Origin of the sequence: Pseudoalteromonas luteoviolacea, assembly GCF_000814765.1 — a bacterium.
GTDB lineage: Bacteria > Pseudomonadota > Gammaproteobacteria > Enterobacterales > Alteromonadaceae > Pseudoalteromonas > Pseudoalteromonas luteoviolacea_H.
In genome coordinates this window covers 634386-749728 of the sequence record NZ_JWIC01000005.1, presented here as the reverse complement: position 1 = coordinate 749728, position 115343 = coordinate 634386, and the positions used below count along the sequence as shown (strand labels likewise).

Sequence of the window (115343 nt, the reverse complement as noted above, 5' to 3'; positions counted from 1 at the left end):
AGTGTTGTTTACCTACCCAGTATCAAAAGATCGCCTTGATATTTACACGCAGTTCCTCAATCCAGATCAAGTGATCCCTAAGCAACATAAAACCGTCGAAACCACCGACATCATGTTGCAAATGGTGGCATGTGGTCGAGGTGTTGCGGCATTACCACGATGGCTGGCAGAAGAGTACAGTACAAAATTGCCTTTATCAGTTGTGCGTTTAGGGAAAAGTGGCATCGCGAAGCAAATTTATTTAGGCACTCGAGAAGGGGATAGTGATATTGATTACCTCAGCGCCTTTATCAAAATGGCCCACAGTTACAAACATCCAGTGGCAATTAGCCCATAGTAAATCAACAGCCATTAGCACTTGCTAATGGCTAAAGTTGTTTGTCGTATCAGTCTACAAAAATAAAATGCACAAAAGGTGAAAGTATCTATTTTGCCTGTATAAGGTAAGTGATGATTGACATAGACGAGGCGTTTTTCTGTAAACTTAGGCAGCGGCCCATCACCCTGTAAAACAACTTTAAGTGACAACAAGCTACTTCGAAACCCTGCTCAACAAACACACCAATTAATCAACGCTATTTGTTCACAAAACAGCATCACCAAACATGGAATTAATTACCGTGTTAGATTGAGGTTCGCCGTAATTAACAATTCCCGAGCATGCGTATACTCGAACCATTAACATAGTCAATATGAGTAAAACTCATAGGTTCATAAAATTAAATCAATATTAATCATGGATTATTGATCATAGAATCGCTTCATTCGATTTAAGGTCTGATTTAATTTAAGTAAAGGACACCACAATATTATGAACAGCGATTTCACCTATTCTATTAAGACTATTCGTTTTGATGAGCACTATTCACCTTCAAACGATACGCGCCTTACTACAAACTTTGCTAATTTGGCTCGTGGTGAAGTACGCCAAGAAAACCTGCGTAAAGCAATTAACATGATTAATAACTGCTTTAACAGCCTGGCAAATTGGGATAACCCAAACAAAGACCGTTACTCAGTTGAAATTGATATTGTGCATGTGGATATTGATGTTGAGGGCAATGGTGAAACCTTCCCTACTATCGAAGTATTAAAAACATACATCGTTGATCATCACACAAACAGACGTATTGAAGGTATTGTGGGTAATAACTTCTCATCGTATGTACGCGACTACGATTTTAGCGTTTTACTGCGTAAACATAACGAAGGGAAAGACCATTTTTCTGTGCCAGATAACTATGGTGAGTTGCACGGTAAAATGTTTCAAGACTTCATTAATTCAAGCGCTTACAAAGAAAACTTCAGTAAGCCTCCGGTGATTTGTTTAAGTGTATCAGACAACAAAACGTATCATCGCACCAGTAACACACACCCGATTTTGGGTGTTGAATACACGCCAAATGAATCGTCATTGACAGAGCAGTATTTCAAAACAATGGGCATGGAAGTGCGTTACTTTATGCCTGAAAACAGTGTTGCTCCGTATGCATTCTTTTTCTTCGGTGATTTATTAAACGATTACAGCACACTGGAGCTTATCAGTACGCTAAGCACCATGGAAACGTTCCAGAAGATTTATCGTCCAGAAATTTACAACGCGAATTCGACTGCTGGTGAAACTTATAAGCCAAGCTTGAAAAACTTAGATTGCTCTTTAACGCAAGTGGTTTATGACCGAGAAGAGCGAGCTCGCCTTGCGATTGAACAAGGTAAGTGGTGTGAAGATAACTTTATTCAGCGATACCAGTCAACACTGGAAAAGTGGGCTGCTAACTTTGTTCAGCCGTCATTCTGATTTTAAGGTATAGATGCATTAATTATGAAAAAATTATTCCCAACTTCTACCGCTGGCAGCCTACCAAAACCGTCGTGGTTGGCACAACCTGAACAGCTTTGGTCACCTTGGAAACTAGAAGGCGATGAGTTGATTGCTGGTAAAAAAGACGCACTGAGAGTTACATTACAAGAGCAAGACAGCGCGGGTATTGAAATTGTGAGTGATGGCGAACAAACTCGTCAGCACTTTGTCACCACATTCATCGAAAATTTGAGTGGTGTTGATTTCGAAAATAAAAAGACCGTTAGAATTCGTGACCGCTATGACGCCAGTGTACCAGGCATTATTGGTCCAGTCAGTCGCCAAAAACCGGTATTTGTTGACGATGCAAAGTTTTTGCGCTCGCAAACACAGCAGCCAATCAAATGGGCGCTTCCAGGGCCGATGACCATGGTTGATACGCTCTATGATGATTATTATCAAGATCGTAAAACCCTTGCGTTCGAATTTGCAAAAGCTCTGAATGAAGAGGCAAAGGAGTTAGAAGCTGCGGGCGTCAATATCATTCAATTTGATGAGCCTGCGTTCAATGTGTTTCTTGATGAAGTGAACGAATGGGGCATTGAAGCGCTTGAAATTGCAACCGAAGGGCTTAAGTGCGAAACCGCTGTACACATTTGCTATGGCTACGGTATCAAAGCAAATACCGACTGGAAGAAGACCTTAGGCAATGAATGGCGTCACTATGAAAGAACATTCCCTGCTATTCAACAATCCAGTATCGATATTATTTCTTTAGAATGTCATAACGGTCGAGTGCCGCTTGAAGTGTTGTCACTTCTGAAAGGCAAGAAGGTGATGGTCGGGGCTATTGATGTTGCTACCAATGACATTGAAACGCCGGAAGAAGTCGCCGACACCATTCGCGAAGCACTTAAATATGTCGACGCTGACAAACTTTATCCTTGCACAAACTGTGGCATGGCACCGCTATCGCGAGACGTGGCGAGAGGTAAACTACAGGCTTTAGCCGCTGGGGCAGAAATAGTAAGAAAAGAGCTCTCTGCCTAATTTCTTCGTTTTTCTTTTACATAACCAACAAACGGATACTCCGTTTGTTGGTTTTATTTATTCTAATTAAACGTTGTTGATTTACACTATGATAGAGTTTTTAAGCAATAATATTTCAACACTTATGGCGCTGGTTGCAACAGGTGCATTTGCAGGGATTTTGGCAGGCTTACTGGGTGTCGGCGGCGGTATTGTTATTGTGCCGGTGCTATTTTTTGTGTTCCAAGGTTTTGGCGTATCGCCTGAGTCTGCCATGGTCATTGCAACCGCAACCTCGTTAGCGACAATCATTCCAACTTCTATCAGCTCAATTCGCTCACACAATAAAAAAGGCAATGTCGATTTTGATTTGTTAAAGCGTTGGGCTGTGTTTATCTTTATCGGTGTTTTGGTTGGAAGCTGGTTAGTAACACGCGTCAATGGTACTTGGTTGACTGGGTTATTTGGTATTATCGCAACCTTGTCAGCACTGAATATGCTGTTTCGAACAGGCAAATCAGCTTTATTTCAATCACTGCCAGGCAAAGCTGGACAAGCGACCATGAGTACCTCAATTGGATTTTTCAGTTCAATGGTGGGCATTGGGGGCGGTACTATTTCAGTGCCATTACTCACGCTTTATAACTATCCAGCACATAAAGCAGTGGGAACAGCCGCTGCCATTGGACTAATTATCTCTTTGCCAGGCGCTGCGACTATGCTCATTTTGGGTCATTCGCCTGCTGATGCGCCTGCTGGCACATTCGGGCTTGTGAACCTCGTTGCGCTCCTATGCATTGTGCCTTTAACTGTGTTATTTGCACCAGTTGGTGCATCACTTGCTGCTAAGCTAGACGCAAAAAAACTCAAGAAAGTGTTTTCTGTCGTGTTGCTTATCACCGGCATACGTATGCTTTTACAATTATTTTTGTAAGGTTGAATATACACAGGAATTAACCTTCAAGAATATGAATAATCAAACTGCAAGGCCTAGCGCTTTCGTCTGCTAGGTTGTTGCGATAGGTCAGCCACTGTAAAGCCGCTGACCTATTTTTTTAAGCCCTCAAATAATCACTCAGCTTTTACATATCAAAATCTTTAGTGGTCACTGTATCGGTTTACTTCACCGTCAGTGAGGTATCTCCTTACGAGTTGCCACTAATACCTTGTTCTTTCAGAGCAATCTCCGGGTTGATAAACACGCTTTTGAGTTTCGGCATCATTTGTGCAATTTAATTACAGCTGAATAGTTCAACTTAGCTTTAACTGAACTTTATTTATTGGTTTAACGTTATGAATTTAATGAATAAATGTTCATTTGATTGTGTTTTAAACATAACCAAATTTTGGAGACTTACTTTATGAAATTATCTCTTTTTGCACTGTCTACGCTTTTTGCATCGCAAATTGCAATTGCAGACAATTTAGTAACTAACGGCTCATTCGAACAAGATGCCGTGAAGTCAAAATGGACATTACTCGACTCAGTGACTGGGTGGCAAAGTGAAGGAGCCAAATTTGAAATTCAAACATCACGTCTTGGCATCATTGCCGCTGCAGATGGTAAGCAGTACATTGAGCTAGACTCGACGGCTAATCACAGTGTATTTCAAAGTGTTACTACTGAAGCTGGAAAAACCTATGAAGTATCATTTTATTATTCACCGCGCGTTAAAGGGAATAGCCAGACAAATAAAGTGGATGTTAAGTGGAATGGCACAACGGTATTAAGCCTAAACGCGACGCAAAGAGGTTGGCAATCATTCACATTGTCTGTACAGGCGACTTCAAGTAGTTCAGAGATCCGTTTCACTGGAACAGGCACGAATGACAGTTTAGGGGGCTTTATTGATGACGTCACCGTCACCGAAAAGCAAGCTTGCCATACGGGCATTTTTGGCATTAATAATTATGGTTCAGCCGAAACGGGTTATGTCTATAAGTTTGATTTAGAGACAAATACGTATAGTGTCGTCGCGGGTGCTCAAAATACGGCGTCCAATATTGCTAGTCACAACGGTAAGCTGTATTTCATGGAACAGCTAGATTCGGGCACAAAGGCTTCAAAACTGTGGTCATTGGACCTAGAGACTGGCGTACAAGCTGCACAAGCAGATGCGAAGTCTTGGCCAATCTACCGCTCTGCAGTCACCGCGAATGGCCAGTCTTTACGTGCGACTAGTAAAACTTATATGTATGACTACAACCTAGAAACTGGCGAAAAAACTGTGTTAGGAAAGATGCGTTACTCAGGTGACTCTTTCTCTCACGGAGATATTGCTTATTCTGCTGATAACAACACACTGTATGTGTTGACTGGTAAATCCCTGTATACCATAGATGATGGTTCAATGGCGTTAACTTGGATTGGCGACCATGGTATTAACTGGGCGTCTGGTTTGGCTATTTCTGATGATGGAACATTATATGTGTCAGGTAGAGTTTCAGGTGAGAGCGCAAAAATTTATAGCGTTAATCCCCAAACTGCAGCTGCAACTTATGTGATGGATGCGCCAGAGCATATTAATGACTTAACTTTTGTAGATAATTATTGTCATTAATTCGTATTTATAAGAATAGCCAAGGATAGGCTATTATGTTGTGTTATTATAATGTGGTAATGCTTTTAAAAGAAAAGTTTTTTATTTTTTAAATAAATTTATATCCTCTTAGCTCACTATAAATAGTTTCCCTTTCCAATAACACATAATGACTTTGCCTTTTTGGGTTGGATTATTGAATTTTTATGCATAAAAACTTATGATCTCTCTGTAATCATCGAAAATGGCATATGCTCAACTGGGAGCTTACCTCTCAGTTAGATTGAGCCATGTGTCTAAGCTTGCAAATGGAGTACTTTTTGTGAAAAAAATTAGTTTGATGGCCGCAGTTACATTGCTGTCTGGCTGTGCAGTAAACCCGTATCTTCAGCCAATGGTTGATGGTCCAAGCGCCAAGCTGCGTTTAGCATCTGTGCCAAGCAATAATAACTTTGTTGCAGTTCCTTTGTCAGAAAGTTGTATTTCAACAGAGTTTAAGCATGGTGGGCATATAGCGACACTGGGTGTTAAAGCTAACTTAGTTCGTAGCTTGAGCCGTTTAGATATGCCTGCATATGACGAAAAACTGGGTGATTCACATCAAAATGAAGTGTATATTCCGGCACAAAAACCTTTTTCATTTCAATTTAATGGTGTAGGGATCTCGGGTTTCACGCCTGGTCAAACTGATTCTGGTGGTGCGCTGTATTCTTGGTGTCGAAAGATCATTACTTTCACACCGGTGGAAAATGCAAACTATGAGGCGCTGTACGATTACATTGAGCTGCCAAATGGCAAAGAAACGTGTGGCGTTAAACTTTTCGAGATAGTTGCTGATGAGCAAAGTAAGTATAAGAAAGTTGAAGTAGACAATTACCAAGTGGTAGAAAACTACTGTAAATAATACGTTCTTTGTTATTAAGCCTTGTCGATCTCAATGGACAAGGCTTTTTCCTCTTTTCATAATGAGAGATGATTCAGGTTATTTGAATCATAACTGTTATATACTTTCTCATTTTAAATGTTCACACTATTTACTCCGGAAAAAAATTCTTTTAATTGCTCTTCTGATCTTGGGAAAATATAGACTGAGCGCTGCTTTTCCCAGCCTCAAGTCCTTGGTATTTTGGGTTGACTGCGAAGTCTACTATCCACGCATAAAATTGACCGTCATCTACAGTTATAACGACTCCAATTAATTTTCCCTCTTTATATGCAAAGTATTTAAATGGGCTGGTATTGAATGCCTGTTGCAGTTGTTCAGGGGGTCGCTCTGCCCAGCCGATTGATTGACACAATTCGCTGACTTGTTGCCAATCACACCATTGATGGAGCTTTCATATCGAACTTTCATCATTTGTGCCTTATGGTCACTTTTCTTATTTACTCATTTTATAAACAACTTTCTATAAATGCTGTTTATATTGCTTATTATGAAATTCACGTTTTTCCTACGCAGAGTATTATGTGAATAATTAATTTTAGCGATAAAGTCTTATATTAAGTTTATTTTTACTAAAATGTCGATTTCTATTTTTAATCTTATGCTATTTTTTATCTAATTGATAAAGGGTGGGGGAATCTAGTTAATTAAGAAATGCATTTAGGCATTTACTAATGCGTTTTTAGAAAGGTATCGACTTAACGACGCTAGAAAGTTAAAAAATTTTAAAAGTACAAAGTGTCACTAATCACTTTAATCGTGTTGCAAGGATTTGGTATGTAATATATGTTTTTTTCGATTTATTATAAACTAATGATATTGAAAATATGGGTAGCCTAGTACGATAATATATCAGTATTACTCGTCGTATTTACCATCAAAAATTTAACAATCTGCATCATATCAGAGGGAGAAGTGTGCCCATAATTCATAGGGTTGGATTTTATGATGAGTTTTTAGGTGTTGTTAGCAGGTAAAAGCGTATTGTTACAATAAAAAAGAGCATGATGTTTATCATGCCCCTGTGGTGTTTGTTAGTTAATGTTCCAAACTTGTTGTTCTTGGCTTGCATCTATCTCCCAGTTGTATACCAGTGGCTCTTTTGTTGTGCTGTAGAACCAAATCTCCGCTTTGAGTTTCTGATCTGCGTGAGGTAACTGGATTTGTGTTGTAAAACCGTTACTATCCAGTGGTGCTCTCAAAAAACAGTTACTTGTATTTGTCATGCTCTCACCTTGTTTGCAGATGTTTACGAAAGCACGTTCACTTACTAGGTTCTGACCAAATGTAACCTCTACGGCGACATTACTTCTAAAATCGAAAGTAACATCAACATCCATGCTATCCATTCCTTCACCTTGTGGTTGTGTTGCTGCCGTGTCACCTGCGTCAGTCGTGTCTTGTGGCACCGCATCTGGTGTGCTCGAACTTGTTGCTGCAGGCGCTGCTGCCGTGCTATTACTTGACGTTGTTGTCGTCGGGTTACTTTGACCTTCAGAGCCACCTGAACCGCCGCCACATGCTGTAAGTACTAATGTCATTAGAGTGATAATTAACTTGTTCATGGTCTGCTCCTAGTTTTGTGATGCGCTGCTGATGGTGTATTGGTAATTTGCGACAGGATTTTCAAACCAAGTCACGTTGCTCTGGCCAGCTGATGATGCGAACTCTACAAATTGCGGGTATGCAATGGACATCTCAACGCGCTCTTTTGGATGCTGCCAATCGGTATCGATGATCAGTGCCCAAGGTAACCCAGTGCCAGTTTGAAAGTACCCATTTGTAGATGATGTATCGTCGCCTTGGTCAAGATAGCTACTGTCAAATGCTTCTGTTGGCGCTTGGTTTTTCAAGTGTACTTCCCAGCCGCGACCATTATTGCTGTCAACATATGGACCGTGGTAATGACCGTCTACTGCGAAAATGAATGGGTCTAATTTGTCTAGTGTCGCTACATTGGCGCTGTACGTGGTCGACAATGGTAGAGTCAGCTCAAACGGAATCGGTGCGCGTTGAATATCACTACAGCCTTCTTCTGTTCGGAAGAATTTACAGCCTTCTTGTGTAGGCACCATTTCTCTGGTGTCAGCAAAAATGATGGCGATCGCTTCGTTTCGATTCGCTTCAAGCGGACTAGTTTGAGATTCCACGCCATCAACGGTTAACTTAATTTGTGCCTCATTGACATGATTTCGAGCTATGTCTTTAAAGCGCAGAGCAAATGCATTGTGGTAACCGGCACCAACGGCAACTAATGCACCTTCGACTTTGTATCGAACGACTTGATTACCAATCTGGCCTGTTGTTGCGCGGTATCTGACGACCACATCGTTGAAATCATAATCGCCTTTTTGTGGCCATAAGTCTTCAAACGCGGCGGTTTGCCAAGCGGTTGACGACTCGATTAAGCTGCTTGCAACCACTGACACTGAGATATCTTCTACTTCACCGGTATCCACCCCGCCTGTTGGCGCAATATCTTGGTTGTTTGATACTCTAAAGCGTGCCCAAGTGTTACCTTCAAGTGCGTCAACCGGCACAGGTATTAACACTCGGTTTTCGCCAGCAACACCGGAAAGTTCGCTGATGATTCGTTCAGATGATTGGAATTCACCGTCTTGGTTCCAGTCTACCCAAGCGTTAACGTAGCCGTTAGTAGAGAGTGTAAATGAGATGAGTGCATCATACCCTGTTTCAATGCTTGTAACGAAGCTAACGCCATCGTCATCATCTTGCGCTTGTGGTAAATGCTCTGCGCTTACGCCATCGCCAAAGTATAGATCTCCTGCAACGTGGCGGGCGCCATTTTCAGCTAAAGACGTGCCGTAGCTTTCAGGTGCATCGCCATAGTCCATGGTGGGATCTTCACTTTCATCAATAATCGGGGCAGTTGCGCAGCGTGCGCCATCATTAGAACCTGAACTTGGGCCATAGGCAAATAGCTGCGTGTCTGCTGGGTCATCTATGTTTACTTGATAGATATGACCATCTTGGTTACGACTGATATAAAAGTTGTTATCGATATCGAAATATACAGCACCAAAAGTACCCGACTGGCCTACGTTACCAAGCATAGTACTTTCACCTGTTGTGGCATTAATGCGATGTAAATTACCGTTGCTATCTACACTATAAGCCATGCCAGCTTCGCCATTGGGGGCAAACGCCATATCAAAGATGTTTAGGTTAAGATCCCCACCATTGATGATACGCGTTGCTTGCAAATAGTCGTTGCTTGTTTCATCCAGCGAGACACGGTATAAACCGTATGAACTCCCTTTTCTGTAAACATAATATGCATTTTCGTGAATTGCGACATCGCCAACGTAGAAGTTGGTGTCAGGGAAGCCGATAGTATTTAATGGTTCTAATGTATAGTCTTTACCAACACGACCGATGTCTTTGCGGCTGTAATCCCAACCATAGAGGTAACGGTCGTGGAGACTGAATCCAAACCCGTTAAGCTTGTTGTTGGTGCCAACGCTTTGTGCGAACTCTGTGAATGCGCCGGATACTAAATTTACGCCGTATATAGATGCTGTATTTCCTTGCACTAAAAATGCTTTAGAAGGGCAAGTATCGAACGGTGCTGCATTCACGCCTGCAGACAAAAGGCACAAGCTTAATAGTTTGTATTTCATGACTTTCTCCAAGATGCAATTTTTGCTGATTTAACTGATTGCAATCGCAGTGCCAACCTTAAGTTACTAATATTATTGTTATTTTTTTGTTTGTGTTTTGCGGGTTTTCAAAATGCAAAGCCATATCGAAATCAAAATTTCATTTTAGGAATGAAAAAATCCATAGGTCATGGCGCCAAATTAAGCATGAATGTGGGGAAAGGGAGGTGCTTTATCGATTGATCGATCCTAATAAATGAGTAAAAGCCGACATAGCATGAAGGCTTTTACTCAAACCGCGTTAATTTAACGTGTTAAGTTGAAGCGTCTTAATCGAATAAGTAGCGCTAGTACACCTATGCTGAAGAGGCCGAATGAACCACTACTGCCTGGGTCATTATTTGGCCTGGACGCAGGGGCCGCAACGTTTATGTTTATTTCATGTGAGGCTGTGAGGCCAAATGAGTCAGTCACAGTCAGTGCAAAAGTTAACGTTTCATTTTGTGTTACTTGCGGGGCTGTAAATTTTAATTGCTGGGTATTTTGAGGGAGTGTGATTTGCGTCCCCGCAGTTTGCTTCCATGTATAAGTTATTTCGTCGTTATCAGGATCTGAAGACGTTGAAGTAATAACGACTTCATTGCCAATAGATACTGTTTGTGTATCGCTCGCTAAAGTGACTTCAGGCGCTTTGTTTGCACGTATGCGCACCGTCACTTGTGCTGTGGTCGCGGCTTCATATTCATCCGTGACTGTTACTTGATAGGTTTTTACTGTATCTACGGCTACTTTTTCAGCACTGAGTTGCAAGGTGTCTTCTGTGCCGATGATGTCATCAGGCGAATTCATTTCATGCCATTGGTAGGTCAAGTTATCACCGTCTGGATCAGTGGATTGGGTGGCGTCTAATGCAAAGTCTAGCTCACTGCGTACCTCAACATCTGAATGTGCAACAATCGCTTTGGGTACTTCATTTACAAAGGTGGTCGAAAAGTTATAAATAGTGACATTATCACTCCCTTCGGAGGTGTTGTACCCTTTGTTGTATAAGATCGCAATTTGATTTGGACCTGCTTCCAATTCAATGTGAATATTTGCCTTGGTTTCTTGGAGGCCACTGTCTCTAAGTAGCTGCTTGCCATTGTGGAAAATATCGACATAGTCTTCATATTTTTCACTGGAAATAAGATAGTCAAAACTGACCGCGCTGATATGCACATTATCAATGTCAGCAGTTATGTAGGTTTTTTGCCAAGCGAGTTTATGATCAGGGTCGTCTGAATTATCTATCATATCTCCACTAACTAGGACCTTTTCTCCGTCGTCAGTGGTTGCTGTATACCAGTTTGCCTCTCCGCCTGTTGACCATTTTATGTGTGTTGGACTCGATAAGTGCTGATTGACATCTTCTTCGATTTCGCGGGTTTTGTAATAGTGTAAATGCTCATAATAGCGAGCTTCTACCGGTGAGTTTATGTCCACATATACTTTGTAATAGCTATGATGATGTTGTTCTGGTAACTGAGCGCTAAATTGACATGTTTGTTGAGAAGCAAGGGGAGTGTTAGTGCAGGTTTGTTCGACAAGCGCTACGTTAGATGGATTGGGGTGTATGTAGTCGGGATCTGCGTTATCAGCAAATTTGACATTGGTAATGTTAACGGGTGTGTTTAGGGTATTGGTGAATTCGCCTGTTAAAATAGTGGGTGCTTCTTCTTGAATGAAGGCATGTTGCGTTTCAGTTTCAAAACCAAATTCAATTGTCCGTCCAAACAGCCAATCAGATAAATTTGCTACATCGGCAAATACCCCCGGCTTATTAGGTGCACCGCAGCGAAAACCCCAGCTTACGACGCCAACCTGAACCCATTCATTTTCTTTTTTGACGATAAGTGGGCCACCGCTATCACCATTGCATGGGCTTTTGTCTCCGGCTTCAACACCTGCACACATCATAGAAGCCGTGATATCACCGTCATAATGATCTACATCGTTACAAAGGTCGTTAGGGATATATTGCAAATCGACTTCCTGAAGCTTGCTTGGCAGACTGCCGTTATAATTTAAGCGGCCCCATCCCATTACTTTGAGCGTTTCGCCCGCCACTAGGTTATTACGTACTGCTGGGTTAGCCAGTTTTATTGGTGTGATGTTTTCAACTGGGCGATCTAGTTCCAAAATAGCAATGTCATAAGCTCTTTCATCGGTAAAAATCCAATCGTAGTCGTCGTGCATGAATTGACGCAATACGTGATAGGTTTGCCATTGTGTTGGTTCACTCAGGTCATGTCCTCCAAACTTCACAGTGAAGGACTCAGTGTAACCATTTCGCACGCAGTGGGCTGCGGTAAGCACTTTGTTGTCGCCAATAAATGTGACCCCACAGCTATGCACGCCATTTTTTTGTAAACTGCCAATAAATGGGTAATTAAAGGGCGTTGTTTCATGACCTCCAACTATATAAGGAGTCACTTCTGACGAAGGCAGGAGTGTGTTAGGGGCTTTTAATGGGGAATTTTGTTCAATCGCAGTACCAATGGCTGGAATAGTTATGGTCACGATAAGAAGCAATCCTTTCAACTTAGCGAGCATTGTCAGTCCTATTTTCTGGTTAAATTATTTACTTAAAGAAACTCATAGAATATGAGCTACATCAGAACAATATTGTTTAAAAATGTATTCTTTTGTGTGTTTTTTGATCTCGCCTATTTTAATATTTAATTCCCAATAATCGAAGTGATAATTTTAAATATTTATAACTATTAATATATTAATGGTAAGTGGTGCCATAAATAATGTGTAAATATGATTTATATCGTTAGTATCAGCAGTGACGCGATATCACTAAATACACCGCTGTTGTGTTTAGCTTTCACTATAAAGCTGATTTTTTAGATTGAGATAACCCAAAAACATCTGTGATCGTTACGGTAAGCATCCAACTCTTGGTGTGAATCACCTCTAGGGCAGTAAAACCCAACTGTTCGGTTTTATCTGGCACTGAGGTTGTAGTCCCCAACGTGTGCGCCCAATTGCGGGTGAGAGTGTCGCCATCGGGATCCCCTGCGTCAGCGCCGAAAAAGAGGGCGTTTCCTGAAGAAACCGCTTTATATTTGACATGACCTATGTGAGTTTTGGCATGTTGCTATTAATAGTTTGCACTAAAGTTGTGTGAATGACGTTGTTAAAAGTAATGACTGTTGCACTGCGCTAAATTGTTATGACAAACGTAAAAAAGTAGATTAAGGTTATTGTCAGTGTGATTTTGGACAAAAAGGACAGGTGAAATAATGAAATTTGAGCAACTATTAAGTCATTTTGATACGGGCATTTGTATTGATCAATTACAAAAAGAGTCGCTATTGGACCTCGCCTTATTGTTTATCGGTGTAGATGGCAAAATAGACGACAGCGAAAAGCGTGTAGTGTATGAATGGGCTAACCAACTTCAGTGGAATTCGACAATAGCATTGGAAGACTATTTTGAAGACAGTCTGAGTAAATCGGTGTTGGCGGTACAGCAAAATGACATTGAGTCGTTTATTCAACATCGCATGCACCATATTGTTGATGAGCCTATGCGAAAATTTGTCAAAGAGCTCGTCATTAAAGTTATCGAGGCCGACGGTGTCGTGGATGATGCCGAAAAACGCGCCCTTGCCATGTTAGAGGCTGAGCTTTGATAGGCCGATAAGGTAAAGTTGAGGCAGCGCTTTTGGTTGAGCTGCCTCGTTACACGCTACGTCTACCTTGTTTCCCACTCTGGGAATGGATCAGGCAGCGTACTCCAAAGCTGCATACCGAGTGCCATTTCTTCTTCAGTTAACAAACACGCATTCAGCGCGTCGATAATTGCTTGTTTATCGAGCCTTTGGCCAATAAATACGAGCTCTTGACGCATGTCGCCGTAGGGTTCTTCCCACATCTCTTGTATTGCATCAATGTATTCTGGGTCGGTCGGCCACTGCGCTTGAGGGACGGCTTTCCAAAAGAGGCCAGCCACGCCATATTGCGCCATGCCACCTGCTTGATTCCAGCTACCAGCAAACTGGGGACGCGATGCAAGCCAAAAAAAGCCTTTAGAGCGGATGAGCTTACCTTTTTTGTCTTTGCTGTGTAAAAAGTCATAAAATCGTTGTGGGTGAAAGGGTTTGCGTGCGGCATACACAAAACTGCTGATACCAAATTCTTCCGTTTCTGGTACATGCTCACCACGTAGCTCTTTTAACCAGCCCGGTGAAAGCTGCGCTTTTTCAAAACTGAACTTGCCTGTTGCAAGGATCTGTTTGAGCGGTACTTGGCCGTTTAATACAGGAATTTGCATGGCTTCGGTATTAAGTGTGCTTAGGATGCTCTGAAGACGACGCAGCTCTGTCTCAGAAACCAGATCGGTTTTGCTGATCACAATCACATCAGCAAACTCTATTTGGTCAACTAATAAATCAGCTACATTGCGGTGATCGTCTTCACCTAAGCTCTCTCCTACTTCTTGCAAGTAACGGGCTTGGTCGTAATCTTTTAAAAAGTTAAGGGCATCGACAACCGTCACCATGGTATCTAATGTGGCGACATTAGATAAGCTTTGGCCGTCTTCATCGGTAAAGGTGAAGGTTTCAGCCACCGGGAGAGGCTCAGATATGCCTGTGGATTCAATAACGAGGTAATCGTATTTCCCTTCTTTGGCGAGCTGGGTGATTTCTTCGAGTAAGTCTTCTCGCAGCGTGCAGCAAATACAGCCATTGCTCATTTCTACGAGCTTTTCTTCTGCTCGATTAACGCCGATTTCATTTTTAACGGTGGCGGCATCGATATTAATTTCGCTCATATCATTCACAATAACCGCTATTTTCAGTCCATCTCGGTTATTGAGTATGTGGTTTAATAGGGTGGTTTTCCCCGCTCCAAGAAAACCGGAAAGTACTGTAACAGGTAATTTTGACGGTGTATGTAACATAACTTGCTACCTTATTGTTACTAGGAAAAGGATGAAAGTGTCTATTAAGACCGAATTAAATGTTCCTTCATCTCTTGGCATGCTTTGACGTCAATGCAGTATTCTGCTGTCGGTCTTGCCATCAGTCGTTGGACACCGATAGGTTCGCCGGTTTCAAGGCAATATCCATAGGTGCCTAAACGGATCCGCTCAAGGGAGAGTTGAATTTTAGGCAGTAATTTTTGCTCTCTGTCAACAATGCGCATAAGTAGCTCACATTGCTCTTCCCACGAAGCTCTGTCGTTAAAGTCAGGTAAATCGGGTGGGTTAAGCATTTCCTCTTTGGCTTCTTTTATTCGGGCTCGGGTTGTGTCGTGTAACTCAATGAGTAGGTCTTTAAAAAATGCCAATTGCTCGTCATTCATATAGTCTGATTCAGGAGCGTCAATAATTTTTTGTTCAATTGCGGAGGTCATAATTAATATACCACTAATTTTGCTTATTTGTTATGTTATAACATATTTTGGTGGTTTCACCATTGGAATTACCGTTGGCTACTGTGTTTAAGGGTACGACCAGCAAGATTAATTCATTAATGCGATGAATTCTCATTTACATTTGTGTATATTGTTGTGTTATATCGTATCAAAATTAAGTTTTAACAGAATAGGTGAACCTCACATGATCAAAACGGAAGTCGTAATCGTTGGTGCAGGTCCTGCGGGGCTTGGGTGTGCAGCTTTATTAAAGCAAATGGGGATTGAAGATCAAGAACTCATAGTGCTTGAACGAGGCGAGGTGGGGGAGAGCTTTTTAAGGTGGCCAGAGAGCATGCGCTTTATTACCCCTTCTTTTCCATGCAATGGCTATCATCAGACAGACTTAAATGCCATCACCCCAGATACCTCTCCTGCATTTAATGCAGGAAAAGAACACTTAAGCGGCAAAGAGTATGCGAAGTATCTAAACATGGTGGTAAACCATTACAAAATTCCGGTCACAACACAGACTGAGCTACTGGAAGTCTCATCGATAGGACCAAGTGATGGGTTTTATTTACGCACAAGTGATTCTGAGATTCAGTGTAAATTTTTAATTTGGGCGGGTGGCGAATTTCAATCTCCGAGTATGAATGCCTTTAGTGGCGCTGAGCTGTGTCAGCACAATACTCATATTCGAGATTGGCAAGCATTAGAGCAAGGCCATTATGTGGTCATTGGCGGTTATGAGAGTGGCGTAGATGCGACATTTAATTTGGCAAAATCAGCAAATAAAGTCACGCTCCTTGATTGTAAGCCAAATGACGGCGATACCTACGATCCCAGCCAGGTTTTATCTCCGTATACCATGGAGCGTATGAAGTCGATTGCAGACAACAAAGACATTGACTACGACGGCGAGTTTGAAGTCAGCTCTGTGTACAAAGAGGGCGATGAGTATGTTGTCCAATCTACCGACGGCAATGAGGTACGTACGCCATTTCCACCGATCAACTGTACTGGCTTTGAGATGGACCTTGGACCTGTGTCTGATTTGTTTGTTTATCAAGATAACGGCTATCCGTGGGTAAGTGCATTTGACGAGTCGACTAAGCGCAGAAATTTATTTTTAGCAGGTCCAAGACTTTACCATGATCCAACTCTGCTGTGTTTTATCTATAAGTTTAGAGGCCGATTTGCTGCTCCGTGTAGGGTCATTGGTTCAGAGTTAGAGCTTGATATGTCGGTGATGAAACACTATCGCCAAGCGGGAATGGTGCTCGAAGATATGGACTGTTGCAAGCAGCAGGAGTGCTTCTGCTAATGACGCAGTTTATTGATGTACAAACTTTTTACCCAGAGCAAAAGCAAAAAAATAATTGGTTATTGATTGGTAAAGAGAGCGTGGGGAAAACCGCATTCACAGAAAATCTAATTGGTAAAAAATCGGGTAAAAGCAACTTTCAAGGCAGCTCTTTATTTTGCAAAGAGTACACGTGGAATGGCCAAACAATCACCGATACGCCTGGCATACAAACCAGTATGGACAGTGTGGTGACTTCCCAAGTTTTGAGCCGATTAAAAACCAGTGAACATATTATTTTGACGCTCAAGGCGTCTGACTTACAAAGTGATTTATCTGACCTGTGGCATCTGGCAAAAGGGCAAACAGGCATTGTGATATTAACATATTGGGATGTGGTCAAAGACAAGGCTGGCGTAAAAGAGGAACTTGCGAGACTTCGAGAAAGCACTAATTTGGCTTGGGTAACTGTTGATAACCGACATATTACAGATGAACAGCTGCAAGAAATCGAGCGGGCGTTATCACGTCCATCTCGTTTTCCAAAAAGTCCCCCGACGCTGTCTGCTAATTGGTCGGTAACACCCAAGCTATTGTTTTTCGAAAAAACTGGCTTGGCTCCGCTGTTGTCCTTTTTATTACTGGTGCTACCCGCTTGGCTGGCCGTGACTAATGCAAATACATTTGCCGATTGGCTATACCCGACGATTGAACAGCCAGTCGACTTAATTAAATCAAAGCTCTCACATTTGCCAGAGCCATTTAATCATATGCTGGTGGGTGATTATGGCTTGGTGTCTATGTTGCCGTTTTTAATCTTGTATGCATTGCCGACGGTGGTCATTTTTTCGATGATTATTTCCTTGTATAAAACCACAGGGCTGATAGATAGGTTGTCTTATCGTTTGGACCCTGTTATGCACAAACTCGGATTAAGTGGTCGAGACTTGGTGCGTGTGATCATGGGGTTTGGCTGCAACGTACCTGCGATAATTCAAACTCGTAATTGCTCTTGCTGTACAAGGGGGAGCTGTGTATCTGCGATATCGTTTGGTTCTGCTTGCTCATATCAATTGCCAGCCACTGTTGCGGTGTTCTCCGCAGCGGGCAAGCCTTATTTAACCTTACCGTATTTGATCATTTTAGCCGTGACTACCTGCATTTATTTGATTGCGACAACCTCTGCGGCGCAGCGAAAAGCAGCGGCATCTCATAATTTATTGAATCGAGGTTTTTTACAGCCGCCTAATTGGCGTTTTGCAGTCAATGAAATGGTCGATGTACTTAAGTCATTTTTTAAGACCGCATTTCCGCTTTTTGTTGGGATCTGTTTAGCTGCTGGATTTTTAGCTTGGCTTGGCTTTTTCGATGCACTAATTGGCGTAATTGCACCATTGATGAGTGTGGTGAATTTACCTGAAGGCGCAGCTATTGCGGTGATTTTAGGTGCAATTCGTAAAGATGGCTTGGCTATTGGATTGATTGATAGTAGTACGCAAGGGCTTAAAATTGCTGAAATCACAGACGTTCAATTGTTATGTGCGGTATATTTGGCGGGAGTGATGTTGCCTTGTATCGTGTCGTTACTCACCATTATTCGGGAAATGCAGTGGCGATTTGCATCCAAAATGGTGTTAAGACAAATCTCGTGGGCAGTGGTTTTTACTATGTCTCTGTCTTGGGGGATTGGCTGGATCTTAAGCTAATGATGTATACAGGCCATCGTACAGCATAACTGTTCGGATGAGATGAGAAGTGATAGACAATCCATGCACTACGCAGGGTTTTTTAACGACTTTTTGCTTGATCTTCAGATTAGGGTTATGTGCTTTTTGATTACTTGTTGATTTTGCAATAGTGTTATTGGTTTATTTTGTATAACCTGAATAAAAAATTCCATGAGTTTTGGGGTTTTATTCTTAAAAGGGCACACAATGGCAATGTCGGCATTTCAATTAAGCAGTATAACCCTGTTATTTTTATCACTCACAGGCTGTGGTGGAGGAGGTGCGGATAATGTGTCATCACCGACCAATTCGACAGAAAACACAGTACCACAATGCACCGTCAATTCGATTGACATACCACGAGGCAGCGGTGCTGTTGCAGTCAGTGACTCATTACAATGCAGTGATGCGGATGGCGATACACTGAGTTATGAGCCAAGTACAATTCAAAGTGATGGTGTTGCATCTGGTTCGTACACTCAAACTATAACTATCTCCGATGGCCAAGGTGGGCAAACGCAAGTGGCGTTGCCATATCAAATCACAAACCAAGCGCCGAGCTGCTTGCAAAGCAGCCAGCCGGACGTGTCTTTATCCCAATCAAGCTTGATTGTTAGCAGTTATTTATCTTGTAATGATAAAAATGGCGATAGCCTGACTTTTACACCATCAGCTATTGATACCTCTGGGCAAGCAGCAGGCGAATATACCCAGCAAATAAGCTACAGCGATGGGGAGCTCAGTGCCACGCTAGACTTCAAATATACACTGAGTGAAAGCGGGCAAACCGCGCTCACACGTTGTGAAGTCATTCGTCAATCCGTGGCGGTGTCCCCTGAAAGTGATGTTGTTGTAACCTGTGATGGTAATTACGCTTACATTACTTCAGATACTTACCCAAGTCATGATTTGATGAACGGTATAAGGGCGACCAATGAACAGATCCCTGTCCCTGCGGTTGCTTATGCGGCGCCAATTAAATTGGAATCGCAACCTGCGGCTAGCCCCACAACAGTTGATGCTGCGCTTGGGGTGGCAATAAATGGGGTGCCTATTTATGACTATTCGGCTGCGGGCGAACTCGATTTGTTTAACTACGACCCTAGTGTCGATACGGTTGCACTTGGCCAATTAGATAATTGCGGTGGTCATGCAGGCAGAGGGGATGACTATCACTACCATGCTGCACCGACTTGCATGATGGATGCGATGGAGTCACTGAGCGACGATACCATCATAGGCTGGGGATATGATGGGTATCCGCTCTATGGTTTTAACAACCCAGATGGCAGTACTATTTCGCAAGGCGATTTGGAGCTGTGTAATGGCATTGCAGATGACACATTTGGTTATCGATATCATTTATCGACTGCGCCACCCTATGTGTTTCAATGTTTAGTGGGTGAAGTGTACACCGGCGATTTACCGCGTGTTGCGCCACTGAGTGGGGGAGTAGATCGTGCCGATCTGAAACCGCCTGCGGGAGATGTACAAAATTTGACGCACACTGTAGATGCCGATGGGAAGCGAACGATGCGCTATGACTATCAAGGCGAAAATTATTATGTCACTTATTCACCCAGTAAAGATAAAGCCAATTGTTATGAATTTGAAATGAAGGCTATTTCTAATAATGGTGCTATTCAAACAGGGACATACTGCCGATGAACCTTGTGAAGCATTTTTTATTTTTTGGTATTTATACTGTGATGTTGTGCACAAGTGCCATATCCCATGCACATGCGCTAAAAGAAACCACTGCAACGATAACGGTGCGTAGTGGGCAGATTGATGTGCTGGTTAATACGGATTTTAGTCATTGGTTGAGTGTATTACACAATAATGAAGCCTGGTTGCTCGGAGATACTGAGCTGGTATTGCAAAATGGGCAATCAGAGCAAGTAAAGCGTAAACAACTACAAGACCTTGTGCTTACACATACTAAAATTCAGGCTAATGGCACATTACTTAATTGCCAGTTGAATCAATTTCCCATAAAGCTTACTCAGCTTCACAAGGAGCATCATAGCCGCGCTTATTTTAGACTTGGTTGCGTATCGCCCCAAAAGCAATTAAATTCAGTCTCTTTGACATTGCCTAAGTCACTTGGCCGTGTGTATACCAGCTTAGTGCAGCCAAAACAGCAGCTTATTGGTGCAGGGCAACAGGCTAATTTTAAATTATAAGGTGTACACAATTGCGGGGGAATAGCGCTTTTTTGCTCAGGCGGTTAGGCGTGTCGAGCCGCCAGAAGCGTTTTATAGCGGATGAATTATGTAAATATTCATAAGAGTAAGCGCATCTGTGATGGCTTACTCTTTAAAAGAAAAGTTATTTACTTCCCTGACTGTTGCTGTATTGGTTTATTATGCCAAACGGCTCAATTGCTTTGGCTCTAGGTGGAGTGCTAGGAGAGCTTGAGTGAACTCCGCCATAGATACATTTCAATAACTTAATATGCAACGTTTTCATTATTTAACTCCTTTCTTTAAAGCACTTTGCTATAAGAGTTAGGTGCTATATTACTCTTGGTGTTTAGTATTTGGTAAGTTAATAGACACTGCCCTATATGGTAACTTCGGCGCATTAGCGCTTCCCCCTACAATGACCTTCAAAAGTTCTTTCGTTAGTTGCTTCATAGTGTTTTCCTTGTTTCATACAACTTAATTACTTGATTTTGGTGAGGCAATTCTTTAGGTGAGAGTTACCAGCAGTATTACTTTTTAATGTAGCTTGATTTTTTCGTGGCAAGTCAGGTGACTTTGCATAGCTACCATAAATAGAGTTTAGTATTTTTTCATTTAGAACTATCATATCTCGATTCCATCGATTCAGTTCACATTTAAAATGAATCCGTTTCTAGTTAGTTTTTAAGAGTTACCCGTAGATTTATTATTGGTTAGCTTAATTGCTTGTGCTCTGTGTGGTAAACCTGGTGAGTTACCATTCATTCCACCCATAATTGATTTTAATTCATTGGTATTCAGTATTTTCATAATTCAGCTCCTTCGACTTTGCTGTACTGGCATAAGTTAAAAAGCACCCACAAAGAATTACCTGGATTAATAGAATTATATTGTCTCTTAAATAAAGCTTAAAAAAGGCGTTATCAATTAAATAGTATTTATATGCCAATACCTCAAGCCATGTGATAGCGTTCACAATAATTGACAATGCGACTACAATCGCAATAGTACATTCTTGTGTGGATAGCGTTTGTTTTTGGTAAACGTACAGGTAAAACTTAGTTCCTGTCTTTTGGTATAGCATTAATGCTAGGTTTCTACGATAAAATATTGGTATGAAAAAGGCAAGATTCACTAAAGACTCAAAAATGTAGTAATGGGTGTTCCACTGGATGGTCAGATGCATTGTTAATAAACTAGTGGTGACAACAACCACATACGAGAGCAGAAACCATCTCGCAGTCGCAACTTTCCAGCTAAGCAATAAACCGATAACAACAACTAGTGGAAATATATGGTCCAAAATAGCGTAAATATTATCCATAATTACTACTCCTTTTCTGCTTTTTGCTTTTCCTCAGCTATAACTGAAGATTTAAAATCGAAAATACCACTCAAATCTTTACCAAATATCAGAAACAGCTCAAATAGTTGAGTGCATGTCATATCTGTTTTGCCAGACTCATAGTTACTAATAGACGCTTGGTCAACGCCTAGCTTTTTCCCTAATTGTTCTTGTGTCCATTTTCTTTCTTTGCGTAGCTGTCGCATTGAGCGTTGGACGTACGCCCTAAAGTTTTCTGTTTTGATCCTTCTTGTGCTACTCACCGCCACACCCTTGTACCTCTTCCTTAATCGATTGTCGTAAATTATCAGTTGATACTTTTATTTGCAACCAAAATTTAACAAAACACCTTATATATTAGCACTTTATAAAAGTATTTATAAAAAGTTTAGGTAAGGTAAAGTATAAAATGTATATGAAAAAGTCCTATTTTTAGTGAAAAAATAGTCAAAAGTTGCAGATGTTTGTTTAAAAGTGAAGTGCTATTTATCTCGTTTTCTACCCTGAGCAATATGCGCTTTTAACGTGCCGACAAAGCTGCGCGAAACAGGAATGTGTGCGTCGGTACCAGCAAGTCGCACAAAGTGCTTTCGATTTTGGTATTTAAGTTCTATGAGCCGTATAGCATGAATGATGTAGCTTCGGTGTAGACGATAAAATTGCGAACTTGGTAGCTGCGCTTCAAAACTATCGAGAGTGTGTTCAGAGATAATGGTCTCAGTATTATGCGCTTGAGCACCGTGCTCGGTTAAATGGACTCGGCGATATCGACCAATGCTTTCGATAAAGTTGATATGGTCAAATTCAATGACTTTTTGCTCGGCATGATCGCTGAGGATAAGGCGCTCGATGGGTTTTTTAGTGTGGTAGCAGCTCTGTTGATGGATAATTTTATTGATACTTTTTGTTACGAGCTCAGGTCTTGCTGGCTTGACCAAATAATCAATGGCCTTGGTATCAAAAGCTTTGAGGGCATAATGCTCGTATGCGGTCATGAAAATGAGCTGATAGTTTACATCTTGGGTGGCTTTGGCAACATCAAAGCCATTTAATTCTGGCATCTCAATATCGAGAAAGACGATATCAGGACGTTTAATCATGATTTGTTCAATGGCTGATTTGCCATCGGCAGCTTCAGCAACAATCTGTAGTTCAGCAAAATTATGGATCACATCTCTCAAATTTCGTCTTGCAGCGGGTTCGTCGTCGACAATGATCACGGTTTTAGTATTCATATTTACTCAATATTATGCGGTAATTTGATAAACGCACTGGTGCCTTCATCACTGGATTGTAACGCAAATGTGGCTTGGTCTTGATAGTGTAATTTGAGGGTTTCAGTTGTGATGCGCAGCCCTTCACCTTGTACAACAAGACTGTCATTAAATTGAGCGCCAGTATCTTGTACTTCAATCAGCAGCTCAGTGTCTTGTTCTTCAATAATGATACTGATATGGCCCATTTTTGCGTAGGGCGCAATGCCATATTTCACAGCGTTTTCAACAATTGGCAATAAGAGTAAAGAGGGGACAGGCAGCGGTTCCAATGCACTATGGCAATCTATATCAAAGGTGAGCCTGTCGGCAAAGCGCTTTTGTTGCAAAACTAAATACAGCTCTACCAGTTTTAGCTCTTGTTCAAGTGGGATAAATTGCTGTTTGGCCTGTTGAATGGTTTGACGTAGTAGGTCGCTCAAGTCGTAAATTAAGCCTTTTGCGTTTTGTGGGTTGTGTGTCACTTCGCTGGCGATGAGGTTAAGCGTATTAAACAAAAAGTGCGGGTTAGACTGCATTTTTAGTATTTGTAGTTCTGCTTTTTGAGTCTGTAATTGTGATTGAAAGTGATATGTTTGCTGCTTAAACATGAGCATCACCGCAATGTAAACCAAGGTTTCAAGTAACATAATGACAATCGGTAAGAAAGTCACTTGAGGGGCCGTGGGGCTGGTGGGTAAGTTCACAATAGGGCCAATGAGTGCATAGAGAGTTATGATGACAAATGGCCTAAGCAACCAAACATTGTGACCTAGGTGTGGTGGAAAAAGTCGCGCTAAAACAGGCTCTAAGGCATTAAACAACAGATAACCTGCGCAAAATCCGCTCCAAACCTTGAATGTAGCCTGAGCAAATAAATGCAGTGTGAAGACATCAAGCACAAGTAATACGCTCGACAGCAGCAAGATATTGAACCAAGGCCAAATCAGTAAAAATATCCAAGCTTGCGTTTTTCTTTTGTTATATAGCCCAATTTGATTCGATGGTATATCTAATTTATCCACTTAATAGTCCTGCAATTAGCGATATGTTGCATGGTACAAGTAAACGCATTTTGATGATACGCCGCGAAAACACCATTGATACAGACTTTTACACCATCTGCACACAACTGACTACGTCACAGCTATTTGCGGTGATATTCCTATGTCTCAACACGACAAGTAATTGTCAGCTGAGACATAAGGAAAACAAACATGGTTTATAACATACGAGAAAAACAGTTTAAGTTGACACCCTCTGCGGTGGCTTTACAAAAAGTACTTGGGGTGTGCTTACTAAGTGGCTTATTGGTGGCATGTAACGATGACGATGATGCAGTTGTCTCTGTAGAAGAAACCGCTGTTCAATCATCGGTTGAGACGAGGCCGTCCACAGGCCCATTGAGCGATGCGTGTTTAAAGGCTGAGATTAATACGTTGACTACAGCCAAAGGCGTGGAGTTTATTAGAACACCAGATATCTGCTTTGATGACTTACCCGGCTATGACTTTTCAGCTAACTATATAGAGCTCGAAGGACTGAGATTACATTATGTTGACGAAGGACCAAAAGAGGGTGAGGTGGTACTGATGCTTCATGGTCAGCCAAGTTGGTCATATCTATATCGTAAAATGATCCCAATCTTAGCAGATGCTGGTTATCGCGTGATTGCGCTGGATAATATGGGGATGGGTAAATCAGATAAACCTGTGAATACCTCTGTGCATCAATATGAGCATCATGTGGCTTGGACTAAGGCATTTATTAATCAGTTGCAACTCACAGACATTAATTTGTTTGTACAAGATTGGGGTAGTCTTATTGGTTTGAGAATAGCGGGTAATATGTCTGAGCGGTTTGCGAGAATCGTGGTCGCCAATGGTGATATGCCAATTATTCCGACAGGCAGTAATCCATATCTGTTACCTAGCTTTGAAATTGATGAGTCTATCACCGCAGATGCGAGTACGTTTTTTGATTCGCGGTCCAGTGATCGTGTAGAGGGATTTCAGCAGTGGATCAATTATGCAGCCAGTGTTCCTGAGTTGATGGCAGGTGATGTTGTCCAAAAGCTTTCAGCAATTGAATTGAGCGATGCGGAGGTCACAGCTTATAACGCACCGTATCCAAATGTGCACTATAAAGCGGCGATTCGTGCGTTTCCGTCCATGTTATCCGGTATTGAGATGCAAACGTTGCCTGCGTGGCAGACATTAGGGGCTTATCATAATCCATTTATGTTTAACGCCGGTGAGTACGATACGGGGCTTGGGAGCGAATCGAACCAACAAAAATGGGTTAACCATGTTCCAGGGGCTGACGGGGCTGATCACCGACGTTTTCCTGCAGGGCATTTTATTCAAGATGATGTAGGGGAGGACTTGGCGCTGCACTTTTTAGCATTTATGCAATCGACGGCAGTGCAAGAACCACTTGTCACAGGGGGCCCAAGCTACAACATGCGTTACTGTGAAATTTTATTGCCTTATCAGCAAGACGGTAAAGTCGTTGCGCAAGTATGGGGCACCCCTGGCGTTGATATGTGCCGTCAGGCCCAGTGGGATGTCATTGATTTTGATGAGGTTGCACAGCAATACGATGCGTTGAGCGCAATACCGAATGGTCCGCGCTTTTTTGTGGTGGATGAAAGCCGAGGTGGTGACACAATCACGCTTGATGCAGACACTGAGTTTCGTCAATTTGGTGATGTCAAAATGCGCTTGCTGACCACAGCTGATATCAGTGCGGCAGGTGGTGAACAAGCGCCATATCTTGCCGCAGAAGTATCTAGAAATAATACATGGCATTTTTACCAAGGCAGACGTGTTTATGAAATTACCGACAACCAAGGCCAAGTTTACGTGATGCAATCGTTTAGCCGTATTTCGGATGCGTCATTGCAAATGGATGACTTAAAGGAATTAGGGCAGCGATTAACTTTGCCTGATGGTTGGCACTACGCAAGTCGTATATTGACTGAACCACTGAATGTCACTGCTGCTGGCGGCATCGCTTATGTAATACAAGATGAATTAGGTAATAGCTACCAGCTTGTGCAGTAATAAACTCGGTCACCTCGTCATACGGGGTGACAAATAGGGAGATGTTATGCGTTTTATTGTTTTTTAAATCGGCGTTTAGTTGCATTCCAACTTTGCCAGCCAACAAATAGGAGTGCGCCGAATAAAAAAGAGTAAATCGCAAATGTTGCGATTTTAATAATAAACACGATGAGTAATATCAAAAAAATGACTATGCCCATGAGCAGTTTTGGAGATCTTGCAAGGTATTTTGCAAAGAGCTGTGGGAAAAATAACTTTAAAATACGTTCCTTCCTATGAACTTTCATGAACAAACTTTCCTTGTTGAATAAATTAATGCTAAAAACCAATAGTAAATTACCACTTTATTTAATTTAAAACAAATATCGGATAATGAGCATTATTCACCTAGTGAGTTATTATCTTCTCAATTGCCTATGGGAGGTATTGTTTTTAGCTAGTACGAGTGATTTTTCGCTTAATACAATTGCGTTTTATTAAATATTAAATTAGATTGTCGTCGTTTTTTGATAGTATTTCTATTTACCTTTTTATTATTACGCATTATAAGGAGCCAGTTAATGCGAAAAAAAATACTCCCCGTTGCGATGATGCTGTCATCATTTTCTGCCTTCTCTGCAGAGTTTGAATTGGCAGCTGGAATTGGGTCACAGTATGCAGGGGTGTTAGGTGCTCAGGCCGCGGTCAAAGTCGACGACATTCGGTATTTCGCAGCCTTGGGGATTCCTGGCGTGGCCGCAGGCGCACAATTTCAATTGCCAGATGAGCCCCATCATTCTGTGGGTATCAACTTTGGACGGTTTCATACCATATTTAATCATAAAACAGATATTTTAGGGTTGACCTATACTTACCACTTTAATGGATTTCACGATTCTGGTTGGGAGATCGGTACGGGCATAGGTTATATTCGAAGAGATGAGTATCATCCGCTTTTTAGCAAGGTAACGTATGAAGAGGAAAGAGAAGTCGGGTTACTTTGGAATCTTGGTTATCGGTTCTAAGCTACGTGTTTCATTGAAAGCGAGTGCGCCTTAGCGAGAACGACAATCAGTCAATCTTTGGCTATTCAGGGTTGAAGCTGACAATAGAACAATAATCACCGGTGTGTTTAATACCATGATAGTGGTAACCTTTTTGTTTGAAATTTGTTCAGTTTTCAATATGGCTAGACCATTATTCGAGGGTGAAGCGTCATGATATGTTGGTTTAATTAATTCGAGCTGATCATATCTATAATGATGATGATAATAGTGACCCAATATTACTTGATGTAAAATAGCTGAAGGTCAATTGAGCATTCACGATGCCAAGTATTTGGCATCGTTTAACATTAAGCGTATTAAACCTTGTAAATTTAAGTAGTTAACGGTTTTGAAATTGAAAATGGCAAGATTTCTTGGTCAGAAAAGTGCACTTTATAACAAGGGTGAGTGCTCCATAAGCCATCTGTTTTACGGGTTTCATAGTCAACACTAAATGCCACTATTTTTTTATCATGTCTAACTAACTTGGCGGACATATCGCAATATCTGACATAAATATCGCTTAACGCTTCAAAGAACTTGCCACTCGTGATCGGACCGTTTGGGATCTGCTCTTTATTTTGTTTGGTAAATTGCTCTAATGCATCCTCTGCTTTGTTATGCTGACTATTAGCCTGTACAACAGGTTTGGGTTTATCCATGAGAAGCTCCTTTTTTGGAACATTGATGTTACAGTTAGTTTACATCTCAAGTGCTTACATGTTCAAGACAACTCGTGTGAAATAGTAAGGGGAATTGATCTTGAGCAGGCGTGTTTAAAGTCCTGTATAGCCAATGACTGAGGACAGACAAGATCATCCGGTCGTTTACAGGCAACCGTATTGTAGCGTTGGATTTTCATTTGGTGCGCCTACAACTTTAGATCTTAATGCATTAGTTAAACTTTTTGTGTTACTTTACAAGCGAGTAAGCCCATTGTTAACACAAGAGTTTAAACCCAATGCCAGAACCTTTTAAAAACGTTTTTAATTTAGAACTTGTTCGTCTTATGGCGCTACATTTTAGTCGTAATTTCCCTGAATTTTTGTCTGATGGTTTTATTTCACATGTCGAGAAAGAGTTCGACGAATTGGAATTTAAACAGCGAAGCCTGCGGATCAGTGAGGCGATGGCTGCGTATCTTCCTGATGATTTTGAAGCCGCTGCAAGGGTGATTGAGCAGTCTTTAGGAGATAAAATCCAGGGGGATTGGACTTTAGCAACGAGCAATGAACGGGGTATTTCGGGTTGGGCAATTTTACCAATGGCACAATACGTTGCCAATGAAGGGCAAGGACAGTTTGAGCGTGCCATGGAACTGCTCAAAGAAATGACGAAGCGTAATACATCAGAATTTGCGATACGGCATTTTTTAGACGCAGAGCCTGAGCGCACATTTGATGTGATGAAAACATGGGCAAATGATGACAATCTAAATGTCAGAAGGTTGGCAAGTGAAGGGTGCCGACCTAGATTGCCATGGGGTTTGAGATTAAAAAAATATGTTGAGGATCCAGACCCTGTGATTGGTTTATTGGAAGTATTAAAAGACGACCCCAGTGAATATGTTAGGCGCTCTGTGGCAAATAACCTCAATGATATTTCCAAAGATCATCCCGATACGGTGTGTAACATCGCGAAAAGCTGGCTTAAAAATGCCTCACCTGAGCGCGTCGCACTCATTAGGCATGCATGTCGAACATTGATAAAGGCAGGGCACAAACCAACATTACTCGCGTTGGGCTATGCTGAGGTGGCATTGTCATCAGTGACATTAAGTGTGTCTTCACCCACTCTTGTATTTGGCAGTCATATTGAGTTAGTTGCTGAACTGTCAAGCAGCAGTGATGTGTCTCAGCCTTTGATGATAGATTATATTGTGCATCATCAAAAGGCCAATGGTTCAACATCACCTAAAGTGTTTAAATGGAAAACAATGGAGTTGGCAGCGCATAGTGATATAAGAGTCAAAAAGAAGCATACCATTAAACCGATCACAACACGCACTTATTACCCGGGTACACACACAGTGGAATTACAGGTAAACGGCAACGTAGTTGCCCAAACGGAGTTTGAGCTGACGATGTAAATCTATTGATTACAATCCGTGCTCACCACCGGTTCGACTTTGCTTATTATGACTATTTTATGTTTTAAGCGTAAAAATAAATTTCAAGTCTACCCTTCATCAATGCTGACTAATTTACGGGAGATGATTATTTTTCAACCTTTACAAGTTGCTGTTAAATAAGGTTTATGTGTTTTTGGATGTACATTACGCATATTTTTAACTTGCATTGTGCTCATTAATTAAACAAAGTCGTGTTTAGATAAGTGCAATAAAAAAATGCGCTTGTCTACTTGATAAAGGTTGAAAATTAAATAGGAATGAGTATGAAGCTGAACAAAGTAAATTTAAAAGAACTAAGCAGTCATAAAAATTTAAACAATAAACAAACACGCCAAATTGGTGGTGGTGCATCGGCGTATAGCAAAGATTATGGTGCCTGCCATACTGCACCAGTATTTTGCCCAACAGCAATCATTTGTAGTTAATCTTTAGTCTGGCTTTGCTGGGCAAAAATTGAAGTTAAAAATAAATATAGTTCAAGAGGTGCTTTAACGTACAATGTTGTAAAAGTTAATATTTTTTCCATTTATGTGTAAAAAATACCAATATAAGCAGCATTGAAGATGAATTCACCTTTTGAACTATTCGGCTTGACGTTAAACGCTGGTATCGTCATTGCCTTTCTTCCAGCATTGTTATCTATTTGTGCCCTTACTTTTTTACTGCATCGCACGGCAGTGGCTATGGCTGTCTTATCTACCGTATTTGCTTACTATTTTGGTATTGTTGATGTTGCTGGCTTGCTTGGGATCTTCAGCTTATTTGCGATGAGTTTTGGTTTCAGTGTATTCAAGCACGCAGGTGTTCGCTGGCTACTTGGGATCGGTATTTTTATTACATCCATTTTGTTTTTTGTGCATGCCTTTCCCGGTTTTAATAACCCGTTAGTGATTGATTCGTATGCAGTGAGCGAAAATGCGGTGCTATTCTCGAAGCATTTAAATTTTGACAAGTTGATGGTTGCCATTGCTTTGATGGCTTTGGTTGTACCGCGTACGCAATCTTCTGCTGGTAAAGATGCCGTGAAGGTCTTTGCTGTATCAACATTGGTGATCTTATGTGGGTTAGCTGGTGGGGTCTTTGCCGGTTTGGTTGAATGGGACCCAAAGCTGAGCCCAATTTTACTAGGTTGGGTGATAACGAATTTATTTATCACTTGCTATGCAGAAGAGGCATTTTTTCGGGGTTTTATACAAACGCAATTTTATCAAGCTTTTAAACATCGCCAATTTGGTTTTTGGTTAACGGTTGTCTTTTCAGGGGGCTTGTTTGGTATTGTACATTTTCCGGGTGGCTTAGCTTATACCTTGATAGCTTCGCTGCTTGGCTTGGGCTGTGCTTATGCCTATCAAAAAACAACCAATATTTTGGTGCCTATTTATATTCACTTTGTTTTTAATCTTTTGCATTTTAGTTTGTTTACCTATCCTTTTTTGGCGTGAGTTAACCTTGTGTGGACTTTCACTTAGATACTCCTGACATGGGGTGTCAGGGGGCAAACATATACTGCCTAACCAAGAAAACCTCATCCATTTAAAGGAGAAACTAAGTGAAAATGAACTACTTTGTCGTGGGGACAAACGATATGCCTGCTGCGATTAATTTTTACAATGCACTATTTGAGCACACGCCATTTACGCAAACTTATGCCACCGATAGAATGACATTTTGGCAAGCTGAAGATCCTGATGCTGCATTTGCTGTGGCCACACCGTTTAATCAAGAAGCGGCGACTAATGGTAATGGCACAATGTTGGGGTTTAACGTAGGCAGTGCCGATGAGGTGACACGGCTTTATCATAAAGCGTTGGCACTTGGTGGAAGCTGTGAAGGCGAGCCAAAACAGCGTGGCCCTAAATTTTCAGCGTATATCAGAGATCTAGATAAGAATAAGTTAGTGTTTGGTGATTGATAAACACACAAGTCAAATATCTTATTGCTCAATTGCGGGAGTGGCGATAGAAACCAAATACTTATTGGTCTCTATCGCATTTTGATCTGTGGTTCAGTGTTCTTACCGATAATGTTACGCCCCTCTAATATGGTGAGCCATTGTTTTAAACTGCTTATGGCAGCGAACTGTGGCAGAAATGGCTACTCAGTCAATCTATGTGCTGACTAGCGAGTGTATTAAGCAAGCTTAAAATTACATCACATATCTAAATTCGGCTGCTTTGAGCAAGTATGGCGTCAAACTTTAGTCTTATATATTTCATTTTTAAGTCTGTGCTTTTGCAATTAACAAGAGTAAGGGACACGGTGTTATCTTTGACATGACTATGTGTACTTTCCTTTTATAAATCAATTTTTAATGTTAAGTAAAACGCTTATCTATTAGGTGTAATAAGAGGCAATTTGGGTTGAGTGTGCGTAATAGATACGGCGTTGGTTTGGCTAGCACGGCAATGTTGATTACTTGAGTTCCTTGTTTGGGTGTGTGAGCATGTCGCGGCTTGTATGACTGATTTGACCATAGTAGTGATGGAGTATTACTTGCTCAGTCTGTCGAATGTAAACCTCTAAATATGAATTTATTTGTATGAGGCTCTAACGTAAATCACCTCGTTATTTGGTTAAGTACAGCAAAAACAAGCACACTGAAAATATGGAAAAAAGGACGCGTATATGGAATTTAAAGACACAGTGGGGCATTTTTTAAAAAGTGCCTCCAAACATGGACTGTTCGCCCTTGCTATGGCTGGGGTGAGTTTTATTTCTGTGGGCAGTGAAGGACACACCGCCGCACAACAGCATCAAATGGATAAGCTAGATAGTGAGTCACCTCATGTATTCTCTATTCATACCTCTTCTTCACCAGTCGCTCCTCCAGAAGAAAAGTTAGGGGTGTATGTCGTTGACCAAGGTCAAGGCCTCGACACTGGGTGCACGTTTAGTAGTGGAGGCCCGCTTGTAATTCAGCTTGATGTTCCTCAGGTTGTGAACAGTGCTGTACTCGACAACCAAGGTTATTTATTAGACCCAGGTAAGTTGGTTGGTAATGGCATGTTGGGGGCAACGGCAACCTTGAGCTTACCTGTGTATGATATCGACAGTAGTGCAAATATACCTGGAGTTAATCCTGAGGTTGATGACTTATATTTTAACGGTCGCTTTAAAAAAACCTTAATTGGACAGGATAGTCAATGGACTGATGATGTCATCTCTATTCCCATAGAAGAGATTAAATTTGGTCAAATCAACGAAATAAAAATAGATATAGACACTGCGAATGCCGGTGACAACTGGTGTATGTCGGTTGATTGGGTGGCAATTGAATTTGAAGTGGCCGCACCGTATGTACTTGCCCATGGGATCAGCGCAGACTCATCAACTTGGGATGATGACGCTGCAACAGGTGTACTGGCGTATTTAGACGAGCAAGGTATTTTATACGATAGATTTAGCCTAGTTGCTAACGGAACAAGTGCGGGTAATGCTGCGTTATTACAAGGCCACATTCGTGACTTTTTGGAGCCGCTTAAAGCCGATAAAGTACATATCATTGCGCACAGCAAAGGCGGATTGGATAGCCAAGCTTTACAAGCACTCGCTCCCCCGTTTGATATTTTAAGTTTGTCGACATTATCGACTCCGCATTTGGGTTCGGTGGCGGCGGATCTCTCCATCATTCAAAAAACATCAGCTAATCGGTATCAAAATATTGGCGATGACCCGAATGGTTACGCCGCGAAATATGTCAATACGTGGACGTTTGGACAGGGGCCTCAAAACCCGGGCCTTGGAGATTTAACCACCCAACGGGCATTGCAAGCGATTGCCTCTGGTGTGCGTGGCAATATTAGTAAAACCTTTACCATTGGCGCTGATGCGGATTTAAATGGCGATAACGATTTGACCACCAATGAGTCAGCTGGGTTGTTCCCTGGCATCGCTCACTACGGTGCTGAGCGCGCATGGCGAGTGTTGCGAGACTTTTCATCAGCACATACCGTAGAAATTGTCACTAAAAGATTGCCTGCGCGGCCAAAACAGCGCAGCCGCACCATCACTATTTTGAAATACGCAGCGACCTCAACTATTCAAGCTCAAAACAACGATATTGTTGTGACGTTAAACAGTGCAAATCCCAGCTATGGTCAAGCAATTGGCAATGTGATGGCGAACCATTCAACATTGAAAAATGCACAAAACATCACACGCATAGTTAACAACACAATACATCTTAAATAAAAGGATTTGAAAGATGATAACGAGATTGAAAATGTTTAAATACTGGACAGATAACATCATTGCTCAAGGCTTAATGCTGGTGGTAATGCTTTTGGCATCGTCCGTTTCGGCAAGTATTCAAGGACAAATTGTTGCAAATTCACCGACTACGCCATCAGTGGCGATTAAAATAGGAGATGAAATCGCGACGTTACAATTCGACGTACAAGGCGCACAGAGTTTTCGGGTTGAGCTGGTTGTGCCTGTAGAGGGAGCAAGTGTTCAGCTGTTTGATCCACAGGGTAACATGGTTACTGATGCCAATGATCCTAAAACGCAGTTTATCGCAGGCGCAGAACTAGATGTTGCTAATCCACTACCGGGCGGTATTTTCTTGCTCCCTGAGCAGCTACAACCGCAATCTGGCCAATGGCAAGCCGTCGTTCGTTTTCCTACTGCGACCTATGATACGGTGGTGATGAGCACGGTATTTATGCGATCTAACCTGCAAGTCGGGATGGCCATTGCGCGCACCGAGTACTTGGTAGACGAGGTGGCACCTTTAGCTGTGATTATCTTAGATGAAGGTTTGCCGATTGCTGGCGTTTCACCCGAGTTCACCATAACAGACCCGGATGGTTTGAACACCGTTTTAACTGCGCAAGATAATGGGGAAGAAGCTGACGCGCAAAAAGCAGATGGGATCTACAGTATTGATTTTTTACTCAGTAAACCCGGTCAATATAAAGTAAGTATGGCGGTCGATATTAACACCGGTAATGGAGTTGTTCGTCGTACAGACGGTATGATGCTTGATGTGAAGAGCCCTTTTATTGATGTTAATGACATCACCTATGACAAAGTGTTAGACAGCACGGGCTGTGTTGAAGCAATCAATGCAAAAGTTAATTTAGAAGTGTTGGAAGCAGGTCAGTATGTCGTGAATCTGGATATTTCTGACAGTGAGCGCAAATTACTTAGCAATAAAAATGTGTCTTTGCCAGTGGGTGCAGCAGTCATTCATTTAAGTTATTCACGGGATGAGCTCAAAGCCAATTTAAATAAAACATCTCAATATCAGCTCACTAAGTTTTGGGTGAATAAAGTAGACTCAGAAGGTCTCCATTTAGCAGCATTGTTACCTGATCATGTGTTATCGACAGGGACCACTTATGCTGATTTATGTCGAGATGATATAGAGATCATGCCAGAGATAACCGAAGAACCCGTGTTAGCTGATGGATATTACTCAGGTATTGATGTCAGCTTCCCTGTGTTTGTGAAGCAATCTGGCCGTTATCAGGTATCTTTAAAAGCTTTTGCTGTAGATAACACAGATTTGGGTCTTATTACGTTTTCAGCAGACTTAACCGCTGGTGATAATGCGGTGGTGTTTAATGTGAACAATAAGGCACTTGTCAAAGCGGATGGGCCATATAGGTTTGTTGGACTGCTGGTTACAAAGGGCAGAGTATCCGCCAGACAGAATTTACTGGGTGAAACCAGAGCGTATAAAAAAGAGCAGTTTATGCCTGTGTATACGAAGGTTTTCGATGCACAGAAATATGCGTTAGAGCGCAGCAACTGGCAAACATCACCCGTGGCACCCTCTGATAACACAAGAGTGGGTGGTTACTTACGTTCGGGTTCTTCAATTCCTTATGACTATGAGACATTGTTAACCTTCAGCCCAGAGATCTCAGGTAGTCATGTTTTGGAGGCTAAACTGATCATCGAAGTGGGGGAGTCGAGCCTAATGACGCCATTTAATTCGATAGAAGTATTTAATCAAAACAAGCATACATTAGATGGTCAAGCGGTGAGCTATGACGACTTTTGCCAAAGCTTTAATGTGTGTCCTGCTTGGGATCAGCGCTTAGGCACGATCCCCGCTGCAATGGCAAATAATAGCTATGTCGTAGAGTCAGAGCTGCTAATCCATTTAGTTAAGCAGTGGGTTGAGGACGAAAATAGTAATCAGGGTATTATTTTAACTGCTTCACCTTATGAGCGAAGTTATTTTGCTACGATTACTCACGCAAAGCTTGAAGTAAAATATGCCCAACTACCTTGATGATGTGGTAGTGGTAGCGATAGAACAGTTTTACTATAAATGATAAAAACGCAGGTTTATATTTTTATAAAGCTGCGTTTTTTATCAGTCGATTTATGCTCAATTATTGAATGTTAGTTAACAAGAGTATTGACCTTGATGCGTTGTAGTACCGCAACCCTCAGGGTTTCTATTACCCATGGCCTTTTCATTTTCAAATAGCGATGCTGAAGGTGTGGAGATATTTTTTAAGCTGATTTTCTTAAGTTCTAATGTCATTACAAGCTCCTTTATATAGTTAACCCTTAAAATTTCTATCTAAAAAAAGAAGCAGGTGTCAATAAGCTTTTTAGTTAACCTGTGTTTAAGTGTGAATTATTCTTGGCTATGGTTATTGCAGTGTAATTATTTTAATTTTCAGGACTTTATAATTTTAAATTAAGCTATGACTTTTTGTTGGTTTATTTAAGTTTAAGCGAGTACCACTTCGTCTTTCTGGGATGTAGAGGAAGTGGTACATGTCAAGGAGTTAATTTTTAAAGGTTATACAGTTAAGGGTCTGATCTATTTTATCTTTTAACTTGGTTATCTTATCTTCAGTCAGTTCAATTGATACCTGTGCACCATCTTCAAATGATATTACTTTGTGTTCTATGAAGTAGAGAGGTTTGTTGTGAGTGATAAAGTAATTAACAATAGCTTTGATAAAGTTATCGTTTTCTATAAGGTCAGGTATGTTTTTGATAAAGTAAAAAGTTGATTTTGTACTTAACTTTAATTTCCTACCAGCAGAGTAGACGCGAGTCGGTTCAAGTACTCCCTTACTTTTATCGACAGAAAAACCACTTAGTAATGAGATGACCTCATTTTTCATTATGTCTTGGATCCCACCTCCCCAAAGTTTTTCCGAACTACTAATTAGGTAAAATAAAATGTTCATTACAGAGATCTCCCGGCTTCCAGTAATAAATAAACACTTGGCAATATCTATTTTATGTGCTGATTTTACTGACTTATCATCAAGGAATGAGAATATAATATTTTTAACCTGGCGCTTTTAGGTTCGCAGAGTGCCAAGTGTTCAAGCAAATACATAATGTCTTTATTTGTATAATCTATTTCTTTTTCTATTATAATTTCAATTAGTTGGCATATATATTCATCAAGATCTAAGCTGTAATTACGTTTTAAATATCGACAGGCAAGTTTCATAAAGCTGTAATCCGAAGCTTGATTGATGTCGTTAGATAGTAGGTACTCCAAGATTAGTTGGGCTGATTTTGCTTTTTGAACTTTTTCCTGGGGTAAAGTATTTAACTCTTTTAATATGACATTAGCAGTATCAACTTTGTCGGAGGATGTGTTGAACTGTGCACACAGCGCCAGGTCATCAAAAACGATATCGTGCTCATCGTCGCATTCAATTTCAATATTTAAATCTGCATTTGAATCATTTTTTAAAACTGACGGTTCTGTTATATCACTATTTTTGGTGGTAAATAAGAGTTTTGTTTTTATTGAGTTTTGTGTATCGCTATTTAACATTAAGTCAGATATCCATAGACAATACTCTTGATTGTAGTGGTATAGGTTGAACAGGGCCGAAATTAAGATGTCTTCTCCTAGTAGCTCTTCAGACTCATTAAAATCTGTTGTAAAGTATCTAAATGAAGAATTACTTGTTTTGTTTTTAATATAAGACTTAATATCAACTTTACCTTCAATGAGAGGCGTAATGACATTTAAGCTTAATGCTTTTAAAGTGAGCTCATCTATTAAGTTTTTTGACTTCTCATCCTTGAATTTTTCGATTATTTCTTTGGTAAAATCAGTGTGTAATAGTATTTGATTAAAGATTGCTATCTTGTTTATGTTATAGCCGAATTTTGAATATGTCTCTAACAGTGCTTCCTTGTCTCTTATTTTATATATTAAAGTTTCAACGTTTAAGTTGTTGTTCATACCATAGTCTATGATTTTATAAACCTGTTCTCTGGGGAAACGACAGTCTTCAACGTCCAAACCTTCAGCTTCATTAAAGCAGTCTAAATATAGCCCAAGAGAGTGATAACCAATAATATCTCTTTGTCCCTTATCTAGTTCTTTTAGTATGAACTTCTTATTTGCGTATATTCCAGTAAGGAACTTGAACATGGTGTTAAGGTTTGGGTAGGGTTTATACTTTTGTATAATTTCAGAAATTTCACCTTCATCAAGTGTAGAAATGTATAAAGCTGAAAGGTACTCTTGGAATGTTAAATGATAGAATGAATAATTATCTTTATATATGCTGAGTCGCTCAAGCTTGGACTGTAAAAAGCCAGATTTTAATAAGCAATCTCTGAAAAACTCTCTGTCTTCTACTGTTTCAGGTACGTCGATATATGCTTTATTTTTAATATGGCTGTGGAATGCGAGTTCAGATAATTTTTTTATGATAGAAATTTCATTTTCTTCTACCTTTGATAATCCCTTCAAAGCGCAGTAATCAGATAGCAGTCTATCTAATAAACACTGATATAGTGATGCAATATTGGTAAAGTCTGTTGAACTTTCGGTCTGAGCACCCTCAAAAACGATACAGAGAATCTCTAAAATAAGAGGTGTATGTGCTAATTCCAGCAGAGCAGGCTCTTTCTGTAAAAGAGATTTTAGATTATTTGCTTCTTCGGTACTGAGGTGTTTTTGTATATAATTAAATAAGCTAGGTGTACTTAACCCGGTTATTTCATATTTTTTGTTGATGTTTAACTTGTTAGGATTTACCGCATATGGCCGTGAGGTAAAAATTACATTATCAAATTCTAATACTTTTGATATAAAAGCATCATTATCTTTCAGCTTAAACTCATCTAGGCCATCAAATAAAAATAGTATATCTTGGTTGTTATCTTTTAATAATTGGTACTGATTTTCTAAAGAACTGTTGCTTTTTTCATTGAATTCATAGAATTGATTAAGTACGTTTTCGGTAAAAGGCAATTCACTGTTCCAATCCCTTAGTGAGATATACAAAATGACCTTGAAAGGGCAGTCGAGCGCCTTTTCTGACCATTTGTGACATAGTGTTTTAAGGAAAGTGGTTTTACCTACGCCTGGCTTTCCTAATATTAATTGTTTAAGAGGAGTGTTATTGGAAAAAGACCCAATTAAGTCACGAAGCAGCATTGCACTTGATTTCACGGAATCTTGCGAAGCAGGGTTTGAAGAATCCACTGCAATGGTATCTGTTAAATTTAAATTGGCACTATCCACAGATGTAGCCAAGCCAACCATTCTCGTAAATGAGGCTGATTTATAGTGGTCTGCAACAATGTTAGATAACTCACTTATGTAATTATTCGGATCGATGGCTTTTCCGTTAACCTTGATGAGTTTAGCAAAGTATTTATCGATTAACTTTTGTGACTCCATGGTTTTATCAACCATAAAGTCCCAGCTCCAGACTATGACTTTAAACTTATATTTCGCAGTTAATTCAGTCGCTTTTTTTTGTAAAGTGACATCATTTTTAAAAGTGTGCGCAAAAATAAAGCACTCTACTGAAAACTTTTTATCGACTATGAACTCTTGGTTGAAGCTCTCAGCATCTGCTACCAAATCATCTAATAATTCTTTTACGATGTCTTTATCTTGGCGGTCTAATCGCTTTTTTTTGCATTGATGTACGACCAGCTTGTTGTTTTCATTTGAGCCTATTCCATCAATTCCGTTCTGTTTTTGACCTTTTCTACCATATACTTGAAATGAGTTATCGTATTCTAAGCGGCACAGGTCGGTGACAAAATATTCAAACTCTGTTTCACAGGCTAATGCCGGCAGTTGATAACTATTCACTGATTGACCTCTTTAATCTATTTTGTGTAGGCTTTTTTACGCTTAAATGGTTTGATTAAATGCTTATACATTTACTATTTCCCATTTTCTAACAGTAATATATTCACTTATAATTAACTTCTACAATACTGCGATACTCAGATAAAAATATCAATTTATATTGTGAAAATTAATGGTTTTTTATGTGGTGGTTGAGATGTGCCTTTTCTCAATATTTGCATATTTACTGTCAGGGCTTCTGTTGTGTGCCATTTGAGTCGAGTTAGGATGGTGAGGTCCGAAATTTGTCGCTTACGTTAGAGGTACTGATAATAATAATGCCTCTTTGGGGGTAAATGAAAGCTGGCTGCACTATGAACAATAAAGCAAGCGCCATGTTGTGGCACATGACGTTTGCTTGAGGTGATGTTAAAGCATCGCTTTTACTTTTTCGGGAAGCGCAAGCTGTTCAATAGATAGGTCGGGCTGAACAGGCGTCATTTGTTGATTACCACTTGGACGGGTGAGTATAAAACGCGGTGAAATCATCTGAAGTTGACTGTGAGTTAAATGCTTAAATTGAATGCCACCACTTTGTGTACTTCGGCCACCTGTTGAGTCGCCAATCAGCTGAGCAAACTGATGATCTTGCACGGTATTCGCAAACACAATAGACGATGAATAAGTCCCCGTGCCAATCAGCAATGACGTTTTACCACGGTAGAAATTAGCTAAGTGCGTTTCAGGTTCGATGAAGCGGGTGTTTTCGCCTTGCTCAATAGCGCCAACGAGTTGGCCAGGGTCTCTGTATTTTAGTAGCACTTTTGAACGGTAAGTAGAAAAGTGGCGATATGGCTTATGTGCGATGTAGCGCATAATACCTGCCATCCACATATCATCATTACCACCGCCATTGCGGCTAATATCAATAATTAAATGATTAATTTGCTTCTCTTTTATCTCAGTAAATACTGAGTCCATGTAGTTTAAAAACTGTTTGAAGTCATTCCATGCAAACGTATTCACCTGTAGGACTGCCGTTTTTTCGTGGTAAGACACATTAAATTCATCTGAAAACGACGAATTTTCTAGCGCGGTTGGCATAGCGGCTTTTGCATTGAGCGTAATATGTTCTGTTTTATTGTTTTGTTGAAACGCGACTTTAAACGAGGCTTGTGGACCAAAGGTCATATAATATAATCGGTTAAATTGGCTTTGTAACACATTTTGGCGAAATGCGAGAGTATCACCATGGGTATTCACAAGTAATTGTTTTAATAGTGTCTTTGCATTTTTACCATTAATAGATTGTATTTTTGCACCTTTATATTTGCTATTTTGTTCGCCCAGATCGCGGGCTATGTATAGACCATCATCTTTAATGCTCACTTCGAAAGGAAATAGTGCTACGCCTTGGGCTATCCATTCTCTCCACTGTGAAGATGAACCATGACCGACTTTTAAGTGCCCATCAGCGAGCATCGAATTAAGTGGTGCTATTTTTTGCCAAAAAGTCATTGCGGTCATCGGCGTGTCTAACTCAGTTTTTATTTGCGTAACGGTGTCGTAGAACTTATCTACATCGTGCACACTGTGTGATAAATCTGGATGAGTTTGGTGCAACCAATTGAACCATTGATCAAAATCTTCGCTGGCTTGCTTAGCCGAAATGGTATGTTGTAGAGCGTGTGTAGTATTACTGCTTGCTAGTGAATTTGCCGAAAAAATACTGATACATGAAGCAGCTGCAAGCGCGCACATTATTCTTAAAGCTTTGACCATTGAGACATTATTCCTTTTATTCTTATTAATGTCTTGTTTGACGCACCATAATCATAAAAGGTTTAGATGTGTTTGAGTTATTTATAGTAATATTTCAACTTTGATGGTGGTTAAAGGCAAATAAACATAATAACAATTCCAATGTGGTCAATTAATTTGCCTGATCTAACTAGTGACACTGAAAGCGAGCTTCAGTCATCCTCAGTCAAATTATTTTTTGTGAAAAATCGGTAGAACTTGAAATAATCTGTACTAATTTTTTTGTTACTTATGTATTCATTAATTTCTTCCTAATTGCAGTCAACGCTATATCGCGAGTTATATTTTCTTCTACTATTGACTGTGAAGGGTCAAGCGTTAGTTTATAGAGCTCTATAATGTCATTTTCTAAGCTTCCTCCATACTCATCCGCATTTTTTAATGAGTTTTCTAGATCATGGCTTTTATTTTCTAGTGAATTTATGGTGTTATTTTTTACTGCTCTTAAGGTAATTTCAGACTTAACCGTCCCTTTTATGGGCGCGTTTAAACTAAGCTTTCCTTCTCCTACATTATCAGTTACCCATCTAAGGTAGCCAATTTCCCAGTCAACTTTTCCGTCAAATTCTCCTTTTTCTATGTCCGGGTCATGTTGGTATTTTACTATTTGATAATTACCAATGTTTTGACCAGTGCTTATTTTTTGTAAATCAGCTACCGTTTTTGTTTTTCCTTCACCATCTTTGAGCTTTTTGACGTAGTCATTTTCATAATCATTTCTTTGTGTCATGTTGGCATCTCGAGTCATTGGTACCCAGTTTTTAGACTCTCCGGGGCCCCCGGCAGCATTGGCCCAAAGGTGGCATCGTTCTACCGCTACCCGATAGTCATTTTTCATTTGGCTATACAAATTGTCATACCCCTTCGCGTCAGCGCCTTTTTTAAGCTTTTCTCCATATAGATAATAGTTGCTCGCCCAAGTGCCACTTTTAATATTCTGCGTCATATGTGTTTTTTTAACGTTAAATACAGTATTTTTAAATACTGGCATCTGATGGTTGGCTGTAGGGCCAAAATCATGATTATGTGCATTAATAGTTGCAGTGGGATCATGAGCGTCAATCTTAGCTTTTATTTTTTGTTCAGCATTATCTTTTATGCTATTGGCTGAGTTCATTAATCTAGTCCGTAAAATAACAAGGTTAAGTTTAATCAACGTAACAGTAGTGAAGTTGTGAATTTTAAGTTTCTTGTATATTCAAAAAATAAACATGATAACTACTTTAATTTGTGAATAGTCTAAGAAGCTATCTATACTTTATTGAACGTTAAAGTATGGATGGCTTTATTATGGTGATTGTCAGGAAGAGACACGTTAGCTTGGTGGATACCAGGTACTATATACTGTACTGCGTAAGACGGGCGTTTTATGCGCAGAAGATAAAGTAACGGGCAAGCCATTTGAGCACCGAAGAGGATCGCCTGAATTTTAAAAGGAACCGTTCCAAAATAGAGTTGGGCTTTCATGGCAACCTCCTTAGAGGTGCCAGTGACTATTCAATTTGAATCTAGCGATAACTCCGCAGAGTCATCAGCAATATAGGTTGCAGTCATCGCTTAAAGCTAACTTCAAATTCGCTATGCGACGCATATCATTCCGGTTTATAAGGCCCATCCTCGTAAAGGGATATTATTTGAATCGCTTCAAAATCAAAAAATTGAAAGGTGTTTTTCTGTTTGTGTGTTGTTATTGTTTTCCGCTGCTCGTTATCATAATTAAGTGTGGCGTAAATGCTAACGGGGTGAGGGCACAGTGCTATTTTATCCGCGGGGATAACCAGCTCTCCATTTAGTTCAGAGAGGTTGTCTACGCGCTCTTCAATAATTGCATTTTGGCCACTACACAGATCCTGACCTTCATTTTGTGTACTTATTTTGTAGCGTATTTTGATAAGATCTTTGGCGGTTTCGGGGTGCCAGGTAAGTACGACATCATTACCTGTAAAGGCAAATTGTTGATAATCAGCAGACGCGCCTGGATAAATAAATTGTGCCATCTGAGGCAAATTCAACTCAAAGCTTTCCATTACTTTGTTGTTACGAGTTAACTCAGCAAGCCAAGTATGATTTTCCTGATGCTGATATTGGGTGTCCTGCAACCCAGATACCTCTAACTTACAGCAGTGCTCAGCAAAGGAGCTTGTTTTGGGAATATTTTTTGCGTTGAATTGTTGTTTAGTTGGGCTGGTAAATGTCAATTTATCTTGGCCGTTTAACTTTATTTTTCCTTGTTCTTTACCATACAGGTAAAACATACCGTTGTAGCTCAACCCTGAGTTTTCAACACTGTCATTGTGGTTAGGGTTAAGTTGGGCAATGCTGAGCGTGACATTTTTAAACTCAAAGGATTCAGGCGCAACTTCGCTGGAGTCACTGCTATTACAGCCCGTTAATAAAAATACTAGTGTAAATGCTGCTTTTTTCATATTGATTCTCCTTGGAGGTAACAGCTTGTTACCTCCTACAATTAATAATTACAATCCCAAGTCAGATATTTTAAATAAAATCTGCTTATGGTTGCTGTGTGATGAAGCGTAGTACTTGGTTTGGTCAAATACATGACCGTCAAACGCCGATGTTGTTGTGACAAAGCTCGTACGACCTGACTGCCACTCACTAGGAGGTATGCCTCTGTCATAGCCAATAACCCAAGAGGAAGCTTTATCCATTTCTCGAGATATATCATAGTAAAGCTGAATATAGCTGCCGTTGTCATCAGAACGCGGAGTACTATACAACCGTGAGTGGCGACCACCTGAAAGGTGCCATTGAATGTCTAGTTTTAAATCTAGCGCGCGATTGCCTGTATAAACTTCTGGGATAGGGTGGCCATTTCTATCGCCATAGCTTATGGCGGTCGTATACGTGCCGCTCATGTTTGTAAAATAGTTATCAAGGCTGCGTATATGGTTTCGCAAGTTAAGGTTAGCGCTACTGCCTTCATGTAGATCTCTGAAAGTAGTGGTAGTAAATATATCTTTAATTGAGCGCAGGCGATCTCGTTCCTCCCGACATTGTCTTCGCTTGGACCCACTTGTCGGATAGCGTGCGCCGCACTTCATCTTATTGGCTTGATTTTCTATTTCATAGGCAAAGTTTATTACATCTGCTGGCACGTGCACGCCCCTAAAGGGGGAGTCAATTGCAACAAATCGCTTTACTTTATGGTTAAAGCCTTCCTGCTCGAGATAGCTCAGTGCCAATCGTCCAGCGACGCCACCCATGGAGTGTCCTAAAAGACGGATTTCTTGGCTTTGTGCGGAAAGTGATTTGAGTGCTGAAGCTAGTGCTTTGGCATTATGCCGGATACCATCATCTTGGTTGGCAAAGCGAAAAACGACTAAGTCATAACCGTGAGCAAATGCATTCGTAAACCTGTTATCATACAACCCTGAATATCTAGCAAAGTTATCCAAGGTTTCTTGTTCATTCGGCACTTGATTAGATGTAAAGCCCTGCATATTAAAGTTATATCCTTGTACTAATACTATGGGTTTGTTTAGTCGATTGTCATTGCCATAGCGAATACTGAGGTAACCGCCTGTTTCATCAAACGGTCGTAACACCGCTTCTTCACAGACCCTGTAACGACGCTCATGCGGTGCAATACTGCCAGCATTGAGTTCTAGTCCATCGTCATAAAGTATGGGGTCTGTGACCCCTACAGGTTGCTGGTCATCCCAGCGCCAGCGAATACAGACATACCTGTAGCGCACCACTTGTGTGCTAATGCTGCGATTTGGTCGAACTGTATAACCGCTGGCGAAACGACTTTGGCTTGGAGAGACGTTGAGATCACGACAGTCAGTATATCCTGATTTATTCCCTTCATTCGCGGTACTTGTATGTGCTGCGCTCTGTTGTGAAGTTATCTGGCAATCCTCTGAGGATACTTCAGGAGATGACAGCCCTCCGACACTAGCAATTCCATTAAATGTCACGAATGCCAAAATAGGCGCAACATTCTTTAAATACAATTTGAACATCAAATTCCCTCTTACATTAATTTAACATGGTTGATTCGAAGTTAAAATATCACCAGGATTTATTATTAAATTAATTGTTTTGACATATCGTATGCATGATGAAGTTATTTCAGCTTAATTGGGAAACTTTGATTACATTTACAAAAAGCACCACTAGTGAGGGCCAAGAAAAGTGACATAAATGGAGTGTCCATTTATGTCATGTTTAATTTCCACAGCAAACTCATATTAGAAACTTGGACTTATAAAGTCGTGAAAAGAAAGTTATATATCGCAGCTTATGATGAAGCTGAGTGGCCTATGGATACAATGTATTATGCCACTCAAAACCCAGATGCTAGTGACGTGCTAGTTGTAGAAGCTAAAGAGTTAAGTTGGTTTTTGAATACAACTCTTATTAAAAATCTGGACAAGCAGAATGAAAGCGAAATTCATTTAGGGGAAGATGACTGGATTCCCATAGTAGCAACTAGAAAGGCTTGCATTAAAATCATTGAAAATTGGCTGCATATGTCAGGCGACGTTAAGCAACCACTTGTAATTGATAAGCTTTTGGCGCTATTCAAACGGTCAATTAATGATGAAAAAATTGCCGTGTACTTTATTTATCAATAAATTAGAGAGATTGATGGTGTTTTTAGGTGTTGTATAAATGTGTTGCAACACCCTCACAATCCCCATCCATCATCACCGTGTAAAGAAAACTATCGTTATTGAACCATCAAAATAGGTATAAATATAGGTGGGTGTCATGTTTAATTTCTCATGTTTAATTTGAACTTGGATTTATCAACGACTCACAACCCATTTTAGCAAGACTTAACATCCTGCCAGAGAATTGGCTAAAGCTTACTACCAAATTTACCAAGGTGTTCAAGGGGTCAGTAGGCAGCCCCGATGCCAAGCAAAAATACTGTGAGCACTTAAAACTAAAACGACGAAGCAATTTGATGCAATGCAGTGACTTGCTCGCTTAACCTTTAAGACGTCCTAACATTCCAACTTCAATGTAGCTTGCAAAAGCTATGTGGTCAGTCATGTCTGAAATCCCAAAAAAGTTATGAATTTCAGTGATTAATCAGACGATAAAACTGAATGCATCAATTTTTAGCGGTTTGTTTCTGCTTTGAAACATGTTCAGGTGTAGTTGTGGTATAAATTAATGTGGGTGTCAGGTATCTTGAGTATCTTGCCACCTATGTTAGAGATTTAGATAACCATAAACTCGTATTTGGAGATTAATGAGCATAAAAATTTTATGTAAGGTTTATAAAGCCCCATCTTATAAAAAGACGGGGCTAATAAACTACCTCGTGGTACTCGAAGAAAAAACAAACGAATAGTAAGATGCATAAGATGCGCTATTGGCGTTTTTCCCGTTACTGGTAGATAGCATGGCTCTTGGCGCTTTACTCCCAGCTAGTTTGAGCTTATTAAATGCGGCGATCACTGCAGTCTGGCTTTGTGTCGCAGTTGCTGCATATTTGTGGCAATCCATACAACTGTCTTTGTTTTGCACAAATGTTTCCATGGTGGTATTGGCAACAATACGCGTCCCATTACTTGGTGTAATGTCTCCTGTAGTCAGCGGTGTTGTTGCGTCTTTTCCTATTGTTGTTGGGTTGTTAGGCCACTGTACATCAATAAGACGATAGTAGTTGAACACAGAGTTTGCGCTCAGAAGGCTCCATGCATAGGCATTGATACTATTGGCCGTTGACTCAACAGGGGTAACTCGATTAACTTGCAGCGGAGCTGAATAAGGTATGCAGTTATCTGGGCTTCTTGGAGAGACGGTATCGCATGGAATTTGTGGTGCCATATCGGGTGTCCAATTGGGCCTGCACTGATAGTAGATATCTTTTTTTGGGTCACACTTAGGGTTGTACAAAGTAAAAGCTGGACGGGGTTTTCGATTAGGATTGCTTGGTAAGTTTACCGTATCTTTACCCGCATCAGGCGTGTTGTCCACTTGTTCAAACGTTGTCCAGAGCATTTGAGGTGCACCGGGCAAATGCCTAATAATGTGCAATCCTACTAGACCAACAGTTACAGGCTCCGTTTGTTGTGTTGCACTGTCGTCGGCTCCAGGCTCAAGAAGTATCGCTTGTGCCGTGAGATAGCGATAGTCTATCGAACCATCCTGGGGTAGCTTTATCCATGCGGCCTTGATCTCCATCGCACCCACATTGCCGCCAAATACTTTCGATTTGCCATCACAGGTTTTGTCATTGCTATAACCCGAGGGTAAACGAAATCCAGCGTTGCCTTGCGCGCATTCAATCTGACCTTCTGCCCACGTTAAGTCTTTACCGGTAGGATTCGCGTTGTAAATGTAGTCTACTTCATCAGGGTTTAAGCGAATATCATAATAAACTAGGTTGCCGCGTTGGTCTGTTAACCACTCGCCAGTGGCTTGCCCGATAGAACTTAAATCAAGCGCCCCCGTTTTTGATACTTGATGCAAAACCAGTGGGCGTTGCTTTTTACCCGTTTTTACCAGCGTATTTGCTTTTGTATTGCTAAATACTTCTGATGATTGCAAAAAGCTTTCCCAAACAGTTAAAGTGCTAGCGGAAGGATCTCCAAATGAACTAGCTGAAGCTTTAGCATTAGGATAGCCTGGGTTATTGGGATCAACAGGCCAGTTAGCATAAATAAACTGCTGCCATGCAGTACAGTCGGCATTAGTTTGATTACGAGAGTTAAAGTTATTCGGAAGTACAGGGGTTAGTGAAATTTGGTTTGTACCAAATGCTGTACACGGGTTGGTAACGGTATCAGCCAAAACAGCTTGTACATTGATGCTTGCCAGTATCGTGAGTACGGCGCATAGCTTTTTAATAAAGGCCCTTTCGGGCCTGACATATCGGTTACGCATTATTTGATCCCTTGATTTTTGGCGCTATAAAGAGCAAAGACGCCATAGTTTGAGGTTGTGCACCTTCATAACTCACTTCAACGGCGCGTAAGCCCGGTATGGTTGTTTTTTCTGCTTCTATTTGTAACGAAAGCGATGTATATGTACCTGGCCCAGAGTTGCCAGGTACGGCGTAGGTAACAGTCGTCTTATCGATTATGCTTACAGAGATTTTTGTATCGTGATCTCCACTTGCTGTGCCAGTTAGCACTTTAACTGTTGGCTGAACACCGGCTGGAAGTTTATTGACTGTGAGTGCAACATTGACAGTAGCACTAGTCGTTACAATCGTAGGCACTATCACACTATTACTTACCAACGAAAGTTCAGATCCAGCTGGATTAGTTTCGTTAATTCCATAGTATGCGTCCCATACATGTTGGTGCATCGCTTGTAACGGCGCGCCCGGTAAAGAAGGCCCTGCACAAGGAACTTGAGGAGGTGCCTCGCTTGCACTTAATGGTCTTGCAAACAATCCAATGTCAATTTGCTCTGTAATTTGAGAGCCCCATTGGATAGGGGTGTTATTGATCTCGATATCTTCAAGCGTCAAAGTTGGGTCCATTGCCAGCCATGACGAAGGAATTTGGCAAATAGCGTGTAGAATGAAATTTCCGGGGAATGCTGATCCGGTAACCGGATCTGTAACCTGTTCGCTACCTCTAACAATTTGCCAAACGTCAGATGCTTTAGCATCAGCAGGTACATTCACGCCTTTTTGTATTCTGTTTGAGAAGGTCCAAGAGTCTAAACTCGTAGGCTGTTGGATATATAAACCGAACGGGTTAGCCAAGTTCACTTTGAAATATTGCCCAGATATAAATTGGCCGCCTACAATTTGGTTTACGGTTTGGCCGATATGTGGGTCGCTATGGCGATATGCTTGACCAAACTGCCCACAACAAATTAGTTTTTGTTGATTGCCATTTCCGCTCTCATATTGCGGTGTTGAAAAACCGGCTAAGCCAATTTCAGTTTGCAACGTATTTGGCGTACTGGTAAGGTGCATAACACCGCCATTCATGGTGCTATTTTGACGATTTGCTATTGGGCTGTTGTTCCATTTGTTAAGTGGATTGTATACAGGGTGGCCGCTTACAGGATCAACCACTGCATGGCCGTTTGCATCTTTTAGCGTTAAATCATCAACTGAAACGGTGATCCTACAGTTTGCAGGCGCGTCAAAGTTCAGCGTGTCTTGGTAGATTTTTGCGACTGTATCAGGGCTAACAGCCCAAAGCGCGTGCCAATACTCAGGGTTTTCGCAAGCGAAATCAACACGAGTTACTTTGTCATCATCGTTTTTTTGAACTGCCCATTCGCAATATTCATCTTGCCAACCTCTGGGACCATAAGGCAAAAATGGATTTAATGTGCCACCCCAATCGGCTTCTGGACAAAACACCGCGGGAATATCTTGTATTGCTTGAGACTGACCATCCTTTGTATAGCTACCAGTATCTGCAAGCTCTCGTAGTTGAGTTAACGACAGATTATAGGGGTTTGATGGCTCGACCGGAGTAGTTGCTGAAAAATACTGTTGTAAGCGACCAGGAAATGCATTCCAAGTGACAGCTGCGGAAGCGGTACCACTGGGGATGTTGGTCGTTGCAGGGTTGTAAAAATAAGCATCATCACTGGGTGTTGCTTGTTCAACAAATGCAAATAAGTAGGTATTCCAAATAGCATCTAACTGGGCTTGTAAAATTGGCTGGCCGCTTAAGTCTTTTATAAATGCGGGAGTACCAAAAGTTGAAACAAGTGAGCTTTCACTGTTGCTGTGGTTAATATCTAACATTGCAAATCTCCGTATAGTTGTGTGTATCGTGGTATTTCAGCTGACAAAACTTCGCTGAAGCGTTAACACCCTAGTAGTTGGAGAGCGATTTGTGTATTACATGTACTTACACAGAGTAAATTAATTGTAAAACTCTAGTGGTCGGTAGTATGCTTTATAAGCTAGATTGTTCTTCTAACTTCATGAAATTATTAGAAACTGTTAGATCGGTATTTATCCGAACGCAACAATAGTTCGATATTAAAAATCACTTAGTGCTTTTAGATTGGTACTCGGTGGGTGATGTGTGTGGGGTAAAGCAAGCGCCATGTTATGACACATGACGTTTGCTCAAAGATGATGTTAAAGCAACTCTTTTACTTGCTCAGGAAGTGCAAGTTGTTCAACATAAAGGAATAAACATGACACCCATCTTAACTAGGGGATAGTCTAAGAAGCTGTCTGTGCTTTAGTGAATGTTAAAGTTTGGATGGTTTTTTTATGGCAATTGCAAGGAGGCGGCAGGTTAGCTTGGTAGATACCAAGTATTACCATTGTATATCACGCTGGGCAAGACGTGCGTTTTTATGTGGGTAAGACGTTTGAGCATCGAAGAGGGTGGGTTGAAGAGAAGCTACTACAACTTGCTAAGGTGTTTTGCATTGATGTCTGTGCTTATGCGGTGATGAGTAATCATACGCATATTATTTTGTATGTAGATGATAAAAAAGCAAAACGGCTAAGTGATAAAGCCATTCTTATTCGTTGGTACAAGCAGTTTAAGGGAGCTTGGCTGACTCATAAGCTTGTCAATGGCGAGTCACTGACAAACTCAGAGCGCTGTTTGCTGTCAGAGTTGATAGACGAATACAGAAATCGTCTAAGCGGATATCAGTTGGTTTATGCGAGCGCTCAACGAAGATATAGCGCGTAAAGCCAATAAAGAGGATGGTTGCATAGGCCGTTTTTGGGAAGGGCAATTTAAATCAAAAGCCTTATTAGATGAAGCTGCATTGGCAGCCTGTTTAGCGTATGTGGATTTGAATCCAGTTAAAGCAAAAATTGTAAAGGCACCAGAAGAGTCAGACCATACCAGCATTAATAAACGTATTAAGGCGCTCACAAGGCTCATTAAAAAACATGTAAAAACAAAAATTAAACACTAATGAAACAAGTTTGTAATTACAAGTTACTAGTGTAGTATAATGAAAGCGATGAAGGTATGATTTGGAGAGTCTATGTCACAACAGAGTTCACAATCCCCACAACCACAACCACAACCACAACCACAATCAACATCACAACCTCAACCCCAATCACAGCCGAGAGCAAGCATCCTTGAAATTCAGTGGGGTAATGTTGTAGCCAAGGTATACAGAAAGCGCGTTTTAGCATGTATTGCTGTTGTGGGAGCTGTAAGCTTTTTATTTAAAAAAGAGATCAAATCTTGGATTGATCGCCAGAATGATACCGAGCCATATGTTCAATATGATAATTACAAAGCGATTCACCCTCAAGTAAATGACATTATCTCTAGCTGGAATAAGGTGCACTCAGTTGAAGACACCTTAAGAGATGATGTAAGAAAGATATTGCGCACCATTTACGGTATTCATAGTAGGTTTTCGACATTGAAAGTCGATAAGCTATCAATTAGTACTCAAATTTATTGGCATATGGATAACGCTAGACTCAATAATATCCTTTATGACATTCATGGTGACGAAAAGTATGCCGAAGAAGCTATAAAGTTTGTAAATGAAGCAAAAAGGCTTAGCTCTGACGCCAGTAAAATGAATGACAACGATCTTAAAAATCTCCACGAACATAATGTTGACTATGAAATTGACTGGATCCAAATTGCTTCATTTACTCTAACGATATCAAATGGAAATGGTTTATATAAAGCGGAGCTTGAAAAGTTAATCGCTAAGTATGGAGGTTGTGATATGTTTAAAACTGATCCAGTTACTCATTTTAAAATGAGAGAAGGGTTGCCGTGCGCAGCTTGAGTTTGAGGTATTGTGAAGGGCTATTTTTAGCCCTTCTTTTTCTTTGGGCTAAGATACAAGTCCACTAAAAATTTCCAAGATAGACTTGGAGTCACTTGGCTTTTCAGGTGGTATTGATGGTCCACCGTTACGAGCATTTAATTCGTTATTTGTTGAAATTTCTGTCTCAGTCCCAACATTCGCGACTGATATCCCTGCTACTAACATCAGTGATACTACGCCTAAAGAAATAAATTTTTTCTTACCATTAGTTGCTCCCTGTTTAGCAGGAGTAATAGACTGATCCTTCATACCGATATCCTTATTCATTTTGTTAGTAAGTTTCTACGTTTTAGAACGTCATCGACGTTATACATATGTGTATTATACAAAAAGTTAACAATTCGTCAAGGTAAGCCTATTTTGCTTAACTTAACGTGCATTTTAGCTTGTTTGGCTGATTCTAAAAGGTCAATTTAGTCCTCTTTGAATTATGTGAGAGGCAAATATTAATATACGATTTATCTCTCAGCGATGTTAAGTGTAGCATAAGATCTATAAATACACAGGGCACCAGTATTACGCTGCCGAAAGATGTATTGGTAAGCGTATCTAGAGTTGAGTTGCGTTCAATGAGACGCGTCAATTACGCTAGTGTGATAGGTGTTTGCATTTTATTTGCTGAGGAATTTTAGTTTAGAAGACTTACTTAGCGTACATGGTTGAAAAATAAAGATAGCTATTGATGAGGACGGTTTGAACGGCGTGGGTTTAAAATACAAACAACAATACTAGAAGCAAGTAAATACTTATAAAAGTCATAAAGATGAGTTTAAGAATGTTGAACAACTTGGTTAGTATTGGGAAATTCTTACAAAATTTAATATGAGAGGTTTAATAAATTATTGAATAGGGTAAGGAAAAGCTGGTCGGCATAGCAGGATTTGAACCTGCGACCCCTGACACCCCATAAAAATTAACTGTGTTCAAACGTGTACAATCATGAACAAACGTGGCCCATCGTGAGGCATCTAAATAAAGCCTAACTTATTGCTGTTGCTAATAATTGCGCTGTAAATTATACATAGTGAAGCAACGTGATGAATCGTGAGTTAAAACCAGTTGGTGCGATAACTGTGCGATAAATTTATTAGCTATGTGTTAGGTGTGCGATAAATGGCGTCTATTAAAGCAAAATTAACAGAGTCGGTGATCAAAAATATTCCACTAGAGATCACCCGAATAACAGATACTGAGCTATCAGGTTTTTATCTCAATGTTGGCAAGCCTAACAAAGATGGGAAGCGTTCTTTAGTTTATTACCTTTATTATCGATTAGGTGGCCGAGGTTCGAAAGAAAGGCGTTTAGCATTAGGCCGTGCGCCTGCTTTGAGCGTTGTTAAGGCTCGTGAACTAGCAAAGCAATACATTGGTGATGTATCGCGCGGTATTGATGTATTCCTTGAACAAAAAGAAAGAACTAAAGCGCAAAAACAAGAAGCTGAAGCGCCAACGGTACAAGAATTAGCTACAGAGTTCCTAGAGCGCTATATCAAGGTTAATCGCAAAGACCCCCTAGAAGTTGAGCGTATGTTTGAAAAAGACGTGCTACCAGCGATAGGGGGCGCTAAATTAAAAGGCATTACCCGCCGAGACATTTTAAGCAAAGTATTAGACCCAATCACCGACAGGGGAGCAGGCACTCAAGCCAACAAAACCCTTTCAATTCTTAAACAAATGTTTGACTTTGCTGTTGAGCGTGACCTAATGCAGGGCAACCCCATTAGCACCGCCAAGAAAAAGAATGTAGGTGGTGTCGAAAAACCACGAACACGCGCCCTTGAATTTGAAGAGCTGATACAAGTATTCGAGCGCTTGCCCAAACTTGGCGTAAGCACTCAAGTGATCTACGCTTTGAAGTTTATAGCTCTAACTGGTTGCAGGCCGATAGAGGTGACTGGCGCGCAGTGGCAAGAATTCGACTTTGATAAAATGATTTGGACCATTCCCGCCGAGCGAGTAAAGCAAAGCAAAGGCGGGGAGCGAACCCATAAAGTGCCAATCACCCAAAATATGATCATTATGCTTGATGAACTACGCGCCTCATTCAGTTATTTAGGATCAAAGTACGTGTTTCCAAGTACAACCTGTACTGCATCCGCAGTTGGTGAGCAGCCTATCGATAGGCACTCACTTTCAAGAGCGGTAAACCGAAAACAAAAAGAGCTAGGTGTTCCAAAGTTTGTCCCACACGACCTGCGCAGAACAATAGCAACACGTTTAGGTGATGATGACATTGGCGCAGATCCAATAGTGGTTGAAAAGATACTCAACCACCAATTGCAGGGAATGCAAAAGGTATATAATTTGCAGGAGTATATGGATAGAAGGAGAGAGGTTTTAATGAAGTGGGCGGTTAAAGTAACAGAGCGAATTTAACCGCGAGTCATTATTTGTATAGAGCATTAAAATGCGAGAAAGGAAATTTATGAATATAAAAGATGATGTGTCTTCTGCGTTAGACAACGTTTTTAAAGAGTCAAAAGATTTTATAATTATTGGCTTAACAGGTCGAACTGGTTCTGGATGTTCGACTTGCGCAAAACTATTAAATGGAGAAAAGCTGCCACTACCATCACCTTTAGACTCGCATTTTAGGGGCAATGAAGCTAGGAAGTATAAGATCATAAAAAAGTATATTGATAAAACTTGGAGGAAGTTTGAGTGGTTGCAAGTTCGGTGCGTCTTAAGCCGTTTTGTATTAGAGCTCAACTTTTCAGCATTTTGTCAACTGGTTGCCAATGTTGTCAGCTTAGACATCAAGGATGTCAGAAGTAAGTTAGGGCGCTTCCGAGATAGTTATAAAAGTTATCATGAACAGTTAAATCACTTTCTATCCATGGGAGAGGTAGAAAAGAGAAGTTCAGCTTATAAGATATACTTTGAAGTTTTACCTCAATTCACGGAAGAACTGAGGGGTAGCTTAAATGATCTATCTAACAGCGCATATACAACTCTGTATCAAAAAGTTGGTGACAATGTACGGTCATCTGGAAGAGCGGATAAAGCGGAGTTTGATCCTGATAATGTTTTTATATTTCCTTCAATAATAAATAAGGTTATCAAGGCTGTAAGGTATAGAGCCAAACAAAATGGCACTCCTTGTTATATAGTAATTGATGCGATTCGAAATCCTTATGAGGCTGTTTATTTAAAGGAAAGGTATGCCAATTTCTTTTTAATCTCAGTTAATACGACTAACGAAAATAGGCTTCGGCACTTGAGAGAAAGCCATAAATTTAATTTTCAGCAAATTGAGTGCTTAGATGAGAAAGAATATCCGGAAAAATTATCCGGCCATAATAAATTCATTTCTCAAAATATTCAAAAATGTATTGAAACCGCAGATATCCATATTAATAACCCTAGAGAGGATAACTTTGAAAGCAGTGAATTAGCTGGCCAACTAGCATGGTATGTGTCGCTTATGATGCACCCGGGCTTGATCATGCCAACTTCAGTAGAAAACTGCATGCAAATCGCTTTTAGTGTTAAAAAAAGCTCTGGTTGTATTTCGAGACAAGTTGGTGCTGTAGTAACCGATGAGTTTTATTCGGTGAAATCAGTTGGATGGAATAATACAGCACAAGGGCAAGTCCCATGTTTGCTTAGAAGTGCCGAAGATTTAATAAATGGTGCTGATAAAATAGCTTACAGCGACTATGAAAAAAACGATAGGGAATTCAGGAATAAGGTAGAGGATAAATACCTTGCAGTGCTTGATGAAATTGGTAAAGATGGTAGGAATCCTTCATTTTGTTTTAAAGATATACAAAATGAAATAGAAGGTGAAAAGAATCAAGTTCATACCCGTTCACTACATGCAGAAGAAAATGCCTTTTTGCAGATATCAAAGTACGGTGGGCAAAAAGTTAAAGGTGGTTTTTTGTTCACAACGGCAAGCCCTTGTGAACTATGTGCAAAGAAGGCTTCGCAGCTTGGGATTGCAAAGATCTATTTTATAGATCCATACCCTGGTATCGCGACAACCCATATTTTGAAGTCAGGTGATAATCAACCCGTTCTTGAGTTGTTTCGAGGAGCTGTAGGAAGCGCTTTTCACAGGTTATATCAACCAAAAATGCCATATAAAGATGAGCTCGAGATGGCATACACGATAAAAAAGCAAACAAACAAAAAAAAATCGAAGATTAAGCAACTAGAATTTGAGATCAGCAAGCTAAAAATGGAGCTGGAAACTTTAAGGGCCACAAGAACTGATTAAATTCATAAATAAGTTTCCGTAATCTCAGCCCTAAAATGCCCCATCTCTTGCGAAACGGTCTCTAATGCCGTTTCATATTTATACCCCAAGCTTTTCAGCTCAACCATCCGCTCTTGGGCATAGCTATGTCTAAGACCATGAGCGCCAGTCGAAAATAACAATGCGCGGTTTGAGGCTTTAGAGAAAGAGTCTGACCATTTTTTACCGCCAGCAATATCATAGCGCTGAAGGTAGTTAATTTTTCTGTCTACTACCGTGATAGGTTGTGCTAAACGTTGTTGTTCTAGCTTATTGGAGAGTGTGGTTGGAATCAGCACATGGCGAATTAAGCCGCCTTTACCTTGCACGGTATATAGCTCGCCGCTTCGACCATGCCATTTTGACGCTAGAGCAGGGCGTTTATCTGCACTTCGCTCACTAGCTTTGGCAAGTGTTAGCAGCTCATGGGCGCGCAGACCTGCGGCATAGGCGATTTGTGTAGCGAGTTGATGCTTTGCTGTTTGCCGATGTGAAATAGCTCTGGCTTGATCTTTAGTGTAAGCCCGAGAACGCTTGATTTCTTCTAAACATGACTTAACTCGATAGAGTGTTGCTTTTGGCTGTAGCTTACCGTTTAGTTGCATCATAGCTTGTATTGCTTGACGCTCCATATCTAGGGCTTTTTGGCCGACAATCTCAGCTCGGTAGTCGAGATAAATTCGGGCTTGTTCAATGCTCATAGATTGGATGCCGTTTATACCAATATCCTTTGACCAGCTGGCAACCGTTTTTAGCGCCTGTTCGTAGTTTCTAGCTGTGCCTAAAGAGCGTATATGTTTTGCTTTGGTCAACCCTTTGATAACGTTTTTGGCTTGTGTGCTGGCTTTGGCAAATTTAGGCATTTTTATCGAGCCACCGCTTAACGGTCGTCCACTGCACAACGATACCTCTCATGGCAAGCCAGCGTTGTAACTCAGCTTTAGTTGCACCCGCGTCATATAGTTTACAAAGTTGAGTTCGGTACTTATCAAGTTTGGATGATTTATGACGTTTACGGGCACGTAGTTTTGTTTGCGCTTTTAATAAAGCGACTTCAATATTGGGGTTAAAAGTCATGTTTGTTCCTTGGTTGTAAGATTAACTGGCAACACAGTTGCTCAGCGGCACTAAAGCCTATTCGCCCCAGTTAAGCGCAACTGCGCAAGGCTCGGACTGATCTCGCCTAAAATAAAAATCTCAGATACGTGGAAGCGGCAGCAACTAAGCGCCGAATTTGAAAAGCGCCATAAATGTGGCGCGGCATGACATAAATATTAAAACAGTGAGGGTCCTCACTATGAGTTGTCGGCAGCTGAGCAGCGCCGTTTTTCTTCAATGCCCAAAGGGCTAAATCAAGTTTAGGTTAGCGTTAAATAAGACAGCTTTCAATCTGCGAATAAAAATCTGCGTATAAGCTCAGCAAAACCAAGCCCCACGCTATGAAGCGAGCGATTTATCGCTTCGACATAGCGGGGGGCGTAGCCCCTTTTAAAAGAGGAGGAAATTGCTCATGATGCCTCGGAGAAAAGGGCTTGGTTTTTAGCAAATTTGCAGGCGAGAATATATGTAAGGTTTAGGCTAATTCAAAAACCTCAAATGGTAGGTCAGGTCAAATAAAATGGTGAGTTAACTACCTTTGTAATCAGCTATTCTCCCAGCAAGTCCATCCTCTTCACAAAACAAAAAGGCAGTTGGTACGTCTAAAACTTTAGCGAGTGCTTTGACTGTTTTAAAATCAGGCGCATGAACCCCTTTTTCATACTGGTTCATTCTCGCAGAAGCTGAGAACTCGTCCATTCCTGCCAAAATACCTAACTGTTTTTGAGATAAACCTTTCCTCTTTCGAGCCTCTTTTAAGCGCTTTGGAAAGGGCGACTCGTCATTTGTTTTCATCGTAAATCGATTAATTCTTGAAAACTAAGAGTCTCTTAGCTTTAATGTTATTCTGATACTCAGGAATCCTTAGTTTTAATGTGAGAGGCTAAACCATGTTTTTTAAAGCACTGAAAGCAACCGCGTTAATAGCGCTTGAAGTCATGATCGACGACGATAAAAAATCAGACCAAGACAAGTTTATTGATGAACACAATGGTGGGATGGGTAATGTAAACTTCTATGGTGATGAATATACGGAGCAAGAAGCACGAGAAGGCGATGATAGGGGGGAGTTTTATTATTAAGAGTTACATCTTTTTTAAGTTATAAAGAGGGCTGAAATATGGATTGGTTCAGCCCTTTAGACTACACAAAACATGCTATTACTTTGCAAGTTCGTCGTTTTCAGCCTGTGCAATACTTGTTTTTCTTTCTCTAGACCAAGATAAGACAAGGTCTTTGGCAACTATGTGTTCTAGTTCCCCAATCTCTATGAAGTAGTTTTCACCAAGGCTAGATAAGATAATAACGTCTTTGTAGATACAAAAATCGGTTGAGCTGTTAATAGCATGCAGGTTTTGTGCTTTTAAATAGTTACATGCTTCTTTTTTAAGCGTTAGGGTTTTGACTTCAAAGTTCCCAAATCCATAACGCGCCATGACATTTTTCGGCACAGCATTACCTTCACCAAAGCCAATAAAAACAGTAATCAGTACGGTAATAGTAAGAGCCGAATAGAAGAAAGGTTTTGAGCGTTTTCCGTAGCTAATAACAGCTATTAAATTTATTGATAATACTGAGGAGACAGCTAGGATGAGAAAAGCGTCAGCATCTGTTTTGGCAGCGGTGCTAGCTAGACCGTAGAGAATGATTATTGGCGAAATGGAAATACAGAAACTGAGGAAAGATATAAATAGATATGAAATTATGTCTTTCCAAAAGCTTGCCTTGGGTTTCCTGAGCTGTTGATAGGCAACTTTTGTTTTAAAGATGAAAGCTGCTATAAACATTGCTACTGCGAAAATACAAGTGGTATAAAGGTAGTATGTTTTCCCTATTAATATGACTGACGCGAAAAGAGCAACTTGCGGTATTAAATATAAAACAATAATTACTCCAGTACTCACGTCTTTGATTTGTTGTATTTTTTTCCCAAAGTTCTCTCGCCAGTACAACCCGGGTAAGATAAAGGCCACCACGATAATGGCAAGTATTATGAAAGCGGTAATAGCACTGGCTCCTAAGAGCATCGTCGAAGATTGAAAGTCAAAACTTGGCATGTAGCGGATATGGGCATAGTAGATAGTAAAAATCGACCCACCAAGTAGTAATATTGATGACCAAAATATGGTGCCCAAGTTGTTATAAGAGTATTCCTTTAACTTATTAATATCCATTACTTTTTCCACGTTAAGTATCGTTGCTTATTGTGGGCTAACCCCAGTTCATCAAGTCTGCGTGCAGCCCAAAAGGTTGAAATAGTTTTTGGCCAAGAGGAAGCCCTGAGTAGATTTCACCAATACTCTTGGGAAAATGACTGTAGCCAGATCGTTCTAATAACTCCCTTTCTAGGTATAGATTCGCAATATAGAGTCCTGCAAGAGACTCCAATACGTTACCGAGGTTGGCTTTGTGGAAGTGTTCTCTGCGTTCATGTTTTACGTTGTTATAGTCTGACCACCAAGAGGGGGATCTACCCTCTTCAAATGCTTTCCATGGGGTGTATCTGAGCTCGAACTCAAAGGACAGCACTTCCTCCGCTATCAGCCCTTGTTGATTTTCCACTATCCACTGACGATAAATATTTATATTTGCATTTTTACCCTTTTTGTTAGGGCGTATATCACATATCTCTTTAAGTACCACCTCAACTTCAGCACAAATTGCAAGATAGAGTTTGGCCAATTCTATGGAGTATGTTTTGAAATTGTCAGGAGCAAAGTGTATGTAGCGAGACAAAGCGCATACATCTGATTCTAACGAGAGATAATAGCGCCAATGTAGATTTTGTTTCATGGTTTCCTTACGTAGCGCACATTTTGGGTTGAGTATCGTTAAAGTGCACTGTCTGCTTATATTTTTATCCAATTATTTAAACGGTTATCTTAAATTAGAAGACTAGTAAATTACTAGCGCAAAAGTTACTCCCAATTTCTTGATACCTCACACTCAATCATTTATATTCACAAATGCGCACGTTTGCTGCGTTACTGCGAGGGGAGTCACTTCGGTGACTGAAAACAGGCGCTTTTATAGCTGCCTTCAATACGTAAAGAGGAAAGACATTGCTGCATATGCAGCATCGTGCATACGTGCATGAATGATGCCCTTCGCTCCATTAAACGTATTGGAGGACTGTCATGTCATCATCTCAAACTATTTCAGTTAAAGACTTAGCTGACCTACTACAATTATCACCACGTACAATCCACAACCGAATTAGTGCGCAATCTAAAGCAATAGAAGCTGGTGAAAATCCAGAGAGCTACCAAGTACAGCGTTTAGCACCACCTTCAATAAAGTTGGGAAAATCACGTTTGTTCATACGGGAAACCGTTGAGCAATGGCTAGCTCGTTTTGAAGGGGTGAAGATGTAAGGAAGGCGAAAGGGGCTGCTTGACCGGCGACACCCCAACCGCACTTTGCATCTTCAAATTATATGCTTGCCTTACAAGAAAGGCCACCTTTGTCGTGGCCTGAGTATGCTATTGCCTCACCAAAAGACTTTTACGAGTTAATAGATTTTCATTCACCCAAATATGTGAGGGCACTTTTTAGTCATAACCACGAATCAGGTAAAAAAATCTTTTTATTGGGAAGCCAAAAGTCCAGTAAGGTCACAGATTTAAAAACTTTTAAAATAAAAACAACTAGATATGTTCAAGGAGTATTGAACAGTAAAAGCGAAGCGGTTAACAATTACTATAGTCCAAACGAGTTTTATAGTTGGCCAAGAGCGATAAATTTGGCTCTTTTCAGGGCTAATTGGATTGATATTGATGTTACTGAAAAAGTTGACGCAAGAAAGGTGCGAGAGCTTGAACATGACTTAATTGAAAAAGTTATTCAAATTTTAAAAAAGAATAAGATACCACCATTTACTGGCTATGTTTGCTCGGGTTCTGGCGGGATTCATTTATATTGGATTTACGCTCCTATTGACGCTTCTCAAGTTAATAAAGAACTGTGGAAAGCGATAGCAAACATATTAATTGAAAGTTTACAAAGCATACGCGCATTATGGTACATCGACACAACCGCATCAAAAAGGGCTTATGGAAATCTGCGTATACCAGGCTCTGTTCATGGGCGAACGGGTTTACAAGCAAGGTTTTTTGGCGGTGGCCCTAAGTACCAATTTGAAGAGCTACTGAAATATCTCAATTTGGAGTCATTAAGAGATAGCTTGAGACTAGAAAAAGAATTGAGAGTTGTCAGGTTGCCAAATGAACCTAAAAGCAATAAGCCCAAACAACAAACTCAAAGGCGTTACAGTCACAACATTAAGGATTGGTGGCTCAAATGTATAAACACCATTCAAATTCATTTTCGTAAGCAAGGCAAGGTGCCTAGAGGCAAACGTGATAAAACAGCATTCATTCTATTTGTTGCCTTGCAACATTTAAATAAAGACTCTGCTTTTGAAAAGCTGGTAAAAATAAATGATGAGCTGATAGGTTTTTCACTCGAAGAGTTAAACGGACTGACAAAAACGGCAAAAAGCACTTTCTACAAATACAAAAAAGAAACACTAGCTGAATACCTAGAAGACTTACTTGACTACCGTCCTGAATACTTGTGTACAAAGCCCAAAGTTAAGTTATCAAGTGATGAAATTAAGCAAAGGCAGAAAAAAGCGGCCAAAGATACGGCTACTAAGAAGGGAAATAGCTCTCGAGAGCTCGTGCGAGAAGCTTTTAATGAATTGATCAATGAAACAGGCAAAAAGCCAACTCAGAGGCAAGTTGCCGAGAGGGCTGGGCTAGGGTTACGAACGGTGAAACGGTATTGGTTTAGCTAAGGGTAAATACCGGAATTTCCAAACCAACGAAAGGTGTAATTTATTTAAGTAAGTCTTAACTTGGTCTGCCAGAAGAGGTTAATAGTATTTTATCAAACCTGAAAGTCGCAAAGCTCCATGATCGGATCTTGAGGCGCACGCGTTCTGCCCCAAAACGTGTTTAGAGTGGTGCCTCTGGTTGAGAAGCGGCCATTAGAAAATTCTTTCAAAAGCACTGTTCTTATGTCCAGTTATTCTGTGTTTCTCCTATAGTTAAGAAAACGACCCAATTGGTCGATATTAAATTGTGAAGTGCAAGGAGTGCTGATGAAAGATCTGTTATTTACATCAGTTGACACATTGCTTCTTTTTCTAAGCCCATTCTCTGAGCTCTATGCTGAAAAAGAAACTCTACTGGGGATAATAGCTGCTGTGGTTATCGCTATTGGAATAATGATCAGTGTTGAGATAAAGCGTAATGTACATCCAAACGAAATGGCAAATGCAATGGTAGCAGGATTGTGGATAGCATTAATATTCTATCTTCATATTTCTGCCATCGATGATACGTCTATTGGGTTTATTGGTATATTGACAATTATGATTTCAGCATTAGTGAAATTTTTGGATGGCATGGGGTTTGCTAATGGTTTTAGCTTAATCACAACTCGGCTGTCTTTAATTTCATTAGGTTTGGTGTCGTTATATTGCATATATATTTTCACCAAGATTGATGTTTATCAATTAACTCTATCAGATAAAATATTTGGAATAGTTCATATTTTCATGCTGTTTATTACGTTGACTGGAATTTGGCATTTTATTTGGGTGGTAGCTGAAGGTAATGAAAAGCGCATGGATATACTACTCAATATTTTCAAGTGCTTTCTTTTTTGTTCAATTTATCAATGTTAGTGAGTATCGTGAAGATGGAGTCTTGTATGATGGTATGTATTATATGTACCTAGCTGCATTTCCTCTTGGCGTGGCTCTGGGATTTTTTAATGAAAATGGTGACCGTGTATATAGCACTTAACAAGCGCCTTCACACGGATTCGCTACACTTCGTTCCGCTCACCGGTGAGGCGGGCGTTAGGCTTTTCGAACAAATTTACATAAAGAGGTGGTAATGAATATATTTATTGGTGGCAACCCACTTACCAAGAAAGATGATAATACAGTTATTTATACTCAGCCGAATTTTATGCCCCCTTTGAAATCATTGGAATCTTTTCCGAATATTAAAAAATCTGATGTGCCATATTTCATCGAAAATCTTTACTTTCTAACAATGGAGGGAAATGGTTTTTCATACTTTTATCCCAATACAGAAACAGGAATAAATTTATGCCGATTTGAATGGCATTATGAACATAAAAACAATCCCTATGAGCTTAGAGTGGGAGTCTCATTCAAAGTTTTGAAAGGCTCGCTAAATGATATCGGTTTTTATATTGTACCTCATGCTCATTATGAGGACTTAGAGAAAGAAAGAGACAGTTATGAACTGGAAGATGAGGAATATAATAAAATAATTGATAATATCAATTATAAAATTGAACAGGCGTTATTGCGCGTCAAAACACAACCTAAAAAAACGTTTAATATCTTATATTATGTACAATTAGAGAGTGTCGTTACAGATTTGATAGAGGTTAGTCCTACTATGTACCTGTTACCTTCTAGAATTGTTGATGGAAAAGTAGTATCTGCAGTTGTTATTAAAGAGGTTGGTCACTCATATCTATCTGCGAAACGATTTTCTGATGAAAAAGCGAACTTTTTATGTGCTGTTATGACATTGGTTGTGCATGGTGCAAAGGTTACTCATATAGAAAGATATCCCTCTCACATTACACCAGCCGATAAGCATTTTGATCTAACGAAGGAAAATATAGATAAGTTCTACCCTGACACAGATACACGTATATCTGATAGTAACTGTCTAACAGATGAAAATATTGAGTTTATCTCTAGTCTACTTGCTTCATTCGACACGCTACCAAACACCAAGGATAAAAGAAAGATACTAAATATGTTGTTCTCATTTTATTCAGCCAAAGAAACTGAAGGGGTTAACCAAACTGTTGGCTTGGTTAGTTATGTAGCTTGTCTTGATGCTATTGCAAAAGAGCTTTTCTCTACATATAGAGATGAGCATGGTTCAAGGAAAGCTTTGGTTCATGCTATCGTAGAGCTCCTGTGTAAATCTGAGGAAGAAAGCGATATCGATAAGTGGTCAAAGAGAATTTATAATGACCATCGTTCCAGTTATGTACATGGCGCTAATATAAGGTTTGAAGCATTTTCGCAAAATATGGATGGTAAAAATTTTGCAGGGTTGCCAAAGGCTTTGCCGACAGAAGCAAAGCCAGTTTCTAAGCAGTATGAATACAATTCTGACTACATGATTTTAAAGAAAGTGACCTTAGCTGTGCTCGTGAGTTATATAGAAAGCGTCACAGGAGATTCACTACCTCATGTAATTTCAAACGAAGAAGTTACCTTTAAAACGGAGTCAATTCCGGAAGCCCACGTAAGTATGCCAAACAATGGTTGGATGCGCCTTACATGATAACAAGCCTAACAAACTGTTTAAGAGTGATTCGCAACGCATGGCATTTTTACTATGCGTTGCGTTTAGTGTTTAAGGTGTTTTGAAGTAGCTTCGGTATTGCGTTTCTCAAATCTTAACAGGGCGTTATGAGCGACTTTATCAGGCATATAGCTGCTCCCTCATCTCTAACACGTTTATGTCCAAAAACGAGCTAGAGTGGCCGTCTGCTTTTAGTTCAAACCACCTGTTAGGTATAGTGGCACAATCCTAACTCAATTGCTGAAAGCATAAGGTCATATATGAGCTGCCAAGATTCATTGCCCGTCGATTACAAACTTTTTCTGAAAAGCTTTTATAAAATTCTATCGTGAGGAAGGTAACAAAGGTGCCATTAGCTATCTTCCTATATATCCCCCCCAATCAACACCTAATTTAACCTAAAAATGAGAAAATAAATTTAGATTAATGTGGTGCGATAAATGTGCGATATAAAGTTAATAATTGAAGAAACTAAGTGCGAAAAAAAGAAGAGTAATTGATATAACTTATTGAATAGGGTAAGGAAAAGCTGGTCGGCATAGCAGGATTTGAACCTGCGACCCCTGACACCCCATGACAGTGCGCTACCAAGCTGCGCTATATGCCGACTTGGTTGTCACTATAATGATTTTATTTTAAAAGGCAATAACTAATTGGTTTGTTTGGACATTAATTCGTCATAACAGGTTAGATAGGGCGGGTTGGCAGTAATGTGTGCTTGAATTTTGTAATTGTTGCGCAAATAGCGTTGTGTCAAAAAGGCGCAACTTTGCAGCTGCACCTATAAGTTACTTTAAAACTTGGTCACGAGCCACTTATCATTGCGGCTAAAGTACAAGGTGCGTACCTTGCCTTTGCCTTCCACGTTGACCATATTGACCTGTGCAGGCCAAAGGTCTCTCAGTGAGCCGTTATACATTTTTAAGCCTTGTACTTCCTTGGGTAGAGTTGTTTCTTGATAAACCCAAAAAAACTTACCTTCAACTTCAAAACCTACATTGGTTAATTCGACTGACTGGTCATTCAGCGCTTTCAACTGAAAGTGCTTCGCGACGTAATCTGCAAATTGCTGTTGGGTTGCTTTTGAATTAAGGATATCGGCTTTTTTATCAAATAAAGACTGAACCGCATGCTCAGTATCGTGAAGATAAAAGCGGTGCATGATCTCCAAGTGGCCCGAGTTTTTATTGAACAAAACGGTGGTTTCAGCGGCTTTTTGTTGATGCGCAGAAACCACCGTGCTGAGTAATAAAGCCAATGTGATAAAAAAAGTGTGTACAGTGTTAGTCATTACTTACTTCCTTCCTTTTTATCACTTTTAAGCTCTGTTTTGATATCTTGCATGATGTCGCGTTTAACCTTATCTTCGCTCTTGGCTTGTTTATACGCTTCAACACGAGACGGGATGATGCGACGTGGATAATGGTTGTTTTCTACATCCACATCGGCAGTTTCCCAACCAGGATCGACAACCACATTGGTCAGCACTTTATTTTTATCGGTGACAATTAACTTACGAACATGCTTAGGCGTTCTGCGCCAGATCTCAGCAGGGATATATTGGCTCTCTTTACTGCCATCTTCATAGGTTAACTCGAGCAAAATCGGCATCACTAAACCGCCAATATTCGAAAACTCCAGTACATAATAGTTTTTGTCTTCTTCTAGTGCGCGGGCAAGTGTTTTACGCTCCCAAGGCTTAAGAGATTCCAAGAACTCTTTGTATTCGTTGCGCTCTTTATTGGTGACGGTGAATCTGTCATTGTCATCATAAAAGTCTTTAATATCTGGATTGAGCTCTACCCACAACTTTTTGCCTTCGGCTTTGTTGCGTTCAACAAATAATGAAGAGGGCTTATCTTGTTCAAATTGACGTTGTCGCGAAAAATCAATGTCAGGATCATGTGTATCTAAGCGCATCTGGTAAACCTTGTCGATGGAAATATCGACATGATCGGTTGAATAGAACCAACCGCGCCAGAACCAGTCTAGATCAACGCCTGAGGCCTCTTCCATCGTACGGAAAAAGTCAGATGGGGTAGGGCGTTTAAATCGCCAGCGCTCTGAAAACTCTTTGAATGCGAAATCAAACAGCTCACGACCGAGGATAACTTCACGCAAAATGTTCAATGCGGCAGCGGGCTTAGTGTAGGCATTAGGGCCTAAATTCAAGACGCTATCAGATTGCGTCATGATCGGTACCTGATTTTCAGATTTCATGTAGCCGACAATGTCTCTTGGCTCAACACCCCAAGGAATGTTTGGATCCCATTCACGCCCTGCTACGCCATCTAGAAAGCTGTTTAAGCCCTCATCCATCCATGTCCACTGGCGCTCATCAGAGTTAACTATCATTGGAAAGTAAATATGCCCGATCTCATGGATCACCACGCCAATTAAAAAGCGTTTTTCTGCTTGAGAATAGGTACGTGTACCATCGTCTTGCAACTCGGTGCGTGGACCATTGAAGGTGATCATGGGATATTCCATGCCGCCGACAGGGCCATTGACTGATTGTGCAGTTGGGTAAGGGTAATCGAAAGAAAAGCGTGAATAGACTTCCATGGTGTGGATCACAGACTCAGTTGAATACTTCTTCCACAGGTCGCCGCCTTCTTTTGGATAGAATGACATGGCCATAACCAAGGGCATCTCTTCACCGCCTTGCTGGTAGCCGCGTGCATCCCACATGAATTTTCGTGATGACGCCCATGCGAAATCACGGACGTTTTCTGCTTTAAACTTCCAAATTTTACGCTTGTTTGTGCCCGCTTTTTCGTTTTCAAGTGCTTCTTCTTCGGTAACGATAAAGACTGGTCGTTTGGCTGTTTTAGCAGCTTTTAAACGTTTACGCTGGGTTTTACTTAACACGTCTTTTGGGTTGGTTAATACACCCGTGGCACTGACAATATGGTCGGCAGGTACATCGATTTCAACTTCATAATCACCGAACTCTAACGTGAATTCTCCACGGCCTAAAAACTCTTTGTTAGTCCATGCTTCATAGTCTGTGTAAGCATGGAGTCTTGGGAACCACTGCGCTAACAAGAATATATCGTTACCGCCTGGACGCGGATCATCAGCAAAGTGCTCATATCCTGAGCGGGCAGATACGGCGTCTTCTTCTACGATGTTAAATGCAAAATCAATGGTAAATTTAACCGAGTCACCCGATTTCAGTGGCTTAGGTAAGTCTATTCGCATTTGTGTGCCGACGATAGTAAAGCTGAGTTTCTTGCCACGATGATCCGTGACTGCGCTTATTTCATAGCCCAGTTCATTGTCCGTCATAAACTGTTGGCGTCTGAGCTCACCTAAGCTGATTTTTGCTGGCTTATTCTCATCACCGTGCTTGGTGTAAGGGCCGCGGCGACCAACGCCACCAAAGTTGTTTGCCATATTGGCAATGGAGTCATCTTTAAAGATATTTTGATCGAGTTGCACCCAAAGGTACTTTAAACGATAAGGGGAGTTGTTGTGGTAGGTGATTTTTTCATGACCCGTCAATCGACGTTTTTGCTCATCAAGTGAGACCTTGATCTTATAATCTACCTTTTGTTGCCAGTATTGTTGTCCTGGCTCCCCCGCCGCGTTGCGATACACGTTTGGTGTTGGCAACACTTCGTCTAATTGTCGGAACTTGTCTTCAAAGTTCCCTTTCGTTTGATTTATTACGGATGCATTGGTAACGCTTGAAAATACCAGCGTTGCAAATGCGGCAATGAGTATTGATGTGTTTGTTTTCATTTTACTTTCTTTCTTTGATTCGCTTATTAAAGCTGTTTTACAGCTGATTTTTATTGGTACTTGTAACACCCTCCTTTGTTTAGAGTTTTATTGAAAATAATTTAAAAAATTATTGTCAGTAAGTGTTTATTGATGGGCTACTAAACAAGTAAGCAAAGTGGCTTCAAGATCTGGACTTAGGTTTTCACCAATGATCTCAATGCGGCTTTCAATACATTCGTCTAGTTCTACCTCTGTCGTGCCATCGGCTGTTTTGTTGTAGCCAAAAATACCATCCATGGTGATAAATACCGCCTTTAAACGCTCCGCGTCGACACTGGTGACAAATACTCTCAGCTTATCTCGGTCAAATACTTGCTCGGGGGCAAAACGCCAGCCCACACTGACAAAGCCTTCTCCTTCATTTTGAGCTTTTAGGAAGCCATCTTCAGGGAAAGGCTCTGCATTAATGTCTCTTGCTGGATCGGCATCATGGTGATGGTGGTGATGACAAGGCGGTTTGGCGTTATTGATGGTTTTGCCGCTAAGCCACTGGGGGTTGAGTTGCCCGTGTGAGCAAAACTCTAATTGCTTACTCTCAAACCCTTTTTCGGCCAAAAATAGCTCAAGCTGTGTTTTTTGAGTGTCTTGATATAAATCTAGCTTATTGCCAACAACGACATCAGCAATGGCGATTTGCTGATTAAAAGTCGCATGCTCTGTGTAGCGGGTATCAGTGAGATTTCGTGCATCGACTAGGGTAATGACTTTTTCAAGGCTAAGCAGCTGCTGGTAATATTGATTTGATAATAATTGCAGTACTTCTAAGGGGTGCCCAAGTCCTGTGGGTTCAATGAGTAAGCGATGCGGCTTAGCTTCATTGAGTAGTTGATTGAGTGCAATTTGCATTGGCAAGCCAGATGCGCAGCACATACACCCACCGGGTACTTCGCGAATATATACTTGTTCGTCTTTTTTGCCGCTGAGTAAATTACCATCAATGCCAATCTCACCAAACTCATTGACTAAGATGGCCCACCTTTCATCCTCTGGCTTTTGTGCTAACAGATGCTTAATCGCGGAAGTTTTACCTACGCCTAAAAAGCCGGTGATGATGTTGGTTGGAATCGCCGAGATTGGCTGATTATCACTTTGCATTACATACTCCAATTTTTCACACTTGTGTGACGGTTGCCGCGCATTATATTTGAAATGTTATACTATAACAATTATTGTCTTTCTAAGCATGGTGTTCACTCTATTGTTAATGGCCTCTTAATATAAGTTAGTGGATTTAATCGCTTTGAAAGGCAAGGAGAACAAAAAAAGCGGCAGATTAACTGCCGCTTTTTTAGATAAAGGTGAGTGGTAATTTACTTGCGCCAAATACCTTTAGGAAGCGTTTTTGCTATTTCAGGTCGGCTGCTTGGGTCAAACTTAGGTGTTTTACCTTCTTTAAGCTGGGCTTTGTAGTCTTTGGCAAGCCAGATCACAATACCCGACAACATGAATAACGCAGCAACGTTCACAATGGCCATCATACCCATAGAGATGTCAGCAAGTGTCCAAATCAGACCAAGCTCACCCACCGCGCCAAACATCACCATGCCTAATACGCACAGACGGAATACCATCATGGCAGTCTTGTTTTCTTGCAAGAACATTAGGTTAGTCTCAGCGTAGCTGTAGTTCGCCACAATTGATGTGAATGCGAAGAAGAAAATAGCAACGGCAATGAAGATTGCACCCCATTGACCAACGTGTTCTACAAGGGCTGCCTGTGTTAACGCAATACCGGTCACACCTGAATCAGGCACCAGCTGGTTTGACAATAAAACAAGGGCTGCAGTTGCACTACAGATCACAATGGTATCGACAAATACGCCGAGCATTTGTACATAACCTTGTGATGCCGGATGATTTGGGTTTGGTGTTGCACTGGCTGCCGCATTTGCCGCACTACCCATACCGGCTTCGTTCGAGAATAAGCCGCGTTTAATACCTTGGATCATTGCCTGCATAACGGCATAGCCTACAGCACCGCCAGCTGCTTGCTCCAAACCGAATGCGCTGTTAATCACCTGCATGAACACATCTGGTAGTAGCTCGAAGTTGCTAAAACACACGTACAGTGCAACTAACAGGTAAGCCAATGCCATGAATGGTACAACGAGCTCTGCAAAGCGTGCGATGGTTTTCAGACCACCAAAAATGATAAATGCAGAACCAATAACAAGCACAATGCCCATTACATATTTAGGTACATCAAATGCCACTTCGAATGCTGCGGCAATGGAATTTGATTGTACTGCATTGAATACTAAGCCAAAAGCAAGGATTAGACAGAGTGAGAATAAAATCCCCATCCAGCGCTTGTTCAAACCATACTGCATGTAATAAGCGGGTCCACCACGGTAGTTGCCGTCTTCGTCTTTCACTTTGTAAAGCTGAGCGAGTGCACTTTCTGCAAAGCTGGTTGCCATACCAATTAAGGCGATAAGCCACATCCAGAAGATTGCGCCTGCACCACCTAAATACAGGGCGACGGCCACACCGGCCATGTTACCTGTGCCTACACGGGCTGCAAGCGATGTACAAAATGCCTGAAATGAGGAGATACCTTCACCAGCGCCACTTCGACTGTTGGCCATGACTTTGACCATATGCGGGAATTGAGCAAATTGAATAAACCCAAGTCGGATCGTAAAGAAAACACCGGCTGCGATCAGGAGGTATATAAGAATATGTCCCCACAACAGGCCGCTGATTTGGTTAAAAAACTCAGCCATCGGATATCCTTTATTTAAGGTAACGAATAATTTTGAGCGCGTAACTTACCACAACTTGCTATCTATACGAAATTACTGCGTCGAATTCAGTTGTACAGTATTGTTTGCATGCGCGTTGCTCGCAACGGTGTGAGCTTAAAATGGGTTACCATGTCCAGCTCTGCCAAGGCAGGTTATGCATGTCTGGTAAAAAGCGCAAAGTTTGTAATTTTGTGGACCAAGCAGTGAATAGGGATGAGATATCTGTCCAGTAGGGCAGTGCAAAGTAGATACACCCAGCAGTGATTATAACTTGCGACAAGGAGGTAATTGGGTAGCGCAGTTCAATGATTTTCATTGCGGTGCCGAACGAGGCTTTAAGCTCTTTATTATCAATGTCTACGCTGTAGCACTCATCTAATATGAGATGGGTGATTGCGCCAGTAAAAATAAAAATACTGCTCAGTACTGCAATGTATAACGTGATACCCACAAGCAGAGCTGCATGCAATGTTAACATGCTAAACATCAGTACCGCAGAAATCGAGTGTAAGGTGGCTCGGTGAACTGTAAAATGTTCAAAAATAGGTTTGATGACATACATAAAACACACATACACCATGGCGCCAACTAACCAGGTTTCAATGACCGAGTCAAAGTCGTTATTGAGTAAAACAATCCCAGCGGCAAGTAGCGCAAAGATGCTAAATAGACTATTGAGTGATTTAGATTTGTCGGAATCCAGATCGGGTAACAATCCTGCGAGTGCGCCAACAATAAATAAACCGAGCGCTTGAAATCCATTAACTTCAGCCATGCTTAACAAGACAGAGCTGAATGTCGCACTGACGATGGTAGATGCTTTGAGATGAGTAGAAAAATTCGCCATGATACTTCCAAGTAGCGGAACCAGTTAATTAATATAGAGAAATTAATTTTTCTTGCTAGTCTACATGAAAAACGCGAACAGGCACATGAGTGGCATTTAAATCTTAAGGCACGTTGTATTTACTCCGCGTCAGCAAAACTAAATGCGGGCTGTAATGAGGTGTAATGTTCGTTTTGTACTTACTTGACTAGCCTAAGGCAGTTAACACGCTTTTAAGTAGTATTGACGCGCAAGTTCAAACAGAACCATCTTTGACCGATTTAGGAGTGAGTCCATTATGCACTTTCTCAACCCAATGCTGCAAAACCATCCTATGGAAAGTGCATTTATGCAAACGTGGTTAAATCGGCTTGCAGATAAATACTCTCCTTGTTTGTTTACTCAGTGTAGCAATGCCACCACTGAACTTTCCTCTGAAAACTACATTGATATTTATGATGGGCGTCACGCTGCGGCTATTTATACTGATGTTTCACAAACACTGAACAGGACAGAAGCGCTGGCCATTTATCAGGGAAAGTTACTGGAACGAGGGACATTTTCGCAGGTCTATGAAAACGCAAAAAAGCACGCTGCGATGGTGCGATGTCACCGCTTAGAACCAGATGCTGTGATAGCCCCCAGTTGTGTGAGTGTGCATAGCTACCTCGTGGAATCCGCTCTGTGTCGTCATTATGCCGATATTGGATTGTTTGGTTTGTGCGGCAGCGCAAAACGCGTGCATCAAGATTACAACTTAGCTTATGTCTTAAATACCTTAGATTATTTAAATAGTAGCCTCGATAAAGATGACTGCTTATTTTGCTTTGGTTTAGATCCGTATTTGGTGAATTGGGGCAAGCCTTTGGATAAACTGAGTGTTGAGGCGCTCGATGCATTAGCACTTGAACGACCGATTTGTATTGTTAGCAGTAATTTCTCAGTGGCTTATGTGAATACACAGCTGTTAGATAAAATCCAAAATAGTGCAATTGGGCGAACGCCCTCGTTTAATGGGTTTATTGACTCAGTGAAGACATTGGGTTTTGTGAATGCGGAGGGGATGTCATTATTACCCTGGGCATTTAGTGACAAAGAGTTATTGTGGCAATTGAGCTCACTGCCAAAGACATTTGAATATATTATCGAACAGGCTCAAAAGCAGGGGGTCAGTCATTTTGAAGTGGCCCTGCAAAGTCATTTTGTTGAGTTATTATTCGAAAAACTGGTTATACGTTTCTCAAAAGCTCAGCGCTTTTCAACTTACTACACATATCAAAGTCACATTGATGATCACGCGCGGTTAGATCATTGTGAAGTGATGAAGCTGTCGCAACTAGGTCGGCTTGATGAAAAAACCTCTGTGGGTATCGCTGTGGGCCGTTTGGCCACATGTGGTTATAAATGGGTCAATGATTATCACTATGATGAGCTCTTTGTACCTTGCAAAAGCATTCTAAGCCACGGGTGTAATCTGTGCTTACATAATGACTTTCCTCGAGAGCCAATATGCCCGTTGAGGTTGGCCGACATAGCAATGGGTCGTGATATAGAAGCCATGCCTCATAATTATTCTTGTGATGAACGTACGCTGGATTCTGGGCAGTGTATTTCACCGCAAGAGGCCCTGAAAGCCATTACCTATGGTGCTGCATACCACGCTAAAGTTGCTGGGTACAATCAATTAAACAACATCGCACATTACATGAAATTAAACCGCGACCCAATTAGCTGCAATAGACCGTGGCGCGATATCAAAGTCACGTTGCTATAAATTCAATTGATTGTGATAGGACACATTTAGATACGATTTGTATCTATTTCGTGACGGATCTTGAATCAATAAGATGCTTAAATATAGTGGTGTAATGGAGTGTAATAATTTCATATGTCACAATAAAGTTAAGTTTCAGTATTAAGGCTATGTCATGATTGCAACTATTTTTAAATCATTATTTTTTAAAGCGTTGAAAAATGAAGCGAGTAGAAAAATTGCTAAGTCGGTTGTTGAAGGTGCCGTTGATAAAGGTGTTGATTATTTCAAAGCTCGTGGACAAGTGAATATCCCCTCTCAACAGGAGGTAGAGACGCTAGGTTTGATCACTGGGTTGAATAATTTAGCAAGAAAAAACCTGCCTGACGGCGATTACCCGTTGAGACTAGAAAAACAAACTCTACTGGTTACCATGCGTAATCAAGGCGTCGTGAACATCCAATATGTAAATAAAAATATACCTCAGTAACTTTTGTTTCATGCGCCAAGCTCCTGCACATGTTTGTTTGTGATTCCAAGCTGCATCACAACACCACTATAATTAGTTGATTATATTGCTTTACCTCTTAAAAGAGCGATAGGGCAACTCCCGCCTAGACTGGAATAATTCAGTATTTTAAATACCAAGATAAAGAATTTAATCCGCTGTTTATGAAATAATATTATATAAAATATATTGTATACAATATTGCGTTTGTGTTAAAAAAGTGTTCCCGCTAACGGGTTTGGATACACATATAAAAAGGTAATATTATGAAAATACAATCACTTGCTATGGCACTGCCCATAGTGGTATGTAGTTTACAATCCTTCGCTCATCAATCAACTGAGCGAACATTTAGACCTCTAGTTACATCACAACTGCAGCACTTCAGCCATGGTGATGAGCATACCCAGCATCAGCTTGATAATTCTCCTACGGCACAAAGTCATGTGTCGCAGCATGAGCACAGCCTTATTAACTCGGCTTTTATGACAACACGTACTTTGGACGCCACTTTGCAATGCGATATGACTGCATTAGCGCAGGCGAGCTCCCACACGATTGCAGATCTGGTAATTCAACAAGGCGCCAGTTGTGTGAATGAGTTATTTAGTGCGGCGAGTCAAATTCAAACGTCCGTATTTACCACAGAAAAAATGCGTGCAGCGGCACAGCGTGCCAAGTCGTTGTCAACGAGTTATGACGGCAGTGGCAGTGCATCTTTAGAGTCCTTATTCTTGTTTATTCGTGCCGGTTACTATGTAGAGTTTTACAATGACTCGGTGAGTTTCGGTGCCCAATTAAAACCTGATGTACGTGCTGCCATCGATGAGTTTGTGAAAAGCCCGCATTTTTATAACAACTCTGATGCACATGGTAAGGTGTTGAAAGAGGTCATTACTGCAATGGACTCCTCCGAAATGCAGGATGTTTATTTACCGGTTGTAAAATCATGGTTGTTGAAGTGGGAACAATCATATGCAGACAAATGGTATATGCGCAGTGCCGTTAATGGGGTATTCACCATATTGTATCGAGGCCAATGGAATACTGAATTTGTCGCAAAAGTACAATCAGACACGGAGTTAGTGAATATCTTAGCTAACTTTACCAAGCAAAATTGGATGATTGGTTCAGATTCAGAGTTTCTCATCATCAATTCAGCCAGTGAACTGGCCAGATTAAAAACTTACAAGAATGCACCTATCCAGCCATTGGTAGATACCGCCCTAAAGGATTTATTTGGCCGCTTTGAAAGCTTTGGGTATGGGGATGGTATTTGGCTTGCTGCGGCAGATGTTGCGACCTATTATGCTGATTGTGATACCTTCGGCATTTGTAATTTTGAAGACGTATTGACGCAAAAGGCGTTATCTCAAACTTACCAATGTAGCGCGACGATTCGGATCCGATCACAAAATATGACGTTACAGCAGCATGAATCAGCATGCCAAACGATGGCGCTGGAAGAGTCCCGTTTTCATCAAATGTTAGCGACTAATCAAACCCCTGTCGCTGATGATAACAACACGATGCTGCAAGTGAATATTTTTGATAGCAGTGGTGATTACAGTAAGTACGCTAAGGCGATCTTTAAGATTGATACCAATAATGGCGGTATGTACTTAGAGGGTGATCCAAGTAAAGTAGGCAATCAGGCAAATTTTGTTGCCTATGAGGCCAGCTATGCCAAAGCGGATCATTTCGTTTGGAATCTAGAGCACGAATATGTGCATTACTTAGATGGTCGATTTGACTTATATGGCGACTTTAATGCGCCGACTGAAGCGATTGTTTGGTGGAGTGAAGGAGTTGCTGAATACGTAGCCAATCTCAATGACAACCAAGCAGCCATCGATACGATAAAAGATGGCAGTACTTATCAGCTCAATGAAATATTTGCCACGACTTATGCTGGGTTTGATCAAGATAGAATTTATCGGTGGGGTTATTTGGCGGTACGTTTTATGTTTGAACGTCATTTTGAAGAACTTAAAGTGATGCTCTCACAAACTAGACAAGGTAATTGGTCTGGCTATAAAACAACGGTTGATGATTGGGCTCAGCGTTATGACGAAGAGTTTACTCAATGGACATTAGCACTTGCAGGCAGTGACGACAATAGCGCACCTGTGGCATCTATCAACGGGCCTTACATGGGCACGATTGGTAATGAGATCCGGTTTAGCAGCCAAGGGAGTTCAGATCCTGAAGGGCAAGCTCTGACTTATTTGTGGCAATTTGGTGACGGTGCACAAAGCACCAGTGCAAACCCAAGGCATATATATAGCGCACCGGGAACCTATACTGTTTCACTCACAGTGAGTGATCCGCAAGGTGCACAAGCAAGTGCATCGACTTCAGTGGCGGTATCAGAAAATACAAATGAGGTGGGGGTTCTGCTCAAAGGGCAACCTGTCACAATGGCCGCAGAACAAGATGCATTTAAGTATTTTAAACTCTCGTTACCGGCTGGCGCCACTGACTTATCAATAGTGACTTCGAGCGGCACTGGCGATGCTGATCTTTATGTTCAACACGGCCAGTTACCTACCCTTGATAGTTATGATTGTCGCCCGTATGTCAGCGGCAATGCTGAGCGATGTGATATTGCTCTGCCTGCAGGTGGAGACTATTTCATCATGCTACGCGGTTATAACCGCTTTGATAATGTCACATTAGTGGCTGACTACACGCCTCCTGTATCTACGTTACCTGATCAATGCAAAATACAAGGTGGTTTATCTGGTGGAAGAGTGATCGCAGGGACACCTGTTTGCTTAACGAGCCAAACACCGATGTGGTTTAGTCTTGAAGATGTCGAAGGGCAGGGTAGCATCAGTATTCAGACAGCGCATGGTAGCGGTGATTTAACCTTAGAGTATAGCAATCAAGGCTGGCCAAATGACGCTAATACCGAGGCGAGGTCGGCTAACGAAGGCAACGGTGAGTGCATTAATCTTACAGGGCAAAGCCAATATTGGGGGTATCTCAAGGTGTCGGGTAACCATCAAGGGGCAACGTTATTGGTTAGGTACAATGAGGGCTATTGCCAATAACTTTATTGTATAAAACTTGATGACTGAACGGTGACAGGATAAATTAAAAATAGAGCCGTTTAGTCATTGTTAGGGTTTATGTTGTTAAAGTTATTTGTATTGGGTGTTTTTGCTTTATTATCACTGAGTGTAAAGAGTGCTCAGATAGAGCGCCTTAGTTTGTATACTTACCACAACAAACCGCCATACATAGAAAGTTTGGCGGACAAAAAAGGCTTGTATTTTGATATTGTGAACTTGCTTAATGAGTTCCAGCCAAACCTGCAATATAAGTTGGTTTTTATGAGCAAAGAGCAGATCCGCCAACGGCTTGAACGCGATACTTTAGCGGGGGTCGTATTAGGGGTTAACCCCCAATGGTTTGGTGATATTGAACAGCAAAGGTTTATTTGGAGTGACCCGCTGTTTTACGACACGGATGAATTTGTATCGAGCATTAAAAAACCGTTTGAATACCTAAGTCAAGCATCATTGCATGGGAAAAAATATGGCGGAGTTGAGGGATATTTTTATCCTAAGTTGGCAGAAGCTGAGCGCAGAGAGAAGCTAACAAGAGTAGATGCAAGCAGTGAAAAGGAATTACTTGAATTGATTTTGCAGCAACAACTGGATTTTGCGGTGGTTAGCAGGCCAACTTTTTTTTACTTTGCTAAGAAAAATGGCTGGTGGACAAGTTTATCTTTATCGCATCAAGCCCATCAGAAATACTACAGGGCTATTCTGGTACCAAAATCAAATAAAGCGCAGTTTACCCCTTTACTCAATACAACCAACTCTTTGGGGTTCAAAAAGTATATGAAGGAGCTGGTGAGCTCATACCATATATCAGAATAAAGCGGAGCGACTCCGCTTTTTCTTAATGTTTTACCATGTGCCTGTATTTGGCATTGATAGCCACGGTTCTTGCGGCTCTAACGGCTGATTTTTTTGCAGTAGTTCAATAGAAATGCCATCAGGAGACTTGATGAATGCCATATGCCCGCATCGAGGAGGTCGGTTAATGGTGACGCCAGCCTGCTGAATTTTGTCGCACAGCGCATAAATATCATCAACGGCGAATGCTAAATGGCCAAAGTTTCTACCCCCGGTGTACTCTTCACTATCCCAGTTATAGGTTAGCTCAATTGTTGGTGAAAACGTTTCTTGTGCTTGCTCAAGCTGACCTGGAGCGGCTAAAAAAATTAAAGTAAAGCGACCTTTTTCGCTTTCTTTGCGCTTAATTTCAACCAATCCTAATAGGTCACAATAAAATTTAAGTGATGCGTCTAAATCTTTTACGCGCACCATGGTATGTAAGAAGTTCATAACTTGCCCCTTGTGATTATGCCCCACATGATAGGGGCAAACTTAGACTTCGCAAGGGGCAATTTACATATAGATTAATATTCGGCGCTTAACGTGACGCCACTATATGTTTCATATGCTCTCACACCTAGGTGCCATGTACCTGCCGTAGGATTAGTTATGGTGCAGGTTTCGGCATTCCCATTTTCGTAGGGGCGGCAATCATAGCTTGAAGTGGTCGGTTGGCTACCTACGCGGATATAAAGATCTGCATCGCCTGTACCTCCGCTAATTTTAACCGTTAGCTTACTTGTACCTGCTGGGACATCGAATGTTTTGTGAGTCCAGTTTGACTTATTCGCTGAAAGCCCCGTCCACTGCTGTTTATTGCCAGGGGTGGTTGCCGAGCTGAAAGAGCCAACCAACGACACGCCGCTAAAGGCAGCATAACCGTTTAGCATCACATAATACGTGCCCGCTTGCACATTTGAGATAGTACAAGACTCATTATTACCATCTTTGTATGGGCGACAGTCATAGCTTGAAGTTGTTGGTTCTGTCCCAAATTTAACGTACATGTCGACATCTCCAGTGCCGCCACTTGTCGTAAACGATAGCTGGTTGGCATTGGCTGGCACGTCCATGGTGAAAACGGTTTTACTGCCTTTTGCGCCCGTTAACCCTGTTGCAGGTACGTCGTTTTCAAGTACATTAGGGTTCGGCAGATCGGGCGTATCAATAATTGAACGGCCAGAGGTGCTTTGGACCAGAGGTAGAATATCGCCCAAGCCACTTGCGTACCACCAGTTTACATTACCAGGTAATGCTAATGGATCTGCCGCGCGCTGCTCACGGGATAACGTATTGGTAGAAGAAGAAAACTGAGCTGTTCTCACTTCAAGTTTGTTCGGTGTTACAGACAGCACTTTGAACTGCTGAATGCTCGCCAAGTCAATGGTCCAAGACTTAGGATCGTTTGCTGAACGTGCTGGTGCTCCCCAGCTTCCTTCACCAACATACACAGTGCCGCCAGTGGTCGTTTTGACAAAATTACTGCCTGATGGTTTAAGTGCTTCTGTGATTTTATTGATGTGAGTGTCCGATTCAACAACTAAGTTCATCGCGTGATCATAAAAGTTATTGGCCCACCAAGTATGCAAGATGGTGTTATCAGATTTGCCAGAATAGTGCGGGTACATGGGTTTATGATACTGAGCTACGCGCCATTTAGCACTGCTACCTTGACTATGTAGGTCTTGCTTTAACCAGTTATTCATAGCAGTCGCGTAGCTTGACCAACCGCTGTTTTTATATTGACTATTGAGCGTATAAACTCGAAGCAAATTAGATACATTGAAAGCGCCGTAAGTATCAGCACTAGTACATTGACCGTCACTGTTATAGTCAACTCCAAACACTTGGCATAAGGTCTTGTAGTTATCATCTTCATGATTACCATGTGTGGCAACAAACGGGTATACACGTTTATAGTTTTGTCCGCCAATCAAATCACTGGAAAAGGTAAGTTGCCAATCTTTGAGGTATTCCTTCATTTCCGACGCCGAGTTGGCATTGGTATAATCCCCACCGTGCATGATAAATAGCGGTCTGATTTTTGCGACCATTTGATTGCCTGAACGACGTGTGGTCCAGCCTGTTCGGGTATCTCCGCCAGCGATGGCAACAAAGCCAGTCGTTGTTGATGTTGGCGCAGTTTTAAACCATAAATGTTGACCACATCCCGTGCTATCACACACACGATAGTAAATAGCGGAATCAGCAGGCAGACCAGTCAGCTTCACGAATTGGCTGCTTAAACTACCTGCAAAAGTATGACTGGCAGTGACCGTTTTGCTGGTCCAGCTAGACTCATCAGTACTAGTCCCGTATTTCACCACGTGATTTGATCCGCTGGTTGGTGTAAAACCAATGGTTGCTTGGCTACTTGGGTTACCATCCCAAACGATTCGATGGTAATCACTGCCTGCATAGCAACTACCTGCCATGAGCAACGTTGAAGCGAGGCCAAAATGGAGCGCTCTCATAAGTTATTATTCCTGTTTCTGTTGTGTAATTAGTTCGCGACGACTTAGCTGCGGTGAAGTATTTGCTGCTGGTAGATCGGCGACCAGCATCACAAATGCGGCATTTCGGTAAGGCAGCGTGTAACTTTTACCAAAATGGAAATTAATTGCGGTTGCGCCATCGCCACCTTGACGGTATTGCTTAGATAACGGTTGGCTGTGATCCGCGCTCCAGTAATCTCCTTTTTTTATATGCACAAAAAAGTCATTGGCGATATAGGGGTAAGCAGGAGAGGCGGGGTCTTGAATTAAGCTACTTAGCTCTTGCGCGCTTGGTAAACGCCATTGAGTGAGACCACACAAAGCCTGTTCGTTGGTACGGCGTATTAAGTCCTGAGTATCACAGCGGTTGGGTTCAAAATAACAATCTCCGAAGTTCTCTTTCCCTTGCGCACCGTTAAACCAAGAATATGTCCAATAACCATCATGAATGGTTTCGTTATCTGTTTTTACTTCCCAAAGTAGTTGATTTTGAGTGTCATGCACGCAAGCCCATGGGCCTTGCCATGGTGACAGTGTCTTGCCGTCTTGGGTTATTTTTGTAAATCGTGGATGTTGGCTTAACTTAGGTTGTGCTGGAGGCACTAAGCAAATACCGATAAATACTGCAATGATAAATGCAGAGATTAAAAGCCGTTGGATCATAGTGCATACCTCAATTTTATCGCTTTTATATGCCTTGTGTGCGCAATCTGTGCATGGTCAAACGCCGACACCCACATACAGGTTCCGGTTTGCAAGGGGATGTCATATTTAGATTGGGTGTTGTGCTTGCGCACTAACTCTAGCGTCCAGCGTCCGTCGTGCCACTCACCTCTTGCTCTGACATCCGCTCTGTCTCCTTCAAATCGATTAGAACGATACAAAACCGAAGGCAAAAGAGTCCCAATAGGGTAGGTATCTTGTTGGTGCTGATAAGGCTTTGAGCCAAACCATGGCAAAACAGCTTGATGGGATTGTGGATCCATGGGCAAGCGTTTTGGCGATACCCCTTGACTGCTATACCATTGCCAGTTCATCACATATGCACCACTTTCTTTTCCATCGGCTTGGTAACCTGCTGAGTATCGACGTTTTCCTTTGAGATGTTCACTGGGCGGTCCAATAAAGTTATCATCGGCGAGGTACATATCATTGGTTCTTACGGCTTTCCAATGCCATAAATCTCTGACTTTGCCATCTAAGCTGGCGTGGTATCCCTTACCGTGCCAATTCTTCGGTTTATTCTTAATTGGTTTGCTGCCAGAGTGATAGGTGTTGTCCCCAGCAATTTCGCACCCATCGGAAAGCATGACGGCAAATTTATCTTCATAAAAGGTGCGTTCATCAAAGCGATAAAAGCCGTTCTCTTGTACTTGCCAACCATTGTCCGTTTTGAGCAGTGGCAAATGGTTGGTACTCTTTGATTTGTCTTGCCATGAGATGAGGAAGTAGGTTTCATATTGATTCGCTAGTGCTTTGATGGAAACTTCGGTGCTGCCATTGTCAAAGTTTGCGCCGCCAATGGTTGTGACTGTATACGTGGGGGCAGATTGCCACTGGGCTTCTGTGGCTTTACCATCAATTTCAATAAATACGGTATCAGCCATTGTTTGTACTTCAAGCTGGTGGCTTGTGTTTACGGTGAATGTATGAATAAACAGACCCAATATGACCAAGCATAGTGTGATGGCACCGTGCATAAGCTTGAGACGTTTTGGCAATATTGCGCCAAACACACCGCGTCCTTTTTGCAAGATATAAATCCAAGCGTGAAGCACGAAATAGCTGACCATTAACCACATTGCGACTTGGTGAATACTCCGCGCATAATGGCTATGAAAGTTTGCCCAAACCGCCCATCCAGATAACACGATAAGGCAAATGCTGATGTATCCTAAGTAATTAATTATTTTATGATAAATGGATGGGTAACTACGAAAAGGGGCACGTAAAGAGTAACCTGTGTATGCGATGACGAGCAGCGTTAACCCCACTGCAAATCCAAGGTGCCATGTATGTATTGCACCTTGTGGGAGCAATACAGATATCGCTGCCAGCCAGTCTTGACTAACAAGTGAAATTCTAAAGCCTGTTAACATACTGCCGATAATCGTTACAATGGCAAGTATATGTAAGACAATAAAAGTTTGTCTTTCCATAAAGGTTTTCATAATAATTATTATTTTTGTAAATATAGTGTAAATTACAATATTTACATAAATATGTCATTTTTCAAATACTGCAAAAGGTTATAGTTTTGTCTAAACTTTAAGCAGTTGAGCTTAGATAACAGCGTTAATAGTTACAGAGGGATACGCAATGGAAAAAATAGCTGTAGAGGCGGTAGACAGCGGCTATGTGATTGATAGCATGACGGATATAGTAGCGTGTTTGAATACATCAGATTCAATTCAACGCTTTTTACTGGATATTCATTGTATATTACAAAAAGTAACTTATGCAGATAATTTTTATGTGGTCTTATATCAAGAAAATGGAAATTTATCTTTCCCGTATTTTCATGATGTTAAGGACGATATTGAGGCGGAGGAGTTAGACAATTTATCTTTAGATGATATCTCGCACTCACTGACAGCTTTTGCCCTTAAATCACATAAAGTGTGTAATTTCAATCAGCATGATATCGAACAGTTAATTGAGAAGGGCGAAGTAAATATTTTGGGCTCAGTACCCATGCAGTGGCTATGTTTCCCATTGGTTAATCGTAGCCAGCACTTGGGTGCGTTCATTATTCAATCATATCGAAAAGAAAACGAATACTCAGGCATGATTGTTGATGTCTTGTATACCATCAGCCATGTCATCTCATCAGCGCTGGATGCATTTAATAATCAACAAGCCTTAATTGAAGCAAATAAATCGTTGCAAAGCTACCAGACAGAGCTGGAACACAAAGTACAAGAACGGACGTCTGAACTCAAAGAAAGCTTAACGAAGCTTGAGCATGAAATAGAGGTACGAGAGTCACTTCAGCAACAGCTTGAGCATGATTCTCTGCATGATAGCTTGACCGGGCTTGCCAATCGAAAATACTTATTTAAGGAGCTAGAGCGATTATCTGCGCGCTCGCAACGCGGAGATATCCTCGTTTATGTGCTGTATCTTGATCTCGATGATTTTAAGCCCATCAATGACAATCACGGTCACCAAAGTGGAGACTTAGTGCTTAAAACGGTGAGTGAACGACTCAATCAAACTCTAAGAAGCTATGACTTTGTATGTCGCTTGGGTGGGGATGAATTTGTCGTGATGTTAACTGAAAAAATAGACAAGCAATCATTAAGTCAGTTGGCTGAGCGTATGCTGAAGTCTTTGTCATCGCCGATCACGTTAGAATCTGGGGTAGAGGTGCAATGTGGTTGTAGCATTGGTATTGCTTCTGTGATTAACCAATCTTTTGACGCACAAGCTTTGATCCATGATGCGGATCTGGCATTGTATGAGGCGAAAGGAAAAGGAAAAAATCAAATTTATTTTGCCAAGTAAATGTATCGCCATTGCTTTACCAGCGTGTATGATTGCATTAGGATCAAACTTTATTTTTATTAAATGGTTGCGAATGGCACAAAAACTCTTCTTTATCTGTCTATTTTGGATGTGCAGCTCCGCGTTTGCGATAGAAGTGACGGATCTATACGAGGCAACGCTTGTGGTTGATGACAAAACGCGTGCCACGCGAGCCAAAGCCAGTCAAGATGCGTTGGATCAGGTGATCAAGAAGCTCACAGGGAAAGCTGGGCATAGTGATCATCCATTGATCAAAAAAAGTAAAAGACGTATATCAGACTATATGCTTAAGTACGAATATATTGAGCATGCCAACCAAGAGCTAAAGATACGAGTGCGCTTTGAAGCTGAGAAAGTTGAAAACTTGGTGAGAGAGAGCGGTTTTGGGCTTTGGGGTAACCGACGCCCTCTGATTGCTATTTGGTTAGTGATTGAAGATAACTTGAGGCGCGATTTTGTGACTCAAGAGAGTTACCCTCAGTTAGAGCGATTAATTTACGATACGGCTGCGGAGTGGGGGATCCCCGTTGTTGTGCCATTGATGGATTTAATTGATCGTTCGCAGGTCGGCATTGCTGAAGTATGGGGGAATTTCTCCGAGCCTGTGGAGGCCGCATCGGCCCGTTATAATGCTGAGCGAGTGATCACAGGGCGTCTATTCAAGCAACCTAACTCCAGCAGTTGGCAACTGGATTGGCGTTACACGGATGCGGAGATGTTCGAGTCAGTGCAACTTGTGGGTGACAAGCAGCAGTTATTGATTTCTATGATCAATGATATGTCGGCAGCGCTTGCCAGTGAATATATTATTGACCCGACCAAATCTTATGCCACGAATAGTACCGTGATCACGGTCGACGGGCTAAGAACATTTGATAAAATTGAACGTGCAAAAAGAGAGTTGTTGACCATCAGTACAGTGAATAGCGTTGATGTTATTTATCGAAGTAAACAGCAAGTTCAATTTGAAGTAGAGCATTTATCTTCTGTGTCAGATTTACAAAAATCACTGAAATTGGAACAGTCTTTCGAGGTCTACGTGGATCCGCGGGCTTTTCATCAGGTTGTCAGTTCTGAAAACTTAAGGTATAGCTGGGTAGGGCAGCAATAATGTTAGATCCGATGCAGTTGGCTTTACCAGTAACTTTGCCAGATGACGAGACGTTCACGTCTTACTTTGGCGGTGAAAAATCACTTGAAGTGACGCACTTAAAAAAAGCGTTAAGTGATATCCAGTCCGATTTTCAATTTACTTATTTATGTGGCTTGGCAGACTCCGGTAAGTCTCACTTGTTGTATGCAACGTGTATTCATGCGCAAGAACTCGGCCTATCAACGATTTTACTCTCACTTCGTGAAGTGATTAAGTTCGGCCCAGATGTGTTAGAGGGGCTGGATGCACTGGACGTAGTGTGCATTGATGATGTGCATTTAGTTGCTGGCAATGACGCAATGGAAAAAGCACTTTTTAACTTTTTTAATCGCTTTAACGAAGCAGGTAAGTGTTTAGTGATGACCGCTGATCTCTTACCTAACATGCTCAATATCGAGCTGCCCGACTTAGAGTCACGTTTAGCATGGGGCACGACTTTTCAAATTCGCTCAATGAGTGATGATGACAAAGCTGAAGCATTGGTGAAACGTGCGCACATGCGTGGACTCGAATTAAGTGATGAATGTGCCCGATTTTTACTCACTCGATTGAGCCGAGATATGCGGGCATTATTGGATGTTTTGGATAAGTTAGACCACGCATCCATGGCTGCACAGCGAAAACTTACCATTCCTTTTATAAAAGCAACGTTAAAGCTGTGAATTTGGGCTAGAATCTAGCCCCATCTTTCAGTTATCATAACTGATTCAGAAAAGGCAAATTACCTCAACCAGATCAGGTATAGAATGAACTTAGAGAATATTTTAGCGCAAGCGCTTGAAGCCGTTTCAAGTGCCAGTGAGATTGCGCAACTTGAGGAAGTCAGAGTTAACTACCTTGGTAAAAAAGGTGAGATTACTGGGCTATTAAAAACCCTAGGCAAGCTAGCGCCAGAAGAGCGTAAAGAAGCAGGCCAGGTAATCAACCAGGCAAAAAACCAGGTACAAACTGCAATTAACGAAAAACGTGAAGCACTTGCAAATGCTGCATTAGAGCAAAAACTAGCAGCAGAAACAATTGATGTGACTTTACCGGGACGTACAGCACCAACAGGTGGCTTACACCCTGTAACGCGTACTATTGAGCGTATTGAATCATTTTTTGGTGAGCTCGGGTTTGCAGTAAAATCAGGTCCTGAAATTGAGGATGATTTTCATAACTTTGATGCTTTGAATATTCCTGAGCATCACCCTGCGCGTGCTGACCACGATACGTTCTACTTTAATCCAAAGCTTGTTTTACGTACTCAAACAAGTGGCGTACAGATCCGCACGATGGAAGCTGAGCAGCCTCCTCTTCGCATTATCTCTCCTGGACGCGTTTACCGTAACGATTACGACCAAACACACACTCCGATGTTCCATCAGGTTGAAGGTCTAATGGTTGATGAGAATGTTAGCTTCACTGAGCTCAAAGGTATTTTGCACGATTTCCTACGTAATTTCTTTGAAGAAGACATGGAAATTCGTTTCCGACCTTCATACTTCCCGTTCACTGAGCCATCTGCTGAAGTCGATGTAAAAGGCAAAAACGGCAAATGGTTAGAAGTATTGGGTTGTGGCATGGTGCACCCAAATGTTTTACGTTCAGTCGGAATTGACCCTGAAAAATACACTGGTTTTGCCTTCGGTATGGGTGTAGAGCGCTTGACGATGTTACGTTACGGCGTGAACGACTTACGTGCATTCTTCGAAAACGATTTAAAATTCCTAAACCAATTCAGATAAGAGCGAACCAAAAATGAAATTTAGTGAAAAGTGGCTAAGAGAGTGGGTAAATCCTGCGATTGATACGGATGCTCTTTCTGAACAGCTTTCTATGGCAGGTTTAGAAGTAGATGGTGTAGATCCGGTTGCTGGTGATTTTGATGGTGTGGTCATTGGTGAAGTTGTTGAGTGCGGCCAGCACCCAGATGCTGACAAGCTTCGCGTGACAAAAGTAAACGTTGGTGAAGAAGAATTACTCGACATCGTATGTGGCGCGGCAAACTGCCGTGCAGGCCTAAAGGTTGCGGTTGCTAAAGTTGGCGCTGTTTTACCTGGTGGCTTTAAAATTAAAAAAGCAAAACTACGTGGTCAGCCTTCTCACGGCATGCTATGTGCGTTTGAAGAGCTTGGTATGGCGGAAAGTTCTGACGGTATTTTAGAATTACCAGCAGATGCAACAATTGGTCAGAACATTCGTGAATATTTCCAATTAGACGATGTTACTATCGATGTTGACTTAACAGCTAACCGCAGTGACTGTCTAGGCATTAAAGGCCTTGCACGTGAAGTGGGTGTATTAAACGCTCTAGATGTAACTGAAGTTGCTATCGATACAGTTGAGCCAACCATTGATGACAAGATTGACATTGAGCTAGTAGATAGCGACGCGTGTCCTCGTTATTTAGGCCGAGTTATCAAGGGCATTAACCTTGATGCTGAGTCGCCACTGTGGATGGTCGAAAAACTGCGCCGCTCAGGTATTCGCTCAATCGATCCTGTTGTCGACGTAACTAACTATGTATTACTTGAGCTAGGTCATCCGATGCACGCATTTGACCTCGCTGCTATCTCAGGTGGCATCAAAGTACGTAAAGCACAGCAAGATGAAGAGTTAGTATTGCTAGATGGCAATACCGCTAAGCTTAATACATCAACACTACTGATTGCTGACCACGAAAAAGCATTGGCAATGGCGGGTATTTTTGGTGGTGAAGCATCTGGTGTTAAAGAAGGTACTCAAGATATCTTACTTGAAAGTGCATTCTTCAACCCTCTCGCGATTGCCGGTCAAGCGCGTAGCTATGGCTTGCATACTGATGCATCTCACCGTTACGAGCGCGGTGTAGACCATAAGCTTCAGCGTGATGCTATGGAGCGTGCGACTGCATTATTACTTGAAATTGTGGGTGGTGAAGCGGGTCCAGTTGTTGAAGCTGTTTCTGAAGCAGATTTACCTGCGGCTAAATCAGTAACACTTCGTCGTGAGCGTTTAGACCGTGTGATCGGTTATCACATTGAAGATGCTAAAGTGACAGATATTTTGACTCGTCTTGGTCTAGAGGTATCGGTTGATGCGGGTCAGTGGCAGGCACAAGTGCCAAGCTACCGCTTTGATATCAGCATTGAAGAAGATCTTATCGAAGAAGTTGCGCGTGTCTTCGGCTACAACAACATTCCAAATGTTGCACCGACTGCCGCATTAAAAATGACAGATCACCAAGAAGCGTCTGTACCTGTTTCTCGCTTCCGCAATGAGCTAGTTGCACGAGGCTACCAAGAAGCGATCACTTACAGCTTCGTAGACCCTAAAAAGCAGGCGCTACTGCACCCACAAAGCGATGCGCTAGTGTTGCCTCACCCGATTTCGGTTGAAATGTCTGCAATGCGTGTGAGTTTGATGCCGGGTCTTGTGAACGCTTTGGTATACAACCAGAATCGTCAACAATCACGTATTCGCTTCTTTGAGCATGGATTAAAGTTCATCAAAGATGAGAATGCAGAAAACGGTGTTCGTCAAAGTGCTGTGATTGGCGGTATTGTATATGGCAATACGCATAATGAGCATTGGGGAATTGAAACTCGTAAGGCTGATTTCTTTGATATTAAAGGTGATGTTGAAGCTTTACTTGCAGTTTGCAACGACCCTGCTAGATTTAGCTTTAAAGCAGAAGCGAGTGATGGTTTACATCCAGGTCAATCAGCGGCAATTTATGCTGATGGCGTTAAAGTTGGATTTATCGGTGCGATTCATCCTCAATTACAAAAATCGTTAGAATTGAACGACACAGCGTTTGTATTTGAGGTAGAAGTGGATGCAATTTCACAAAGAAAGCTACCAGAAGCCGTTAATATCTCAAAATTTCCATCAAATCGCAGAGATATTGCTATTTTAGTTGCAGATGATGTAAAAATAGGCGATATTTTAGAAAGCATTGAGAAAGTTGGCGGAAATCAATTAGTTGACCTAAACTTATTCGATGTGTATAAGGGCAAAGGTATTGAACCCGATTATAAGAGTTTAGCCATTGCCCTAACCCTACAAAACGTTGATAAAACGCTCGAAGAGAAAGATATCAACGAAGTAGTAGACAGAGTCGTGGCCGAATTGGCCAAACAATTTAATGCATCGTTGAGGGACTAGATATGGCGCTTACTAAAGCCGACATAGCTGAACACCTATTTGAAAAACTGGGGATAAATAAAAAGGATGCCAAAGACTTAGTTGAAGCGTTTTTTGAAGAAATCCGCTCAGCGCTTGAAAACGGAGAGCAGGTTAAGCTTTCTGGCTTTGGCAACTTTGACCTACGTGATAAAAAACAACGTCCAGGTCGAAACCCAAAAACTGGAGAAGATATACCTATTTCTGCAAGGCGCGTTGTAACTTTTCGACCAGGTCAGAAGTTAAAAACTCGTGTTGAAGTAGGCACAAGCAAAAACCTGTAAGCTGAATTATTGGCACTTTGCCAGAATGATTTTACAGCTTTCCCTCAAAGGGTTTACTCGCAAGAGTAAACCCTTTGTCATATATCGGTCATATTTACGCATTAGACTTTGCTAACTCATTTTATCTTGGAAATTTGACTTGAGTCAGAGAGTATCCGCTTGGACTAATCACTTTAAGAATATTGTTGTTTCTTGGCTGATCTGCTCATTTCTTTTTGGTCTCCTTTCTATTTTTATCTATATCCAACATGCTGAGTCTAATAAGGCATCCGTTAGGGCGATGGCTGAGCGAGTGATGATTGAGTTTGGCACTCAATTAAATAGTGTGGACAGTTTTTTACATCATGCTGACAGCATAGACGTTCAATGTTCAGATTCCGCTATTGCGAAAATGAGACAATTTGTTTTTAAACATCCAGCGGTGAGTGAAATAGGCATAGTTAACCCCGCTGGTGAGTTAGTGTGTAATTCGTTCGGATTACTGTCTTCACCTCTGTTTATCAGTGAGCCACCTAAAAAGAGAGGGCTTAGGTATCACGGTCCTATTATCTCTGAGTTTTTGCAAGTGTCCGCATTTGTGTTGGCCAGAACTCGCCATGATGGCTATGAAGTGAATGCATTATTACCGACCGATTGGATCAACGATATGATCCATTTAAGCAAATATCCTGAACTTGATTACATTACAATCGTCGATAGTGAGACCGGTGTACCTATATTTTTGCAAGGTGAGTATAGTTTACCACTCGGGCATGCATTGTTTCCTTTGTCTCAAAGCACTGAATTAGAGAAGCTGTTTGATGATCAGAGTCGTAAGTTTCTGTATATGAAACCTTTTCAAAGTGTTCCGCAGTTATCTATTATCGTGGCTAAAAATGCTCGATTTTTAGGGTTACCGAGCCCAATCTGGTTAATGGCCTTGTGTTTTATGTATGTGTTGTCTTGGCTTGGGTTGGTTTTGATATTGAATCATTATGATAAACGTGTGTTCAGCAGCCGGGCATTGTTATTGAGTGCGCTGACTCGTCAGGAGTTATTTAATGTCTATCAACCTTTGGTAGATGCACAGCAACAAACTGTCGTCGGTGTTGAAGTGTTGATCCGTTGGATGCATCCTATTGAAGGGGAGTTGGGACCAACCTATTTTGTGCCAGAAGCAGAACGAGATGGCACGATATTAGAGATGTCATTGTATCAAATTGACAAAGCGATATCTGATTTGAGGTCTGTTTTAGTTACTAACCCTGATTTTAAAGTGTCATTTAACGTGAATGGTTATTTGCTAGGCTGCCCGAGTTACATAAAAAAGTTGTGTGAAGCTAAGTCCGTATTTCATAACTTAACCATAGAGCTCACTGAGCGTGATGTACTATCCGAAACAAAAATTAAGTCGGTCTTGCAACGGTTGGGTGAGTTAGGCGTTGAAATTGCGATAGATGATTTTGGTACGGGCTATTGTGGTTTACAGTACTTGCAGAGTTTTCCAATTGACCTGCTTAAAATAGATCAAAGCTTCGTTGCCTCCATTGGTTTAGCTAATTTGCAATCTCCGGTTTTAAATGCGGTGATAGAAATGGCCGACAAGCTGGGCAAAAAGTTGATAGCTGAAGGTGTTGAAACGCAATTACAAGCTAATTATTTAAGTGCGCGTGGTGTGAATGTGCATCAAGGTTGGTATTACCATAAGGCCCTAAGAGCTGGCGCTTTGAAAAAACTGTTCAGGGGTTGAGAAAGCCCCATGAAGGGGCTTTAGGGGTCATCTGTGTTATATAGATGCAAAATAGCAGCCGTAACCGGGCAGGGTTACTATACCTGCTTGTAGCTCACCGGTATGGTGGGCCAGTTCATCCATGGAAACCTTTATGCTTTGTTCGACCACAAATTCCGAAGTTTGTTCCGTCAAATTGAATACACAAAGCAACTTCTTGTCTTCTAGTGTTCTATAAAAGGCTAAAATCGGCTCTTTAGTCGGTATAAATTCAATATCACCTGTAACTAGCTCTGGGCGTGACTTTCTCCAAGCTAAAAATGCGCGATATTGTGCCAAGATAGAATCATCATCTTGCTCTTGTATATCTACCGCAGTGTGTGCATGTGCATTAGCAACAGGCAACCACGGCTTACCTTGTGTAAAGCCAGCATGTGCTTGTTCCGTAGACCATGGCATGGGAGTGCGACAGCCATCTCTGCCTTTAAAGTTTGGCCAGAATGTTATGCCGTATGGGTCTTGAAGATCTTCAAATGCAACCAGTGCTTCACCAAGCCCTAATTCTTCACCCTGATACATACAAACGCTGCCACGCAATGATCCAAGTAAAGCAGTGAGCATTTTCACTTGCTGAGGGTTCACTGTTTGGCCGTCTTTAGACCAGCGGCTGGCGACGCGTTCAACGTCATGGTTGCTAAATGCCCAACATGGCCAGCCTTCGGTCATTACAGATTCAAGGCGTGATACCGTTTCGCGAATATATTCAGCGCTGTAGTCATTGGTCAGTAGTTCGAAACTGTACCCCATATGCAGTTTGTCACCACCGGAAGTATATTCTGCCATGGTTTTAAGAGAATCTTCTGATGAAATTTCCCCCAAACTAACCGTGCCCGGATACTCGTTAAGCAAGGCACGGATCTCAGCCATAAAATCCAAGTTTTCCGGTTGCGTGTTATTGTAATAGTGGTACTGGAACGCGTAAGGGTTGTCTTCGCTAAACCCTCGACCTTGTCTCAACTCTTTTGGCTTAGCAGGGTTGTCCTTCAGTTCACTATCATGGAAACAGAAGTTAATCGCATCCAAGCGGAAACCGTCCACACCTTTGTCTAGCCAGAATTTGACGTTGTCTAATACCGCTTGACGAACTTGCGGGTTGTGGAAGTTTAAATCAGGTTGTTCAGTTAAGAAGTTGTGTAAATAGTACTGACATCTTCTCGGTTCCCATTGCCACGCAACGCCGCCAAAAATAGATAACCAGTTATTTGGAGGACTGCCATCAGGTTTAGCATCAGCCCACACGTACCAGTCAGATTTTTCGTTGTTTTTATCTTGACGGCTTTCTACAAACCATGGGTGCTCATTGGAAGTGTGACTGAGAACCTGATCAATAATAATTTTGATATCACGCTGATGTGCTTGAGCAATCAAGTTATCAAAGTCTTCAATATTACCAAACATGGGATCAATATCTCGATAGTCACTGATATCGTATCCAAAGTCTTTCATCGGCGATTTAAAAAATGGGGATATCCAAATCGCATCAACGCCTAATGACTTTATGTAGTCAAGACGTTCAATGATGCCATTAAGGTCACCAATACCATCACCTTTGGTGTCTTTAAAACTGCGTGGGTAAACCTGATAGATTACCGCACCTTTCCACCATTCATTTTGCGCCATGCACGATTCTCCAGCTTTGTGCAGTGAAGCCACTTCTTAAAGCGAACTAAGCCAGCTAAAAGTATAAAGTGGTTCTGGTCGTTAATATTGTCGAAAAGCATACGGCATGCATGCATTTGAGTAAAAAAACTGCATACGTATGCATTTAAAATATTATGAAATTTTGACAGATCTTTGACTATTGAAGGTTTACTAAATCATCTTTACCAATTTATAGTGAAATATATCAGGGATCAGGTTTTATAAGTGCTTGGAATATTTAAATTGGTAATACCAATTTTACGTTAACGTTTTTAGCACACATCTATCTGCCGATTTTTATGTCATAATCTGCTTGTTAAGCGATTGAGTTACTTGCTTGTAAAATATACTTAAATGCATTGCTTAAATTGTTAATTTTGCTTGCAAATTAAATAAAGTTAATAAAAGCATGAAGTTAGAAGTATTTAAAGACGACTTTTTTGAAGTTCATGCCTGCTCACCTTTCTTTGAATACGTATGCATAAAGTTGTGACTAGCCAAGTCACAGCGCTAATATGGCGGGTGACAACAAAATTAACGTCAAATGAATTTATTTTTGCAGTTTTGCTATCAATCTCTGCATTAAGTAAATAACAACAAAGCGACGTACAAAAAGCTAATTGGGATAAAACATTATGTCTACGTTCAAACCAAGTATGTTGACCTTGGCACTCGTTACTGCGGGCTTAAGCAATCACGCAATTGCAGCGCAAAATGAAGAGTCTGTAAAAAATGATCAAAAGAAAGTGGAAGTTGTAGAAGTACGCGGCTTCCGTGCAAGTGTTGTAAAGTCAATCAATACTAAACGCTTTTCATCTGAGGTTGTAGAGTCTATTTCCGCAGAAGATATTGGTAAATTGCCAGATTCTTCAATTGCAGAGTCAATCGCACGCCTACCAGGTCTTACATCGCAACGATTAGACGGTCGTTCAAATAAAGTAACGGTACGTGGATTTAGTGAAAATGAAGGGGCAACGACGCTCAATGGCCGTGAACAAGTATCAATTAATGATAACCGCGGTGTAGAGTTTGATTTATACCCTTCAGAGATTATGAGTGGTGTTACTGTATATAAAACGCCAAGCGCGAACCTAGAAGCTGAAGGGATCGCGGGTGTTATTGATATGCAGACTGTACGTCCTTTAAGTATGGATGAGCGTGTTTTACAGGTTAATGCACTTTATGAAAAGTCAGATATCGGTAAGCTAAACCCAGATGCTGATGATGCTGGTTTACGTGGCACTTTTTCATACATTGATCAGTTTGCAGATGACAAATATGGTGTTGCACTGGCTTTAACAACAAGCTCATCACCTAACCAAGAAAAGCGTTGGAACACTTGGGGTTACCCAGAGTTTGAAGAAAATGGTAAGCAGTACTCAATTCTAGGTGGAGCTAAACCATTTGTACGCTCTACAACGCTTGAGCGTGATTCCGTGATGTTTGTCTTTGAAGCTGCACCAAATGACAAGCTATCTATGGTCTTTGATGCGCTTTATATTGATTTTACTGAAGACAAAATCTTACGTGGTATCGAAATTCCATTTGGTTGGGGCCAAGGTCAACTGAACCCGCAAAGTGTGTCGATAGACGAAGCGTCTGGTTTTATTACTAGTGCAGTAACAGAAGGCCAAAGAGTCGTTGTACGTAATGACTATGAGTCTAAAGATGCGCAAATGCAGGCATTTGGCTTCAATGCTACTTATGAGCTAACTGATGCGACAACCATTGAGGTTGATTTAAGTCACTCGAGCGTTGAGAACAAAATCTGGAGCTTAGAGAGCTACTCAGGCACTGGCCGTGGTGATTTGCGTGGTGCGGCTGACAATATCGGTTATACCTTTAATGATGGCAACACTGGGGCACAATTTACTCATGAGCTGGATTATAGTGATTATGACTTAATCAAGGTGGGCGGTCCGTTGTCTTGGGGCAGCAGCACAGCGCTTAATGAAAAGTACGGCACAAACGTTAAAGATCACCCATTCCAAAATACGTTGCAAGATGGCTTTATTAATGCGCCAGTCTTGGAAGACGAAATTAACGCACTCAAGTTGGCTGCAAAGCATGCACTAGATAATGATTATATCAGCTCAGTGGAAGCGGGTTTGTCATATAAAGAGCGTGAAAAGTCAAAAGTATCTGAAGGTTACTTTATGACTTTAAAAGATTTCTCTTACCCTAATAATACCGACTTATTGACAGTACCTGATCAATATCGCTTGGGTACGGCGAATTTAGACTTTATTGGTATGGGCGATATGATTGCCTATGACTCGCGTGCGATGGTCGCGGATGGTTATTTCTCGCTACTTGCGGAAAGCCTGACGGATGCGAGCCACGCAGCAAGAACTTGGTCAGTGAGTGAAGAAGTCACCGCGGCATTTGTACAAGCAAATATTGATATGGAAGTGGCTGACATGCCGCTAAAAGGTAATGCAGGTCTGCGTTATGTCAAAACTGAAGTCGATACTAAAGGTGCAAAAGCGGGGATTGATGGCAGTGGTCAAGTTGTACTAGAAGACAGCCGAGAAAACCATGATTACAGCCATGTGCTACCAAGTTTGAACTTGTCTTTATCTATTGATGACGAGCAAATGCTACGTTTTGGTTACGCTAAAACGATTTCACGTCCAAAAATGTCTGAGATGAACTCGTCTATTATCAGATCGTACAGAGATGTGCCGGATGACAGTGGAAACTTTTGGGAAATCACTGGTGGTAACCCGCAGCTTGAGCCAAAAGAAGCTGATGGCTTTGATTTAACTTATGAAAACTATTACCACTCAGAAGGATACTTCTCTGTTGGGGCTTTCTACAAAGACCTTAAAAACTGGATCTTTGATTCAAACACAGAAGAAGATTTAACGGGTGTTATTAACCCTAAGACGGGTCTGGTCCCAGCAAATCCAACTGCAACACGTAAACTGAAAGTCAATGGTGGCGGTGGCAACCTATGGGGCTATGAAGCGGCAGTCACATTCCCGTTCACTTTGATCCACAGCAGCTTAGAAGGTTTTGGTTTAATTGCGAGCCATACGCGTATTCATCAAGATGTTGAAGATCACAACGGCGAAGAATACAAGTTACCAGGTTTGTCAGAAAAAGTGCAAAGCTTAACTTTCTTCTATGAAAATAACGGCTTCCAGTTCAGAACCAGCATGCGTAAACGTTCTGACTTTAAAGGTGATGTATACGGTACAGGCTTTAAAACAGAGCAAGTTGATATCCTAGGTGAAACAATTTGGGATGCTCAGCTTGGTTATGACTTTGGTGAAGCTGGTATTAAATCCCTTGAAGGGTTAGCTGTGACGTTACAGGCACAGAATATCACTGAAGAGCCATTTACGTCTTTATCTGGTGACAATCACTTACAAGTTAGAGATTATCAAGATTACGGACGCGTATTCTTGTTAGGCGCAAGCTACAAGTTTTAAGTAGCGCATTGACTTGAGAATATAGAAAAAGCCTTATCGTACTGCGATAAGGCTTTTTTATTGCTAAAGAGGTGAGCATGACTGAACGAATTCAAAGTGTCTTAATTGTCGGTGGTGGAACAGCGGGCTGGTTAAGTGCGTCATTGCTAAAGCGAGTACTAAAAGATCAGGTTAACATCACCTTGATTGAGTCAGATGACATTGGCACAGTCGGCGTTGGCGAAGCCAGCATTCCGCCGATGGTTAATTTTAATGCCGCACTTGGGCTCGATGAGCGCACATTCATTGAGCAAACGCAAGCGACGTATAAGTTAGGCATTGAGTTTGAAGGGTGGGGTCACCAGGGTAGCCGCTATATGCATGCGTTTGGTGAACTGGGTAAAAGCTTTCCTTTTTGTGACTTTTTTCAAGTTTGGCTCAAGGCAAAGCAACAGGGGTTAACGGACAGTTTGGCTGAATATTCTTTAAATACTCAAGCGGCAAAAGCAAACCGATTTACGCACTTGCAGCATATCCCCAATACACAATTGCAAGGCCTTACCTATGCTTATCATTTTGATGCAGGGCTTTATGCTAAGTTACTGAGCAAGCAGTCTCAAACTCAAGGTGTTAGGCGAGTTGAAGGGAAAATTACGGAGGTAAAGACTGATCCTAACACAGGGCATATCGCAGCTGTCCTTTTAGCAAATGGTGAGCAATATAGCGCTGATTTATATCTAGATTGCAGCGGGTTAAAAGGTCTGTTAATTGACCAAACGATGAATGTTGGATTTGAAGATTGGTCACATTGGTTGCCTTGTGATAGCGCGTGGGCACTGCCCAGTGAACAACTTGATGGTGAGATTAAGCCTTATACTCGCGCGATTGCAAAGCAAGCAGGATGGCAATGGCAAATACCGTTGCAACATAGAGTTGGCAATGGTTACGTGTTTTCAAGCAAATTTATATCAGAGCAAGATGCCAAAGAAGCGTTATTACACAGCTTGCCAAGCCGCCCTTTGGCTGAGCCTAAATTGATTAAGTTCAAAACGGGCATGCGTCGCAAGCAATGGCAAGGTAATGTTTTTGCAGTGGGCTTGGCGAGTGGATTTTTAGAGCCGCTAGAGTCAACCAGTATTCATTTAATCCAAACATCTATTTTACGTTTGATCAGACACTTTCCATTTGATGTGATTAAGGACTGTGCCATTGAAAACGTCAATATTGAGTTTTCAAATGAAATGGCACAGGTGAGAGACTTCATAATCCTTCACTATAAATTGACTGAAAGAGACGATTCGCGATTTTGGCAGTGGTGTAAAAATATGTCCATCCCCCGAAGCCTTCAAAGAAAAATGGCGCTCTTTGAGGAAACTGGCCACTGTGCAGCGAAAACCGATGATTTATTTCAAAACGTAGCATGGCAACAAGTGATGGTGGGGCAGGGGCTGGTGCCAAAGACTTATCATCCACTGGCTGAGCAGTTTGATGACGAGCATTTAAAAAGCTTATTGGATAGCGTAAAAGTGTTATTGCAGAGCACAGTAAATAAGCTGCCAAGCCACCAAGCATTTATCGATAAAATGACAAAATAATGCGGTGTATTTTAGCAATATTGCTTTGGCGCGAAGTATCTACCACACTTCGCGTTTTTTTATATGAATAACAAATTAATCACGACTTTGAATACGTATGCAAGTGGTTCAACACTGGGCTGCAAGTCAGTAGACTCAATTAAAATACCAATATGACAACAAAATAATGACAATAAAACCTTTGGTGCTTGCACTGAGCTTAATATCAGGCAGTGTTTTGCTGACAGCATGTCAGTCTTCTCAACAAGATGAGCAAAGTAAGCAAGCCGAACAACAAGATCAAAAGCCTGTCGTTTACCAAGTATTCACGCGACTATTTGGCAACACAAACACCAATAATGTGCCTTGGGGCACGTTGGCGCAAAATGGCGTAGGGAAATTCGAAGACTTCACGCCAAAGGCGTTATCGGAAATTAAAGCCATGGGCGTGACCCATGTATGGTATACGGGAGTGCTACATCATGCTTTAGTTGCCGATTACAGTGCATATGGCATTGGCATTGATGACCCCGATGTGGTGAAAGGCCGTGCAGGTTCACCTTATGCAATCAAAGACTATTACAATGTTAATCCTGACTTAGCAAAAGACCCTGCAAAACGTCTGGCAGAGTTTGAAGCGCTGATCGAACGTACTCATGATGCAGACATGAAAGTGGTGATAGACATCGTACCTAACCATGTTGCAAGAAATTACCAATCTTTGAGTGCGCCGCAAGGGGTAAAAGATTTTGGCGCGCAAGACAATACGTCGCTGACTTATGCCCGTGATAACAACTTTTATTATGTGACTGGGCAGGATTTTAAAGTCCCTACATCAGTTGATTATCAAGTACTAGGCGGCAAGCCTCACCCGCTTGTTGATGGTCAATTTACAGAATCACCTGCGAAATGGACAGGGAATGGCGCACGAGCTGCGCAGCCGCATATTCATGATTGGTATGAAACCGTTAAAGTGAATTACGGTGTGCGCCCTGATGGCAGCTATGACTTTCCAACGCTGCCTGCTGAGATGGCAAAGCAAGACTACCGTGCACACTATGCATTTTGGCAAGATAAAGACCTACCGGATAGCTGGTATAAGTTCAGAGACATCACCTTATATTGGCTCGATAAAGGGGTAGATGGTTTCCGTTATGATATGGCTGAAATGGTGCCAGTTGAATTTTGGAGCTTTTTAAACTCTTCCATCAAGATGCAAAACCCTGACGCCTTTTTGTTGGCTGAGGTGTACAACCCAACCCTTTACCGCCCTTATATTCACCAAGGAAAAATGGACTTCTTATACGATAAAGTGGGTTTTTATGACAGCTTGAAGCTGTTGATGCAAGGCACTGGCAATGCACAAAGTGTAATGGATGCACACTTGAGCGTGTCTGATATTGCCCCACACATGCTGCACTTTTTAGAAAACCATGACGAGCAACGTATCGCCAGTCCTGAATTTGCAGGCAGTGCTGAAAAAGGCAAACCAGCGATGGTAGTGAGCCATTTAATCAGTAAAGCACCAACTATGCTTTATTTTGGTCAATCGGTCGGTGAAGACGGCTCAGAGATGGCCGGATTTGGTAAACCTAGCCGCACCAGCATTTTTGATTATATCGGTGTACCTGCCCATCAGGCTTGGATGAATAAGGGCAAATTTGACGGTGGTCAGCTAAGTGATGAGCAAAAGGCATTACGTCAGTATTATAAAAAACTCATGAACTTAAGCTCAATGCCTGCTATTCAATATGGCGCACTGGTGCAACTGAACACATTAGAGAGTGCTAACAAGCCAGCTGAAAAAGTGATGGCATTTGCACGTGATAATGCCGCTCAGCAAGTCATTGTGGCAAGTAACTTTGATGCTGATAATGCGCAGCAGGTTACGATTGAATTACCAGAGGGGTGGCAAGGCAAAGTCGTCGATAAGTTGGAATCTCACCCAACACTTGTCATTAAAAATAATCAACTCAACATCACCTTGGCACCGCTTGCCAGTGTTGTGTATGAGCTAGAGAACTAATTATGCAAAAACAAAAACCACAACTGAGTTTCTGGCAAATTTGGAATATGTGCTTTGGTTTTATGGGCATTCAATTTGGCTTTGCGTTACAAAACGGTAATGTGAGCCGAATTTTCCAAACGCTAGGCGCATCAGTTGATGATATTCCTATTTTGTGGGTGGCAGCGCCACTCACAGGATTGATTGTACAGCCGATAATTGGCTACTGGAGTGACAGAACTTGGACGGGCCTAGGTCGTCGTCGTCCTTTCTTTTTGTATGGTGCGATACTGACGACCTTGTCACTCTTCATCATGCCAAACTCGCCGACACTTTGGATTGCAGCCGGTATGCTGTGGATCATGGATGCGTCAATCAATGTCACGATGGAACCGTTTCGTGCATTAGTGGGTGACAATCTTAATAAAAAGCAGCGCGCAACAGGCTATGCAATGCAAAGCTTTTTCATTGGTATTGGTGCCATTATCGCCTCTGCATTGCCTTGGATGATGACTAACTGGTTTGGGATCAGTAACACGGCAGCGCCTGGGGAAATTCCTGAGTCTGTTAAATATGCCTTTTATTTTGGTGGTGTGATTTTATTTTTGGCGGTTGGCTGGACCATTCTTAAAACCAGAGAATATACACCTGAGCAATTAGCCGAATTTGAATCACCAGAGCTACAACAAGCATCATCACAGCCGAAACAACGCATTCAATTTGCTAAGTTTGCACTTGTGAGTGGTGTGATTGGTGGCCTTATTTTGGCGGGTGTTACTCTATTAAAGCTAGAAAAAGAGCTTTATTTGTTAAGCGCACTATTACTGTCGTTCTCAGCGATCATTCTCATTGCGGGTTATCTGCAAAACAAGCAACGTACAAGCGGTGGTTTTTACGAAGTCATTTACGACGTATTCACTATGCCAGAAACCATGAAGCAATTGGCGGTGGTGCAATTTTTCAGCTGGTTCTCTTTATTTGCAATGTGGATCTATACCACATCGGCAGTAACCAGTTTTCACTATGGCGCGACGGATGTGACTTCTAAAGCCTATAACGATGGCGCTGATTGGGTCGGTATCTTATTCGCCGCATATAATGGTTTTGCAGCGCTAGCAGCCGTATGTATCCCATTTGTGGTTAAACGTGTTGGCCTCAAGTGGGCGCATAGTTTAAATCTGCTTTTAGGTGCCGGTGCGCTTTTGAGCTTTTTGTTTATTTCAGATCCAAGTTTACTGTGGGTACCAATGATAGGTATCGGCTTTGCGTGGGCATCTATTTTATCTCTGCCTTATGCCATGTTAAGCGATGCTGTGCCAGCGCACAAAATGGGCGTGTTTATGGGGATTTTTAACTTCTTTATTGTTATCCCTCAATTGCTGGCAGCCAGTGTACTTGGCCTTATCTTAAGAAACGTTTTCGAGAATCAACCTATTTATGCATTAGTTATTGGTGGTGTGTCGTTTATTTTAGCGGCGCTGTCTGTTGCACGTGTAAAAACAAGCGCGCAATAAAACAGCCACTGAGGAGTAAAAATGAAAAAATTGTCATGTTTGTCGTTGGCACTGATTGCCGCAGGCCTTATTGGGTGTGGTAGTGCAACGAATACGCAGCAGATTGAGACCGCACCCGGTGCGCCGGGCGATAAGCCGTTTTGGACTTATTCAGATAAAACGGGCATTGGCACGTCTTATGAAGCCTATAAAAATGGCCAGTATGCAAATGATGCACAAACAGGTGAAGTATCTAAAGTTTGGTTTTCAATTGCAAAAGGCATGATCACTGAGACTATGTTCGGTCTTATTCACCAAGCGCAAATTCGTGATATGCAGTTTGTGGTGACAGGTAAAGACTTCACTGTGACTGAGCGCGATGAGTTAGATGTGTCGATTGATTATCTTTATAAAGATGCGCAAGGTCGCCCTTTATCACTGGCTTATAAAGTTGTCAGCAAAGACAAGCAAGGCCGCTTTACACTAGAAAAACACATTTTCACGGACCCTGATGGCCAGACTTTATTTGTCAGAGCAAAAGTGGATACGCAGCTGAGCGGTGTAAAAGCGTTTGTGAACGTCAACCCATATGTGAATAACAACGGTCTGAATGACTCAGCAACCGTGACAGACAAAGGTTTGGTTGCTTGGGAAGCGGATAACTTTTTAACCTTGCAAAGTAGTACAGGGTTTGAGCAAGCATCGGTCGGTTTTACAGGTAGTAGTGACAATCTAAATGAACTTAAGAAAAATCATGCATTGACGCGTACTTACCAAAGCACAGGTGATACAAAAGGCAATGTAAACTGGCTTGCAGAATTAGGTGAAGTTAAGGGCTCTGCGACCTTTGATCTTGTGTTGAGCTTTGGCAAGTCACAAGCAGATAGTTTTGCTCAAGGTGCCGCTGCGCTAAATAAAGGCTATGACAAAGTCCTTGCACACTACAATGGCCAAGGCGAACACATAGGTTGGGAAGATTACTTAGCCAGCCTTGAACCTATGCAACGTCTTGCTAACTACACCACTGACAGCGGTAAATTATTAAATGTCAGTGCATTAGTGTTAAAAGCACAAGAAGATAAAACGCATGCCGGAGCGCTCATTGCATCACTGTCTAATCCATGGGGTGACACCGTTGCTGCTGAGCAAGGTCACACAGGTTATAAAGCTGTTTGGGTACGTGACTTTTATCAAGTCGCTATGGCGTTCATGGCAATGGGCGACCCAGACACAGCGCTAACCTCATTCGAATACCTTGAAAAAGTTCAAGTGATGGATGGCACGCCGGGTAACCAAGGCGATACTGGCTGGTTTTTACAAAAAACACATGTTGATGGTGAGTTAGAGTGGGTTGGCGTTCAACTTGACCAAACTGCGATGCCGATCATGCTTGCTTGGAAATTGTGGCAAGAGGGTGTGTTAAGCGATGAAAAGCTCGTTTACTGGTACGAGCGTATGCTCAAGCCTGCGGCAGAGTTCCTAGTAGACGGTGGGCTGGCAAAGATTTTGTGGAATGACACGCAAATTACACCACCCGCGACCCAGCAAGAGCGCTGGGAAGAGCAAAACGGGTATTCTCCTTCGACGACAGCGGCGGTGATTGCGGGTTTAGTGACGGCCAGTGACATCGCTAAGTTAGCGGGTGATAAAGCCGGTGAGCAAAGGTATTTAGATACTGCTAAACAGTATAACGATACTGTTGAAAAGCGCATGTTCACCACCGAAGGTAACTTGAAAGGCCAAAATACAGATGGCGAATATTTCTTCCGTATCGCAAGAGACGAGAACCCAAACACCGCCACAAAATTAGGTGATAACAATGGCCGTGTAGGACTTGATAAGCGTCAGATCATTGATGGTGGTTTCTTAGAGTTGGTACGTTATGGTGTCAGAGATGCCGATGCGCCTAGTATTTTGAAAACACTGCCAGAGTACGAAGATGAAACGTTACCTGAAAACTTGCGTGTAAAATACAGCTTTACCTTTGCAGGCGACCCAAATACATACCCAGGCTACCGTCGTTACGGTAACGATGGCTATGGCGAAGATGAAGTAAAGGGGACTAATTATGCTGAAGGCGGTCAAAATACACCGGGACAGCGTGGTCGTGTATGGCCATTTTTTACTGGTGAAAAAGGCCATTATGAAATAGCGGCTGCCGCGGCGACGAAGGGCTTAAACAAAGAGGCTGTGACCCGCATTAAGCACACCTATGTGCGTGGCATGGAGCACTTTGCCAATGAAGGTTTGATGCTACCAGAGCAAGTTTGGGATGGCGTCGGTGTGAACCCGTTTGGCTACCAGCTGGGCGAAGGCACTAATTCAGCAACACCATTGGCTTGGACACATGCAGAGTACGTTAAATTGGTCCGTTCACTTGCAGATAAAAATGTTTGGGATCATTATCCAATTGTCAGCGAGAAGTTAAAATAACTCACCATTCTAAAGCGGTGCATTAACAATGCACCGCGATTATCCTCTATTTGAAATATTATTTTTACCTAGTAATTAAAATAATAATTAGCAATTTAAAAATTGTTTTATTTTGTGTTTGTTTGTAATTTTCTTTCTTTTCTCTATTAATTTTCGATTCATTTTACCAGAATATAATCTTCCGGCTTTTAGGTTGGTTGGTGATTTTATATGAACTTCTATGAAAAAACCGATTATGTGATTTTTTGAAAGGATATTAGAAAATGCAAAATCAAAGTGTACTTATTATAGGTAATGGGCCTATTAATACTGATATAAGCAAGCAAGTTGAAGAGTTTGACCGTGTGGTGCGTTTTAATTTTTGCGCAGGACTACCAGCTCATCTTGGCACTAAGTGTACTGATTTATGGTTATCAAGTCGTGGCAGGCAAGCGATGAAGATTGCCCAGCAGTTTCCCCTCCTCAATTTAAGCAACCTCAGTCAAGTTATGCTGACTGACCCAAAACAAAGTATTTTCAAACAAATATTATTTAAAGCGATAAAACGAAAAGGGAAAATAGATTTTGGCGATAAAATAGCAAGGCACGTTGACGACAAGCAGATCATTCAAAGAATTGATGAGCACTATCGAGCTACGGTTTTATCAGAACTCTTAAAACTAGGTAAACCTGAATGTAAACCCGTATGTCCAAGTTCAGGGTTTCTTGCCATGCGTTACTTCATCGAAAGGTTTCAACACGTCACTATAACTGGGTTTGGTTTTCAAGGTTGGAAACGACACCCTTGGGCTCAAGAAAAGCAATATGTCGATAAACTGGTTAAACAAGGAAATATTGATTGGCTTAATTTAAATTGATTATTATTTAATGGCTTTATCTTTATTTTTCAATTTTTTAATTGGTTTTCAAGTATATTTATGTTTTTTGTTTATTAATCACTAAGCCGTATAAGTAAAGAATTTTTCGAATATATACGGCTAAGCCATTATTTATGGCATCACAACGATGCCAACCGGTTGTACATTTCCATGTTGCGTACCAGTTGCGTCCTCCATTGACGTGTCTAGTTACTTGCTTGTTTAGTGTCGCACTGTCATTAGACCATTTTTTTAAAGTTGTCTTTTTGTAGTTTTAATTTCATTGTTAGTCCTTTTTGAGATGGGTTAATACCCTACACAGGCCAGTATTTGTGTATAAAAAGCAAACTACACAATCGTGACAATTTAGCGTGTGAGTAAAACGATGTGTCTGATGTAAACAGTGCTCACATATCTGTGAGGATAGTGAAGCTGCCCCTTCATTATTTAGCGAACAAGCGTACAGGCAAAGCTTAACCGCTTCATTTGATCAGATCTCAACAGACTTATATTCTAGCCATGCTATTACTAAACAAACGTGCATGGCAGCGTCTTGCGTACTCATCAGTCATACCAGACAAATAATCAGCAAGCACGCGCATCTTTGCCGTGTCACCTTTAGCATGCTCGTACTGAGATTGTGCAGTGTAGGGCAGTAAACGCATCGGATCGCTGGAAAATGCATCAAATAAGTCAATCAGCATATTCTGACCGCTAAACTCAATTTGCTGCATGGTCGGCTCCCGAATGAGTCTTTGATACACAAATTGTTTGAGCACCTTGAGAATCGCTTCAAATTCATCGTTGAGTTTGACGGTATTTTTGAGCAATGGATCGTCAAAATCTGCTTCGTGCTGAACCAAAGCGCAGTGAACAATGAAAATGTTGACCAGTTCGCCAATGGCGTCTTTTCTAAGTGGTTCATCATCAGAGAAGAGGCGATGCGTTAAACTTGATAGATTCTGTTCAAGCCAAGGTGAGTCAATTTGTTTGAATTCAGGCATCGCATAGTTATACCAATCGCGCTCACTGAGTGTGCCAGTGGCAATTGCATCTTCTAAATCATGCACTGCATAAGCAATGTCGTCTGCATATTCCATGATAGCCGCATCAAGGGATTTGTAGATAGTCTTACATTTAAACTCATCAATGGGATTGTGCGTTGTGAAAAGGGCTTTATCTTTATTGGACAAAGGCGTCAGGATCCAATCAAAAACGTCTTTATCACAATCGTAAATGCCCTTAGCGGGGAACCATTTTTGCGTGTAGATAAAGCGCTGATGCGAGTTAATGCTCTGTGGTTTAAGCTGCAATGCAGAGATGTGCGCCGGATACTTTATAAAACCGAGCAGCGTACGTCTGGTCAAGTTCATACCGTAGCCATTTGAATAGGGCTCTAATTTGGTGACGATCCGCAGCGTTTGTGCATTGCCTTCAAAGCCCCCGTAATCACGCATCAAATAATTGAGCGCGATCTCTCCGCCATGACCAAAAGGCGGATGACCAATATCGTGTGCAAGACAAATGGTTTCAATGAGGCTAGCAGAGGGGAAGTGCTCAAACTGAGGGTTTTGCAGTTTAAGGTGGCGCAATAGCCCTGTTCCTATTTGAGATACTTCTAGTGAATGTGTTAGCCGTGTCCTGTAAAAATCATTGACGCCAATGCTCATGATTTGCGTCTTTGATTGCAGACGCCTAAAAGCAGCTGCATGGATGATCCGAGACCGATCTACTTGCCATGCAGAGCGATTATCATTGGGGCGATTCTTTACTTGATCTAGCAATCTTTGTTGCCATACGGGCTGGGTCATAAGGTACTCTACGTGGCTGGTTATTGTCTTATTCCATCTTTGTAAGCTAAGTATAGCGATGCAAAGTTAAAAATGTAATTACTTGGTGTGATTGGAAAAAAGCTTATTTTAGCGACGGATTGGCGTAAATTCGCGTTTAACTGCGATTGTTGCTATAATCGGTCGCCGTTTTATGAGATGAACTAAGTACAACGAGTCTTTCTCTGACAAAGGAAGTTCAGATAGCTCGTTTGGTAGGTACTAGTGAGAGGAGAATCATGCGTTCTAATTTGATCAAGATTTTATTAATTGCAGTTTCTTTGTACGCAATTATATATCCATTTATAACCGAACCACCGGAAAAGCCAGAGCCAGTAGAAGTACCAGAAGTTATCGTTGAGATCCCTGAAGTCGAATTACCTGAGCAGCCATTACATGATGTTCAGCTGCCTGACTTTGCGTCTATTAAAGACATTGCGACTAAGAAAAAGACCTTTTTCGATTTCATTAAACCTCATGTAGAGGCTGAAAATAAGGTTATTTTGCAACAAAGAGCCAGTATTGAAATTGCATTGATGATGTTGCAGTTTGACGAGTCACTCAGTGATGTGCAGATTGAACGTGTAAAGACTATCTTTCAACTTTATAAGATAGATCAAGAAGAGATCACTGTTCAGAGTTTAAAATTGGCCCTTGATAGAGTTGATATTATCCCTAAAGAGTTAGCATTAATGCAGGCGGCCAATGAGTCCGCTTGGGGTACGTCTCGATTTGCACGCATTGGTTTAAACTTTTTTGGGCAATGGTGTTACCGTGCAGGATGCGGGATGATCCCGAAGCGTCGTGCTGATGAGGCCGCGCATGAAGTGGCGGCATTTAAATCGGTCAGGGCATCGGTTACCTCGTATTTTAGAAATATAAATACACATGATGCTTATCGAGAGCTCCGCGCAGTTCGCGCACAGTTGAGGGCGGATAAAAAAGAGATCATTGCAACGGCTTTAACACCAGGTTTAATGTCATACTCTGAACGTGGACAAGATTACATTGAAGAACTCAATGATATGATCAGACATAACAAGGCTTATTTTGATGAAGAATAGGATCCTACCATTGCTACTGCTATCTAGTAGCTTTGGTTGTTTCGCAGAAGAGTTTGTGGCTTCTTATGAAGGCTTTTATGACCGCCTAAAGGTAGTCAAAAAAGGTGATTTCGAGTTTGCTCGAGTGAACTTCTATTTGGTTGAAGGTGAAAGTAAACAGCCATGCACCATTGCAGAGGGAAACATAGTTACTGAACAAGCTTCAATGTCACTGCACTACACTGAAAAAGCACAGTTAATGTTACCTATTGACGAAAAGCTTGATAAAGACAAGGCCGTGGTGGTTGTAAAGCCTGAGACTGCAACTTATTGTGAGATTAAGATCCAAATTGAATCTGCACATTTTGAAAATCAGCATTTAACAAAGCAAAAGCTATATCAGCTACATACAGAGTTTGAGACTTTATTGAGTGATTTATCAGGTGTGTTTGTGGGTAAGCTACTGTCGTTTATGTTGCCCGAGCAAAAAGGCGTCACTGTGGAGTTTGCAAACAATGTCGCTTTAAGTGGTGAGGGCGTCAGCTGTGAATTGAATCGTTGCCGTTTTCATGTCAGTGACAGCTGGGAAAATGATAATACTCGATTTAATGTGCTTTCTGACTTGATCAGTGTTAAGCCTTGGATAGAAAAGTAACATGTGAAGTTTTAACTATGTCACACATGAAAAAGCGACCATGAGGTCGCTTTTTTGTTGTGGTTGTGAATATGCGAATTGAAATTGGTTAAGGGAGGTTCCAGTAGTAAATCCCATACCCGACAAACAAGGCGGGTATTGCTGAGTACGCCGTTGCCAAAAGTGCTGCTTTTGGTGCAAGGGCAATCGCTGGAAATAACGCATCGCCATCATTTGCGACAGCGTTTGCCGCCAACGCACTAAATGGCAATACACCTTGAATATATAAACTCGTGACCACAATTTGCGGGCCACAGCCTGGCAGTAACCCAATCATGATCGCAATGAGCGGTGCGTAAATCGCATATTCTGTGAACCAAGCCGCTAAGTCCAAGCCAAATAAAGCGACCGATAGCTCATAAATCATAAAGCTTGCCACTACCCAAGCGGTGACAAAGTGCGTGTCTTGAAGGATTTTAGCTAATCGAGAAGGGGGCTTAACCTCTTCTTCTTCTGCTGTAATTTGTTTATACGTTTTTCCTTTAGATGACAAAGCCCAAATAACAACCGCGAAGATAGCCATGCCTGCACCGAGTAATTCGATAGGTTGCTCAAATTGTCCTAAATCCATGTTGAATGCCATTACTAACGAAATCGCAATGCAAGGAAATAACACGATTTTCCATACTGGCTCACTCATGCGTACTGCAAAAGTAGGCGGATCGCAGTCTTCTACTTGTTTGTCGTTGGCTTTGGGTCTGCAATAATCAGCTTTGTGAAAAAGGTTAACGGCCAAACCACTTAAAGTGCCTACTGCAATACCTAATAAAATAATAGCCATGCCTTCAAGCGGCTTTTTTGCTAACAGTAAGAACGCGGCATCACCCATGGTGGCAGTCAGTACTGCGACCACAGAAGCGAAGCTTGCTTGTCCTTTGGTAAATTGGGTAACAACAATGATGGCTCCGCCACAGCCGGGTAAAGCGCCAAGTACAGCTGCCATGGTGACTTCAAGCGCTGGAGATTTTTTATTTAAGTAACTGAGTTCTAACTGGGGAAGCTTTTCAACGAGGTAATAATAAATTGCTAAGGTACCTGCAACAAACACACTGACCTGAAAAAAAGCGTCTGCTAGCGTGCCTAACGCAATGTCACGAATTGGGGCATAAAATAAGGTTGCTATCAATAAAAGTGGCAATATCAACCGCTTATTTGCAGCCAGATAGGCAAATTGAGAAGCCGTCTTGAACGGATAAGAACGAGAGTATGAGAGCATATAGTGCAACCGGTAACCTAATAACAGTTGCACTTTAGTGTTAAATTAAATGAAAATCAATATCATTTCCATTTATTTTCTTTGGAATTCAGACGTTGCACTCCAAGTTGGCCACGCTTCTTCTTGAGAAATTAAGTAACCAGCTTTGAAAAATAGCTGAAGATCTTGGACTGCGCCACTGAGATCCCATTCTTTTCTGTATCGGTCACATGGCTGGTGGTAACAGCCACGCAGTACAAGGCTCATACGCTTACGATATTTTGCTGTAGCATCGTCGAATGGTTCATGACCACCACCTGCATACATAGCTGGGATCCCCATGTTAGCAAAAGCAAAGTGGTCTGAGCGGTAGTAAATACCCGCAGATGGATTTGACTCATTGGAGATGGAACGGTTTTGCTCATCAGCCACTTCTTTAAGCACGCCATCTAGTGATGATTTACCAAGGCCAACAACGCTGATGTCTTTAACTTTACCAAGTAAGTTAAGGGCATCTAGGTTGATATTTGCAACGGTTTGGTTTGCTGGAATGACCGGTGTTTCAGCGTAGAATTTAGAACCTAATAAACCTTGCTCTTCAGCTGTGACCGCCAAAAAGGTGATCGAACGATCTGGGCGCTGCGGTAATTTAGCAAATGCTTCAGCGACTTCAATGATGCCGCCTGTGCCGGTCGCGTTATCGTGTGCACCGTTATAAATTTTATCGCCTTTACGGTTAGGATCGACACCTAGGTGGTCCCAGTGCGCAGAGTAAATGATGTGCTCATCTGACTTTTTAGCGCCCGGTAGTGTAGCGATAAAATTATATGATACAGACTTTTTAATGGTACTTTTTACATCGACAGACGCAGTTAAGTCGCCCATATCTACGTGATATGCACCTTCAGCTGCTTTCTTTTTGGCTTCTTCAAAGTTCAGACCGGCATCAGCAAAGAGCTCTTTTGCAACATCAACGCTGATCCAACCTTCAACCGCAACGCGGTCCATGTTGTTGTTCTCTTTTTGGAAACCAAATTGCTCGCCGCTCCAAGAGTTCTCGACCACTTCCCATGGATAAGACGCAGGCGCTGTTTCATGAATAATGATGGCACCTGCCGCACCTTGACGGCTTGCTTCTTCATATTTGTACGTCCAACGTCCATAGTAAGTCATGGTGTTGCCGTTGAAGACTTTAGGGTCCTTTGTTGCGTAGCCCGGATCGTTTACTAGCATAACAACCGTTTTGCCTTTTACATCCAGACCTTCGTAGTCATTCCAGCCATATTCTGGTGCATTCACACCATAGCCAACGAATACTAATTCTGAGTCGCTTAGAGACTGTGCAGGGCTAATACGGCTGGTGCCCATGACCATGCCTTTTTTGTACGGGTAGCTGCGCTCACCGATTTTTAGCGTCATGTTTGGATCGGCTTCGATTGATACCAGCGGTACCTCTTGCAAAAAGCTATTGCCGTTGCCCGGCTCATAACCCAATGCTTTGAAATGTTTAGTCAAATAAGCAAGCGTTAGCTCTTCACCTTTACTTGATGGCGCACGGCCTTCAAATTCGTCAGAGGCAAGCGTTTTGATGTGTTCACCTAATTGCTCAGCATTAATACTATTGTATGCCGTGACAATGTCTTCAGGTGTGTTGCTTTTCGTCGTTGCACAGCCTGCTAAAATGGCAAGCGACAAAGCACTCAGTGTTAATTTTAGTTTCATGACCTTTCTTTTTTATGAGATTACTTCCGAGCTAATTAATACCATAATTGCAAAGTAAATTCGACTTTAGCCGATGTATGGCGCTAGGTAGGTGGAAAAGAACTCAGACGTTATTTATATTTTTGCGCCGTCGCGTGTATTTGGTAAAATGCGCGCAATAGTACAATTTGCGAAATGAGCACGCACAGTCAGCATGAAAAAATTTACTCCCCCTGAAAATTGGCAAAATCAATTGTTTGCGCAAGCCCCTTTTGCGCATTTACAGGCAATATTTAATTTACAAGCCTTTGATACCTGGCCAAGCTTTGAGTGGTTAAATGCACAGATCAATCAGCAAAACGCTCAGGGTAAGCATATTGTGTTCACTGAAAACAGTAAGCTGGAAGAAGAAACACGCTACTATGAGGAGATCATTGCGCAAACCGGTCAGGTGCCGACACGAGAGCATAACTGGCACGACTTTTTTGGGGCGATGATCTGGTGCTTATTTCCAAAAACGAAAAGTCTACTTAATACACTGCATATTGAAGAAATAGCACTGCACGGCTTAAAAGAGCGTAGTCGCAAACGCAATGCATTAACCTTGTTTGATGAGTGTGGATTAGTACTCGCGGTGCCTCATATGCAATGGCAAGAAGATTTGCGTTTGCATTTATGGCATGACGCGTTTTTTGTGCAACAAGATAAGTGGCATAAAGAAGCCCGACCTTTTATTTTTGGTCACGCCAATTACGAAATGCTGACTAACCCGTTTATCGGCTTAACGGGCAAATTGCTATGTATTCAAGTTGACGAGTCCTTTGCTGCACTCCCTTTACTTGAGCAATATGCACACCTGGACAGCCGCTTAGTCGAATTGATCACAATGGATAAGGTGCTGGATGACAATAAACAGATGTCACCCATTCCGTTATTGGGCATACCTGATTGGCACTATGATGAACAAGACGAAGCGTTTTACGCGGATGAAAGCTACTTTAGGCCTAAAAGAAGGAAGATAAGTGATAGTAGTAAACGGACTGAAAAAACGCTTTAAGCTCGCAAAAGAGTTAGAAAACACCACCAGTCGTGGCGACGCAAGGCAGCGTGATGGCTTCTTTCACTCTGTGGAAGATGTATCTTTTCGCTGTGATAGAGGTGAAGTATTGGGGCTGCTTGGCCCCAATGGTGCGGGGAAAACCACCACGTTACGCATGTTATCAACCGCACTGAAGCCTGATGCAGGCAGCATTGAAATATCTGGACATAACATCGTCAAACACCCATTAAAAGGTCGAAAAGCCATTGGCTTTTTATCTGGTACTACGGGTTTATATGGTCGCTTAACGGCAAAAGAGAATGTCGAGTACTTTGCCAAATTGCATGGTTTAAAAGGTAAAGCCCTTAAAGTGCGCTGTGATGAGTTGTTTAGTCAATTAGCAATGGACGACTTTTTAGATAAGCGGGCAGAGCATTTATCAACGGGCATGAAGCAAAAAACCAATATTGCCCGAGCTGTGGTGCACCAACCGGATGTGGTGGTGCTGGATGAGCCAACCACAGGTTTAGATATTATGACCAAGCAAACCATTATCCAGTTTATTCGTGAGCTTAAATCTGCGCAAACCCCAGTGGTTTTTTCTACACATCACCTTGATGAAATCGCGTTATTATGTGACAGCGTGTGCTTGATAGATAAGGGAAAAAGCCGTTTTTCTGGCAGTATCGAGGCGTTTAAAACCGCAGGGCAGAGTACTGAACTAAACGATGCGTTTTTGAATATTGTTAATCATGGATGTGCAGATGTTTGAAGTGTTTTTAAAGGAAGTCAAAGAGCTACTGCGTGATAGAAAAACCCTGTTTTTTGTCATCGCCCTGCCCATTGTTATCTTCCCTATTTTATTTGCTTTGCTTGGGTTTTTAGCGTCAAAGACCACTTTTGAAGCTGAGCAAAAAGTGCATACTTACTACCTTGCCAATGCAGACCTCTTTCCAGAGTTTGCACAAATGCTGTTTTATCATAAAAGCTTTAAACCGTATGAAGGGGATGAGCAGTTTGACAGCATCGATGCATTAAAAGCGGCAGTAAAAGCGGGGAAAATAGACGTGGGTATTGAGATCCCAAAACAGCAAGACAAGCAGGTGAGCGTTTCACCAGAGCAAGCTGTTTGGCACGTGGTATTTAATGATGCCCAATCGATTAACTTTGTATATAAGCGATTGGAAAAGCTCATTAATAAATACGCCGCTGGCATTCGCTCTGCGACGTTAGAAGCTTTAGGGGCACCTAAAGCGCATCATAGTGCAATTCTAAAACCGATCACCATTACCAAAGTAGATACCGCGGACATACGTGAAAATTATGGTGAAAAGCTTGGTGCATTAATTCCTTATATGTTGATCCCGCTTGTTTTAATGGGCGCAAGTTACCCTGCGATTGATTTGGGCGCCGGGGAAAAAGAGCGCGGGACCCTTGAAACCTTGCTGTTGACGCCTGTGACACGCACGCAACTGGTACTGGGTAAGTTTTTAACAATATTGGCCAGCTCCATTGCCTGTGCCCTAGTGACCGTTTCTAGTATGGCTATTTGGATAAGTATTGCCGGCGGAATAGGGGTGTTAGATACCATAAAAGACGCATTTTCCAGTGTGACCTTTGCCGACTTTATGCTGATTTTTGCGCTGTTACTGCCTGTGGCTGTGATGCTCTCATCCTTGGTGTTGGCCATCTCAATCTATGCGCGCTCGTTTAAAGAGGCACAAAACTATATGGGGCCCTTGAGCATGCTGGTGTTCGTGCCCATTGTCGTGTCGGTGATGCCAAATATGTCGCTCAATACCACTACGGCTTGGATCCCCATTACCAATGTATCCTTGGCGATTAAAGAAATCATCAAAGGCACCGTTGACTACAGTGCCGTGATGATGATTTTTGTTGCCTCAGCACTGCTTGCTGGGGCATTGCTGATGTTTTGTATACGCTGGTTTAGTAAAGAGTCTGTGTTATTTAGATAGCAATTAGGCGGCTTTAACGCCGTCTAAATTTTGTGTGTCTAACTCAACGACATTCAGTACTTTTTGTATATCAGACCAGTGCAGTAATTCAATACGGCCTTGCTCGTTTTCGACAAGTGCAGTGCAGTTTTCTATCCAGTCACCATCATTACAATATACGATACCATCAGTGACATTAATTCTGGGCTGGTGAATGTGGCCACAGATAATGCCATCCATGCCTTGCTTTTTTGCTTCGTGCACAGCGGCTTGCTCAAATGCCGCAATCGCTGCGCGAGCTTTATGCACTCGGTTTTTAAGCCAAGAGGCCAGCGACCAATAATGACCACCATAGAGCTTTCGAACACGGTTGGTCCAGCGATTTAAAAACAGCAAAAAGTCATAGGCTTGATCGCCAATAATACTGATTAATTTATTGTAGCGGGTGGCCGAGTCAAAATCATCGCCGTGTAGCAATAAGAAACGTTTACCTGCTGAGGTGGTATGCACGTATGTGTGGTGCACTTCAACATTAAACAGCGTCATATCCACATAATTGCGAAATGTCTCGTCGTGGTTACCCGGGATATAAATGACACGCGTACCTGCCTCTGCTTTTTTCTGAATACATTCTAAAACTTGATAGTGGCTTGGGTGCCAATAGAACTGCCTTTTTAAAGACCAAAGATCCACAATATCGCCCACTAAATACAAGGTATCGCAGCGGGTGCAATTTAAGAAGTCCAATAAGAATTCAGCCTTACAGTCTTTGTAGCCAAGGTGCACATCTGAAATCCATATGCTGGGGTAGTAAGTTTGCTCCATCTTGTTTACTCTCAAGCGTAATAATGTCTACGGTAAAGGCACGAGAT

General features: G+C 41.5%; 93 protein-coding genes, 1 tRNA gene and 2 pseudogenes (1 of these 96 only partly in view). 52 read left to right on the top strand and 44 right to left on the bottom strand.

Going from position 1 to position 115343, the window contains the following annotated elements; genetic code table 11:
- From JF50_RS10670 to JF50_RS10645, 6 genes are all read left to right on the top strand, one after another.
- On the top strand, window positions 1–337 hold the 3' end of the coding sequence (locus JF50_RS10670) for a LysR family transcriptional regulator (protein ID WP_039609397.1). The gene continues 569 nt to the left of window position 1, outside the view; 337 of the gene's 906 nt are visible here — the last part of the coding sequence; its start codon lies off the left edge, out of view; it ends in the stop codon at window positions 335–337.
- 474 nt (window positions 338–811) lie between these two features.
- Window positions 812–1798, top strand: coding sequence for a DUF1852 domain-containing protein (locus tag JF50_RS10665; RefSeq protein WP_039609396.1), 987 nt, complete (start codon window positions 812–814; stop codon window positions 1796–1798).
- 24 nt (window positions 1799–1822) lie between these two features.
- The gene (locus JF50_RS10660) at window positions 1823–2851 is read left to right on the top strand and encodes a methionine synthase (RefSeq protein ID WP_039609395.1); all 1029 of its coding nucleotides are present in this window, start codon (window positions 1823–1825) and stop codon (window positions 2849–2851) included.
- 88 nt (window positions 2852–2939) lie between these two features.
- Window positions 2940–3764, top strand: a complete 825-nt coding sequence (locus tag JF50_RS10655; protein ID WP_039609394.1) for a sulfite exporter TauE/SafE family protein — start codon at window positions 2940–2942, stop codon at window positions 3762–3764.
- Between the two features lie 427 nt (window positions 3765–4191).
- On the top strand, window positions 4192–5391 hold the full coding sequence (locus JF50_RS10650; protein ID WP_039609393.1) for a DUF642 domain-containing protein: 1200 nt from the start codon (window positions 4192–4194) through the stop codon (window positions 5389–5391).
- A 301-nt stretch (window positions 5392–5692) separates the two neighbouring features.
- Window positions 5693–6274, top strand: coding sequence for a hypothetical protein (locus JF50_RS10645; RefSeq protein ID WP_152614514.1), 582 nt, complete (start codon window positions 5693–5695; stop codon window positions 6272–6274).
- A gap of 151 nt (window positions 6275–6425) precedes the next feature.
- On the opposite strand, the gene JF50_RS10640 is transcribed toward JF50_RS10645, so the two are convergent.
- The 4 genes from JF50_RS10640 to JF50_RS10625 all read right to left on the bottom strand — a co-directional run bounded on the left by JF50_RS10640 (window position 6426) and on the right by JF50_RS10625 (window position 12492).
- Complete coding sequence (locus tag JF50_RS10640; protein WP_052262241.1) at window positions 6426–6668, bottom strand: GNAT family N-acetyltransferase; 243 nt, start codon at window positions 6666–6668, stop codon at window positions 6426–6428.
- 679 nt (window positions 6669–7347) lie between these two features.
- Complete coding sequence (locus JF50_RS10635; RefSeq protein WP_039609391.1) at window positions 7348–7878, bottom strand: hypothetical protein; 531 nt, start codon at window positions 7876–7878, stop codon at window positions 7348–7350.
- 9 nt (window positions 7879–7887) lie between these two features.
- Window positions 7888–9954, bottom strand: a complete 2067-nt coding sequence (locus JF50_RS10630) for an LruC domain-containing protein (protein WP_039609390.1) — start codon at window positions 9952–9954, stop codon at window positions 7888–7890.
- A 285-nt stretch (window positions 9955–10239) separates the two neighbouring features.
- Entirely contained in the window at window positions 10240–12492 is a 2253-nt protein-coding gene (locus JF50_RS10625; RefSeq protein ID WP_160290467.1) for a serine protease, read from the bottom strand.
- A gap of 731 nt (window positions 12493–13223) precedes the next feature.
- On the opposite strand from JF50_RS10625, the gene JF50_RS10620 reads away from it, so the two are divergent.
- Window positions 13224–13616 carry a hypothetical protein gene (locus JF50_RS10620; RefSeq protein ID WP_039609388.1) on the top strand — a complete coding sequence of 131 codons (393 nt, stop codon included), beginning with the start codon at window positions 13224–13226 and terminating at the stop codon, window positions 13614–13616.
- 62 nt (window positions 13617–13678) lie between these two features.
- On the opposite strand, the gene zigA is transcribed toward JF50_RS10620, so the two are convergent.
- On the bottom strand, window positions 13679–14887 hold the full coding sequence (zigA, locus tag JF50_RS10615; protein WP_039609387.1) for a zinc metallochaperone GTPase ZigA: 1209 nt from the start codon (window positions 14885–14887) through the stop codon (window positions 13679–13681).
- Between the two features lie 44 nt (window positions 14888–14931).
- Window positions 14932–15342 (bottom strand): TraR/DksA family transcriptional regulator, encoded by a 411-nt coding sequence (locus tag JF50_RS10610; RefSeq protein WP_039609386.1) that lies wholly within the window; start codon window positions 15340–15342, stop codon window positions 14932–14934.
- Between the two features lie 205 nt (window positions 15343–15547).
- Here JF50_RS10610 and JF50_RS10605 point away from each other — a divergent pair, with 205 nt between their 5' ends.
- The 4 genes from JF50_RS10605 (at window position 15548) to JF50_RS10590 (ending at window position 20561) form a co-directional block, all read left to right on the top strand.
- Window positions 15548–16669: an NAD(P)/FAD-dependent oxidoreductase gene (locus tag JF50_RS10605; RefSeq protein ID WP_039609385.1), complete on the top strand. Its 1122-nt coding sequence runs from the start codon at window positions 15548–15550 to the stop codon at window positions 16667–16669.
- A complete protein-coding gene (locus JF50_RS10600; protein WP_039609384.1) occupies window positions 16669–18354 on the top strand; it encodes a nucleoside recognition domain-containing protein in 1686 nt (561 codons plus the stop codon). Before JF50_RS10605 ends, JF50_RS10600 begins: the two co-directional genes overlap by 1 nt.
- 228 nt (window positions 18355–18582) lie before the next feature.
- Entirely contained in the window at window positions 18583–20043 is a 1461-nt protein-coding gene (locus JF50_RS10595; RefSeq protein ID WP_052262240.1) for a YHYH protein, read from the top strand.
- Between the two features lie 5 nt (window positions 20044–20048).
- Entirely contained in the window at window positions 20049–20561 is a 513-nt protein-coding gene (locus tag JF50_RS10590) for a hypothetical protein (protein ID WP_152614513.1), read from the top strand.
- A gap of 684 nt (window positions 20562–21245) precedes the next feature.
- On the opposite strand, the gene JF50_RS26935 is transcribed toward JF50_RS10590, so the two are convergent.
- The 5 genes from JF50_RS26935 to JF50_RS10570 all read right to left on the bottom strand — a co-directional run bounded on the left by JF50_RS26935 (window position 21246) and on the right by JF50_RS10570 (window position 24184).
- On the bottom strand, window positions 21246–21371 hold the full coding sequence (locus JF50_RS26935; RefSeq protein ID WP_152614512.1) for a bacteriocin: 126 nt from the start codon (window positions 21369–21371) through the stop codon (window positions 21246–21248).
- Complete coding sequence (locus tag JF50_RS10585; protein WP_039609382.1) at window positions 21349–21885, bottom strand: hypothetical protein; 537 nt, start codon at window positions 21883–21885, stop codon at window positions 21349–21351. Before JF50_RS10585 ends, JF50_RS26935 begins: the two co-directional genes overlap by 23 nt.
- Window positions 21886–21890: 5 nt before the next feature.
- Window positions 21891–22169: a helix-turn-helix transcriptional regulator gene (locus JF50_RS10580; RefSeq protein WP_235423413.1), complete on the bottom strand. Its 279-nt coding sequence runs from the start codon at window positions 22167–22169 to the stop codon at window positions 21891–21893.
- A 219-nt stretch (window positions 22170–22388) separates the two neighbouring features.
- The gene (locus JF50_RS10575) at window positions 22389–23141 is read right to left on the bottom strand and encodes a LytR/AlgR family response regulator transcription factor (RefSeq protein WP_039609381.1); all 753 of its coding nucleotides are present in this window, start codon (window positions 23139–23141) and stop codon (window positions 22389–22391) included.
- A gap of 2 nt (window positions 23142–23143) precedes the next feature.
- Window positions 23144–24184, bottom strand: a complete 1041-nt coding sequence (locus tag JF50_RS10570) for a sensor histidine kinase (protein WP_039609380.1) — start codon at window positions 24182–24184, stop codon at window positions 23144–23146.
- 192 nt (window positions 24185–24376) lie between these two features.
- Here JF50_RS10570 and JF50_RS26045 point away from each other — a divergent pair, with 192 nt between their 5' ends.
- Window positions 24377–26224: a haloalkane dehalogenase gene (locus tag JF50_RS26045; RefSeq protein ID WP_052262239.1), complete on the top strand. Its 1848-nt coding sequence runs from the start codon at window positions 24377–24379 to the stop codon at window positions 26222–26224.
- A 53-nt stretch (window positions 26225–26277) separates the two neighbouring features.
- Here the strand turns inward: JF50_RS26045 and JF50_RS10560 are convergent, their stop codons facing one another.
- A complete protein-coding gene (locus tag JF50_RS10560; protein WP_039609379.1) occupies window positions 26278–26511 on the bottom strand; it encodes a hypothetical protein in 234 nt (77 codons plus the stop codon).
- Between the two features lie 273 nt (window positions 26512–26784).
- Between JF50_RS10560 and JF50_RS10555 the strand changes: the two genes are divergently transcribed.
- Complete coding sequence (locus tag JF50_RS10555) at window positions 26785–27228, top strand: hypothetical protein (RefSeq protein ID WP_039609378.1); 444 nt, start codon at window positions 26785–26787, stop codon at window positions 27226–27228.
- Between the two features lie 353 nt (window positions 27229–27581).
- Here JF50_RS10555 and JF50_RS10550 read toward each other — a convergent pair whose 3' ends face one another.
- Window positions 27582–27911, bottom strand: coding sequence for a hypothetical protein (locus JF50_RS10550; protein WP_039609377.1), 330 nt, complete (start codon window positions 27909–27911; stop codon window positions 27582–27584).
- 299 nt (window positions 27912–28210) lie between these two features.
- Between JF50_RS10550 and JF50_RS10545 the strand changes: the two genes are divergently transcribed.
- The 6 genes from JF50_RS10545 (at window position 28211) to JF50_RS10525 (ending at window position 35624) form a co-directional block, all read left to right on the top strand.
- Complete coding sequence (locus JF50_RS10545; RefSeq protein WP_039609376.1) at window positions 28211–29338, top strand: DNA alkylation repair protein; 1128 nt, start codon at window positions 28211–28213, stop codon at window positions 29336–29338.
- Window positions 29339–29643: 305 nt separating this feature from the next.
- Entirely contained in the window at window positions 29644–29805 is a 162-nt protein-coding gene (locus tag JF50_RS26930) for a grasp-with-spasm system A modified peptide (protein WP_160290466.1), read from the top strand.
- 138 nt (window positions 29806–29943) lie between these two features.
- Window positions 29944–30822 (top strand): CPBP family intramembrane glutamic endopeptidase, encoded by an 879-nt coding sequence (locus JF50_RS10540; RefSeq protein ID WP_039609375.1) that lies wholly within the window; start codon window positions 29944–29946, stop codon window positions 30820–30822.
- A gap of 113 nt (window positions 30823–30935) precedes the next feature.
- A complete protein-coding gene (locus JF50_RS10535; protein WP_200890400.1) occupies window positions 30936–31292 on the top strand; it encodes a VOC family protein in 357 nt (118 codons plus the stop codon).
- Between the two features lie 713 nt (window positions 31293–32005).
- Entirely contained in the window at window positions 32006–33571 is a 1566-nt protein-coding gene (locus JF50_RS10530) for an esterase/lipase family protein (protein WP_052262238.1), read from the top strand.
- A gap of 13 nt (window positions 33572–33584) precedes the next feature.
- Window positions 33585–35624 carry a hypothetical protein gene (locus tag JF50_RS10525; protein ID WP_039609373.1) on the top strand — a complete coding sequence of 680 codons (2040 nt, stop codon included), beginning with the start codon at window positions 33585–33587 and terminating at the stop codon, window positions 35622–35624.
- Between the two features lie 117 nt (window positions 35625–35741).
- Here the strand turns inward: JF50_RS10525 and JF50_RS27150 are convergent, their stop codons facing one another.
- The 8 genes from JF50_RS27150 to JF50_RS10490 all read right to left on the bottom strand — a co-directional run bounded on the left by JF50_RS27150 (window position 35742) and on the right by JF50_RS10490 (window position 45226).
- Window positions 35742–35882 (bottom strand): hypothetical protein, encoded by a 141-nt coding sequence (locus tag JF50_RS27150; RefSeq protein WP_160290465.1) that lies wholly within the window; start codon window positions 35880–35882, stop codon window positions 35742–35744.
- A 250-nt stretch (window positions 35883–36132) separates the two neighbouring features.
- Window positions 36133–36543: a hypothetical protein gene (locus JF50_RS10520; protein WP_039609372.1), complete on the bottom strand. Its 411-nt coding sequence runs from the start codon at window positions 36541–36543 to the stop codon at window positions 36133–36135.
- Window positions 36544–36608: 65 nt separating this feature from the next.
- On the bottom strand, window positions 36609–39440 hold the full coding sequence (locus JF50_RS10515) for an NACHT domain-containing protein (RefSeq protein WP_039609371.1): 2832 nt from the start codon (window positions 39438–39440) through the stop codon (window positions 36609–36611).
- Between the two features lie 408 nt (window positions 39441–39848).
- Window positions 39849–41201: a S41 family peptidase gene (locus JF50_RS10510; protein ID WP_039609370.1), complete on the bottom strand. Its 1353-nt coding sequence runs from the start codon at window positions 41199–41201 to the stop codon at window positions 39849–39851.
- A gap of 268 nt (window positions 41202–41469) precedes the next feature.
- Window positions 41470–42357, bottom strand: a complete 888-nt coding sequence (locus JF50_RS10505; protein WP_039609369.1) for a DNA/RNA non-specific endonuclease — start codon at window positions 42355–42357, stop codon at window positions 41470–41472.
- Between the two features lie 134 nt (window positions 42358–42491).
- Window positions 42492–42707 carry a hypothetical protein gene (locus JF50_RS10500; protein ID WP_039609368.1) on the bottom strand — a complete coding sequence of 72 codons (216 nt, stop codon included), beginning with the start codon at window positions 42705–42707 and terminating at the stop codon, window positions 42492–42494.
- Window positions 42708–42832: 125 nt separating this feature from the next.
- Window positions 42833–43666 (bottom strand): hypothetical protein, encoded by an 834-nt coding sequence (locus tag JF50_RS10495; RefSeq protein WP_039609367.1) that lies wholly within the window; start codon window positions 43664–43666, stop codon window positions 42833–42835.
- Window positions 43667–43714: 48 nt separating this feature from the next.
- Window positions 43715–45226: an esterase/lipase family protein gene (locus JF50_RS10490; RefSeq protein ID WP_039609366.1), complete on the bottom strand. Its 1512-nt coding sequence runs from the start codon at window positions 45224–45226 to the stop codon at window positions 43715–43717.
- A gap of 252 nt (window positions 45227–45478) precedes the next feature.
- Between JF50_RS10490 and JF50_RS10485 the strand changes: the two genes are divergently transcribed.
- Window positions 45479–45841 carry a hypothetical protein gene (locus JF50_RS10485; protein ID WP_152614509.1) on the top strand — a complete coding sequence of 121 codons (363 nt, stop codon included), beginning with the start codon at window positions 45479–45481 and terminating at the stop codon, window positions 45839–45841.
- A 167-nt stretch (window positions 45842–46008) separates the two neighbouring features.
- Window positions 46009–46203: pseudogene (locus JF50_RS27530) on the top strand (transposase); the annotation flags it as partial.
- A gap of 329 nt (window positions 46204–46532) precedes the next feature.
- On the opposite strand, the gene JF50_RS10480 reads toward JF50_RS27530, so the two are convergent.
- Both JF50_RS10480 and JF50_RS10475 read right to left on the bottom strand, forming a co-directional pair.
- Window positions 46533–48107 carry a hypothetical protein gene (locus JF50_RS10480; protein ID WP_052262237.1) on the bottom strand — a complete coding sequence of 525 codons (1575 nt, stop codon included), beginning with the start codon at window positions 48105–48107 and terminating at the stop codon, window positions 46533–46535.
- Window positions 48100–49944 carry a hypothetical protein gene (locus tag JF50_RS10475; RefSeq protein ID WP_052262236.1) on the bottom strand — a complete coding sequence of 615 codons (1845 nt, stop codon included), beginning with the start codon at window positions 49942–49944 and terminating at the stop codon, window positions 48100–48102. Before JF50_RS10475 ends, JF50_RS10480 begins: the two co-directional genes overlap by 8 nt.
- 480 nt (window positions 49945–50424) lie before the next feature.
- Here JF50_RS10475 and JF50_RS10470 point away from each other — a divergent pair.
- Both JF50_RS10470 and JF50_RS10465 read left to right on the top strand, forming a co-directional pair.
- Window positions 50425–51035, top strand: a pseudogene (locus JF50_RS10470) (transposase); the annotation flags it as partial.
- A gap of 126 nt (window positions 51036–51161) precedes the next feature.
- Complete coding sequence (locus JF50_RS10465; RefSeq protein ID WP_039609364.1) at window positions 51162–51935, top strand: hypothetical protein; 774 nt, start codon at window positions 51162–51164, stop codon at window positions 51933–51935.
- Between the two features lie 48 nt (window positions 51936–51983).
- Here JF50_RS10465 and JF50_RS10460 read toward each other — a convergent pair whose 3' ends face one another.
- Complete coding sequence (locus JF50_RS10460) at window positions 51984–52226, bottom strand: hypothetical protein (RefSeq protein ID WP_039609363.1); 243 nt, start codon at window positions 52224–52226, stop codon at window positions 51984–51986.
- Between the two features lie 864 nt (window positions 52227–53090).
- Here JF50_RS10460 and JF50_RS10455 point away from each other — a divergent pair.
- A complete protein-coding gene (locus JF50_RS10455) occupies window positions 53091–54353 on the top strand; it encodes a tyrosine-type recombinase/integrase (protein WP_039609362.1) in 1263 nt (420 codons plus the stop codon).
- 49 nt (window positions 54354–54402) lie between these two features.
- Entirely contained in the window at window positions 54403–56199 is a 1797-nt protein-coding gene (locus JF50_RS10450) for a hypothetical protein (RefSeq protein ID WP_039609361.1), read from the top strand.
- A 2-nt stretch (window positions 56200–56201) separates the two neighbouring features.
- Here the strand turns inward: JF50_RS10450 and JF50_RS10445 are convergent, their stop codons facing one another.
- The 3 genes from JF50_RS10445 to JF50_RS10435 form a co-directional block, all read right to left on the bottom strand.
- On the bottom strand, window positions 56202–57080 hold the full coding sequence (locus JF50_RS10445; RefSeq protein ID WP_039609360.1) for an integrase: 879 nt from the start codon (window positions 57078–57080) through the stop codon (window positions 56202–56204).
- The gene (locus JF50_RS10440; protein WP_039609359.1) at window positions 57073–57294 is read right to left on the bottom strand and encodes a hypothetical protein; all 222 of its coding nucleotides are present in this window, start codon (window positions 57292–57294) and stop codon (window positions 57073–57075) included. Before JF50_RS10440 ends, JF50_RS10445 begins: the two co-directional genes overlap by 8 nt.
- Window positions 57295–57843: 549 nt before the next feature.
- Entirely contained in the window at window positions 57844–58110 is a 267-nt protein-coding gene (locus tag JF50_RS10435) for a helix-turn-helix domain-containing protein (RefSeq protein ID WP_039609358.1), read from the bottom strand.
- Window positions 58111–58205: 95 nt separating this feature from the next.
- Between JF50_RS10435 and JF50_RS10430 the strand changes: the two genes are divergently transcribed.
- The gene (locus JF50_RS10430) at window positions 58206–58397 is read left to right on the top strand and encodes a hypothetical protein (protein ID WP_039609357.1); all 192 of its coding nucleotides are present in this window, start codon (window positions 58206–58208) and stop codon (window positions 58395–58397) included.
- A 78-nt stretch (window positions 58398–58475) separates the two neighbouring features.
- Here the strand turns inward: JF50_RS10430 and JF50_RS10425 are convergent, their stop codons facing one another.
- On the bottom strand, window positions 58476–59489 hold the full coding sequence (locus JF50_RS10425) for a hypothetical protein (protein WP_039609356.1): 1014 nt from the start codon (window positions 59487–59489) through the stop codon (window positions 58476–58478).
- 37 nt (window positions 59490–59526) lie between these two features.
- Window positions 59527–60108, bottom strand: a complete 582-nt coding sequence (locus JF50_RS10420; RefSeq protein WP_052262235.1) for a hypothetical protein — start codon at window positions 60106–60108, stop codon at window positions 59527–59529.
- A 344-nt stretch (window positions 60109–60452) separates the two neighbouring features.
- Between JF50_RS10420 and JF50_RS10415 the strand changes: the two genes are divergently transcribed.
- The 4 genes from JF50_RS10415 to JF50_RS10400 all read left to right on the top strand — a co-directional run bounded on the left by JF50_RS10415 (window position 60453) and on the right by JF50_RS10400 (window position 64667).
- Window positions 60453–60689, top strand: coding sequence for a helix-turn-helix domain-containing protein (locus JF50_RS10415; RefSeq protein ID WP_039609355.1), 237 nt, complete (start codon window positions 60453–60455; stop codon window positions 60687–60689).
- 293 nt (window positions 60690–60982) lie between these two features.
- Window positions 60983–62113 carry a hypothetical protein gene (locus JF50_RS10410; protein ID WP_152614508.1) on the top strand — a complete coding sequence of 377 codons (1131 nt, stop codon included), beginning with the start codon at window positions 60983–60985 and terminating at the stop codon, window positions 62111–62113.
- Window positions 62114–62419: 306 nt separating this feature from the next.
- Window positions 62420–63007 (top strand): hypothetical protein, encoded by a 588-nt coding sequence (locus JF50_RS10405; protein WP_039609353.1) that lies wholly within the window; start codon window positions 62420–62422, stop codon window positions 63005–63007.
- 214 nt (window positions 63008–63221) lie between these two features.
- Entirely contained in the window at window positions 63222–64667 is a 1446-nt protein-coding gene (locus JF50_RS10400) for a hypothetical protein (RefSeq protein WP_039609352.1), read from the top strand.
- A gap of 551 nt (window positions 64668–65218) precedes the next feature.
- Here the strand turns inward: JF50_RS10400 and JF50_RS10395 are convergent.
- The 6 genes from JF50_RS10395 to JF50_RS10370 form a co-directional block, all read right to left on the bottom strand.
- A tRNA-Pro gene (locus JF50_RS10395) sits at window positions 65219–65295 on the bottom strand.
- Between the two features lie 186 nt (window positions 65296–65481).
- Window positions 65482–65979 (bottom strand): DUF6702 family protein, encoded by a 498-nt coding sequence (locus tag JF50_RS10390; protein ID WP_039609351.1) that lies wholly within the window; start codon window positions 65977–65979, stop codon window positions 65482–65484.
- Complete coding sequence (locus JF50_RS10385) at window positions 65979–68435, bottom strand: M1 family metallopeptidase (RefSeq protein WP_039609350.1); 2457 nt, start codon at window positions 68433–68435, stop codon at window positions 65979–65981. Before JF50_RS10385 ends, JF50_RS10390 begins: the two co-directional genes overlap by 1 nt.
- A gap of 126 nt (window positions 68436–68561) precedes the next feature.
- Complete coding sequence (locus JF50_RS10380; protein ID WP_039609349.1) at window positions 68562–69572, bottom strand: CobW family GTP-binding protein; 1011 nt, start codon at window positions 69570–69572, stop codon at window positions 68562–68564.
- A gap of 215 nt (window positions 69573–69787) precedes the next feature.
- A complete protein-coding gene (locus tag JF50_RS10375; RefSeq protein WP_039609348.1) occupies window positions 69788–71203 on the bottom strand; it encodes an alanine/glycine:cation symporter family protein in 1416 nt (471 codons plus the stop codon).
- A 145-nt stretch (window positions 71204–71348) separates the two neighbouring features.
- The gene (locus tag JF50_RS10370; protein ID WP_052262234.1) at window positions 71349–72071 is read right to left on the bottom strand and encodes a metal-dependent hydrolase; all 723 of its coding nucleotides are present in this window, start codon (window positions 72069–72071) and stop codon (window positions 71349–71351) included.
- A 277-nt stretch (window positions 72072–72348) separates the two neighbouring features.
- On the opposite strand from JF50_RS10370, the gene JF50_RS10365 reads away from it, so the two are divergent.
- The 4 genes from JF50_RS10365 (at window position 72349) to JF50_RS10350 (ending at window position 78201) form a co-directional block, all read left to right on the top strand.
- Window positions 72349–73824, top strand: coding sequence for a hypothetical protein (locus JF50_RS10365; RefSeq protein WP_039609347.1), 1476 nt, complete (start codon window positions 72349–72351; stop codon window positions 73822–73824).
- Window positions 73825–73978: 154 nt separating this feature from the next.
- Window positions 73979–74293 (top strand): hypothetical protein, encoded by a 315-nt coding sequence (locus JF50_RS10360; RefSeq protein WP_039609346.1) that lies wholly within the window; start codon window positions 73979–73981, stop codon window positions 74291–74293.
- Window positions 74294–74577: 284 nt separating this feature from the next.
- Entirely contained in the window at window positions 74578–77367 is a 2790-nt protein-coding gene (locus JF50_RS10355; protein WP_152614506.1) for a collagenase, read from the top strand.
- Window positions 77368–77445: 78 nt separating this feature from the next.
- On the top strand, window positions 77446–78201 hold the full coding sequence (locus JF50_RS10350) for a transporter substrate-binding domain-containing protein (RefSeq protein ID WP_052262233.1): 756 nt from the start codon (window positions 77446–77448) through the stop codon (window positions 78199–78201).
- Between the two features lie 30 nt (window positions 78202–78231).
- Here the strand turns inward: JF50_RS10350 and gloA are convergent, their stop codons facing one another.
- The 4 genes from gloA to JF50_RS10330 all read right to left on the bottom strand — a co-directional run bounded on the left by gloA (window position 78232) and on the right by JF50_RS10330 (window position 82876).
- Window positions 78232–78672, bottom strand: coding sequence for a lactoylglutathione lyase (gene gloA / locus JF50_RS10345; RefSeq protein ID WP_039609344.1), 441 nt, complete (start codon window positions 78670–78672; stop codon window positions 78232–78234).
- 74 nt (window positions 78673–78746) lie between these two features.
- Window positions 78747–80696, bottom strand: coding sequence for a pre-peptidase C-terminal domain-containing protein (locus JF50_RS10340; protein ID WP_039609343.1), 1950 nt, complete (start codon window positions 80694–80696; stop codon window positions 78747–78749).
- A 6-nt stretch (window positions 80697–80702) separates the two neighbouring features.
- Window positions 80703–81380, bottom strand: coding sequence for a DUF1566 domain-containing protein (locus JF50_RS10335; protein WP_039609342.1), 678 nt, complete (start codon window positions 81378–81380; stop codon window positions 80703–80705).
- Window positions 81377–82876 carry an ethylbenzene dehydrogenase-related protein gene (locus JF50_RS10330; protein WP_039609341.1) on the bottom strand — a complete coding sequence of 500 codons (1500 nt, stop codon included), beginning with the start codon at window positions 82874–82876 and terminating at the stop codon, window positions 81377–81379. The genes JF50_RS10335 and JF50_RS10330 overlap by 4 nt, the downstream gene beginning before the upstream one ends.
- Window positions 82877–83036: 160 nt before the next feature.
- Here JF50_RS10330 and JF50_RS10325 point away from each other — a divergent pair, with 160 nt between their 5' ends.
- From JF50_RS10325 to JF50_RS10295, 7 genes are all read left to right on the top strand, one after another.
- On the top strand, window positions 83037–84224 hold the full coding sequence (locus JF50_RS10325) for a GGDEF domain-containing protein (protein WP_052262232.1): 1188 nt from the start codon (window positions 83037–83039) through the stop codon (window positions 84222–84224).
- A gap of 73 nt (window positions 84225–84297) precedes the next feature.
- Window positions 84298–85356 carry a DUF2066 domain-containing protein gene (locus tag JF50_RS10320; RefSeq protein WP_039609576.1) on the top strand — a complete coding sequence of 353 codons (1059 nt, stop codon included), beginning with the start codon at window positions 84298–84300 and terminating at the stop codon, window positions 85354–85356.
- Window positions 85356–86060: a DnaA regulatory inactivator Hda gene (hda, locus tag JF50_RS10315; protein WP_039609340.1), complete on the top strand. Its 705-nt coding sequence runs from the start codon at window positions 85356–85358 to the stop codon at window positions 86058–86060. The genes JF50_RS10320 and hda overlap by 1 nt, the downstream gene beginning before the upstream one ends.
- A gap of 84 nt (window positions 86061–86144) precedes the next feature.
- Window positions 86145–87125 (top strand): phenylalanine--tRNA ligase subunit alpha, encoded by a 981-nt coding sequence (pheS, locus tag JF50_RS10310; protein ID WP_039609339.1) that lies wholly within the window; start codon window positions 86145–86147, stop codon window positions 87123–87125.
- 13 nt (window positions 87126–87138) lie between these two features.
- On the top strand, window positions 87139–89526 hold the full coding sequence (gene pheT / locus JF50_RS10305) for a phenylalanine--tRNA ligase subunit beta (RefSeq protein WP_039609338.1): 2388 nt from the start codon (window positions 87139–87141) through the stop codon (window positions 89524–89526).
- Window positions 89527–89528: 2 nt separating this feature from the next.
- Complete coding sequence (gene ihfA / locus JF50_RS10300) at window positions 89529–89828, top strand: integration host factor subunit alpha (RefSeq protein ID WP_023400419.1); 300 nt, start codon at window positions 89529–89531, stop codon at window positions 89826–89828.
- A 139-nt stretch (window positions 89829–89967) separates the two neighbouring features.
- Complete coding sequence (locus tag JF50_RS10295; protein WP_039609337.1) at window positions 89968–91557, top strand: EAL domain-containing protein; 1590 nt, start codon at window positions 89968–89970, stop codon at window positions 91555–91557.
- A gap of 36 nt (window positions 91558–91593) precedes the next feature.
- Here JF50_RS10295 and JF50_RS10290 read toward each other — a convergent pair whose 3' ends face one another.
- The gene (locus JF50_RS10290; protein WP_039609336.1) at window positions 91594–93216 is read right to left on the bottom strand and encodes an alpha-glucosidase family protein; all 1623 of its coding nucleotides are present in this window, start codon (window positions 93214–93216) and stop codon (window positions 91594–91596) included.
- 656 nt (window positions 93217–93872) lie between these two features.
- Here JF50_RS10290 and JF50_RS10285 point away from each other — a divergent pair.
- From JF50_RS10285 to JF50_RS10260, 6 genes are all read left to right on the top strand, one after another.
- Complete coding sequence (locus JF50_RS10285) at window positions 93873–96674, top strand: TonB-dependent receptor (RefSeq protein WP_039609335.1); 2802 nt, start codon at window positions 93873–93875, stop codon at window positions 96672–96674.
- Window positions 96675–96751: 77 nt separating this feature from the next.
- Window positions 96752–98248, top strand: coding sequence for a tryptophan halogenase family protein (locus tag JF50_RS10280; RefSeq protein WP_039609334.1), 1497 nt, complete (start codon window positions 96752–96754; stop codon window positions 98246–98248).
- Window positions 98249–98414: 166 nt separating this feature from the next.
- Window positions 98415–100253, top strand: coding sequence for an alpha-amylase family protein (locus tag JF50_RS10275; RefSeq protein WP_039609333.1), 1839 nt, complete (start codon window positions 98415–98417; stop codon window positions 100251–100253).
- Window positions 100254–100255: 2 nt separating this feature from the next.
- Complete coding sequence (locus JF50_RS10270) at window positions 100256–101746, top strand: MFS transporter (protein WP_039609332.1); 1491 nt, start codon at window positions 100256–100258, stop codon at window positions 101744–101746.
- A 21-nt stretch (window positions 101747–101767) separates the two neighbouring features.
- Complete coding sequence (locus tag JF50_RS10265) at window positions 101768–104158, top strand: glycoside hydrolase family 15 protein (protein WP_039609331.1); 2391 nt, start codon at window positions 101768–101770, stop codon at window positions 104156–104158.
- 263 nt (window positions 104159–104421) lie between these two features.
- Window positions 104422–105015 carry a hypothetical protein gene (locus JF50_RS10260; RefSeq protein ID WP_039609330.1) on the top strand — a complete coding sequence of 198 codons (594 nt, stop codon included), beginning with the start codon at window positions 104422–104424 and terminating at the stop codon, window positions 105013–105015.
- 506 nt (window positions 105016–105521) lie between these two features.
- Here the strand turns inward: JF50_RS10260 and JF50_RS10255 are convergent.
- Complete coding sequence (locus tag JF50_RS10255) at window positions 105522–106826, bottom strand: anti-phage deoxyguanosine triphosphatase (protein ID WP_039609329.1); 1305 nt, start codon at window positions 106824–106826, stop codon at window positions 105522–105524.
- Window positions 106827–107083: 257 nt separating this feature from the next.
- Here JF50_RS10255 and JF50_RS10250 point away from each other — a divergent pair, with 257 nt between their 5' ends.
- Both JF50_RS10250 and JF50_RS10245 read left to right on the top strand, forming a co-directional pair.
- The gene (locus tag JF50_RS10250) at window positions 107084–107908 is read left to right on the top strand and encodes a glucosaminidase domain-containing protein (protein ID WP_039609328.1); all 825 of its coding nucleotides are present in this window, start codon (window positions 107084–107086) and stop codon (window positions 107906–107908) included.
- Window positions 107898–108542, top strand: coding sequence for a DUF2987 domain-containing protein (locus tag JF50_RS10245; protein WP_039609327.1), 645 nt, complete (start codon window positions 107898–107900; stop codon window positions 108540–108542). The genes JF50_RS10250 and JF50_RS10245 overlap by 11 nt, the downstream gene beginning before the upstream one ends.
- Window positions 108543–108630: 88 nt before the next feature.
- Here JF50_RS10245 and JF50_RS10240 read toward each other — a convergent pair whose 3' ends face one another.
- Together JF50_RS10240 and JF50_RS10235 are read right to left on the bottom strand one after the other, a co-directional pair.
- Entirely contained in the window at window positions 108631–109797 is a 1167-nt protein-coding gene (locus JF50_RS10240) for a putative manganese transporter (protein ID WP_039609575.1), read from the bottom strand.
- Window positions 109798–109869: 72 nt separating this feature from the next.
- Window positions 109870–111498 (bottom strand): M28 family metallopeptidase, encoded by a 1629-nt coding sequence (locus JF50_RS10235; protein WP_039609326.1) that lies wholly within the window; start codon window positions 111496–111498, stop codon window positions 109870–109872.
- Between the two features lie 193 nt (window positions 111499–111691).
- On the opposite strand from JF50_RS10235, the gene JF50_RS10230 reads away from it, so the two are divergent.
- From JF50_RS10230 to JF50_RS10220, 3 genes are read left to right on the top strand one after another with little or no spacing between them, the layout of a single operon-like run.
- Window positions 111692–112534 carry a DUF3025 domain-containing protein gene (locus JF50_RS10230; RefSeq protein WP_052262231.1) on the top strand — a complete coding sequence of 281 codons (843 nt, stop codon included), beginning with the start codon at window positions 111692–111694 and terminating at the stop codon, window positions 112532–112534.
- A complete protein-coding gene (locus JF50_RS10225; protein WP_039609325.1) occupies window positions 112500–113288 on the top strand; it encodes an ATP-binding cassette domain-containing protein in 789 nt (262 codons plus the stop codon). The genes JF50_RS10230 and JF50_RS10225 overlap by 35 nt, the downstream gene beginning before the upstream one ends.
- The gene (locus JF50_RS10220) at window positions 113281–114492 is read left to right on the top strand and encodes an ABC transporter permease (RefSeq protein WP_039609324.1); all 1212 of its coding nucleotides are present in this window, start codon (window positions 113281–113283) and stop codon (window positions 114490–114492) included. The genes JF50_RS10225 and JF50_RS10220 overlap by 8 nt, the downstream gene beginning before the upstream one ends.
- Before the next feature lie 3 nt (window positions 114493–114495).
- Here the strand turns inward: JF50_RS10220 and JF50_RS10215 are convergent, their stop codons facing one another.
- A complete protein-coding gene (locus JF50_RS10215; protein WP_039609323.1) occupies window positions 114496–115296 on the bottom strand; it encodes a UDP-2,3-diacylglucosamine diphosphatase in 801 nt (266 codons plus the stop codon).
- Window positions 115297–115343: the final 47 nt, after the last annotated feature.

What these genes read in the sequence shown, in the direction of transcription:
- JF50_RS10370 (WP_052262234.1), bottom strand. Translation starts at nt 72,071, where the DNA reads ATGGCGAATTTTTCTACTCATCTCAAAGCATCTACCATCGTCAGTGCG.
- JF50_RS10415 (WP_039609355.1), top strand. Translation starts at nt 60,453, where the DNA reads ATGTCATCATCTCAAACTATTTCAGTTAAAGACTTAGCTGACCTACTA.
- ihfA (WP_023400419.1), top strand. Translation starts at nt 89,529, where the DNA reads ATGGCGCTTACTAAAGCCGACATAGCTGAACACCTATTTGAAAAACTG.
- JF50_RS10290 (WP_039609336.1), bottom strand. Translation starts at nt 93,216, where the DNA reads ATGGCGCAAAATGAATGGTGGAAAGGTGCGGTAATCTATCAGGTTTAC.
- JF50_RS10275 (WP_039609333.1), top strand. Translation starts at nt 98,415, where the DNA reads ATGACAATAAAACCTTTGGTGCTTGCACTGAGCTTAATATCAGGCAGT.
- JF50_RS10660 (WP_039609395.1), top strand. Translation starts at nt 1,823, where the DNA reads ATGAAAAAATTATTCCCAACTTCTACCGCTGGCAGCCTACCAAAACCG.
- JF50_RS10480 (WP_052262237.1), bottom strand. Translation starts at nt 48,107, where the DNA reads ATGCGTAACCGATATGTCAGGCCCGAAAGGGCCTTTATTAAAAAGCTA.
- JF50_RS10280 (WP_039609334.1), top strand. Translation starts at nt 96,752, where the DNA reads ATGACTGAACGAATTCAAAGTGTCTTAATTGTCGGTGGTGGAACAGCG.
- JF50_RS10365 (WP_039609347.1), top strand. Translation starts at nt 72,349, where the DNA reads ATGCACTTTCTCAACCCAATGCTGCAAAACCATCCTATGGAAAGTGCA.
- JF50_RS10220 (WP_039609324.1), top strand. Translation starts at nt 113,281, where the DNA reads ATGTTTGAAGTGTTTTTAAAGGAAGTCAAAGAGCTACTGCGTGATAGA.
- JF50_RS10265 (WP_039609331.1), top strand. Translation starts at nt 101,768, where the DNA reads ATGAAAAAATTGTCATGTTTGTCGTTGGCACTGATTGCCGCAGGCCTT.
- JF50_RS10385 (WP_039609350.1), bottom strand. Translation starts at nt 68,435, where the DNA reads ATGAAAACAAACACATCAATACTCATTGCCGCATTTGCAACGCTGGTA.
- JF50_RS10585 (WP_039609382.1), bottom strand. Translation starts at nt 21,885, where the DNA reads ATGGATAATATTTACGCTATTTTGGACCATATATTTCCACTAGTTGTT.
- JF50_RS10375 (WP_039609348.1), bottom strand. Translation starts at nt 71,203, where the DNA reads ATGGCTGAGTTTTTTAACCAAATCAGCGGCCTGTTGTGGGGACATATT.
- JF50_RS10455 (WP_039609362.1), top strand. Translation starts at nt 53,091, where the DNA reads ATGGCGTCTATTAAAGCAAAATTAACAGAGTCGGTGATCAAAAATATT.
- JF50_RS10250 (WP_039609328.1), top strand. Translation starts at nt 107,084, where the DNA reads ATGCGTTCTAATTTGATCAAGATTTTATTAATTGCAGTTTCTTTGTAC.
- JF50_RS10490 (WP_039609366.1), bottom strand. Translation starts at nt 45,226, where the DNA reads ATGTTCAAATTGTATTTAAAGAATGTTGCGCCTATTTTGGCATTCGTG.
- JF50_RS10390 (WP_039609351.1), bottom strand. Translation starts at nt 65,979, where the DNA reads ATGACTAACACTGTACACACTTTTTTTATCACATTGGCTTTATTACTC.
- pheT (WP_039609338.1), top strand. Translation starts at nt 87,139, where the DNA reads ATGAAATTTAGTGAAAAGTGGCTAAGAGAGTGGGTAAATCCTGCGATT.
- JF50_RS10475 (WP_052262236.1), bottom strand. Translation starts at nt 49,944, where the DNA reads ATGTTAGATATTAACCACAGCAACAGTGAAAGCTCACTTGTTTCAACT.
- JF50_RS10530 (WP_052262238.1), top strand. Translation starts at nt 32,006, where the DNA reads ATGGAATTTAAAGACACAGTGGGGCATTTTTTAAAAAGTGCCTCCAAA.
- JF50_RS10575 (WP_039609381.1), bottom strand. Translation starts at nt 23,141, where the DNA reads ATGAATACTAAAACCGTGATCATTGTCGACGACGAACCCGCTGCAAGA.
- JF50_RS10605 (WP_039609385.1), top strand. Translation starts at nt 15,548, where the DNA reads ATGATCAAAACGGAAGTCGTAATCGTTGGTGCAGGTCCTGCGGGGCTT.
- JF50_RS10650 (WP_039609393.1), top strand. Translation starts at nt 4,192, where the DNA reads ATGAAATTATCTCTTTTTGCACTGTCTACGCTTTTTGCATCGCAAATT.
- JF50_RS10655 (WP_039609394.1), top strand. Translation starts at nt 2,940, where the DNA reads ATGATAGAGTTTTTAAGCAATAATATTTCAACACTTATGGCGCTGGTT.
- JF50_RS10255 (WP_039609329.1), bottom strand. Translation starts at nt 106,826, where the DNA reads ATGACCCAGCCCGTATGGCAACAAAGATTGCTAGATCAAGTAAAGAAT.
- JF50_RS10555 (WP_039609378.1), top strand. Translation starts at nt 26,785, where the DNA reads ATGCGAAAAAAAATACTCCCCGTTGCGATGATGCTGTCATCATTTTCT.
- hda (WP_039609340.1), top strand. Translation starts at nt 85,356, where the DNA reads ATGTTAGATCCGATGCAGTTGGCTTTACCAGTAACTTTGCCAGATGAC.
- JF50_RS27150 (WP_160290465.1), bottom strand. Translation starts at nt 35,882, where the DNA reads ATGACATTAGAACTTAAGAAAATCAGCTTAAAAAATATCTCCACACCT.
- JF50_RS10495 (WP_039609367.1), bottom strand. Translation starts at nt 43,666, where the DNA reads ATGAAAAAAGCAGCATTTACACTAGTATTTTTATTAACGGGCTGTAAT.
- JF50_RS10405 (WP_039609353.1), top strand. Translation starts at nt 62,420, where the DNA reads ATGAAAGATCTGTTATTTACATCAGTTGACACATTGCTTCTTTTTCTA.
- JF50_RS10665 (WP_039609396.1), top strand. Translation starts at nt 812, where the DNA reads ATGAACAGCGATTTCACCTATTCTATTAAGACTATTCGTTTTGATGAG.
- JF50_RS10245 (WP_039609327.1), top strand. Translation starts at nt 107,898, where the DNA reads ATGAAGAATAGGATCCTACCATTGCTACTGCTATCTAGTAGCTTTGGT.
- JF50_RS10505 (WP_039609369.1), bottom strand. Translation starts at nt 42,357, where the DNA reads ATGAACTCAGCCAATAGCATAAAAGATAATGCTGAACAAAAAATAAAA.
- JF50_RS10335 (WP_039609342.1), bottom strand. Translation starts at nt 81,380, where the DNA reads ATGATCCAACGGCTTTTAATCTCTGCATTTATCATTGCAGTATTTATC.
- JF50_RS10545 (WP_039609376.1), top strand. Translation starts at nt 28,211, where the DNA reads ATGCCAGAACCTTTTAAAAACGTTTTTAATTTAGAACTTGTTCGTCTT.
- JF50_RS10285 (WP_039609335.1), top strand. Translation starts at nt 93,873, where the DNA reads ATGTCTACGTTCAAACCAAGTATGTTGACCTTGGCACTCGTTACTGCG.
- zigA (WP_039609387.1), bottom strand. Translation starts at nt 14,887, where the DNA reads ATGTTACATACACCGTCAAAATTACCTGTTACAGTACTTTCCGGTTTT.
- JF50_RS10540 (WP_039609375.1), top strand. Translation starts at nt 29,944, where the DNA reads ATGAATTCACCTTTTGAACTATTCGGCTTGACGTTAAACGCTGGTATC.
- JF50_RS10400 (WP_039609352.1), top strand. Translation starts at nt 63,222, where the DNA reads ATGAATATATTTATTGGTGGCAACCCACTTACCAAGAAAGATGATAAT.
- JF50_RS10430 (WP_039609357.1), top strand. Translation starts at nt 58,206, where the DNA reads ATGTTTTTTAAAGCACTGAAAGCAACCGCGTTAATAGCGCTTGAAGTC.
- JF50_RS10380 (WP_039609349.1), bottom strand. Translation starts at nt 69,572, where the DNA reads ATGCAAAGTGATAATCAGCCAATCTCGGCGATTCCAACCAACATCATC.
- JF50_RS10445 (WP_039609360.1), bottom strand. Translation starts at nt 57,080, where the DNA reads ATGCCTAAATTTGCCAAAGCCAGCACACAAGCCAAAAACGTTATCAAA.
- JF50_RS10355 (WP_152614506.1), top strand. Translation starts at nt 74,578, where the DNA reads ATGAAAATACAATCACTTGCTATGGCACTGCCCATAGTGGTATGTAGT.
- JF50_RS10320 (WP_039609576.1), top strand. Translation starts at nt 84,298, where the DNA reads ATGGCACAAAAACTCTTCTTTATCTGTCTATTTTGGATGTGCAGCTCC.
- JF50_RS10440 (WP_039609359.1), bottom strand. Translation starts at nt 57,294, where the DNA reads ATGACTTTTAACCCCAATATTGAAGTCGCTTTATTAAAAGCGCAAACA.
- JF50_RS10620 (WP_039609388.1), top strand. Translation starts at nt 13,224, where the DNA reads ATGAAATTTGAGCAACTATTAAGTCATTTTGATACGGGCATTTGTATT.
- JF50_RS26935 (WP_152614512.1), bottom strand. Translation starts at nt 21,371, where the DNA reads ATGAAAATACTGAATACCAATGAATTAAAATCAATTATGGGTGGAATG.
- JF50_RS10240 (WP_039609575.1), bottom strand. Translation starts at nt 109,797, where the DNA reads ATGCTCTCATACTCTCGTTCTTATCCGTTCAAGACGGCTTCTCAATTT.
- JF50_RS10520 (WP_039609372.1), bottom strand. Translation starts at nt 36,543, where the DNA reads ATGAACATTTTATTTTACCTAATTAGTAGTTCGGAAAAACTTTGGGGA.
- JF50_RS10500 (WP_039609368.1), bottom strand. Translation starts at nt 42,707, where the DNA reads ATGAAAGCCCAACTCTATTTTGGAACGGTTCCTTTTAAAATTCAGGCG.
- JF50_RS10235 (WP_039609326.1), bottom strand. Translation starts at nt 111,498, where the DNA reads ATGAAACTAAAATTAACACTGAGTGCTTTGTCGCTTGCCATTTTAGCA.
- gloA (WP_039609344.1), bottom strand. Translation starts at nt 78,672, where the DNA reads ATGAACTTCTTACATACCATGGTGCGCGTAAAAGATTTAGACGCATCA.
- JF50_RS10450 (WP_039609361.1), top strand. Translation starts at nt 54,403, where the DNA reads ATGAATATAAAAGATGATGTGTCTTCTGCGTTAGACAACGTTTTTAAA.
- JF50_RS10325 (WP_052262232.1), top strand. Translation starts at nt 83,037, where the DNA reads ATGGAAAAAATAGCTGTAGAGGCGGTAGACAGCGGCTATGTGATTGAT.
- JF50_RS10610 (WP_039609386.1), bottom strand. Translation starts at nt 15,342, where the DNA reads ATGACCTCCGCAATTGAACAAAAAATTATTGACGCTCCTGAATCAGAC.
- JF50_RS10525 (WP_039609373.1), top strand. Translation starts at nt 33,585, where the DNA reads ATGATAACGAGATTGAAAATGTTTAAATACTGGACAGATAACATCATT.
- JF50_RS10510 (WP_039609370.1), bottom strand. Translation starts at nt 41,201, where the DNA reads ATGGTCAAAGCTTTAAGAATAATGTGCGCGCTTGCAGCTGCTTCATGT.
- JF50_RS10350 (WP_052262233.1), top strand. Translation starts at nt 77,446, where the DNA reads ATGTTGTTAAAGTTATTTGTATTGGGTGTTTTTGCTTTATTATCACTG.
- pheS (WP_039609339.1), top strand. Translation starts at nt 86,145, where the DNA reads ATGAACTTAGAGAATATTTTAGCGCAAGCGCTTGAAGCCGTTTCAAGT.
- JF50_RS26930 (WP_160290466.1), top strand. Translation starts at nt 29,644, where the DNA reads ATGAAGCTGAACAAAGTAAATTTAAAAGAACTAAGCAGTCATAAAAAT.
- JF50_RS10360 (WP_039609346.1), top strand. Translation starts at nt 73,979, where the DNA reads ATGATTGCAACTATTTTTAAATCATTATTTTTTAAAGCGTTGAAAAAT.
- JF50_RS10270 (WP_039609332.1), top strand. Translation starts at nt 100,256, where the DNA reads ATGCAAAAACAAAAACCACAACTGAGTTTCTGGCAAATTTGGAATATG.
- JF50_RS10630 (WP_039609390.1), bottom strand. Translation starts at nt 9,954, where the DNA reads ATGAAATACAAACTATTAAGCTTGTGCCTTTTGTCTGCAGGCGTGAAT.
- JF50_RS10560 (WP_039609379.1), bottom strand. Translation starts at nt 26,511, where the DNA reads ATGAAAGTTCATAGGAAGGAACGTATTTTAAAGTTATTTTTCCCACAG.
- JF50_RS10230 (WP_052262231.1), top strand. Translation starts at nt 111,692, where the DNA reads ATGAAAAAATTTACTCCCCCTGAAAATTGGCAAAATCAATTGTTTGCG.
- JF50_RS10535 (WP_200890400.1), top strand. Translation starts at nt 30,936, where the DNA reads ATGAACTACTTTGTCGTGGGGACAAACGATATGCCTGCTGCGATTAAT.
- JF50_RS10420 (WP_052262235.1), bottom strand. Translation starts at nt 60,108, where the DNA reads ATGAAACAAAATCTACATTGGCGCTATTATCTCTCGTTAGAATCAGAT.
- JF50_RS10260 (WP_039609330.1), top strand. Translation starts at nt 104,422, where the DNA reads ATGCAAAATCAAAGTGTACTTATTATAGGTAATGGGCCTATTAATACT.
- JF50_RS10435 (WP_039609358.1), bottom strand. Translation starts at nt 58,110, where the DNA reads ATGAAAACAAATGACGAGTCGCCCTTTCCAAAGCGCTTAAAAGAGGCT.
- JF50_RS10600 (WP_039609384.1), top strand. Translation starts at nt 16,669, where the DNA reads ATGACGCAGTTTATTGATGTACAAACTTTTTACCCAGAGCAAAAGCAA.
- JF50_RS10635 (WP_039609391.1), bottom strand. Translation starts at nt 7,878, where the DNA reads ATGAACAAGTTAATTATCACTCTAATGACATTAGTACTTACAGCATGT.
- JF50_RS10340 (WP_039609343.1), bottom strand. Translation starts at nt 80,696, where the DNA reads ATGAGAGCGCTCCATTTTGGCCTCGCTTCAACGTTGCTCATGGCAGGT.
- JF50_RS10425 (WP_039609356.1), bottom strand. Translation starts at nt 59,489, where the DNA reads ATGGATATTAATAAGTTAAAGGAATACTCTTATAACAACTTGGGCACC.
- JF50_RS26045 (WP_052262239.1), top strand. Translation starts at nt 24,377, where the DNA reads ATGGTTTATAACATACGAGAAAAACAGTTTAAGTTGACACCCTCTGCG.
- JF50_RS10465 (WP_039609364.1), top strand. Translation starts at nt 51,162, where the DNA reads ATGTCACAACAGAGTTCACAATCCCCACAACCACAACCACAACCACAA.
- JF50_RS10330 (WP_039609341.1), bottom strand. Translation starts at nt 82,876, where the DNA reads ATGGAAAGACAAACTTTTATTGTCTTACATATACTTGCCATTGTAACG.
- JF50_RS10460 (WP_039609363.1), bottom strand. Translation starts at nt 52,226, where the DNA reads ATGAAGGATCAGTCTATTACTCCTGCTAAACAGGGAGCAACTAATGGT.
- JF50_RS10215 (WP_039609323.1), bottom strand. Translation starts at nt 115,296, where the DNA reads ATGGAGCAAACTTACTACCCCAGCATATGGATTTCAGATGTGCACCTT.
- JF50_RS10595 (WP_052262240.1), top strand. Translation starts at nt 18,583, where the DNA reads ATGGCAATGTCGGCATTTCAATTAAGCAGTATAACCCTGTTATTTTTA.
- JF50_RS10550 (WP_039609377.1), bottom strand. Translation starts at nt 27,911, where the DNA reads ATGGATAAACCCAAACCTGTTGTACAGGCTAATAGTCAGCATAACAAA.